A 115,343-nucleotide genomic window follows, 5' to 3' on the forward strand; every position below is an offset into this window, starting at 1 on the left:
ATAGGCTCTTCATTTTCCGACACGGGTATTTTCCATTCCTGAGCAGTCATGCCGCTGACAGCCATGCCGATGCAGATGGCTAATGATAATCTTTTCATTTCCTGATGTTTTTAGTTATGATGTAAAACTGTTGGATTTTATGCTTTTTCCATCTGTGATAGTGCAAACCGGACGTAATGAAGCTTGTTCAGATTGCTCGGATGCCGCCTATCCTTTGCAAAGATAATATAACAATAATAATTCTTTTTATGTTTTTCGCACAATATAACCAAAGCAAGTCTAATATATTGTAACAAATATGAAAATAGCGGAGGGCAGTAGTATTTTATCGCTATATTTGCATTATGACAAATTTATCAACTAATTCATATTTACGATGAGACATAATATATTCACACTTGCGGCAATTACGATATTGCTGGCCTGCACGTCACCGTCGCAGGCATGTACGGGGATAACATTGAAAGCTGCGGACGGCAGCACCGTCGTGGCTCGTACCATAGAATGGAACGCAAGCGACCTTAACAGCATGCTCGTTGTCGTGCCTCGCGGATATACCCAGCGTCTTTTCTCCCCGTCAGGTAAGAAAGACGGTATGGAGCTTACCTCAAAAATGGGATATATAGGATTGGCTACAGAGCTTGAGGAGTTTATTGCGGAAGGTCTTAACGAGGAAGGTCTTTCTGCCGGTCTTTTTTATTTTCCGGCATACGGAGAGTATGAGAAGTACAGGCCGGAGAACAGGAGTACCACTGTCGGAGACCTTCAGCTTGTATCGTGGATATTGGGGAATTTTAAGACGGTGGATGAGGTAGTGGCTGCATTTGGCGGCATCCATGTCGTTACGATAGACTCGAGAGCCTCTACCGCGCACTGGCGTATTGCAGACAAAAGCGGTAGGCAGGTGGTTTTGGAGATAGTCGGAGGCAAACCCGTCTTTCACGAGAACAGTCTTGGTGTACTTACCAATGCTCCGGGATTTGAATGGCATTCCACGAATCTTAATAACTATGTGAACCTGTATAGCGGAACTGCTGTTCCGAAAGACATGGGAGCGGTCCGTTTGCGTTCTTTTGGCAGCGGCAGTGGGATGCTGGGCCTTCCCGGTGACTTTACTCCGCCTTCCCGTTTTATACGTGCCGCGTTCTATCAGTCTACGGCTCCGCGTCTTGCCACGGCAGACAAGACAGTGATGCAGTGTTTCCAGATTCTTAATAATTTTGATATTCCTGTCGGAACAGGAATTAAGGAAGGGGCGGAGATTCCTGATATACCGAGCGCGACACAGTGGACATCGGCCACAGATATCGTGGGACGTAAGATTTACTACCGCACTATGTATAACAGCGACATACGGTGTATAGACCTTGGCACGGTTGATTTTGCAAAAACCAAATATCAGGTAATGCCGCTCGATAAGGTGAAAAAGCAGCATGTGACGGTTTTGAATATAAAGTGATATTATAGTCGGGCGTGCAGTATATACAGCATGCCCGATGTTGTTTTAATATTGTAGGCTATGCTTCTTTTATCCTATGTTTTTGTCAAATTAGAGTTAAATGGGCTTATTGTGAGTGATAAATATTGAAAAAGATGTATTTTTGCAGTTATTTTTATTGTAGTTGACAATTATGAGATATATTAGGCCTGCATATACTTCAAGAATATTGCCTTTGCTGTTTGCCACGTTCTCATGGCTTCATTCTCCGGCTCAGAATGTCGGAGCGGGAAAGGATGGAACCAGGGTTGCGGGTACGGACGATGCCGCGTTTGTTCCAATGGTGAAGGTAGGTAAAGTGCTTGAAGACGGTGACAGCATACAGTATATGGAAATGGGAAACGTGTATGTGTATCCCCAGGTGACATTTAAGAATCCACGTCAGGCCGCAGCTTATATGAGGCTTGTGAAAAATGTGAAGCTTGTTCTTCCCATAGCGAAAGAGGTCAACCATATTATTATAGAGACATACGAGTATCTTGAGACACTTCCTAACAAGAAAGCCAGGGACGAGCACATGAAGAAAGTAGAGAAAAGCATTTATCAGGAATATAAGCCGAGAATGAAAAAGCTGACTTATTCACAAGGTAAATTGCTGATAAAGCTTGTCTATCGTGAGTGTAACTCATCATCGTATGACATGATACAGGCTTTTCTCGGTCCGGTCAGAGCCGGGTTTTATCAGGCTTTTGCGTGGGCTTTCGGCGCTTCGCTTAAGAAGCAATACGAGCCGGAAGGCACCGACCGTCTTACGGAGCGTATTGTGCTTATGGTGGAGGCCGGACAGCTGTGATATGTTCCTTTTCCTGTTATCTTTCGCTGAACAGCACCTGTATGACGGTCTGTCCCACGGCCTTAAGTGAGTTTCTGTCGATATAATCCATGTTGTCGTTCACCGTATGCCATGTAGGTCCGAAACTGCTTTGTACGCAATCGGGATAATATGCTATTATGTCTATTGTCGGGATGCCGGCCACTTCGTTTAACGACACATGATCATCCGTGACCATTCCTCCCGGAGCTTTTGGAAACAGGCTTCCGTATCCGGCAATGTCGGCCGCTGCCCAGACCTTGTCTACAATGTTCCGGGCATATTGTAGTGAAACACCCTCCTGATAGAATTTCGCACCCTGTCCTCCTACCATATCAAGAAGTATGCCGAAAAGCGGCTGATAGTTGTTCTTATGCGGATTTGCAGACCAGTATTGCGATCCCATTGCCCATGAGTTTCCATTGTCGTTCTCTTCATCCCATTGCGGTGCGCCCCGGTCTTCGGCATCAAAGCAAATGAAGTCCACGCCGATTCCCATGCTGTCTGTCGAGTGGAGAAGTCTGGCGACTTCAAGCATGACAGCCACACCGCTTGCACCGTCATTGGCTCCCATCACCGGCTTGCGCCAGTTTGCGCTGTCGGGGTCGTTGTCTGCCCATGGACGGCTGTCCCAGTGGGCGCAGAGCAGTATACGCGTTGAAAGTTCGGGCTTGAAGCTTGCAATGATATTGGTGCTTTTCAGGATTGTTCCGTCGTATCCTTTCAGGTCGGCATTCTGTGTAGTTACATCCATCCCGTAGCTGCGGAATTTTTCCACAATCCATTTTCCGCATTCGTCATGTGCGGCACTGTTCATTATACGTGGCCCGAAACCGCATTGTGCTGCACAGAACGCATACGCGCTGTCTGCGGAGAATTCCGGCCCTGTCGTCTCGTTCTGTGTGCCTGTGTCTGTATCTGTTGTCCGTCTTGAGTTGCTGCATGCCATGAGGATGATGGAAAGCAAGGTATTGACGATTATAAGTTTTTTCATGATATTATGTAGGTGTTATATAATAGAATGATGTTCTCTTTTTTACCCTTCCCTTACGCTCTGTATTGTGGTCATGACTCTCAGGAAGTTTCCTCCCCATATCTTTTGAATGTCTTGTTCGCTATATCTGCGGGATAGCAGCAGGCGTGTGAAATTTATTGCCTCTGACGAACATGAGAATCCCCTTATTCCTCCGTCACCGTCGAAATCGGTTCCTATTCCGACATGGTCTATACCCATTATCTTTATTGCGTGTTCGAGATGTGCTATGGCATCAAGAACGGTAGCCTCGGAATCTGTATTCAGGAATCCGTGGTAGAGTGTGGTCTGCGCCACTCCGCCTTTTGCGGCGAGCGCCCTCATCTGGTCATCGGTGAGATTGCGCGGATGGTTGCACAGGGAATATGAACTGCTGTGGCTGCACACTATTGGCATCCGGCTTATCTCAAGTGCGTCGTAGAAGCTTTTTTCGCTTCCGTGGCTGAGGTCTGCCATTATTCCGAGCCTGTTCATTTCCAGAATCACCTGTTCACCGAAGCGGCTCACACCGTTGTGTGTGTTGCATCCTTTGGCACTGTCGCAGATGTCGTTGTCGCCGTTGTGGCATAAGGTTATGTATACGATGCCGCGCTGTGCGAAATGCTTCAGGTTGGTGAGGCTGCCGTTGATGGCAAGGCCGTTTTCTATTCCGAGCATTATAGACTTTCTTTTGTGCCGCTTGTCTCCATAGAGGTCAGCCGGAGTGCGCGCAATGCTTACATGGTCTTTATTCTCAAGCACCATTTCCTCAATTTTGTCGAATATCAGGTCAGCATATTCTGTAGGGCTGTCCACTTCATACTCAACCTTTGAGGAGAATGTTTCTCCGATTTTTGGCTGTGGCAGGTAGGCCACCATTATCGTTGCGTCCTGTCTGCCTTCATCCATCTTGTGAAGGTCTACGAGCGACTGTGGGTTGCGACAGCTGAGCTTTATGCCTTGTGGAAAGAGCATTGGCGTGTCGCAATGTGTGTCGAGTGTAAGTATGCGTTCGTGTAGTTCATTAGCCTCGTGGAAGTTGGCGGCCTGTTTTACCAGCCATGAGAATAGCGGAGCTCCGTTTTCGAGACATTCCGGATGCCATTGTACGCCGATGATGGATTTAAACTCGCGGCTCTCTATGGCTTCTGTCACACCGTCGGGTGCCGTTGCTGCAATCCGGAATCTGTCACCGGGGTCAGTCACGGCCTGATGATGAAAAGAGTTCACAGCCATACGTTCTTTATTATATAAGGTATGAAGTATGGTGTCTTTTTCTATTCTTATGCTGTGTGTAGGTTCGTTGCGTGAGGCGTCCTGGCTGTGTTTTATCGGTAGTCGTGCTTTCTCCTTGTTACCTTCGTCAGACATCATGTGTTCACTGATGTCTTGGGCGACCTTTCCTCCAAGTGCCATTGCGAGCGTCTGTATTCCCCGGCAGATGCCGAGAATCGGTATTTGCCGGTTGTATGCAAGTCGTGTGACAATCAGTTCTGGAAGGTCACGTTCGCTGTTGATGGAATGAAGATGCGGTGAAGGCTCCTCTCCGCAAAACAGAGGGTTATAGTCTCCGCCTCCGCTTAACACAAGTCCGTCTATATGTTTTAGAGTGCCTGTTATAATGTCTTTGTCCGCCAAAGGAGGTATTACGACCGGAATACCTCCAGCCGTCACGATGGATTTGTAGTATGCGTCGGCTATTTTACATGTGTCTTCTCCGTGATTGGCTGTTATTCCTATGATTGGCTTATACCGTCCTTCCGGAAAGGAAGAGTAGATGTCTGCCAGTTTATGCTGCCAGTCGAACTTGTCCATAATAAAACCTTAATGTTTAATGCCGTCGTCGGGAATGTTTAATCCGGTGTGTCTTTATCAGGCGTTGGTGTCCGTGTCTACGGAAATATCTCTCTTTATGCTTTGTTCAAGCGAGATAAGAGTTTCTGTGGCCACCACTCCCGGAATGTCCTGCAGCTGTCCGTTCAGCAGGTGCATCAGCTGTTCGTTGTCGCGTGCATACAACTTTACGAGCATTGTGTACGGGCCTGTTGTGAAGTGGCATTCGACAATCTCCGGTATATGATACAGCCGTTCCACTACGTCTTTATACATGCTTCCGCGTTCAAGGGTGATTCCCACGTATGTGCAAGTAGTGTATCCGAGACTCTTGGGGTTGACGTCAAATCCGCTTCCCATAATCACATTTCCCTCTATAAGGTGCTGTACACGTTGGTGGATGGCAGCACGGGATACACCGCATTCCATAGCTACATCCTTAAACGGTATGCGGGCGTTCTTTGACAGGATATTCAATATTTTCTTGTCAAGATTATCAATTTTATCCATTTTAATTTTGGTTGTTTCTGTTTCCTTGCTGTTTCTGATTCTTTCAAAGAGTAAGCAAAATTAGGTATTTATATCGACATACGCAATGATTTTAAGGATAAAATAATATTTTTCATACAAAATAATGACTTTTTGTTGCATTTGTGGCTTGTCAGACAGCCATTATCGCAGTCATTATATTTCTTTTTGCCGTATCGGCCATTACGGCTTCTTCTATACTTTGGTCTTCAGGAGTTATACATATAAGGCGTGAGAATCCTGCCTGTGCCAGTTGTTGTCTGTCGTTTATCCTGCCTGCAATAAGCCATACAGGAATGTTCATGTCTTTGCACCGTTTCAATATACGTCCTGGTAGTTTGCCCATGAGTGTCTGTCTGTCCGCACTTCCCTCACCGGTTATTACCACGTCGGCTGTTTCCGCAATGATGTCGAATCCGAGGGTGTCGAGCAATAAGTCTGCACCGGAGTGGATTTGTGCGTTAAGATACTGCATTAATGCATATCCGAGTCCTCCGGCGGCTCCTGCCCCTGGAGTATTACGGCAGTCGTGGCGTAGTATTGCGGATGACTTGTCGGCAAATTCCCTGGCGCGTCTTTCCAGTATATGTATCATTTCCGGTGTCGCTCCTTTTTGTGGGCCGTATACGTATGCGGCCCCGTTAGGACCGAGCAGCGGATTATCCACGTCAGATGCAATAATGAACCGGCATTGTTCCGGTATTCCTCTTTCTTGCATGTTCCGGCCGAAACAGTTCTCCAAGGCTTTCAGCATACCGGTTCCCGTATCGTTTGTTCCGCTTCCGCCAAGTCCGATGATAAACTTGCGGCATCCTTTGCGTATTGCGTATGCGATAAGTTCTCCAACTCCGTATGATGTTGCCTTCAGCGGATTCCGTTCTTTTTCGCTCATTAGTGTTAGCCCGCATGCCCTTGCCGTCTCTATTATCGCAGTTCCGTCACCGGTGATACCGTATTCGGCGGTTATCTTCCGCATGAGCGGATCGTGTACTTCTGCTTTTTCTTTTTTCCCGTTCATTGCAGCAACAAAGGCATCAAGCATTCCGTCACCTCCGTCGGAAACAGGGATCCGTATGATTTCCGCATTTTCCGCTTCTGTGGAGTTAGACTTGATATTCAGGGCTTCAGCCACTGTGTCTTCTGCCTCGGAAGAGGTGAGGCATCCCTTGAATGAGTCTATGGCCAGGATATATTTCATTTTATACCGTTGTTTTTATATGTATGCAAAAGTAAGACATTTCAGCGTATAAATAGGCATGGGGCATCCGTTTTCTTATTTTAAATATGTGTAATGTCATTGGGATTCTTGTGTGACGGAAGAGTGTCATGTCTGTATATGAGCTGTTTTTATGTAATAAAAATTCAAAGTGTTTTCAAGCGGATTTCCGCTTTGACTCTATGGGTCTGTAATTATTTGATATACAGTCTATTACGGGTAACAAAAAGTGTGCCGAAAATGAACATGCCATTCACGGTCGATGAACATGCCATTCATCGACCGTGAATGGCATGTTCATCGAGCATGAATAGCCTATTCATTGAAAGAGAATTTTAGGTATATCTTGTTATGTAAAAGTATTTCAGAAAATGATGTGTGACGGAGAAAATTATGGCTTCCGCAAACATGCAGTTTGCGGAAGCCATAATCAGATATACGAACACCTCCTTAGCTTTTCTTAAACAATGATGCAATAAACAATATCGATATTGCTCCTACTACTGCGGTGACGAGCTGACCGATAGTTCCTCCCCAATTGATTCCCACCGCATTGAATATCCATCCGCCGAAGGCACCTCCGACAATACCGAGAATCAAATTAATCAGGCAGCCGTAACCGCCTCCACGCATAATCTTTCCTGCCAGAAAACCAGCCAGGATACCGATGATAATAGAACCAATTAATCCTGTCATAACTTTCAAATTTTAATGAGTTAAACAATCTTTTTATCCTTTGTGTCCGTTGATAATTCATAAACACACTGCAAAAATAAGTATGATGTCTAACAGTACAAAATATTTATATATAACGATTATCAAAAAAAGTTTATCTTTTCCATTATAAACAATCATTAATACAATGTGGTCTTATTGTGGATGGCGCAACACCGGTGGGTATGCGGTTTTATTTTATTACTGCAACGAATCCGCCTCTCGGCAAACAGTCTGTTTTTATATTTCTGTTTGTTTTCGTTAATGGAATATTTTCCTCTATGTCGAATGACCTGTTGTCTGCTCCGTCTTTTATCACGGTTATGCTTTTTCCTGTCGTATGAAGGGCTTTGGTGTCTATTTGCAGAGTGCGCGGTTTGTCCGTTCCGTTTATTCCTGCTATATACCATATTTTGCCCTTTCGGCGTGCAATCACCGCCTCTACACCCGGATAGCCTCCTAAAAGCCTGGTGTCGTCCCATGCCGTTGGCAGGCTGCCGAGTAGTTTCTTTACCTGTTCCGGCATGTTGTAGTATGTCTCAGGACGGTCCGGCATGTGTTGCAGGGCCGATTCATAGAGGATGGTCAGGGCAAGTTCATGTCCGTGTGACGTGATATGCGGATGCTGTGAGTCGGAGAATGTTCCGGGTGTGTAGTCCATCGGTCCCACCACGTTGCGTGTGAACGGGAGGGTGGCGTTGTGGCATGCGGCACGGTTTGTCATCACAGGCAGATTGTTATACCATTCTGCACCGTAGACTCCTTCCACGGACATCAGGTGCGGATATGTGCGTTGCCATCCGCGTGGTATTGTCGCACCGTGGAAGTTTACCATCAGATTGAAGTCTGCCGCGTCTTCGAGCAAGTCTATGCAATAGCCCATTGTGGAGGCATGGTCACCGGAGAAGAAGTCGATTTTCACTCCCGCCACATTGTTGTCATGCAGCCATTTGTATTCCTTCAGCCTGTCCTCCTTTTTGTTGAGGCGATAGATAGGTCCCGGGGCACCGTTGCCGCACCATGCCGTGCCGGAGTTATACCAAATCATTGATCTCACGTTTTTTGCGGCCGAGTATTTCAGGGCATCGTTAATGTCGCCGCCGTTTTTCATTTCGTCCCATTCGGCGTCAATCAGGTTGTAGGGCCATTTCATGGTCTCGGCGAGGTCTATGTATTCTTTGACGGTTTTGAAATCTCTTGAACCGTGGTTGTGTGCCCAGTATATCCATGCGGCCGTTCCCGGCTTTATCCATCCGGTATCGGTCATTCTTGTCGGGTCGGCCACGTCTGTGACAAGTGTCGACTCAACTATGTCTGACAGTTTGCCTGCGATGATTACCCTCCACGGTGATTCCCATTTTCCGTCGGATATCATGGCTTTATCCGCAAATGTCACACGATAGCAGTTGCGGTTGCCGGCATTGTAAAGCAGGGAACCGCAGTGGCCGCGCCTTATGCCAGATTCTGTGAACAATGTGAAAAGACCGTTTGCAGGCTCGGCAAGTGCCGGATAGCCCCATCTGTCGGTTTTCGGATTGTCGGGATGTACACCTGTAGATGTAAGCGGAAAGAAGTTCTCATAGTTCTCTTCATACTTCTGCATCCATCGCTTCGTGTTCTCGGGAAGGCAGTATGTAGTGTATTCTCCGGTTATCTTCTCGTTGTTCTCTGTATTGAGAATATATTTAAATGCCACTCCGTCGTTGTATACTCTCAGTTTGACGTGCATTATATGTCCTTCGTTGTTTTCGAATGTATATGTCTGTTCGCTGCCTTTGTTGCGGCACCGGCTCCGCTTTCCGGTAAGCATGGTATAGTTTTCGTTTATGGTCTTCTTTCTTTCAGAATGCTTCAGTCTGAGATTTCCGCAGAAACGTTGCCGGTCTGTTTCCATTCCTACTTCAGGCACGTTTACAAGGGTCTGTCCGTTGCACTCTATGTCCATTGATACGTTGCTGTAGCTGTTGTCCGTTGCGTTTACTGTCACTTTCAGTCTGCCGTTTGGCGATACTGTCGTCTGTGCCGCTGCTGTCATTGTGAAAGTTGCAATGAGCAGTGCTGCCGTTGTTGTTCCGATAATATTCATTATACCTTTTATATTTTATTTGTCAATGATATGTTATGCAAAGATAAGACATGGAAGCCATATAACAATGACAGGTATGTCTGTATAAGACAAAAATGAAACAATTTGAAACACCAGGTGTTGAAAAGATTATGCATAGTGGAGCCTGTTTAAAATATAATGTGTAAATTTGTCTGCACTATGGGTAATATACAGAAAATACTGTTTGTCACAGTATTGCCGCTTCTGTACGGAATGTTTCCGGTTGGGGCGATGGCAGTGGAGACTGAGGATACATTCAGGCTCGAGACTGTCTGCGACACTCTCAGCTATCTTTGTATTGGCAGCGACCGGTGGCGGTTGCCGTTTCCTGTGTATCGTTTCGAGACAGCGGATGTGAACGGTGACGGAATCATCGATGCAATAGTGGGTGTGGTCAAGTCCACACGTTATGACCCGGTGCTAAGACGGCGTGTGTTTGTTTTCAAGAACTACCGCGGCCATGTAAGGCCGCTGTGGCTCGGTTCGCGTATGGGGCAACCGATAGCCGACTTCCACTTTCTTGCCGGCAGAAACCTCATTGAAGTGAAGGAGATAGCCGCTGACGGGACATATTTTTATGCCTATTACCGTTGGAGAAGTTTCGGCATGGAATTTGTTGAGCGCAAAGACTGTCACGGATGCGGTGCGGCGGAAAACTGTCCGTTGTGACAAAAGCTTTCGGTAGATGGCGGAAAAGGTAGGATAAGATCCTATGTATATCAAATATAATAAAACCTGTAAATCAAATGAAGAAACGTTTATTTTATCTGTCTGTAATCTTTTTCATGGCAGTGTTGCCGTTGTCGGGGCATAAACAAAAGGTTTTTGTGCCGGTAGGAAGCAAGCTGGATGTGGAAGGTCTCATCAATGGCGCAGACCTTAATATGGATATATCGGAGCTGAGCCTTTCTGACCTCAGGATACTCCGTAATTCGTTTGCCGCACGACAAGGATACCTGTTCATGGATTATACGTTCAGGGCAGTGTTCGGCCATACAACGTGGTATGACAGTCTGATGTTTGAACGTGACGCCACTTCGTATGATCAGCCTCTGAAGTATTCTAAGCAGGAGATTGCGTTCATCAATAAGATAAAGGCACGCGAAGCAGAACTTAAGAGGCGGAATTTCAAGTGCCGGCCCGGAGAGGTGGTAAACACGGACAATATAGTAAATACGTTCCAGTTGGAGGAATATTCTGTCCCGTTGTATGAAAGGCTGGCAAAGGACGGATTCGCCATTGTGCCAAGAAACAACATACAGTTCTTTCACTGCTATGAGAACAATGACTATCATAATTTCCCGAATTTCATAACCACCGACATGCATCTGCAGCTGGTCCATATATATTTCTCGAAACTGCTTCAGGATGTTGAGGAAAACAGGTTGAGGCTGCTTCTGTCGGAGTTTTTTCGCGGGATGCTGCATGAGACGGACAGTATAATGAATTCCACATCCGACAAGCGTCTGAGAAAGACAGCCGCTTTCGGTGTTGCTTTCTTTGCTGTCGGATGCAGTCTTGTAGACGGCGGCGGACGGTATATAGACAAGGCTCTGGCGGCAATACCGGCAGAATACGGCTATAGGCAGATGGCGGAAAATGAGCTTGTGGCCATAGATGCCTGCACGGATGCGCCCTCAGAACTGCTTGGATATATCAATCCGTATTTCATGTACAGTATGTTTCGTCCGCGCGGTAATTACACCTCCAATGAAAACTTGAAACGGTATTTCAGGGCCATGATGTGGTTGCAGCATGCTTCGGGATGTATCAGCGACCGTTCGCAGTTGAACAATTTCATGCTTATGGCCGGTGTGATGAATGCCCGTCCGTATCTCCGGACCCTTATGGAGCGTATTTCTGCACCGATAGACCTGCTTGTGGGTCGTCCGGACGGAGTGTCGGTGATCGACCTTGCCGATATCATGGCAGAGGAGAAGTTGGATATCGACAATTTGTGGAAATCAAAACGCGCTGTGAATAATGTGGCCTCGCGCCTCGATGCCATGAGCCGGAGCCGTGCGCGGATACGTCCGAAGGAGCAGCTGTCATGCAGTGAGAAGATAAGTCTGCTGCCGCAGAGGTATGTCTACGATGCTGAGGTGCTTCAGGAACTTGTAGACGTGAAGACACGTCCGCGGACTTTGCGCGGATGTCCGAAAGGGCTTGACGTGTTTGCCGCGTTGGGTACGGGCGTGGCAACGCGTATCCTTGCAGATGAGCTGGATGAGTTCTCAAAATGGCCCGAATACGGAAAGAGGCTTGAGGGGGTGAAGACGCTGATGCCCCAGATGACAAAAGATTCCACATTATATAATATATGGATGTCGGCGCTCACCGGTATGGTTGAGGCCAGGGACAGCCGCATGCCTTATTTCATGCAGACACCGAAGTGGGAGAAGAAAAACCTCAATGCGGCACTTGCGTCATGGGCAGAACTGAAGCACGACATGGTGCTGTATATGAAGCAGCCGATGGCGGCAGAATGTGGAGGTGCAATACCCGACCCGATAGTGGTGGGATATGTGGAACCCAACGTGGCTTATTGGAAAAAATCACTCGACCTGATAAGATATGCGGCAGACGTGCTCAGCCGCAACGGACTTATGACATCACGCTCATCCGATATAACGAGGCAACTTATGGAGAACACCGAGTTTATGCTGCGTATCTCGGAAAAGGAGCTTGCCGGAAAACGGCTCACGGAAAATGAGTTCTGGAGTATAGAAAAGATGGGAAGCACATACGAGTGGCTTACTCTTGACATAATACGTCGCGGGACGGAGACGGGATTTGTGTGGGAAGACGTGACAGGACCTGACAAGTCTGTGTCGGTTGTATCTGACGTATATACGGCCAATGGAACAAACAATCCAAACAAGGGTGTGCTTCACGAAGGAGTGGGATATGTGGACGACCTTTTCGTCGTTGTGGAGATTAACGGACTGCTGTATCTCACGCGCGGTGCGGTGTTCTCATATCGTGAATTCCTTTCAGCACCCGGTGAAAGGCATACCGATGAGGAGTGGCAGAAGATGCTTGAGAAGAATCCGCGCAAGGGTGTGCCTGCATGGATGGATGAGATAATTATCCGGGATACGGTTCCGGCAGACAACGAGCTAATATTCTACAGTTCCGGATGTTGACGGTGAAGATTCCGAAAGGTATTGTTTTGGGAACGGTCATCTGTGTGATGATGTTTTGCTTCTGTCATGGAAAGGCTTATCCGGAGGATATAGGCAGGGATACTGTTTCCGTGCTGTTCACGGGAGATATTATGCTCGACCGTGGTGTGGGCAGGGTTATCAGGTATAAATCTCCCGACAGTCTGTTTACGCCTTCCGTCGATTCGCTGTTTCGTACGGCCGATGTGGTCGTAGGTAATCTGGAATGTCCGGCGACGGATATTTTCTCTCCGTTGCACAAGCGTTTTGTGTTCCGTGCCTCTCCGTCGTTGCTGCCTGTGCTTAAGCGGCACGGTATCACTCATCTGAATCTTGCCAATAACCACAGTATAGATCACGGGCGTGAAGGGCTGAAGGATACACGGTGCAGGATAGCGGCTGCCGGTATTATGCCGGTAGGGTATGGCGACAATGCCCGCGAGGCGGCTGCGCCGTTGTTTGTAGAGGGCGGTCCGCGTGACATATATATACTGTCCTCATTGCGTGTAATGTCAGAGAACTATGTATATATGCCCGACAGGCCTTGCGTGTGTGAGGCAGGCATACGTGAGTTGTGTGACACGGTGAGGGCTGTAAGGCAACGCTCTCCGGATGCTTGTGTCATTGTCAGTCTTCACTGGGGTATTGAGCATACCTTGAGTCCTATGGTGGAACAGAGGATAGAGGCGCGAAGACTTATCGACAGCGGAGCCGATGCCGTTGTGGGGCATCATTCGCATACGGTTCAGGATGTGGAGGTCTATAGGGGGAAGCCTGTATTCTATAGTCTCGGCAACTTTATCTTTGACCTCGACCGCCCCATAAACCGCCGCGGGCTTGTTGCCAGGCTTATTATAACCCGCACAGGAATAGGCTTTCAGGCAATTCCTGTCACGATAGGCAATTGCAGACCCCACGTCGCAGAGACCGGTGGCGATAGTCCTGCATTGACATATCGCTGAGTCATGGTATGTGATTAGAATCAATTGTCTGGTTGAATATAAATAAAATCTTTTCCTAATGAAAGAATTGTTATTGGTTGTCTTAATGTCCCTCTCAATGGTGTGTCATGCACGATGTGAGATTGAATGCCGTATGGAGACTGTTAGTCGTGACACGGTCGGGGTAGTTGTCTCACATCATGTATCTCCAACGGATATACGCCCGTGGGAAGCACTTATTCATGAACTGGCGGAAAGTGAGGATATGGAAACTGATGCCTGGGAGAATTTTTACGACCGTCTGAGCCAACTTGAAGAGTCTCCGATAAACATAAACAGGGCAGACAGGGAAGAGCTCGGACAGTTGCCCTTCCTCTCGGACAGCCAGATAGAAGATATATGCGAATACATATACAGATATGGCGGAATGAAAACTGTCCAGGAGCTTGTTGCAATAAGTTCCATCGATTATATCCGCCGCGGGCTTATGCGGCATTTTGTGTATGCCGGTGAACCGGAAAAGGAGAAAGTGCGGGATGATGTTGTCCGGCTTTTCAAAAACGGTCATCATGAGCTGACCGGATATGTGAAATTGCCGTTTTACGACCGTAAGGGCGATGTCAACGGCTATCATGGCTATAAATATAAGCACTGGTTCAGGTATGGATATGTGTCAGGCAACAGGCTTAAGTTCGGACTTGTGGCTTCGCAGGATGCCGGTGAGCCGCTGTTCGGAAACAAGAACAGGCTTGGGTATGACTATTATTCTCCATATTTCCTGTTGCGTGGTGCAGGGCGCATGGAAACTCTTGCCATAGGCAGATACAGGCTGTCGTTCGGCATGGGACTTGTGGTAAACTCAGGACTCACCATGGGCAAGGCTTCGATGTTGGCGGGCATGGGACGTTCCTCAAATAATATCACGGCACATTCGTCGCGTATGGAGAGCGGATATTTTCAGGGCGTTGGAGCCACAGTAAGGATAAGCAAAAGTCTAAGGATGAGTGTATTTGTGTCATATCGGAATTTCGATGCCACGCTGAACAAGGATGAGAATCATACCGCAGCCACACTTATTACTTCGGGATATCATCGCACAGACCTTGAACTGCAGAAAAAGAACAATACGCATGCAATGGCAGGCGGAATGAATACGAGATATTACAGAAACGGCTTTTATATTGGTGCGACATCGCTGTATACAAGGCTCAGCCGCGAGCTGCGTCCTGATAAGAGCCAGGCATACAGGCAATATTATGCAAGCGGCAGGGATTTCATTAATACGTCGGTGGATTACGGATATGTGAACGGGATGATTGCCGTCAAAGGCGAGACAGCCGTTAATAAGTCAGGAGCTTTGGCAACAGTAAACACCGTAAGTGCGGATATTTTCGACAACCTCAGTATAATGCTGCTTCAGCGGTATTATTCACGCCGTTATTCATCTCTTTATTCAAGAAGCTTCAGCGAGGGCGGGCATGTTCAGAATGAGAGCGGAGTGTATTTGGGAGCCGGCTATTCCCCATGCCGCAACCTGCGTATCACGGCATATTCGGACTATGCTTATTTTCCTTGGGTGCGTTATCGGGTGAGCCGTTCCTCATGGGCTTCTGACAATATGTTGCAGGGACATTGAGTAATGGCAGGTACGGGTTTACGGCACGTTATAGGATGAGGGTCAGGGCCAGGGATATCAAGAAAGGCGTGAGCATGAGATATTATGAGACGCATTCCATACGTATGGGGGTATCGTATAGCAGTGATGCACTATATCTGCGTACATCGGCTGACTTTGTATCATCCGACTATAAGGGCCGGGATACGGGATGGCTGTTGTCTCAGACGGCATGTTACAGATACAGGCGCATGAGACTTGACATGAGTATGGTCTATTTCGATACAGACAGCTATGAAAGCCGTCTATATGCATACGAGAAAGGCCTGTTGTATGGTTTTTCTTCTTTTATGTGCTATGGTAAAGGTATGCGAGGGACGCTGATATCACGTGTTGACATATCTGATAAGATAATGGTCATGGCGAAGATTGGCTATACCGCATATTTTGACCGGTCGTCAATCGGTTCGGGGCTGCAGATGATAGATGCCTCGTCGATGACGGACACAGAGCTACAGGTGAGGATGAGGTTCTGAATGGGGAACAAACCGGTCGTTGTGTTTGAGTTAATGGAAAACGTGGACAATACCATAAAACAAGTATTGTCCACGTTTTGCTATGTATCCGAAAGACTGCTGTATAAACGCCCGAGGGCAGTCTCAATCTATCTTGAATACTCTTTTACATCGCAAAGCGATGTACATACATTATAAATGGTTCTGCAGAGACGTCCACAAGTAGGGACGTGCCTTTGGCACGTGTCATGCGCATTGTTATAAACGTATGACTGTACACTGTACACATCGCAAAGCGATGTCCCTACATGTGCCAGAGTCCGGCATACACATCTGAGACTTCCACATTCCACCCCATTTCTCCCTTTTGGTGGAGTTGGAGGGGCTTCTTCCTGTCCTTACATCCGGCAGAGTTTGAAATCAGACCTTAAGCCTGTGTGTTATTACACTTCTTATTGTCTGATAACCTGTTCGGGTTTATTTGTTCAGATTCCAGACACATCCGTCCTTGGTGTCTTTCACTTCAAATCCTGCGTCTTTCAGCGCATCTCGTATCTGGTCGCAGGTGACCCAATCCTTGTTGGCACGTGCCTTGGCGCGAAGGTCGAGCACCATGTCTACAACCTTGCCGTATGCTTCCTCGCGTCCGGAACTGTCGCAGCCCTTTTCGTTTTTCAGTCCGAGAAGTTCGAATGCAAACAGATTCATCGTTTCGGTGAGCTCTTTCAGGTCATCTGTACTTACGCTTGACTTGTGGTCTGTAATCAGGTTGATGACATGGCATGCTTCAAACAGATAGCTTATTACCACAGGTGTCTGGAAGTCGTCGTTCATGGCGTCATAGCATCTCTGTCTCAGGCCGTGTATGAATTTTGCCGTTTCCTCATCACTTGCATCAGACGGAGTAATACGGCTGAGGCTGTTCATGCCGTTCAACAGTTTCTCAAGTCCTTTCTCGCTTGCTGTGAGAGCCTCGTTGGAGAAGTCGACAGTGCCGCGATAATGTGCGGACAGAATGAAGAACCTTATTGTCATAGGGCTGTAGGCCTTGCTAAGGCTTTCGTGATTGCCTGTGAAGAACTGTTCAAGGGTGATGAAGTTGCCGAGCGACTTACCCATCTTCTGCCCGTTGATGGTAATCATGTTGTTGTGCATCCAATATCGTACCATTTGGTCGCCCTGGCTTGCCACTGCCTGTGCAATTTCGCATTCATGGTGAGGGAATACAAGATCCATTCCGCCTCCGTGTATGTCGAAGTGGTTGCCGAGATATTTGCGTCCCATGGCTGTACATTCGCAGTGCCATCCGGGAAATCCTTCGCTCCACGGGCTTGGCCATCTCATGATATGCTCAGGCTGTGCTTTCTTCCACAAGGCGAAATCCACCTGATTGCGCTTCTCTCCCACACCGTCAAGCTCGCGGCTGGCATTTATTACATCATCAAGATTACGTCCCGACAGTATTCCGTATTTGTGGTCCTTATTGTATTTCTCGATGTCGAAATATACCGAGCCGTTGCTTTCGTAGGCGTATCCGTTGTCGAGTATTTCCTTGACAAGCTGTTCCTGTTCCATGATATGGCCTGTGGCGTGGGGTTCGATGCTGGGCGGCAATACGTTGAGTGCTTTCATCGCATCGTGGAAGCGGTTGGTGTAGTGTTGCGCTATCTCCATCGGCTCGAGCTGTTCCAGCCGTGCCTTTTTTGCAATCTTGTCGTCACCGTCATCGGCATCATGCTCAAGATGCCCCACATCGGTTATGTTACGGACATAGCGCACCTTGTAGCCAAGGTGTTTCAGATAGCGGAATACTATGTCGAATGTTATTCCCGGGCGGGCGTGTCCCAGATGCGGGTCACCATAGACAGTGGGGCCGCATACATACATGCCGACATTGGGTGAATGAAGCGGTTCAAACTTTTCCTTTCTTCTGCTTAACGTGTTATATATCAGAAGTGTCTGTTTCATATCGTTTTGTATTTTTGTTCTTTATTGCCTGTTTGCAATAACCCTTATGGTCTGTTATGCAGTGCAAATTTAGACAAAAATTCTGAATTACAATTTGTATGATGCGGAAAATAATCGTATATTGTCAGTTTGCGGTCAGAGGCTTCCGGCAGATGATATCCTGAATCTGTGTTGAAAGATGTCTTATTATCGCAAGATCGCTTTTTACTTCGCCTTGCATAAGATATTTGTTTTTCTTTTTCTCGATACTGTTGAGTATTTCAGAGGCCTTGGCCGTATTCTTTTCTTTATATGCGGCTATTGCCCATAAAAGCCTTTGCTTGCTTGACATCACGTTTTTGAATTGGTTTATGTACGTAAGAAGTTTCTTGTCGAGAAGCTTGTCTGCCAAAGGTGTGTCACCTGTTACGAGAGCGCAGAATGCAAGTTCCGCCGATGCTTCAAGTCGCATAAGCCCTACTGTTTCATTATTGTGGTCTGTTATCTCACGAAAACCGTCGAGTGCTCCATGAAAGTCGAGACGGTCGAGTTTCAGGATTACGCATATCAGGTGCATGTTTACGGCAAGGGCGTTGCCGTAGTCTGTTACGGCCTGTTCTTCAAACCATTCCGCCGGCATATCTTTCGGGCGTATGCCGTCCTGTGCCGCGGCATTAATACGCAACATATTCATTACGTATTTTTTTGTTTCCGGCAGTCTGTTGAGCATAAGTGCGTTATATCCGTCGTTTGTTATTCCGCTTATTTTCATTGGAATTCCATTGATAAAGGCTAACAGCAGATTTATGATGACAGCCGTTCCGAACAGGACGTTTGTGAAGACGGTATCGAGTGCGATGAGCGGTATTGATGAAAGGACGGCGAATATTATGTTTACCGCCACTCCTCCGACGTTATACCAGAATACGGGAATGTCATTTATGTTGCGGTCGGGAGGAAGCATGAGGCATTGTCCGCCTGTGCCTGCAATGCCGAACATGCGCCATTGCAGGCGTCCGTCCTTGCGCATCAGCGTAAGGTTGCCTATTCTGAACGACACAAACTTATATCCGGTCAAAAGGCCGGCAAGCAGATGCCCGGCCTCGTGCCCCGCTATTGCCGATAGCAGCACTGCCGTCAATGACAGTATCAGTGCGAGGAAGTATGGTGCGTCGGACCATTGCAGACTGAATCTGTCCAAGAGCTCTGCAAATGGAATGTCCTTAACAAACGATATGCCGAGTATTGACGCAAAGAAGCCAATCGTGGCGGATATGGAGAGGATAAGTATTATTTTTATGAATTTAATCATTTGTATGCTTGTAAATCAGTAAGTCTGAGGTGTATTCATTTTATTGCCTCTACCGTATATCCTGCTTTTTCAAGCAGTTTCAGCACACCGTTGTCGCCCGGCAGGTGTCCGGCTCCTACCACAAACAGGGTCGGATCTGTCGACATTATTGCCGGCATCTTGGTTATCCAGTCAGCGTTGCGGTTGTCCGTCAGTTCGGCTTTCTCCTGTGGTGTGGAGTCGCAGGAGTTGTTCTGTTTCTCGTCCATGACGTCTTTCAGTTTATTTATATCCTTATTGAAATAGGCTTTTGCCATTTCGAGTATCATCATCTTGTTGTATTCCGGGTTATCCACAAGACACATAAGCTGTTCTTTCTGACGTTCCGTGGACATGCTCTTATAAAGCGTCTTTATTTGGAAGTCAACGGATTCGAGGCCCATAACAGGTTTCTTTTCTTCTAAAGCCACTTTTTGAAAGTAGTTGTCTATAAGGTTGGCCGGATCAAATCCTGGCGTGTTCCTCATGTAGGTAAGTAATGTGAACTGGGTGGTAAGTGCCTGTGGCGACATCTTTCCCATCTGCTGTTCCACCATGGGGTTGGTCATGTCAGCTCCCATAAGGCCCTTCATGTATGCGTTCAACTTGTTTTGTTCCTCTGTGGTGAGAATGTCTTTTAGCGACTTGCCGTCTGGCATCATCATCGCAGCTATCATTTTCTGTGCACTCTCCGCGTTCATGGCCAGATTCATGTCGAGCTCTCCGCACACCTGTGCTGTCTGTCTCATCGCATCGCGCAGTCCTGGTATGGAGTCTACAAAGCTTGCCGGGGCGAAATGATATGTTCCTACGATGTATGACGGCTGCTTAAGGTCTTTAGCGGATATTCTGTATAGCAACTGTGCATTGATTCCTGTCATGGCTGTCACCATGAGTATAAGGATGATTATTGTTCTTTTCATTGTCTTTCGTATTTCTGTTAATGCTTATGTGTCCGACTGTTTTTTGAATGACGGTAAGAGGTCATATATTGTCTTTTTCCTCTGTCATTTCATTTATCTGCTTTATTACCTCGTCATTGGTGCGCTGCATTCTCATTATAATCCATATCCCGATGGCCAGGCCTAAGCATCCTCCGATAATACCTCCGACGACATTACCTTGTAAAATATGCCCGTTGGTTGACGACATGTCATAGAAGAACAGCCCGAAGACAATAATCAAGGCCGGTATGGAAACAATCAGCTGTTTTATGCGCATACTTTTCATGTGTGCAAGTTTTTTTGCTGTTTCCACAAGATTGCCGCTGTGCCAGTCTGTGTCTGAGATTTTGTTTATTTTGAAGTCTGCATAGATGTCAAGTCCGGTCAGGCCTATTATCAGTGCGCATATTATCCACGAAAGATTGAATACTATTGCCAGGCAGGAAAAACATATAATGATTATCGGGTAGAATACAGTCAGTTCAATCCATATAAACTTGTTTATCCATGACATCTTTTGCTTCATTGCCTGCCTGATTATCCGGCCGTTTATGATTTTCTGACTGTCGAGTTGTCTCTTCATTGTTTCGAGTTGCGCGCGCATTTCATTGAACTCGTTTGGGTTGATATTGTTGCTTGTTTCCATAATATGTTTATTTAGATTGTTATTAATATGATGATAGAAGTTCGTTTTAAATCTCCTTTTCGAATATGCAGAGGTTTGCGGTTTTATTTGTTGTTTTTCAGTTCGTCTCTTATCCTTGACAGTTTTACCGATACGTTTTTCGCGGATATTCCTACTATGTCTCCGATTTCGTCGTATGGTATATTCTCAAGCCATAGGAGTATTATAGCCCGGTCGAAAGGTTTCAGTCTGTTTATTCTGTCATACAGCATTTTCACCTGGCGTGTGTCGGAATCTGTATCCTCGTAGAGGTTGATGTCCATATCGAGCGGAATGGTTTTCCTGCGTTTGTTTTTCCTTTCTATGGATATGCAGGTGTTGAGTGCTATGCGGTATATCCATGTCCGTATGTCGCTTTTCCCTTCAAACCTGTTAAGTCCGTTCCAGATGTTGATGAGCACCTCCTGGAACAGGTCGTTTATTTCGTCATTGTTTTTTGAAAACATATAGCATACGGTATATATCGTGCCTTTATGTTTTTCCACAAGCACCGTAAATTCATGTTCACCGTATGTGGCAGGTGAATCTTGTTTTCTTGTTTTCATATTGTAGCCATGCTTTTTATTCTTGCTTTTGTCATTTAGACGCAGGACACTGATATTTTACTACAAAAATATGCGATATTTTTCAGAACATGATAATTTTGTATCTTATTTGTTTGAGATATCGGGATTTTTCTGTAATATTATATATTTAATGTGCTTTCAAACCGGTATTTTGCACTTCGATAGTGCAAAATATTGCGAAAAATGCACTATTAGAGTGCATTTTTATTATATTTGCAAGTGGATAATAATAATCAGGCAGTGTTATGGAACAGTTGTATAATGTAATGAGAGTGTTGTTGAATCATATCTCTTCAGACTTCAAGAGATATAGATATGACGACATAAATGCGCGTAACAGGATGTTTGGCATTGTAGGGCCGCGTGGTGTGGGTAAGACAACTATGATATTGCAGCACATCAAAGAGCGTCTGTCTCTTGAAGATACATTATATGTTTCAGCGGATAATATGTATTTTACCAATAATACATTAATAGGATTGGCGGAGGATTTTGTCAAGCGCAATGGTCGCCACCTGTTTATTGATGAAGTGCATAAGTATAAGAATTGGTCTCAAGAGTTGAAACTGATATACGACACCATGCCTGATTTGAATATAGGATTCACCGGCTCTTCCGTATTGGATATATATAAAGGTGTGGCGGATCTTAGCCGTCGGGCGCCCATATATGAGATGCAAGGCTTGTCATTCCGTGAGTATTTGCATTTGTTTCATGGAATAAAGACACCTGTTTTCTCGTTGGAACAGATATTGTGCGGTAAGGCCGTGATTGCGGGAGTAGACCATCCTTTGCCTTTATTTGCTGATTATCTGAAGCGAGGATATTATCCGTTCGGTATGGAGATGTCTTTTGAAATGATATTGCAGCAGGTGATAAATCAGACAATGGAAACGGATATACCTGTTTATGCGGATATGAATGTGTCTACAGGCAGGAAACTAAAGCAGTTGTTGATGGTTGTTGCCGAAAGTGTGCCTTTCAAGCCAAATGCCAGTAAATTGGCAGAGATAATAGGAGTGAGCAGGAATAATCTCACCGATTATCTTTATTATATAGAGAGGGCAGGCATGATAGCGCAGGTTAAGGATAGCACCGGAGGCATAAGGGGGCTTGGAAAGATAGAGAAAGTTTATCTTGACAATACTAACATTGCTTATATTCTTGGCAGCGGCAATACCAATATAGGGAATATCCGTGAGACGTTCTTTTATAACCAGATGCGTGTGAACAACGATGTTATTGTGTCTAAAATATCCGATTTCGAGATAAAAGGCATAACGTTTGAAATTGGAGGCAAGAAAAAAGGACAGAAGCAGATAGCCGGTGTGGAAAATGGCTATGTGGTGAAGGACGACATAGAGTATGCCTATAATCATGTGTTGCCGCTTTGGGCTTTCGGACTGAATTATTGATAATTCCAACCCCTTCATCAGACCGTAATTCTTGAGGTGATAAAAAGGGGAGTATCGGTCAAACTCCAAATACTCCCCATGATATCATATTATTAAAGTATGTTCTTGCGTCATTATCAGCAAGCCTCACTTCCTATTCCTTCACATACTCCCTGTAATCCGTAAGGTGCATGTCGCCCTTGCGTGCGAGCGTGTCATGGAAAGCGAATGCTGCAGGCAGACATTGCTTTGTATGTCCGTTCTTGGATATCTTCAGATAATCCCACAGCAGGTTCTTGTAGTCGGGGTGTGCGCAATTCTCGATGATGCACTGTGCACGCTGTATGGGAGACTTGCCGCGCAGGTCTGCCACACCCTGTTCCGTGACAATCACGTTTACATCGTGTTCTGTGTGGTCGAAATGGCTCACCATAGGAACGATTGAGCTGATGAGTCCGTTCTTTGCTACCGACGGACATGTGAATATGCTTATGTATGCGTTTCGCTCAAAGTCTCCGGAGCCTCCGATACCGTTCATCATCTTCGTTCCGCTGATGTGTGTGGAGTTTGCATTGCCGTAGATGTCGCATTCGAGTGCGGTGTTGATGGCAATCACTCCAAGCCGGCGTATGATCTCAGGTGAGTTTGATATCTCGCTCTGGCGCAGTGTAAGATGTTTCTTGAAGTAATCAATGTTGTCGTATACTTTCTTCAGGCTTTCGTTTGTCACAGTGAGCGAGCATGCCGATGCCAGTTTCACCCTCTCCTCGAGCATCATGTCTACAACCGCATCCTGAAGCACCTCGGTGTAGATGTTGAAATCCGGCACGTTCTTATCTTGGCTCAGTGCGGCAAGTATGGCATTTGCCGTAGAGCCTACACCGCTTTGCAGTGGAAGGAATGTAGGTGGTATTATGCCTCGTTTCATGTCTGCCAGCAGGAATTCCGCAACGTTTGTTCCTATCTGTGTAGTAACGGGGTCGAGGTCTTTGAAGGCGCGTGCCTCATCGGGAATATGGCACTCCACCACACCGACAATCTTTTTTGCATCTATTTCCACGTATGGTGTTCCTATGCGGTCGTCAACCTTTGTCAACGGTATGGCCTGACGGTATGGGGGATCCTGCAGTTCGTATACGTCGTGGAGATATTTGGCGTCGGGGCTGTGGAAAGTGTTGTGCTCCAATATCACATGCTTTGCCAGCCGTGCGGCAGTAGGACTGATGCCACCTGCAGATGTGAGGTAAGCCTTGCATGTCGTTTCCCCCTCTTCTATGTCGCACACTTCGAGTATGGCCCAGTCCACCTCACCGAGGAATCCGTATCTCAGCTCTTGTGCCATCTGGCTCAGGTGTATGTCGTTGTAGGCTATCTCCCCGCAGTTTACGTGTTTGCGGAAGTCAGAGTTGGTGGTATATGGCGCACGGTATTTTATGGCGTGGGCGTTTGCAAGGTCGCCGTCTGTGCTCTGCCCGGTGGATGCTCCTGTGAATATTCCCACTTGGAACTCTTTTCCTGCCTGGTGTTCTGCCTCCGCTATTTTAGCGAGTTCCTTTGTAACGGCCTTTGCGGCCCCGGACGGTGTGAATCCGCTTAGGGCAATGTTCTCACCGTTTTTTATTAATGCTGCGGCCTCTGCAGCACTGAGTCTTTTATAAGCCATATCTTTTTCGGTTAGATTTAGAATGAATCTGTTTTTTTAACGCTTACAAAATTACATAAAAGCCACGTCATGGCAAAATAAAAACATGTTTTTTTGATTCTGCTATGGCATGAGAGGCCGTGGTGTGGCAGTCCGGTTTTTGCAGACTGTAGGGAAAGGTGAATAATTTTGCAGGTATGCCGGAAGCGGTTGTGTTGTTCGTGAAGTGTATTTAGGCTCATACACAGTCATAGCATTCGCGATTAACGAACAGGATATGTTGTTCTTGAAGTGTATTTAGGCTACATACACAGTGTATTCAGCCAATATACACAGTGTATTTAGGCTACATACACTTTTAACATTTGTCGGATGTTTTTGACTTGTAGTATTCTTTCGATACGTCAAATGTCTTTTGGGGTGATTTGTTATGCAAACGGACCGTGTTGTTGCCGTGGCTTGTGTCCGCCTATATGTTGCCCGTCACATCTTTTATCCTCTCAAGACCTTCTGTCATCCTGCTTCTCGGGCATGCTATGTTGATTCTTATGAATCCTTCACCGGCTTTGCCGTACATTGCCCCGCTGTTTGGCATGACGCGTCCTTTTTCTGTCAGCAGTCGGGTGAGGCCGTCGGACGTGAGCCCGCTTTTGGCAAGAATCCTGCGGCAGTCTGCCCATACGAGATAAGTGCCTTCGAGAGGCGTTATTCTTATATCAGGCATTTTTTCGCTGAAGAACTCCAATAAAGCATTGTAGTTTCCATGCAGATATCTTACGAGGCTGTCAAGCCAGTCTTCGCTGTCGTTGTATGCGGCCATGAGCGCTTCCACTCCGAACGGGTTTACGTCGCACACCTCATTATCGTTTATTGCGCGGTCGATTCTGTTTCTTGACTCATTGTTGTTGCAGATAATGTTCGCAATCTGCAGCCCTGCGGTGTTGAATGCCTTTGACGGTGACGTGCATATAATGGAATTGTCGCGGCATTCGTCTGATATGGATGCGAACGGGGTATATTTAAATCCCGGCATCACCAGTTCGCAATGTATTTCATCGGATATGACGGTCACTCCGTGACGCATGCAGATGTCATTGAGCCGTGAGAGCTCGTCTCTCGTCCATACACGTCCGGCCGGATTGTGCGGATTGCATAGAAGCATCAGTTTTGTACGGGGGTCTGAAGCCTTGGATTCAAGATCGTCATAGTCCATTGTATATCTGCCGGATGAATCTATGAGCAGATTGTTTTCCACGATGCCGCACTTGTTGTTTCTTATTGACGAGAAGAAGCAGTTGTAGACAGGGGGCTGCACTATCACGTTGTCACCGGGCACCGTAAGTGCCTTTATTACGGCAGATATTGCCGGCACCACTCCTGAGGTATAGATAATCCATTCACGTGAGATGTGCCAGCCATGCCTGCGGGCAAACCATGAGATGACCGCATCGTAGTATTCCTCGGGCACAAGCGTGTATCCGAAAATGCCGTGTTCAATCCTTTTGTGTAACGCCTCTGTGATGGCCGGTGCGGCTTTGAAGTCCATGTCGGCGACCCACATGGGTATTATGTCTTCCCCTTCCGGCTCGTCCCATTTATAGCAGTGGCTTCCCCGTCGCGTTGTGAGTTCGTCAAAATTCCACATTGTCTTCTCTTGCTTTTATTATACAGTCGGCAGGCCCCTTGATGTTCTCGTCAATTGTGACAGAACCGATTTTATCGGCGGTGATATGGCCGTGAGCAGGATTTTTTATATTTGTTATCGCTCCTCTTATGTCGGCTTCTACGGAGGAGTACTCGAATGCGCGGTCGCAGTCGGCTCCGAACGTGCAGTTTTCCAACACAAGGTCGTGGGCATAGCAGAGAGGTTGCTCGCCGGTGATATGACAGTTTACGAGGCGGAGGTTCCTGGAATGCCATCCGAGAAACTCTCCGTTAAGCTCGGAGTCGTATACGGTCACGTTGCGCACTTCCCAAAAGGCATCCTTGGTGGTGATTCTGGCATTGTGTATCTCCACATTCTCCGCGTACTGGAAAACATATTTGCTGTCGCTCTCGAAGCCGTCTATATATACATTACGGCATAGCATGAAAGGATAGGTGCCGCTGTGCAGCCTCAGGTTTGAGGCTTTGATGTTGTCGCATTTCCAGAAAGTCTCGTCGGCATCGTTTATCTCTACATCCGAGATGCGAATCTGGCTCATCTCGCGAAACATCTTCGGGGCGTCTATTATGGTGTTTGTCATTTCAAGATGGTCGGAATACCATAATGCGGAGCGGGCGGCAACGGCAAAGAAGCAGTTGTCTATGGTGAACCGGTGTACGTGCCAGAAAGGATAGTTGCCCTCGAAGCGGCAGTTACGTGCGGTGATGTCGCTGCATTCCTTTATGGCAGACTCGCCGGCCGTGATTGTTACATTATCGAGAACGGTATTGTGGGTTTCGAATAACGGGCGTTCGCCGCCGAAGGTCATGCCGGTGATTATTTCATGCCGGACCGGTTTTTTGTTTTCTTTCATCGATGACTGGATTTTAATGTTTTTTGTTTGAATAAGGTCTTTTCCGTTCCATACGGTTTCCGGATATTCACAAGCGTTTCCTGCTTGCCTTTCATTTCGGATGCAAATTTAAATGGTTTTATTCAAACCTTATGTAACTTAATTACAGTTTGGACTGTCTTTTAACAGTTGTTTTGTGAATATTTATTTTGAGAACTTGTTATTTTAGACTACCTTTGCATAAATTAAAGATTCACCTCTGCAATTTCAGACAAGCCTGATTGCGTGTGGCTTGTTTTATCTTTTTGTATCTAAATATATATTGACTATAAATGAAGAAACTTTTTATTGAGACGTATGGTTGTCAGATGAATGTGGCGGATTCGGAAGTCGTTGCCGCTGTTATGAAAATGGCCGGGTATGACGTATGTGACGACATCACTGAGGCAGACGCTGTGTTTCTCAACACATGTTCCGTGCGTGACAATGCCGAGCAGAAGATATATAACCGTCTCGAAACCCTGAATGCCGGACGTAAAAAAGGCCGCAGGGTAATACTTGGAGTCCTGGGATGTATGGCCGAACGGGTGAAGGACGACCTCATGACCAATCATCATGCCGACCTTGTTGCCGGTCCCGACGCATATCTTTCTTTGCCTGACCTCATAGCGCAAGCCGAACAAGGCAACAAGGCGATAAACATAGAACTTTCTACAACGGAGACATATCGCGACATTGTGCCACAACGTATCTGTGGAGCGCGTGTGGGAGGCTTTGTAAGTATAATGCGCGGATGCAATAATTTCTGCCATTATTGTATTGTGCCTTATACCCGCGGACGTGAGCGCAGCCGTGATGTGGACAGTATATTGAGAGAGGTGACAGACCTGAGGGACAAGGGATTCAGGGAGGTGACGCTCCTCGGACAGAACGTAAACAGCTATTTGTTTGACAACGACGGTGTCAGGACCGGTTTTCCGGAGCTTTTACGTCTTGTGGCCAGGGCTGTTCCTGAGATGCGTATACGTTTCACCACATCCCATCCTAAGGATATGAGCGACGAGACCTTGCACGTGATAGCAGAGGAACCCAATGTATGCAAACATATCCATCTGCCGGTACAGAGCGGCAGCAACAGGATATTGAAACTGATGAACCGCAAATACACGCGTGAGTGGTATCTGGACCGTGTGGACGCCATAAGAAGGATAATACCCGGATGCGGACTGTCAACGGATGTCTTCGTGGGTTATCACAGCGAGACGGAAGAAGACCATCGGATGTCTCTTGACCTGATGCGTGAGGTTGGCTATGATTCTGCGTTTATGTTTAAATACAGTGAGCGCCCCGGAACGTATGCTTCGAAAAATCTTCCCGATGATGTTCCCAAAGAAATAAAGATACGCCGTCTTAACGAAATGATACAGTTGCAGACCCGTCTTTCCGCCGAGGCAAACAAGCGTGACGAGGGACAGACATTCGAGGTGCTTGTCGAAGGCTACAGCAAACGTTCGCGTGAACAACTGTTCGGAAGAACCGGACAGAACAAGGTTGTGGTATTCGATAAAGGCTGCCATCATATAGGCGACAAAGTGATGCTGAAGATAACGGGAAGCACAAGCGCCACACTTATGGGCAGCGAATAATCATGTTCAATAAATCAGAGATATGAAAGAGTTCATAAAGATAATGCTCCGTTTCGTTCCGCCATACAAGAAAAATCTGGTGTGGTCGATAGTGTTTAACATATTGTCGGCAATGCTTAACATATTCTCGTTTGCGGCTCTTATCCCTATACTTCAGATATTGTTCAAGACGAATGACTCTGTTGCCGCGACGTCATTGATGGAGTGGGGTGGCGGTGACATGAAAGAGGTGTTGTCAAACAACATGAATTACTATGTGAATATGCTTATCGGCGAGATGGGAGAGGCTACCACCCTGCTTGTGATAGGCCTGTTCCTGGTGTTCACGACCTTTATAAAGACAGGCTGCTATTTTCTTTCCTCGGCATCGATAATCCCCATACGTACGGGAATAGTCAGGGATATGCGTAACCAGCTGTACCGGAAAATAACATCGCTGCCACTGGGGTTCTTCTCAGAGGAGCGCAAGGGAGATATCATAGCGCGTATGAGCGGTGATGTCGGGGAAGTGGAGAACTCGATAATGTCGTCGCTTGACATGCTGTTTAAAAACCCGATACTCATAATAGCATACTTCGGCACCATGCTTTTCATCAGCTGGAAACTCACACTGTTCACTCTTGCGATAGTTCCGTTGATGGGATGGCTCATGGGAGGAGTGGGAAGAAAGCTGAAACAGCAGTCTATAAAGGCCCAGACTTTATGGAGCGACACGATGAGCCAGGTGGAGGAAACCCTCGGAGGATTGCGTATCATCAAGGCATTCTGTGCGGAGGACAAGATGAACATGCGCTTTGATAAGGTTAACAGCGAATACCGTGCCAACCTTATGAAGGTGAATACGCGCCAGCAGCTTGCACATCCTATGAGCGAGTTTCTCGGCACGCTCATGATCGTAATCGTATTGTGGTTCGGAGGGTGGCTTGTGCTCAACAACATGACATTGTCGGGACCGACTTTCATATATTACATGGTAATACTCTACAGTATAATAAATCCGCTGAAAGAGTTTTCAAAGGCTGGTTATAATATTCCAAAGGGGCTTGCTTCCATGGAACGCATTGACAAGATTCTGAAAGCAGAGATGACGATAAGGGAGAAGGATGTTCCGGAGCATATAGACGGTTTCAACCATCAGATAGAATTCCGTAATGTGTCATTCAAGTATGACAAGGAATGGGTATTGCGTGATATCAATCTCACTATCCGTAAAGGAAAGACCGTGGCGCTTGTGGGACAAAGCGGAGGCGGAAAGTCCACGCTTGTAGACTTGATACCGCGTTATTATGACGTGCAGGAGGGCGAGGTGCTCATAGACGGCATAAATGTGAAAGACTTGGGTATTCATGACCTGCGTCAGCTCATTGGCAATGTGAATCAGGAGGCAATACTTTTCAACGACACATTCTTCAACAATATATCCTTTGGGGTGGACAACGCCACTCGGAAACAGGTGGAGGATGCCGCACGCATAGCCAATGCCTATGACTTTATCATGGCTACGGAGCATAAGTTCGATACCTTTGTGGGCGATCGTGGCGGACGGTTGTCGGGAGGTCAGCGCCAGCGTGTCAGCATAGCACGTGCAATACTGAAAAACCCTCCGATACTGATACTTGACGAGGCTACATCCGCATTGGATACAGAAAGCGAGCGTCTGGTTCAGGATGCCCTGCAGCATCTGATGAAGACACGAACGACAGTGGCTATCGCCCACAGGCTGTCTACAATAAAGAGTGCGGATGAGATATGTGTCATACATGACGGAAAGATTGTGGAGCGTGGCACTCATGATGAGCTTATAGCCATGGACGGGTATTACAAGAAGCTCAACGACATGCAGAATACGGCTTCAAAGTAGATTCGCATGTCCAATATAAAAGTCTCAATATAATGAAGCAGAGATTATTGTATCTTACAGCGACTTATCTTACAACGGTAGTTATATTTATAATTGCCAAAGGATGTTTTGTCATTTACAATATGAAGTCGGGCGGAGCCGGTCTTTGTGATTTTGCGGATGTGGTGCGTCATGGGCTGAGTCTGGATTTGTCCACGGCAATATATATTCTTATTGTTCCGTTTCTTATATCAGTCATTTCGTTATGGACGGACAGGTGGCGGCTGTTGCGCAAGATTCTTAATGTATATTATGCCGTGGTGGCATCGTTACTGGCAATAGTTTTTGTTAGCGACACATGTCTGTATGAGTTTTGGGGATTCAAACTTAACGGCAGTGTGATACCCTATCTGGAAACACCTGCAGGAATCACTTCAAGTGTTTCATGGTGGTATCTGGCGGCAAGAGTCCTGTTTGTCATTGCTGCGGGATATATAATATATAAGGTGTATTCCGCATGTATTCCACGGAATATATCACGGCTTTCCCTACGGATGAAGATACTGAATACGCTGCTGTTTGTTGTGGCGGTCTTCCCTCTTGTGGTGGGAATAAGGGGAGGCCTGGAGGTGTCGACAACAAATGTCGGGCAGGTGTATTACTCGGATAATCAGTTCCTGAATCATTCCGCAGTGAATCCGCTGTTCAATTTTCTTTCATCCTTCGGACATTCCGCAAAGGATTATGACAGGTATGAGTATTTTGATTATGAGGAATGCGAAAGGATGCTGTCCGGCATGTTCCCGACGGAAAGCATGGATATCGATACTCTTTTAAATACCGCGCGGCCCAATGTGGTAGTGATACTTCTTGAAGGCTGCGGAGGGGAGTTTACTGAGATTGGCGGACGTGATGACGTGATGCCGAATCTTAACAGAATAGCCCGTGAGGGCGTGTATTTCACAAATTGTTACGGAAACTCCTGGCGTACGGACCGTGGCGTCGTGTGTGCACTTAGCGGTTACCCGTCATTCCCGCAGGCATCTGTGATGAAGATGCCGGACAAGAGCGGAACCATGCCTTCCATAGCTTCGAGTCTGAAGAAAAACGGCTACTCAACGAGCTTCCTATATGGAGGAGACATTAATTTTACGAATATGCGCGGTTATCTCATAGGTACGGGATTTGATAATCTCGTGAGTATGGACGACTATTCCGAGGAGCAGCGTGGTTCAGGAAAATGGGGGGTAAGGGATGACATAACGTTTGGAACCCTTTATGACATGATTACAGGTCATGGAGAAGGAAGATTCCTTATAGGTTATCTGACACTGACAAGCCATGAGCCATGGGAGGTCCCCGTGAATAAGTTTGAAGACAAGGTGCTCAATTCTTTTTATTATCTTGATATGTGTATAGGCAGTTTCATGGACAGGTTGCGTAAGACACCGCAATGGGATGAGCTTCTCGTGGTATTATTGCCCGACCATGGAATATACTATGACGGTCTGGATAATTCAAAGCCGCTGAGAAACCATATACCGATGATATGGACGGGTGGGGCGGTGAGGAGGCCGCATGAGGTGACATGTCTTTCGAATCAGACGGATCTGCCGGCCACATTGCTTGGACAGATGAATATCAGTCATGATGAGTTTACGTTCAGCCGCGATGTGGTGAGCGGAAATTACAGATATCCATTTGCCGTCAATACCTTTGACAACGGGATGATGGTGATGGATTCCACCGGGTATGTCGTTTATGACTTTGATATGAATGGTCTCCTTTCCGAGCAGGGTAAGGATTCCCGACGCCTGCTTGATATCGGAAAGGCCATCCTGCAGGTCACGTCGGCAGACTTAAAGAACAGGAAATGATGAAGAAGCTGTTATATCATATTATATATGTGTCGGCAAGATTGTTGTCAATGTTGCCGTTCAGGGTTCTTTATGCCTTGTCTGACTTCATATATATCATAGTGTATTATATAATCGGATACAGGCGTAAGATTGTTTATAAGAATCTTAACGCATCGTTTCCGGAAAAGAATCCGGATGAGATAAAAGGTATAGGGCGGGGGTTCTATCACTTCTTCTGCGATTATATGGTAGAGACTTTAAAGCTTATGACAATAAGTGACAAGAAACTGCTTGACCATATTGAATTCCGGAACTTAGATCAGGTGGAAGAGTATTTCAGACGCGGTCAGAACGGTGCGGGCATACTCGGGCACTATTGTAATTGGGAATGGCTGTCGGCTGCAGGAGTGGCGTTTACGGAAAGTAAGGATGCTGTTGTAGGACTTATTTATCATCCGTTGAGAAATGAGGCTTTCGACAGGCTTATGCGAGATATCCGCCAGAGTAAGGGTGGTGTTTGTGTGCCAAAGAAAGATATTCTGCGTTATCTTCTCAGATATAGGACCGAAGGGAGGAACTCTTTGTTCGGATATATTTCGGATCAGACACCGAAGTATGAGAACATCCACCTGTGGCTGCCTTTTCTGAATCAGGACACGCCGGTGTTTACCGGGGCGGAACGTATAATGAAGAAAATGAATGACGCGGTCTTCTATGTCGATATGCAACGTCCCGAAAGGGGAAAATATATATGTACATTCAAGTTGATAACAGATAAGCCCCAGGACTGCGGAGAATGGGAAATAACCAAAAGATTCTTTGCTATGCTTGAGGATAGCATAAGGCGTCAGCCCGAGTTCTATCTTTGGAGTCATAACAGATGGAAACGGTCTTTTGAGAAATATGAGGAGAAGAGGCATGCCAGATAATGAAGACGGGCTGTTTCAAGGCTTGTTTTGAATAATCGGTGTCGGGTGAGGAATGGAACTGGATTCAGCAATTTAAATAATGATGTCATGGTGAGACTGTGTTATATAACAAGAAACTACAGGGGAGTGTCTTCTGCAGGAAACAAGGCAAAAACAGATAATGAAGATACCCTTGTCGGGATGGGGGCCGTAAATCTTGGATTAAGAAGGACATTTTACCGGAATAAGGTCTTGACCTTTTTCATTGATTTGGCAGGAATAATAAAATTCGTCTTTTCTGTCAGGAATGACGACCTGGTGCTTTTGCAGTATCCGGTAAAGAAATATTTCTCTTTCTTATGTATGGTCGCACGTTTCAGACATGCAAGGACGATGACGGTGATTCATGACCTGGGGTCGTTTCGTCGCAGGAAGCTTACTGTCGGCAAGGAGATTGGTCGTCTTTCCAATGCCGATTATGTTATTGCTTCCAATACGGTGATGCGTAAATGGCTTCAAAGCAACGGTTTGCATAATACGGTGCGGCCATTGGGGCTTTTCGATTATCACAGTCCTTCGCCTGTTCCTGATAACACCGGATGTACGGAGGATGACAACAGGCTTATTTATGCCGGTGCGCTGGGGATGCGCAAGAATGCCTTTCTTCTTGATGCCGATAAAATATCCTTCGGGTGCAAGATACATATTTATGGAAACAGGAAAGGGCTTCCGCAGCTTAATGACAGCGAGAATATAATATTTCATGACTTTTGTCCTGCCGATGACTTTATAAGTAAGGTCAACAACGGTTGGGGGCTTGTATGGGACGGTGACTCCTTGGACTGTTGCACAGGAAATTTCGGAGAGTATCTGCGTTATAATTCCCCTCATAAGGTTTCATTCTATCTTCGTGCCGGTCTGCCTGTGATAATATGGCGTGAGGCGGCTCTTGCGGATATCATAGAGAAGCAGGGGCTCGGTTTCTGTATAGACAGGCTTGATGAGATAGAGAACAGGCTAAGAGACATCACAGCGAAGGAAATGGAGACAATAAAGGCCAATGTCAGGATTGTGAGTGAAAAGCTTAATGAAGGAGGCTTCCTGAAAGACGCCGTTGCTGCGGTGATGAGAGAATTATAGTTAATTATAATAAAAACAGTAATAAGATGTACGGAAATTATAAAGTTGTTTGCAATACCGCTGCCGGGCGCAGAAGGTATATGCAGTATCTGATACCCCAGATAATATCGTCAGACATAGTGGACAGATATGATATATGGGTAAATACGATGAATATCCGTGATATAGAGTTCTTCAGAATGCTGGCAAAAAAGTATGATAAGATAAATCTTGTATGGCAGCCGGACGGAATCATAGACGGCAATAACTCTATAAACGCTTTCTATAAGTTCTGCATGGATGACGATACCGTATATATAAAGCTTGACGATGACATTGTGTGGATAGAGCCGAATTTCTTTGAATCGATAGTAAGGTTCCGTATAGATAATCCTCAATATTTTCTTGTATCCCCTCTTGTGATCAACAACCAGAAGTCCACTTATGTGCTGCAGTGTCTTAATAAGTTAAATACACGGAGATATCAGCGTGCAGATCCGTTCAGTAAGATATTCTGGAAGAGCGATAAGTTCGCTTTGGAGCTTCATGAGTGGTTTATCGGGAATTATCTTAAAACCGGGAAATATGAGGAGTTGCATTGCGGTGTGCGTCCTATGGGTCTTACACGTTTCTCTATAAATTCTATAGTATGGTTTGGAAGTCAGATGAAGCGGTTCGGTGGTGTTGTGAGCGGTGATGACGAGGAATTCCTTTCAAGTATAAAGCCGACGGAACTGGGAATGTCAAATTGCTTGTATTGTGATACAATAGTGGCTCATTTTGCTTTCTTCCCGCAAAGAAAGTTGCTTGACAAGGGAAATATACTTGAGAGATATGGCGAGATTCTTCATGATATATGGAGCACTCGGCCTGAAATGAAGGAAATGGATGACTGTGTGCAGGAGTGCATGTCAAAAGTAGACTCACTTGACGATTCTCAGTGTGAGCTTCTTGAGCGTCCTGAATATTGTAAAAGAAAAAAAGAGAGCAGATTAAAGAGGAGGGTGGCTTTTCTGCTTGGCCGGTACAAGGAAAAGAAAAGCCGTTTTATAACGAATTGATGTCATTGCGTTGGTACTTTAAAACAGTAGCATTATATAGATATAGCAGATGAAAGTGTTTTGCGATAACAAAGTATTTTGGATACTTTTCATTATATGCGTTATTACCCTGTTGCCTATGCTTGGGCTTTCCGAGTTTCATACAAAGGGCGAGCCGCGTGAGGCTGTAGTTTCATATTCCATGATTGCCGGCAATGATTGGGTGTCTCCGAGAAATAATGGCGGAGAGTTGGCGTATAAACCTCCGTTCTTCCATTGGTGTGTTGCCGCAGTGTCTTTAATGAACGGTGCAGTGACCGAGGCTTCGTCAAGAATGCCTTCAGCCTTGGCTCTTATTATAATGACGTTGGCGGGATATTGTTTTTATGCAAGGCGCAAAGGCAGAGAGACGGCATTGATATCGGCATTGGTCGCCTTCACGAGTTTTGAACTGCACAGAGCCGGGGCCAACTGTCGTGTGGATATGGTCCTTACAGCCATGATTGTGCTGTCGTTATACAGATTATATGTCTGGAGTGAGAATAAGATGTCCGGTGTGCCGTGGCTGGCAATATTGTTCATGTCTCTCGGGACATTGACAAAGGGGCCGGTCGGTTCCGTTCTTCCGTGTCTTGTCACCGGTGTATATCTCCTGTTGAGAGGAAATGGCTTTTTCAAGGTATTCTTCCGGCTCTTTGTTTTCGGCCTGTTGTCACTTTGCATGTATGGAATATGGTTTTATGTGGCATGGAAGCGTGGCGGACAGGAGTTTCTTGATTTGATGTACGAGGAGAATATCGGCCGTATGACAGGTACAATGACATACAGTTCGCATGAAGAACCGTGGGTTTATAATATTCTTACAGTCATTGCCGGCTATGTTCCATGGACATTGCTTGCTGTGATAAGTCTGTTCTATGTCCCTTACAGGAAGCTGAAAGACAGAGTTATTGCGTCCTGGAACAATCCTTTTAAGGAAAAAATGGCATATTGTTGGGAAAAGTTAAGGCAAAAGGTATCTGCGGCTGATGATGTGGATTTGTTTTCTTTCCTGAGCTTTGGTGTTATCTTTGTATTCTATTGTATTCCCGAGAGCAAGCGTTCCGTATACCTTATGCCGGTATATCCCTTTATCGGGTATTTTGTGGCGCGGCTTATGCTTTGGCTCACTGCCAATAGGCCTTCGGTCTTGAGGGTGTATGTAGGAATCCTTTCGTCATTGGCAATCCTGTTGTCTTTTGTTTTCATTATAGTGAAGATGCGGGTGATTCCTGAAAGTGTGTTTGGCGGAGGACGTCATTCGGATGTCAATGTTGCCATGCTTCATGCTCTTGAAAATATATCCTCACCCATACGGTTTGTTCTGGTTTCCGTTCCTTTCGTTGCCGGAATGGCATGGTGGTTAATCCGTAAGAGGTTTGCAGATAGTCATAGGCTTATACCTGCGGTATTTGTAATGGTGTTTTCATTGTATCTTGCTCTTGACAGCGTTTATATCCCCACAGTTCTCAACTGCAAGTCGTTGAAGACTGTTTCTGCAGAGCTGGACAGGGACTTTCCGGCTTCAAGGGGAGTGATTTACGAATATATCGACATGGGAGTGAAGGCGAAGGGCAATCCGATGCACTTTTTTGAGATAAACTTTTATCTTCATAACAGGGTTCAGAACTTCTATCTTTGCAAGCCTTCCGCAGGATTCCTGCTTATAAGCAGTGCCGATGCGGAGAAGTGTTTCCCTGATTTTGAAAGGCAGGGATATCGTTTCCGGTTGTGCCGCGATTTACGTATGCGCGGTATTCAATTGTATGAATTTATGAGACAGTAGCCGGCTATGCCGGTTATGCCTTTGCCGTGTCGGAAAGCGGCATATTACCGCTCATGTAATTTAATTGGTGAAATATTTTGCCATGTCGTTAAAGTTTGCGAAATTTGCAATCAAAACTGATCTTAATTTTTAAGTATACATAATACAATTTTGCTATGGCAGAAAAATTGGAAGTAAAGGAGCTGGACCAAGTTGTTGTCCGCTTTTCAGGTGATTCCGGTGATGGTATGCAGTTGGCCGGAAACATTTTCTCTACGGTATCGGCAACTGTTGGTAACGGTATTTCCACATTTCCGGACTATCCTGCAGACATCCGTGCTCCGCAAGGCTCGCTGACAGGCGTATCAGGCTTTCAGGTGCATATCGGTGCTGGCAGGGTTTTTACCCCTGGAGACAAGTGTGATGTGCTTGTGGCAATGAATGCCGCAGCATTGAAGACCCAGTATAGGTATGCGAAGTCTCAGGCAACGATTATTATAGACACCGACAGTTTCGGAGCGAAAGATCTCGAGAAGGCTCAGTTTGCCACGGATGATTATCTTGGTGAGATGGGGATTGATGCCGACCGTGTTGTGGCATGTCCCATAACAAGCATGGTAAAAGACTGTCTTGCCGATAGCGGTATGGATAACAAGAGCGTGCTTAAGTGCCGTAACATGTTTGCCCTTGGTCTTGTATGCTGGCTTTTTAACCGCGACCTTACGCTGGTTGCCAATTTCCTTCATGACAAGTTTGCAAAGAAACCGCAGATTGCCGAGAACAATATAAAGGTTGTTGAGGCAGGATATAACTATGGCCATAATGTTCATGCCAGTGTGCCGGCGACTTATCGTATTGAGTCTAAGCACAAGGAAAAAGGCCGTTATATGGATATTACCGGAAATAAGGCAACGGCATACGGTCTGATAGCGGCGGCGGAGAAGGCCGGTCTTCAACTCTTCCTCGGCTCTTATCCTATCACGCCTGCCACAGATATCCTGCATGAGTTAAGCAAACATAAGTCATGCGGGGTGATAACCGTTCAGTGTGAAGATGAGATTTCCGGTTGTGCCAGTGCCATAGGGGCATCCTTTGCCGGTGCCTTGGCTGCCACATCAACTTCCGGTCCGGGAATATGCCTTAAGTCAGAGGCTATGAATCTTGCCGTTATTGATGAGTTGCCTCTGGTTATAATAGATGTCCAGCGAGGAGGTCCGTCTACAGGTCTGCCTACAAAGAGTGAGCAGACGGATTTGTTGCAGGCTCTTTACGGGCGCAATGGCGAAAGTCCCATGCCGGTCATTGCGGCATTGAGTCCTACCGACTGTTTTGATGCGGCATATAATGCCGCGAAGATGGCTCTTGAACATCTTACTCCGGTTATACTTCTTACCGATGCCTTTATTGCAAATGGCTCCGCTGCATGGAAACTTCCTGTTATGGAAGAACTTGACAGTATAGCTCCTCATTATGTAAGGCCGGAACAGAAAGGAAAATACACACCGTATGAGCGTGATCCGGAGACAATGGCGCGTTATTGGGCAATACCTGGTCAGGAAGGATACACACATATACTTGGAGGTCTTGAGAAAGACAGTAATACCGGGGCAATATCTACCGATCCGGATAATCACAACGTGATGTGCCATCTGCGTGCAGAGAAAGTTGCGAAGATTGCCGTTCCTGATGTTGACGTTGTAGGCGACAGGGATGATGCCGAACTTCTTATTGTCGGTTTCGGAAGCACCTACGGTCATTTGTATTCTGCAATGGAGGAGCTTCGCAGTAAAGGTCATAAGGTAGCCTTGGCTCAGTTTAAATATATCAATCCGCTGCCCAAGAACACTTCCGAAGTGTTGAAGAAGTATGGCAAGGTTGTTGTCGCTGAACAAAATCTTGGTCAGTTCGCCTCCTATCTCCGTGCCAATGTAGATGGTTTTGTGCCCTATCAGTACAATGAAGTCAAAGGGCAGCCGTTTGTGGTATCAGAGCTTGTGGAAGCTTTTGAAGACATGCTTGCCGACATGGCCTGATGATTCAGTTTTTTAATAATAAAGACAATACAACAATGGAATATACAGCACAAGATTATAAGAAGGGACTTCCACGATGGTGTCCCGGTTGCGGTGATCATTTTTTTCTCGCCTCTCTTCATAAGGCAATGGCGGAGTGTGGTGTCGCTCCACATCAGACAGCGGTAATATCCGGTATAGGTTGCTCAAGCCGTCTGCCGTATTATGTCAATACTTACGCCATGCAGACAGTGCATGGTCGTGCTGCGGCAATAGCAACAGGCGTTAAAGTGGCTAATCCCGCACTTGCCGTATGGCAGATTAGCGGTGACGGTGACGGTCTTGCCATAGGCGGTAACCATTTTATCCATGCCATGCGTCGTAATATTGATATAAATATGATACTTCTCAACAACCGTATATACGGACTGACCAAGGGACAGTACTCACCGACAAGCCCGCGTGGCTTTGTCAGCAAGTCGAGTCCATACGGGACCGTAGAGGATCCGTTCCGTCCGGCAGAGCTTTGCTTTGGTGCCAGAGGACGTTTTTTTGCACGCTCGGTAGCTACCGATGCACCGGAGACGGTGGAGATTCTTAAGGCAGCATATAAGCATAAGGGCGCATCTGTGTGTGAGATACTTCAGAATTGTGTCATCTTCAATAACGGCTGTTATGATCCGGTTTATAATAAGGACGGACGACGCAAGAATGCTATTTACGTCCGTCACGGGCAGCCTCTGATATTTGGAGAGAATAATGAATACGGCCTTGTGCAGGAGGGATTCGGACTGAAGGTAGTCAAAATCGGTGAGAACGGTGTCACAGAGAAAGATATTCTCGTACACGATGCTCATTGTGAGGATAATACCCTTCAGCTTAAACTTGCCATGATGGACAATGAACACGGATTTCCTGTGGCTTTAGGAGTGATACGTGATGTTGAGGCTCCTACTTACAATGAGGCTGTTCATAATCAGATAGAAGAGGTAAAGGCCATGAAACCTTACCATAATTTCATGGAGCTTCTCGAAACCAACGATACTTGGGAAGTATGCTGATGCCGGTTTGGAGCAATATTAATAAAACCGGTGATGTGGAGTCCTGATCTATCGGTGTCTCTTAAATGAACAAGTCCGGCAAGCAAAGTATGATTCGCTTGCCGGACTTGTTTTATTTTTTCAATATCTCAGTCAGTTCTTTCATTCCCTCTGACGCGCCTTTCTGTATATAGGTGATTCTGTTTCTTCTTGTTGTCTCTACGGGATTAGGGTCTATAAGGTATACCGGCACTTCCGGTCTGACATATCTTATCAGTCCTGCCGCGGGGTATACATTCAGTGATGTCCCTATTATTATGAAGATGTCCGCTTCCATACATCTTTCCATTGCTGGTTCAATCATCGGTACGCTTTCTCCGAAGAAAACGATGAACGGGCGTAGCAATGAGCCGTCTTCGGCCTTTGTTCCCGGTTCCACTATGCAGTTTTCTGCCGTAAGGGTTCTTTGCATCTTCGGATTGTCGGGGTCGTTGCTTGAGCAGACTTTCATCAGCTCCCCGTGCAGGTGAATCACTTTTGACGATCCGGCCCGTTCATGCAGGTTGTCTACATTTTGCGTGACGACGGTCACGTCATATTCCTTTTCAAGCTCAGCCACAAGTATGTGCCCCTTGTTGGGTTTGACACCGACCAGTTCTTTGCGTCTTATATTGTAAAATTCTGTCACCAGTTTCGGGTTGGCAATCCATCCTTCGTGGCTTGCAACCTGCCGTACGGGATATTTGTCCCATAGTCCCCCGGCGTCCCGGAAAGTGCTGAGCCCGCTTTCAGCGGACATTCCGGCTCCTGTAAGTATCACAATTTTTTTCATATCAAATCATTAACAATGCACAAAAATAGTGATTTTTCACGAAATAAAAAGGTGTAAGTCATATAAAATAAGTAACTTTGCACGTTTTTAATAAGTAACAGACAATTTTATTATATTGAAGAAAATGGATAAACTTAGCTACGCTTTGGGATTAGGCATCGGACGCCAATTGGCACAGATGGGTGCAAGTGACTTGAACATCGATGATTTTGCTGCGGCAATCAAGGACGTCATATCCGGTAATGAACTTAAAGTGTCTAACCGTGACGCGCAGACTATCGTACAGGAATATTTCGCGAAACAGGAAGAGAAGCTGCAGGCTCAGCGTGCAGAACAGGGCAAGACGGCAAAGGAGGCCGGTGAGAAATATCTGAAGGAGAATGCCTCCAAGGATGGTGTCGTGGTGTTGCCGAGTGGCCTTCAGTATGTTGTGTTGAAAGAAGGCGACGGTAAGCAGCCAAAGGCCACAGACAGTGTTAAGTGTCATTATGAGGGCTTCCTTATCGACGGAACAATGTTCGACAGCAGTGTTCAGCGCGGTGAGCCGGCCGTATTCGGTCTTCAGCAGGTCATTGCCGGCTGGACGGAAGGTCTTCAGCTTATGAAAGAGGGTGCGAAGTATCGTTTCTTCATTCCTTATATGCTTGGTTACGGTGAGGCCGGTGCCGGTCAGTCGATACCTCCGTATTCAACATTGTTGTTTGATGTTGAGCTTATCAAGGTGATGTAGGCCGTCATAGAATGAATAGGAAGTAGTAAAAGTATTAAAATAACAATAATATAAAAAAACAAAGATGAAGAAGTTTACAGTAGTAGCCTCAATGGCTATTGTAGCCGCAGGTTTCGTTGCATCATGCGGCAACTCATCTCCTAAGGCATCCCTTAAGAGTGATGTGGATTCAATGAGCTATGCCATCGGTATGGCGCAGACACAGGGTTTGAAAGAATATTTGTCTGAGCGTGTGGGCGTGGACACAGCCTATATGGGTGAGTTCATCAAGGGCCTTAACGAGGGTGTGAATGCCGGTGAAAACAAGAAAAAGGCTGCTTATTATGCAGGTATACAGATTGGCCAGCAGATATCAACCCAGATGATAAAGGGCATCAATCACGAAGTGTTCGGCAACGACTCTACACAAAGCATCTCAATGAAGAACTTCATGGCAGGTTTCATCAGTGGCACGACAGGCAAGAACGGTGCGATGACCGTAAGTCAGGCCAACGAGGTGGCACAGGAGAAGATGCGCCAGATAAAGGCAAGAAGCATGGAGAAGATTTATGGTGCCAACAAGAAGAAGGGTGAGGCTTTCCTTGCGGAAAACGCAAAGAAAGATGGCGTAAAGACACTCCCCGGCGGTGTTCAGTATAAAGTCATAAAGGAAGGTTCCGGTGTAATCCCTGCCGATACCTCTATGGTGAAGGTACATTACGAAGGCCGTACTCTTGAGGGCAAGGTGTTCGACAGTTCTTATACACGTAAGAACCCGGTTAGTTTCCGTGCCAATCAGGTTATCAAGGGTTGGACAGAAGCTTTGGTTCACATGCCTGCAGGTTCAGTATGGGAGGTTTACATTCCTCAGGAACTTGCATACGGTGAGCGTGAGCAGGGTGCCGACATCAAGCCTTTCTCTGTATTGATATTCAAGATAGAGCTTATTTCCGTAGATGATAAATAATTGAAACCGGAGGTATTTCAATACTGAAATGAGAAAGATATTATTTATTGCCGCTGCAGTGTTGGCGAGTATGGCTTTTACAGGAGCCGATGCTGCAGTGAAGAACAGGAAAAAAGCTAAGGCAAATGCCCGGCCGGCAGTTGAAAAGGTTGTTCTTAAGACCTCTTCCGATTCTCTGAGCTATGCCGGTGGAATGGCTTTCACCAACGGTCTTACTCCTTATCTTAAGTCACAGGGTGTGGATTCCACCTGTATGGCAGATTTCCTGCAGGGATTCAGAGAGCAGATAAAGGCAGGAAACGATGCCCGTCTTAATGCAAGATTTGTCGGTATGCAGATTGCCGCCCAGCTTTCAAAGCAGATGCTCACTAATATGAAGAAGGAGTTTACAGACACTCCCGACTCGCTTGTCGACACATTGGTGTTCAGAGGATTCTATGACGCCATTGTGAATGATACGACTCTTTATAAGGTAAGTGAGGCCGAAGCCGACTTTATGTCAAGGCGTACGGCCAACCGTAAGATAAAGGAGGAGAAGCTTTATGGTCCCAACCGTGATGCCGGTGAGAAGTTCCTTGCCGGGAATGCGGCGAAGGACAGTGTGGTTGTGCTTCCGAGCGGCTTGCAGTATAAGGTTCTTGTAAAGGGCGACGGACCGGTTCCGTCAATGACGGATAAGGTGCTTGTCAACTATGAAGGCAAGCTTATCGACGGAACGGTGTTTGATGCTTCATCGAAGCATGGAAGCGATCCTGCGACATTCCGTCCCGATCAGGTTATCAAGGGTTGGACAGAGGCTCTCACGATGATGCCTGTCGGCAGTAAGTGGCAGCTTTTCATACCGTATAACCTTGCTTACGGTGAGCGTCAGGCCGGTCAGTTGATAAAGCCTTACAGTGCCCTTGTGTTCACTGTAGAGCTTGTCGGCATAGACAATCCTGAGGCCAAGGCGTCTGCAGATGATGAGAAGAAGCAGGACAAGCCGGTTAAGGCGAAGAAAATAAAGAAAGCTAAATCAAAGAAATGATTTATTGATATTGTCCCCGATAGAGGGGCAGGAGACATGGGCGCGTCATGACGGGTTATCCGTCATGACGCGCTTTGTTTTTTATCATTATTGTTTTTTGCCATGATTCCGGTTGCGGTTAATTTGAATAAAAGGGGTCCGGTGTAAAAATCGGTGCGTGAGTTTTATATTTGGATATATACCGCATGACACGTGCGGAAGTCATGTCCCTGCATTGTGGATGATGAGGTTTGCTGGCGTTGCTTCCCGTTTCGGACAACTCATGGAAAAAGATAAAGATTCTTGCCGGAACTCCGAAAGTGGATATATTGTTTTTGAAGTGTATGTAGGCTAAATACACAGTGTATCCAGCCTACATACACTCTGTATCTGGGCTACATACACTTTTAACATTTGTGCTCCATTTATTAAATGTCGCGTTTTTTACACACATTACTGGCGGCATTGATATCCGTATTGGAGTTTTTATTTGGCCGGAAGATTACAGGAAAGGATGGTTTAATTTACCGACATTTGGGTATTGTGCGCTGATTTGGATTGTGGTAACTTTGCACTCGAATTTAATGAATGTAATGGATAAATAAAAACAACAAGTATGAAGACAATTAAAGTTATTTTTGCGACAATGTTCGTAGTTGTAAGTGCAGTGGCTTTCGCATCCTGTTCCGGTGATGACGACGATTCCGGTGCCGTAGTCACTCCGGTGGCCGGTGCTGTAGCCGGAGTATACTACGGTAATATGACTTGTTCCGTTATGGGCGGTGAGTCTGTTTTTGAGGGCGTTACTTTCACCGTTGAGGATACCGGTGATGCCACGGTGGATATCAAAGTCTCTTCATTTGGAACACCTCCTATGCAGGTGCCGGGAATAACAATCCCGGGTGTCATGGTGTCCGGTGCCGACGGGACATATATCCTTGCACCCACAGAGTTCAGCGGTACGACAGATACGGGTAAGGCCTATTCGGGTATTGTTCAGGGAAACTATGCGGACAATGTCATTACAGTCAGGTTTAATCTTAATTACGGTACAATGCCCATGCCTATGATATGTACCTTCACAGCTTCCAGACACTGATGATACGTGATGGTAAACGGGTGGCGCTTATGATATTCGGATTGCTCTTTCCTGTCATGATATCTGCAGGTTCATGCTTTGGTAAGGTGCTTGGCGAAGATGGCAATCCGCCGGCTGGATCCGTTGTCAGGATATTGGGAAACGATACTGTTGCCAACACCTTGAATGAGGTTGTGGTAACGGCTACCAGAACACCGAAGGCACTCAAGGATGTGCCTGTGATTACACGTCTTGTCACATCTGATGAAATAAAGAAGTCGGATGCCTCCAACATACAGGAACTCCTTACCGGTGAACTGCCGGGCCTTGAGTTCGGCTATACCATGAGTCAGGAGACATCACTTAGCATGAACGGTTTCGGCGGCAGTGCGGTATTGTTCCTTGTAGATGGTGAGCGTCTTGCCGGAGAGACGATGGATAACGTGGACTATAGTCGTCTTTTTCTTGACGATATGGATCGGGTTGAGATTGTGAAAGGAGCATCTTCCGCACTTTATGGTGCTAATGCCGTCGGAGGTGTGGTTAATCTGATAACAAAGGAAAGCAGGGAGCCTTTGACGGCCAATGTCAATTCCCGTTACCGTCGTGCCGGCAATGAGTGGAGGAGCGGAGGAAATCTGAATGTCAATTCCGGAAGGTGGAATTCAAGCACATCGGTGCAGCATTCTTCAGCGGAAACAATAAGGCTTACGGATGCCTTTGACACAGAATCGAAGATTCATGAGGTTTTCGGTGGCCGGACCCTGAACATTAGGGAAAGGTTGGTGTGTCGTATCAATGACAACCTCCGTTTTATCGTGCGTGGAGGCTACTTCGACAGGATCAGCAACCGTGCCAACTACGATGACCGTTATAAGGATTATAGCGGTGGGATAAAATCCGTATGGAATATTTCCGGTTCCCGGACTCTTGAGTTTTCCTACGGCTATGACCGATACGACAAGTCAAGATATGTGGATAACGTCCGTACAAACGACCATGATTACAGTAACCGGCAACATATCGTTCATGGTCTTTATAATGAATTTTTCGGTGCGAACTGTCTCACCGTCGGAGTTGATTTCATGAATGACTGTCTGGCCACATATCAGTTCAAGGATAATGCCTGCCATATTCAGAACTCCTTCGACATATTCGCACAGTTTGATTACAATCCGCTGTCGTGGCTTAATTTGATAGCCAGCGTCAGGGAGGACTATTTCTCAGCCTCGAAAAACAATTCGGTCACCTGCCGTCTGGCTGCAATGTTTAAATTGAAGGGCATGTCTGTCAGGGCATCATACGCCGGCGGGTTCCGCGCTCCTACTTTGAAAGAGATGTACATGGATTTTGATATGGCTGGTATTCAGATGATATATGGAAACCCCGGTCTCAAGCCGGAGAAAAGTCATAATCTTAATGTTGCATTGGAGCATAACGGACATGTTGGAAACGGCATTATGAACGGCTCATATAATCTGACGGCATCAGGTTACTACAATTACTTGGATAGCCGTATCACCACTACTGATTTTCCCGGTGATGCTGACCGTGAGGAAGGGGCGGTATATTGTAACGAGGACGGTGTGAAAATTATGGGAGTCGATCTGACAGCAAGATATCGTCTGCTAATGGGATTAGGTTTTTCGTTCAGCTATAATTATCTGTATACGGCCGGCAGAACTGTCGATTCTCAGTTTGCCCAACCTCGCCCGCACTCCGCGACATGGAGAATCGGGTATGACAGGCAGATATGCGGTGTATGGCGTCTGTATGCCGGATTATCAGGACGGTATCTTTCCAAACCGGTCAGCAGCCACGAGACAGACAATGCCTATTCTATATGGAGGTTAACGGTTTTGCAAAGAGTATGGAAAGGTATGAATATAAACTTCATCATTGACAATATATTTAATTATAAGCCAAGGGTCTATTACTGGAACTCCGCTCCGACTTCCGGACGGACATATTCAGTCGGACTGTCATTTGACATCAATGATTTTTTTAAGAAAAAATGAACAGAAAGAAAGCAATATTATTCATTTCAGGTTGTGTCCTGTTATTGTGCATAGCCTTTATGTTTTGGAGCAGTTTCGCTTCATCTACCAGGATCGCGTTTGTCAACTATCAGGCAATCCTTCTTGGCCAAATATCCAAAGCCAACGACAACCCATTTATTAAAATCAGCGAACTGCCCGTTGATGCTCTCGACGAAGCCGGGAATTATGACATGGTATTTGTCAACGGCATGGGACTTCGGATAACTGACGAACAGCGTCAGAATCTGATTAAAGTGGCCGAAAACGGTATTCCTGTACTGACAACGGCAGCAACCAATCCGCAGAATTTCATTGTCTCTGTGGATTCCGTGGATTCGGAATTTCTGAGACAATATCTTGCAGGTGGCAGAAACAACTATCGCAATATGCTCCGCTATGTACGTAAGTTCATTGACGGCAAGCTCCTTTTTACCGATGAGCCTGAAGATCCCGAGATTTCCGCCACTTCTCTCTTATATTATCCTTCGGATAAGGAAGACCTTGATTTTGCGTCTGTGGCGGAATATGAAGGATTTTTAAAGACGAGAGGAAAATGGAAGGCTGAAGCCCCGAGGATTATCCTCACGGGACAAATGGGCGTGGCTGACAGTCTTGTGGCGCGTTTGGAACAATCCGGAAGCATGGTTTATCCGGTGAATGAGATACGGCAATTCGTTTCTAAAGGACATGCCGACTCGATACATGCTTCGGCTATGATTAATATGGCTCACGGACGCATGGGCGATATGGTGGTTCGATATCTTGAAAAACAGAATATTCCCCTTTTCTCCCCGCTCAATGTCAACAGGGATTATGAAGAATGGATGGCCGACAAAATGGGTATGAACGGAGGATTCCTCTCTCAAAGTGTTGTCACGCCGGAAATTGACGGGGCGGTACTTCCGTATGCCATTTTTGCTCATTATAAAGGGAAAGACGGTCTGCCGTACGTGGCTGCAATACCCGACAGACTCGGTGAATTTGTGGAAACCGTCAACAATTATATTTCACTGCAAAGGAAAAAGAATCAGGATAAGAAAATAGCCATATTCTATTTCAAAGGCCCCGGACAGCACTCGCTTGTAGCCGAAGGAATGGAGGTGGCCCCTTCGCTTTACAATCTTCTGAGCCGGATGAAATCCGAGGGGTATAATGTGGAATTGCCAGCTTCTCAGGAAGAGTTTGAACGGATGATAAACGAAAACGGCAAGGTGTTTAACCGTTATGCGGTAGGTGCTCAAGAAGATTTTATAAAAAATCATTCCACAAGGATTGTGTCGGTGGAAGATTATGACAGATGGTGCGGAATGGCTTTTTCAAAAAAGATGCGTGAGGATATTGATGCGGTTGACGGTAAGTTTCCGGGGCACGGACTCAATGACGGTGCAGGTAATCTGGCATTGGCCGGAATCTGTCTCGGGAATGTGGTGCTGATACCTCAGACAGCCGCCGGTCATGGTGCTGATGATTTCAAGATTGTACACGGAACGGATGCCGCGCCTCCCCACAATTACGTGGCGGCATATCTGTGGGCACGATTCGGTTTCAAGGCGGATGCCTTGATGCATTTCGGTGCACACGGCTCTTTGGAATTCACTCCGCGCAAACAGGTCGCGTTAGGTAGCGATGACTGGTCTGACAGACTTGTCGGCACTGTGCCGCATTTCTATGTATATTCCACATCCAATGTCGGAGAGGCGATGGTGGCCAAACGTCGCAGCTATGCGTCAATCGTGAATTATCTTACGCCGCCGTTTATGGAAAGCAATGCCAGAGGCATCTATAAAAACTTATCCGATGCCATTGCCGGCTACAACAAGGCGGTGACAAAATCCGACATCATACGCGCGGCACGCTTAGTCAAGAAATATACTGTCGGACTCGGTATCCATCGTGAATTGCGCCTTGACAGTATCATGAGCCGCATTTATTCTGCCGATGATATTCTGCGCATAGAGAATTTCGCTGATGAACTTGCCAATGAGAAGATAACCGGTGCCTTATATGTGATGGGAATGCCATATTCGTCTGCACATATAGTCTCCACGGTAAAGGCCATGACAGTTGACCCTATAGCCTATAGTATGTATAAGCTCAAAGGCGGTACAGGAAAGATAGCCCCCTACAGGGCAAAGGCTGTTTCCGTCGTGACCCGGCTTATGGATGTGGATAAGGTGGATGATGATATGATATGCCGCATTGCCGGAATAACACATGCGGAACTTGACAGTGCCAGAAATATCATACGGCAGACAGAAGGCTCGAAAGATATGTTGTCGCGCATGATGGTCATGGGTTCCATGATGACGCCATCGTCTCAAACCGCTTCTAAGATTTCAGACAGGCCGAAGACATCAGGACGGCATGGAATGATGCCCGGGATGTCGGAAGAGAAAGCACTTGAAGTGGCAAGGATGATGGGAGCCTCCGAGGAAAATATCGAGAGGATGAAGGCTGCGATGAAGAAGAAATGTGTGGTTTCCGGTTCGTCTTCCCGCCCGGTTCACGGTATGGGTCGCGAAGAAATGTCATCGCAAGAAATGGACTTTGCCATTGCCGTAAGTGAAGTGGAGAGAGCCATACGTAATGTATCCGTATATGCCGGGGCTTTGAGAAACAGCCCGGAAATGGAACTGTTGTCAATATTGAACGGACTGAATGGCGGTTATATCTCTCCTGCTTCCGGAGGTGACCCCGTCTTGAATCCCGGAATTCTTCCGACCGGTCGGAATATGTTTGCGGTAAATGCGGAGGAGACCCCGTCGGCAGTCGCATGGGAGAAAGGCAAGTCGCTTGCGGAAAGTACAATAGCGATGTACCGTAAAAACCATGGTGATTCCATACCCCGTAAAGTCAGCTATACGCTGTGGAGCAGCGAATTTATTGAAACCGCAGGTGCTACCATAGCGCAGGTGCTCTATATGCTTGGAGTGGAGCCTGTGCGCGATCCTTTCGGAAGGGTGGCCGATCTTCGTCTGATACCATCCGAAGAACTCGGACGTCCGAGGATAGATGTAGTCGTACAGACTTCCGGACAACTCCGTGATTTGGCGGCATCACGCCTTTTTCTGATAAGCCGTGCCGTGAGGATGGCTGCGGAGGCGGATGATAAGGGCTATCCGAATTATGTGGCGGAAGGTGTGGTAGAGTCTGAACGTCATCTTGTAGAAAAAGGTGTCACACCTAAAGAGGCACGCGAACTTTCCACCGCCCGTGTGTTCGGTGGGGTAAACGGCAACTATGGCAGTGGTATTCAGAATATGGTAGAGGCCGGTGACAGGTGGGAAGACAATAGTGAGATAGCCTCTGTCTATATTAAGAATATGGGGGCTATATATTGCAGTGAGGAAGAATGGGAGAAAATGCGCGACTATGCCTTTGAAGCGGCGTTGACCCGCACTGATGTGGTGGTCCAACCACGTCAAAGCAATACATGGGGAGCACTGAGCCTTGACCATGTGTATGAGTTTATGGGAGGCATGAACCTCGCTGTACGCACTGTGACCGGCCGTGAACCGGAGGCTTATCTGAGTGACTACCGGAACAGAAACAACGTAAAAATGCAGGAGGTAAAGGAAGCTATAGGTATAGAAAGCCGCACGACGATTCTAAATCCTACCTATATAAAGGAGAAGATGAAAGGCGGTGCCGGTGATGCCTCAGGTTTTGCGGAGGTCATAACAAATACTTACGCATGGAATGTGATGAAGCCGGATGTCATTGACAACGAGCTTTGGAATGACATCTACGACACCTATATAGCCGACAGACACAATCTTGGAACGAAAAAATACTTCAAATCGGTCAATCCGGCTGCCGTCCAGGAAATCACCGCCGTTATGCTTGAAACTGTGCGTAAGGGAATGTGGAAGGCGTCCCCCGAACAGATTCAGAATCTTGCCGACCTTCATGCCGAAGTTATTGAAGAATACGGAGCTGCCTGTTCGGGTTTCGTGTGTGATAATGCCAAACTGCGTGATTTCATCTCATCGCATCTTGACAATGATAAGGCCCGGCATTACAACAGCTCTGTCGCCTCGGTGAGAGCTGAAAACATCGTAGGCGACAATGACGCCATGGTAATGGAAAAGGAGACGCTCAATGCCGACAATTCCACTGCCGCAAAGGTCAGCGGAACGGTCATTGTACTTACGACTCTTGTGGTGCTTCTGATAATCTTCATAATAGTGAGCCGACGTAAACGTAATCAAGACCGTGACTGATGGAAGCACTTGTAATGACAATAATGATTATGGTCGGCATGAGTTTAATGCTGAAGCTGACCTTTCACGGATTTTCAGGAATTGCCACCGTTGCGGTGCTGTTGGCTGTATTTATAGTTTTTTCATGGGAATATGCTACTGGTATGTCTAAAACCCGGATTTCCGACTTGCTGCAACAGCCGTCGCTTATGCTCGATATCGCCGTGCTTATAGCTGTAGATGCGTTTTGCATGATTGCCTTTTGTTTCCTGCAGGCACAAGACATACTGTCTCGTTCGCAGACAATCATGCTGACAGTTCTCAAATGGTTTCCCGGCATATTGATATTTCCGATATTGATGTCGCTGCTCACTGCATTGATATTTTCATTATCAGGAGTAGATTTCGCTCTTATCAGCCTGGGGATGGCTGCGGTGCTGCTTATAGCTGTTCCTCTTCTGACTTATGCGTTGAAAAGTATTATTCCGGAATCAGACATCAGGCTTGAACTCACATTTCTCATCAACTTGATGGTTTTGGCTCTCGGGATTGTCGCAACGGTCAATGGCCGGACAGCTGTTACCGGCATTAACGAAGTCAGGCTCGACTCTCTTGCTGCGATTCTCGCACTTATCCTTTCCGGTACCATCGCAGGAATAATCATCAACAATAAACATCTGACAAAACAAATATCAAAACTGAAATGAATCTCATATCTGACATTCTCTACTGGATATCAACCGGTCTTCTCGTACCGGTGATAGTCCTGCTCATCTTCTTTTTTATCCGTGCTCTTATTCTTATAGGAACTTTCTTCGGTCAGTATATGCAAAATAAGAAGAGTTCATCAAGGCTTTATTCCGCCATTGAGAGCAACGCCCCGTCTTCCACGGCAGAATTCGCACAACTGCTGCCTGTGAAACCGGATTCGCTCTTGAGCGCCTATGCACATAAAATGCTTGACAGTCAAAATGACTGTGCAAGAATCGATCTTTTAATTTCCGAATATGAAATAGCCGCAGATAAGAACATCGCCACGTCAAAGGTCCTGACAAAAATGGGTCCTATACTCGGATTGATGGGCACACTTATCCCTATGGGGCCGGCTCTTGTCGGTCTCGCCACCGGTGATATTGCCTCGATGGCTTACAACATGCAGGTGGCATTTGCCACAACTGTTGTAGGATTGGTGGTCAGCGCCATCGGTTTTCTTACCCAGATGGTCAAGGAGCGTTGGGCGGTCAGGGATATAACGATGCTTGAGTTTCTCGCAAACATGATACGGAACAAGGAAGGAGGTAAGCGATGAATAGCCGCTTCCGTCGCCGTTCACTGCTGAACAGTAGCGAAGACAACGACCCGATGAGCGTGGTAAGCAATCTTTTTGATGTGGCGATGGTTTTTGCTGTTGCCCTCATGGTGGCACTTGTCAGTCGCTACAACATGACAGAAATGTTCTCGCAGGAAGATTTCACCATGGTCAAGAACCCTGGAAAGGAAAATATGGAAATAATCACCAAGGAAGGGGAGAAGATAAGCAGATATACACCGTCAGGGAATAAAGACAGTTCGTCCGGTAAAGGAAAGCGTGTGGGGGTTGCCTATGAGCTTGAGAACGGAGACATAATATATGTTCCGGAATGAACGGCACCGGTTATGTTTTATGTATTGACTATGACCGGCAAGTATGAAAAGAGCCATATCAAACCCTGTTTTTTGAGTTATGATATGGCTCTTTTGTCTTTGATGAGCGGTAGCTCCGGAAGTTAAGACTATTCTGTCTCCTGCACTACATTTTTGTCTTTATTGTCAGCATTGCCGGGTCTTGGGAATGCTGTCCCACATGTATGATATACTTTCCGGCCACGGTCCTCATTGTATTTGTGGTCTTGTCCCACCACTCAAAGCTTTCCTTTGGCAGTGATATTTCGATAGTTTGTCTTTCACCTGCTTTCAGCACCGTCTTTTTATATGCCCTGAGGGTCTTTATCGGACCTTCTGTATCATCTGGCTTGCTTATATACACCTGTACTGTGGCGGCACCGTCACGCTTACCTGTGTTTTCGACCGTTGCGGTCAGTTTTCCGTTCTTGGCGTTGTATTTCGCGTTTTTAATGTTGAATGTGGTGTATGACAGGCCGTAGCCGAACGGGAAAAGAGCCTCGCCTTTGAAATAGCGGTAGGTTCGGTTCCTCATCGTGTAGTCGAGGAAGTCGGGCAGGTCGTCTGTGCTTCTGTAGAATGTCATTGGCAGACGTCCCGAAGGATTCACGTCACCGAACAGCACCTCAGCCACAGCTTTTCCTCCCTGTTCACCGGGATACCATGCCTGCATTATGGCCTCGCAGTTCTCTGTTTCCGGTGCGAGGGCAATTGCTCCGCCCGAGCAGTTTACGAATATCACTTTCTTTCCTGCCTTATGCAGCATGGCCATGACCTTTCTCTGTGCCTCAGGCAGTTCGATATCTGTGCGGTCACCGCCTTTAAAGCCGGGTTCGCTGACCTTCATCTCCTCACCTTCGAGCAGCGGTGATATTCCTCCCACGAATATTACTGCGTCTGCATCGGCCACGCTACGCAGTATGGCATCGTCGGTGAGCTGTATACGGCATCCGAGGTCAAACTGCATGGCTGCAAGGTCTGTTGCCTGCACATATTCTATTTTTATACTGTATTCTTTGCCTGCTTCTACTTTGAGATTGGCTTTTCCATAATTTATCTTCGCTCTCGGTTTCCATTGGTTTATCAGGGTATCGCCGTTTACGATCACTCTAAGCTTGTCGTCGCTGCCGCTTGTAAATTCAATAAGTTCGTTTCTTGTGGGGCGGAATATTCCCTCACAGCATGCCGAGAAGTGTTCAAGATTTACACCCGGTGCGAAGACCGTGGCTCCTCCGTTGCTTTTGTTTATAGGCTGTTTCTCTACCTCCATGGCAACAGGTGCGCCTTCCATATCCTCGTTGTTCCAGTAGGTTATGGTCATTCCCTGTTTGCCGTCAGCTGTATATATTTCATTAAACCGGCTGTCGATTACTTCATTTCTTGTGTAGCCGCAACCTTTTATATAGTTTACGCTTGCAGCTTCTGCACAGATGCCCTGCAGTATTGTCGTTGACTGTGTGGGATAGCCGTTATAGTTTCCCCACATCATTATGGAATCAGCGGCATTTGGTCCCATCACGGCTATCTTCGCGTTTTTGCTTAACGGCAGGATGCCGTTCTTGTTTTGCAGCAGCGTCATTGTCTCCCTTGCCATTTTCAGCGCGAGAGCCTTATGCTCTTTTGATGCTATGATGCTTTCCGGCAGTTTTGTCCATTCTACAAGTGAAGGGTCGTCAAAGTCGCCGAGCATGAATCTTGCCTTGAGCAGGCGTTTGACGCTCACGTCTATCTGTGCTTCGGTAATCTCGCCTCTTTCCACGGCCTGGTCGAGCCTGTTGTAGTTTGCACCGCATTCCACGTCGGTTCCTGATAATACGGCCTTTGCCGATGCGGCTGCGGCATCAGGCGAAACCTCATGACGGCCTTTTATCCAAAAGTCACCGATGGCTCCGCAGTCGCTCACAACCATGCCCTTGAAGCCGAGATCACCGCGCAGAATCTGCTGGAGATACCTGTTGCTGCCGCAGCATGGCTGTCCGTCGATACGTTGGTATGCGCACATCACTTCCGCAACGTCGCCTTCCTGCACCAATGCTTTGAATGCCGGTATGTATGTTTCCCACAAGTCGCGTTCGGGCAGATTTTCGATGTTGAACGAATGTCTGTTCCATTCCGGTCCGCTGTGAACAGCAAAATGCTTCGCGCATGCGAGGTTTTTCATGTGCCTGCTGCCTTTAGGGCCTTGCAGGCCTTCTACTACGGCCAGGCCCATACGTGACGTGAGATAAGGGTCCTCACCGTATGTTTCCTGTCCGCGTCCCCATCTGGGGTCACGGAAAATGTTGATGTTCGGTGTCCATATAGATAGTCCCTGATATTTCTTAATGTTTCCTGAGCGTTTGGCCTGTTCGCCTTTCACCCGGCTTTCGTTTCCAATGGCGGTGAAGACATCAAGCAGAAGCTTGTCATTCCATGATGCCGCCATTCCGGTCGTTATAGGGAATACGGTGGCAAATCCGTTGCGGGCCGTGCCGTGAAGAGCCTCGCTCCACCATTCAAACTGAGGTATGCCAAGACGCGGAATGGCAGGTGAGCCGTTGCGCATCAGTTTAATTTTCTCTTTCAGTGTAAGGCGGCCGCACAGGTCCTCCGCGCGCTGGTCGGCGGTGAGGGCGGGGTTTTGATAGGGCAGTTGTTGGGCTGTTGCAGCGGCGCAACATGCGGCCACGGCAATTGTTGCCATTAGTTTTTTCATCATTGTTTATGGTTTTGGTTAAAAAGTTCTATTGCAAATATACAAAATTAAAATAGTATTTTGCAAAATCGGAATATGATGTTTTATCCCTTTTGCCGCTTTTTACCCCCTAAAAAACTAAAAAGTGGTAGCGGGGGACGGGGTGATGGAAGGCAGAACGACTTCGTTCGGTCTTGTCAAAGACTTTGTTATGACGGCATTGTGCTAAAAAATGGTGGTATAAAAATAAAAAATACACCATGGAAGATGTTTTTATTTATAATTTTGCGCACATAAATCGTAAATAATACGTATATTTGCATTGCTTTTACACAGAGAAATGCTTTTTTGCCTATGATTTTTGTTGCGGAAACAATGTCAGGCAGAAAATATATACCTGTAAAATAACTAAAACAAGTTGATTACTATACCAAACGAAACAATAACTAATGAAACATAATATGAAACGAAACAGACATTTGGGTAAGGCAATAGGCTTACTGTTGCTTTCCTCTCTCATGTTGCCGTCGTGTTCCGACCTTGATGAGTATTTTGAGACCCCTGACTGGATCAGCGGTTCGATTTATCAGGAGTTGCGGAATGACGGTAATTATGGTATGTTCCTAAGGGGAGTTGATCTGGCCGGCTATCAGCCGATGGTTAACGGCAAGTCAATCCTTACGGTTATGGCTCCCACAGACAATGCCATGGGGCAGTATATCAGGGAGACATACGGTGTGGAGACAATAGACGAGGTGCCTGCCGATGAGTTGAGGAAACTTATCGGTTTTCACATCCTATATTACTCCTTTGACAAGGATAAGTTCATAAACTTCCGTCCGTTGGAAGGCGATGGGGCTTCAGAGGAAGACAAAAACCGGGGAGCGGGCTTGTATTACAAATTCCGTACGCGCAGTCAGGATCCTCTCAGCTATAAGAATATGCAGACTAAGGATACGGCCATATATCATTTTGAGAGAATGTTGCCGGTATTCTCTTACAGGATGTTTGCCACAAAAGGTATTGATGCTAAAACAAACTACGAGTATTTCTATCCTAATACGGAATGGAAAGATAATAGTGGCTTCAATGTTGCAAATGCCGGAGTGACGGAATATGCCGATATTGCCAACAACGGATATATATATAAGGTGGATAAGGTACTGAAACCTGTTGAGACCATTTATAAGGAACTGAAGAGTGCCGGAAAATATACAAAGTTCATAACCGAGTATGACAAATATGGCACATATACTGCAGATGAGGAATTGACACGTGAATACGGAAACGGCACGACCATATATCAGCGTGATTTCACATCGCTTCCGAACATCGACTGCGAGTGGCCGGTGAAAGACTATCAGAATATGGCCACGCTTTCGCTGGCGGCTTATTCCGTATTTGCACCTACTGACAAGGCTTGGGACGATTTCTTCAACGATTACTGGGGATATGGAGGATATGAGAGTCTGGAAGAAGTCGACTCTGTTGCCATACGCGACATCCTGTTCAACAGTTTCTGCTCCTCATCGATAGTGTTCCCGGATGAAATAAAGAAGGGAACGGTGCTTAACGCGTCGAATGAAGTGGTTTCTTTCGATCCTGCAACGGCAGGAGAGCGTGTGGTGTGTACAAATGGTGTGCTTTACGGGTGTGACGTTCTTACTCCACCGGCCAAGTATATTTCAGTGACAGGCCCCGCCTATCAGTATAAGAAATACGGAAACTTTGCGATAATGGTGAATAATTCTGGCATGGCAAACACTCTGGCCTCTAATGCCGTCAGATATATGATGCTTTATGCCGACAATGACCAGATAGAGCAATACCGCGGCATACGGCGTGAGGGCAACAACCTCATAGATGTGAACACACAGGCCATTGTAGGATCCGGAGTCACCACTCCATACGTTTACGCGCATGTTGCGACTCCCGTTGACGGCAACACAGAGCTTCCGGCAACAGGCACAAAGGTTTATCCCGCACTGTCTCCCGATTTGAAGATATATTGGTTTGTGAAGGACGGAAAGATTACAAACAGCATAAAGCATGCCGAGCGTCTGCGTTTTGCTGCGAATACTACAGAAGAGTCAACTATATGGGCAAATTTTGAGAAGCTTAAATACCGTGGCGATGAAAACGGATGGACAAACGGTAATGCCTATAGCTACGACCGCAACTTCCTTCCGGGAAATTATGACAATGTTGTCGCGCCCAATGACTCACGTTTTGTGCGTCTGATGTGGACACAGCGTCTTGATGCAACAACAGAGTTCTTCGGATTCGTGAATCTGCTGAATAAGGCCGGACTTATCGACACAAGGGCGTACTCTCTTACGTTCACTGTCGACAACTGTCTGATGTTCATACCGGAAACAACTGTTCTTGAGCAAGCAATAAAGGACGGACGCATACCGGGCATAAACGGTGCAGCCGCTACTGTCGGAGCAGAAGATTTCTTTGACAATTGTGAGGTTACAGATGCAGCCGCCCTGCAGTATTATCTGAAACTGTATTTCTGCCCTATCTCTACGGCAGTAGTAACGAACTATCCCTTTATCGGATGGGGAGAAAACACGGAAGAGCTTGGCGGAGTGATAACATGTCAGACAGACGAGATTGACAACAATGGAGTGACAGAACTTGTGGAGACAAAGATAAACATCTATGACGAAGGTACAAAACTGAGCGTTGGTGTCGCTGACAGGCAGACCGGAGCCGTGACCCGTCGTGTGGATGTCACACAGGCATACGATTACTTCCCGATGACGTTTGCCGATGGTTGCGTGCATTTCCTGGCAGACGTATTCTAACAACTAAGAACCAAAAGACATGAAAAATAAATATATATTATTGGTATTATTCGTCATGGTGGTGCAGGCCGCACTGGCACAGAAAACCCTGACCGGTACTGTCACGGAAATGTTCGGCAACAGCAAGGAGCCATGCATCGGTGTTAACGTAACGTTCGTGAACAGCCAGAACCGTATACTTGCCGGTACAGTGACCGACTTCAACGGTAACTATACGTTGAAGGTACCGGCAGAAAAAGGCCAGATTACTCTTAAGTTCTCATATATCGGCATGCAGACACAGAGTTTCAAATACAACGGAGAGACACAGAAGAATGTCACAATGAAAGCCGATTCACACCAGATAAAAGAGGTGGAGGTCAAGGGTTCACGCTCAAGACGCAATGAAATGGGACTCACACAAAAACAGCAGTCTTTCGCAACGCAGAAGATTGATATGAGTGAGATTACTGCCGTACAGCCGGTCACATCAATAGAGGAGGCCCTGCAGGGACAGCTTGGTGGTGTGGATATCATCGCTGCCGGTGACCCGGGTGCAAAGAGCAGTATCCGCATACGCGGTACTGCCACATTGAACAGCAATGCCGATCCGCTTATTGTTGTGAACGGAGTACCTTATTCAACGGATATAGACGACTCGTTTGACTTCAATACAGCCAATCAGGAAGATTTCGCACAGATGCTTTCGCTAAATCCGAATGACATTGAAAGCATTGAGGTTCTGAAAGATGCGGCGTCAACAGCCGTTTACGGTACGGCAGGTGCGAACGGTGTGCTCCTTATCACCACAAAGAAAGGTGCAATGGGTAAGACAAGGTTTACGTTCTCAACCAAAAATTCACTGAAGGTGGAACCGGAGTCTATGCCGATGCTTAACGGTGACCAATACAAGGCATTCATTCAGGATGCTATATGGAATACGGCAAATGCAAGAGGATTGCAGTCGAGTGGCGACCTTCTGGAGTTCTTGTTTGACACTCCGGAAATAAACTACAATGAAAGTTGGAGATATTTTGATGAGTACAACCAGAATGTAGACTGGCTGTCATATCTTACAAAGAACGCATTCACTACAGACAACAGTTTCTCAATGTCGGGCGGTGGTGAGCGTGCAACATACCGTTTCTCGCTGAGCTATCTGTCCGAAGGCGGTACTACGGAAGGTACCGGACTTACGCGTTTCAACACATCTATCGACATCGGCTACCGATTCAGCGACAAACTTATGGTTAATACCGAGTATACATATTCCGATACGGAGAAAAAGTCTCCGTGGACTGAAAAGCTGCGTGCCGAGGCAATAAGGAAGATGCCTAACAAGAGTCCTTATTATATAGATGACGCTACCGGTGCAATGACAGACACCTATTTCACACGCCAGAACAGTGAGGAATTCCAGGGTGCGTTCAGCAGCAACGACAATGGTGGAAACTCAACGAATTTTCATCCGCTGATTATGGCTGACGAGAGTTACCGTAATCTTAATACAAAGGAGCAGAAGATGACCGTGCGTGCAAACTGGTATATCTTGCCGGAACTTACTTTCCGCGGATACGTGTCAATGAAATACAAGACCTCAAAGACCGAGGCATTCCTTCCCCAGGCGGCCACGGGTGTGATGGCTACGAGCACTTTTGCCAACCGCAGCGACGACAATTATTCAAACAACTTCTCATTGCAGTCTGAGGCTAAGTTGACGTATGCAAAGGAGTGGCAGGACAAGAAACATCAGTTTACGGCCACGGGATTGTGGCGTACATCACAGTCTACAAGTTCTACCACTGCATCCGCGCGCTATAATGTCGCTTCCGCAGAGATTGCCGACCCGGGATCAGGCGGCGGTGTGCTGCTGAGCGTCGGTTCAGGAAAGTCGGAAGTGCGTTCGCTGTCTGGTATCGGAAGTGTTGTATATACATTCCTTGACAGATATACCATTAATGGAACTGTAAACTATGAGGGTAAGTCAAGTCTTGGCAAGAACAACCGATGGGGTCTGTTCCCGTCATTGGGCGCATCATGGATTCTGAGCGATGAGCCTTTCATGAAATGGGCATCGTCTGAACTTACACAGGCAAAGATACGTGCAAGTTATGGTATGAGCGGTAATGCTCCTTCAGGAACATCTCCATACGTCGGTACATATACGGCAGTGGGCAACTATATGGATGGAAGCGCAGTGAGCATCAGCACAATGCAGCTAAACAAACTGAAGTGGGAATCGTCAAGGGAAATCGACCTCGGCTTCGATCTTAACTTCTGGGACGGCAAGCTTACTGCAACTTTCGACTGGTATCGCAAGGATACTAAAGACCTGTTGCAGAAGAATGTGACGCTGCCTTCTTCAATCGGATTGCCTACACCGAGAATCGGATGGTATAATTCCGGAAAGATCAGAAACGAGGGATGGGAGTTCCGTATAGACTATGAGGTACTCAAGACCAAAGACTGGCAGTTTAAGGTGAACTATAATGTGAACCGTAATAAGAACACTATAGTCGAGTTGCCGCAGAATATCAACGAGGAACAGTTCTCGCTCAGCAACGGTAAGTATGCCCAGCGTCTTATTTCAGGAACAGCCGTAGGCTCGTTCTTCGGCTTTAAGTATCTCGGTGTTTACCAAAATACTACCGATACATATGCAAAGGATGCCCAAGGCGGTATCATGTATGACATGCAAGGCAAGCCTATCGTCATGAAGAACGGGCAGTACACCTGCTATCCGGGTGATGCAAAATATGCCGACATCAACAACGACGGTAAGATAGACAAGAACGATATCGTATATATAGGCAACAGCAATCCGATACTCAGCGGTGGCGGTGGTTTCAATCTGAAATATAAGAGCTTAAGTCTCACAGTGTTCCTCCACTACCGTTTAGGACAGAAGATCGTAAACTCTGCAAGAATGAATGCCGAGTCTATGTATGGCTCTGACAACCAAAGTACCGCTGTTCTGCGTCGTTGGCGCAATGAAGGCGATCAGACCGAGATTCCGCGTGCGTTGTGGAAGTATGGTCTTAACTATCTCGGCAGCGACCGTTTTGTTGAGGACTGTTCGTTTGTACGTCTGAAGACATTGTCGCTGAGTTATACCTTGCCAAAGAAATTTGTCCAGAACCTCGGCCTGACATCTGCAAATGTATTCCTAACGGGATATGACCTCTTTACCTTTACCGATTATACCGGTCAGGATCCAGAGGTGACGCTGCCGAGCGGAATAACATCGCTGGCAGAGGACAGGTCGCAGACTCCGCGTTCAAAGCGTTTCTCTATGGGTGTTACAATTAACTTCTAAAACATATATATAGGATATGAAGACAATATATAAATATATAATAGGCGTTGCGGCAGTATGCAGTCTGGCATCATGTAATGATTTTTTGGAAATCTATCCGGAGAACTCATTGCCTGCAGATAAGTTCTGGGCAACGAAAGAGGATGTTGAGTCTGAACTGATGAACGGATACTATGTGTTGCGTAATTCGGTTATAGACAATCTCATCCCATGGGGTGAGTTCCGTTCGGGATGTCTCACAAACAGTCCGGGTACAGGAGCGAATGCACTTCAGAAATTTGAGATAAAATCTTCAAACAAGACATATTGCAGTTGGGCAAACATGTATCAGATAGTCAATACGGCCAACCTTGTGCTTGAGAATGCAGGCAAGGCTCAGGCCAATGACGACACCTACCGTCCGGAAGAGATGAATTCGCATTATTGTGAGGCCTACTTCCTGCGTGCGCTGGCATATTTCTATATCGTGCGCAACTGGCGTGAGGCGCCTCTTGCACTTAAGGCATACGATACAGATGAAGTGCCGTACGCTCTGCCTAAGTCTACCGATGAACAGATAATCGCACAGATAAAGAACGACCTCTACGAGGCGATACGTCTGGATGCGGCAAAGGAGGCTTTTGAAACGACATGGGAGACAAAGGGAAGGGCTACAAAGTGGGCCATATACGCCCTTATGGCCGATGTTTGTCTGTGGAACTCTGACTTCGACGAGGCTATTAAATATGCCGACATGATATTGGGGGCAACGTCAAACCGTGCACCGCGTTTCATGACAACGGCTACACATAACAGCTGGTTCTCGATGTTCAATCCCGGAAACAGTAACGAGAGCATCTTCGAGATGCAGTGGAGTCACGAGAGATACAGCGGTGGTGTGGCGCAGACAAACAACCTGCCCAATATTTTCCGCTCTACACAGAACAGCTCGTTCAGCCAGTATAAGATAAGCGATATTCTTAAAGAAGAGTTCGTTGCGGACTACACTGACATCAGCACGCGTTATCTGTTACAGCCGGACATGGCAGTGAGAACCCTTTACGGTTCTTATGTCGGTGATGGTTATCTGTGGAAATACAATGGAGGTACATCGCGTACCGATGAGCGCACCGAGACCTATTACGATCCCAACTTCATTATCTACCGCGTGGCAGACGTGATGCTTATGAAGGCGGAGGCCCTCGTGATGAGAAGTCTCGGAGGAAATGCCGCTGACTACAAGACCGCACTTGAGCTGGTGAACAAGATAAGGCTGCGCACAAACCTTAATCCGGATGAGACCATCACCGAAAACTCTGACGCATCGACAATTCTTCAGTATATCCTGAGCGAGCGTCTGAAAGAATTTGTGGGTGAGGGCAAATCATGGTATGATATGTTGCGTATGGGACATTATGCAAATTCAAACGGTATTGATTTCAAGACCACATTCCTTATCAGCAATGTTGTAAAATACAACAAAGCGTCGATTGAATCATGGTTCCGTTCGGTTCTAAGCAATGAGAACGCATGGTACTTACCGATAACCGACGAAGAGATTAAATACAACCAGAATCTGGTTCAGAATCCTTATTATATCTAAAACAGAACGAAAATGAAGAAGATATTATTTGTTTTCACAATACTGCTCTCGGCAATGGCATCATGCGATGACCCTAATGAAGGGGAGCTTTTCATCACCCCACCCGAGACAGAGGCTGAAATGTCTATCACAGATGTGCTTGAGACACAGCCGCAGACATATTCCATGTGGATTGAGTTCATGAAGTATGCCGACTTCTACAACGCCTTGAAGAATACCGACAGGGCTACTGTATTCTGTCCCGACAACGAGGCTGTGCTGGCTTTTCTTCAGGAAAAGGGAGTGGCTTCTATACAGGAGCTCGACAAGGAATATGCGAGGAATGTTGTGCGTACTCATATTATAAATGGCGAGAACATAAACGATTCCACTCTTAACCAAAAGGCTAAGGATAAGGAGATAATTCCTAACCAGACGCTGTTTAAATCGTATCTCAGCATGAGTTATGGATATCTGGTCACGGATGTTGATGATGCCGACCGTACAGACATCGTTTTCTGTCCGGATTCAATCTTCATCAACAATCAGGCTCGTTTGAAGAAATTCTCGGTTGTATGCAACAACGGTACGTTCTTCACTACCGGTGATGTGATTGTTCCGCTTACGGAGAACGTTGTGGAGAAACTGGAGCAGGATGGAAATTACGACATCTTTGCAGCAGCTATACGTGCAGATCATTATGCCGACTCGGTGGCAACGTTGGTAGCAGACACAACAGTGTCGCAGAACGGAAGCCTCACTATCACACAGCACCGTTTCACATGCTTTGCCGTGCCGGACGAGGTGTTCCGCGCAGCCGGTATCAATGATGTTCCGGGGCTTAAGCAGTGGCTTGTGACCAACGGAGAAGATAAGAATCCAGACAATGCTCTTACCGCATATCTTAAGTATCACTTCCTTAAACGTGAATATACTACAAGTGAGATATACAACTTCACATCTGAGGGTGAGACTCTTATATATGATACACAGCTTGAAGGCCAGGCTATTACAGCCGACATTGACGGCAGCAGAAAGATAGTGAACAAGACGCTTTCAATTCTGCGCAGCGATATCAGGGCGTGCAACGGATATATAAACAAGGTGGACGGAGTGATGCCTGTGTATCATCCGGAGCCTGTAAGGGTGCGTTGGGACTTCCTTAACGCTCCGGACATCATTGCCGCCGTGAATGCATACGGCGCGTCAAAAGGTATGGGTGAGTTGTTCTCTTCCACACGTCTTAGCAGCGGTGAGGTGAAAGTAGACCTCAGTGAGGACTACCGCGACGGTGAGAATGGTACCATAACCTCAATCACATACGAGGCCAACGAAAGCCGTGCCAGCTATGGTAACTACCGTAAGGTGGGATTCTATAAGGAGCAGTGGGAAAACAGCTCCAAGCCGGAGACACCGCGTCATGGTGCATACATGAACAATTATCTTTGTCTAAACCTCGGATATGCAGGATGGGCCCAGATGAACACACCAGTTATCATTGCCGGTAAGTATAAGGTCGTTCTGCATTATATAAAGGATATATCTCTTGTACAGCTTTATACCACAGGTACAATGACACGCTTCGATCTTGATGACAGCAAGTCTATTGTATATCTTTACAAGGGTGTGCCGAGAGCACCTCTCTATGAAACTATAGAGTCGACATTATGGAATCAGATTTCTTTTGAAGGCTCGACAAGCCATACATTCAAGGTGACGATGATGGACATCAATGCAAAAACGGCAAACTACTATCGTCAGATGCTTGATTACATAGAGTTTATACCAGTAGAATAAAAAAGATTTGAAGACATGAAGAAGTTCTTTATCATACCACTGCTTGCCGTATCGGCTCTTTTTGCGGTATCCTGCTCCGAATGGGATGACCACTTTGATGCGACTGGCATAAGCAGCACAGGAAAGGTGAATGTATATAACGGTGACATCATGAGCTACATGAAAGCCGCCTCAGACGTAAGCAAGATGTCTGCCATATATGAGCAGAACGGGATTTACGAAGGAAACAGTTCAGACAAGTCATATACGTTCATTGTGTGTGACGATGCCGATTTCGATGCCTCGGCCATTGACGACGCAGCTGTATTTGCAAAGTATTGTGTGGCGGATATGGAGATTTCACCATCTTTGCTCAAAGACGGTTTCGGCATAATGACACGTTCGGGCAAGAGTATATGGGTGCATGGCTCAGGAAACGATGTCAAGCTTGACAATTATTCGGTGAAGAAGACTGTAAAGACAGATAACGGATATGTATATTATGTTGACGGTATGTTGCCTGTACGTAAGTCCGTATACGAATATCTGATGAGCCTTGACGACCGCAATTACTCGATGTTCAAGAAACTCGTGGCCATGTATGATACTACATGGTTCGACCGTGAGCACAGTACGATTATCGGTGTGGGGCAGGATGGAAGCACCATCTATGACTCTGTGATTGTAGTGCGTAACACTCTTATGGACCGTTATACTTCAGACGGTCAGGAAGTATGGAATATGCGTGATGAGAATTATAACTCTACGATATTCATTCCTACCAATGCACAGATAACAAAGGCTATAAAAGATGCACGCGACAGTATTCCACAATGGCTCAACCGTGAGGCAACGGCGGCAGACTCGGCAAAGTTCAGTGAATGGATTGTCAAGGCCTGCTTCGTAGACCGCAAGCTTGCTCCGGAAGAAGTCGTTTCAAGTGCTTCTGATTTCAATTGTGTCGGAGGATATATGAAGATTATTGATGAGCAGGCAGACCGTATTACATACGAGAGTACCGATGCTGCTTATTGGCGCCCGTCGGTGCAGCATGCAAAAGCATCGGAGATGGTGCAGTTGAGTAACGGAAACGCCTATTTCCTTGATAATTTCAAGATTCCAAATCATGTTGTGATATATCGTGTGAAATCACGTATGTATGAGATATGGAACGCCTTGTCCGATCCGAAGAAGAAGGATTATTTTATATGGGCTAATCTTGTTGACCCGTTGGTGATAAATGACGCACAGGGATCGTTCTTCGGCAATACACAGCCTATGGGTGATTGGCCGGACGTGTTCTATAACATTATTGCTGCAATACCGTCGGAGGAAGCCGTGGAAAATGGACTGCCATGTAGCGTGACATTCACCGGTCTTGCATATAATGAGGATGATGAAACCGTTTATGAATGCAATTTGCCTGCCGGTGAGTATTATCTCCGGATGGGTTTTGTACACAGTCTTACATACGGTTTGAGCATATATTTCAATGATGACGCTGTTGTTACGGACATGCCGATGAAGACTACCGGATCCAATTATCATTTCGACCGTAGCGGTGCGAGTGACGCTCCTGTTTACGGAACAACCTATCAAACCGGTTTTCCCGAGGGATTCAAGCCTTCGGAATGGGTTGAGACAAATGAAAATGCAAACCTGTATGATACAGACGGATGGACTGTCGGTGTGGTAAGACTGAAGAAAAGCGGAACATTCAAGATAAGAGTAAGTTCAAAGGATTTGAGCAGGATATGGGGAGTCTCAGGTAATGTGAATCGCGACAAGAACAATAAGAATCAGTTTATGATGTATCATTGGTGCTTGCGTCCTACTCCTAATAATTATTAAGATTATAGAATATAGAATATATGAAAAAACTTAATATATTTTTCGCAGCATGCTGTGTCGCTGCATCCGTATCGGCACAGGAAGTGACGGTAAAGAGCTGTATCAGGGCTACGGACGGTTCACCTGTCAGTGGAGCCATTGTCACAGTAAAAGGGCAGAAGAACACGGCATTGAGCGACCAGTCCGGATACTTTGAACTGAAATCAGATAATGTTCAAGGAGTTGTGACCATCAAGGCTGACGGGTATTATGAGAAAGTGCTGCCGCTGTCGTATATATATAATAAAGGTGGAAAGCAGTCTTTTGTCATCACCCTCGTTCCGGAAAACGAGTCTCTCTATTCACCGGAGGCTTCAAAGATGGAAAGCAAGGACTTTAGCGAGAAGAACAGTCTTGGAGCTGCCTTGCGTGACGGGATTGCCGGTATGCAGGTTGTTGAAAAGAGCGGTATGCCCGGTGAGGGAACGTATATCAATATCCGCGGTATCCACAGTTTTGTGGCAGAGAATCATCCGCTTGTAGTTATCAACGGCATTCCATATATGGGAAATACCAATGTCAGTGATGTCATCAACGGATATAGCCGTGATTTGCTATTCGGATATGATCCCAAGGACATACGTAGTGTGAAGGTTCTCAAAGGTGCCGAGGCAGCAGAGTGGGGCTCGCTTGGAAGTAATGGTGTAATACTTGTGGAGACACAGCAGGCCACATCAGACAATCTTGATACGAGAATCAGTTTCAGTGGCAACTACGGTCTTAATTTCAAGCGTGGCACGCTTCCCGTGCTTAATTCCACGGACTTCAGACGTTATTTCAACGACTTGGGCATGACCCGTTATTCAACAATCAGCCAGCTCGTCAACGATTATCCGTTCCTTTCAGAGAGCACTACTCCATATTCGTATCTTTTCACGGATAATACCAATTGGATGGATGAGATACAGGGAACGGGATTCACCACAGAGAATCTGTTCCGTGTAGAGGGTGGTGACGAGATAGCCAAATATAATATCTCTTTCGGCTACAACCGAAACGAAGGTACGCTCAAGAATACCAACAGCGACAAATATCATACGCTTATCAGTGCCAATGTGCTTGTAAGCCGTAAGGTTGATATCTTTGCAAATATAGGATTGAGCTATCTTACAGGCAATCTTAACAATGCAGGTATGGTGAACGAAACGAACCCAATGCTTTCCGCATATAGGAACATGCCGCTTTTGAGCGCATACGCGAAACAGGAGGACGGCAGTGTCCTGAGCATTCTGGCTCCCTATAATGCCTGGAATTCATGGAACTCACGTCCGGTATACTCATACGACAATGTTAGTAATCCGGTTGCCTTGGCCAATACTGTAAAGGGCAGCGATAAGATTTACGATGTGAACATGCATGCAGGTCTTAACTATAAGTGGAACGATTATCTGACCCTCACCGGTATGGTGAATCTTTATTATAACTATACGGAGGAGACAATGTTCATTCCGGGCGTGACGGACCGCACAATCGTCCCGCAGGTTTATGGTACAGGTCTGAATAAGGTTGGAAATGGCGTTACACATCAGTGGGTAAACACTTATCAGGTACATGGAAAGTACAGCCGTACATTCAATAATATCGATGAACTTAATGTGATGGCTTTCGGCCGTGTGATCACACGCAGTATGGAGGCTGATATTGCCGAAGGCTATAATACCGCCAACGATTTTTATCAGACATTGAACAACACACAGAATGAAAGAAACAGTTGGGGGCGTAATATAGAATGGAATTACTTGAGCCTCGGACTGAATGTTGATTATACCTATAACAGGCTTTTCAACGCATTTGCGGGTCTTACTGCCGATGGGACAAGCGCATCGGGTGCTGATGCAAGTCGCATAGGATTCTTTCCATTCGGTAAGTTTACTTTCATGGCTGCCAATACAGGCGTGTTGCCTTCATGGATGGATAAGCTTGATGTAAGTCTTGGAGGAAGCCTCTCCGGCAACAGCCGTTTCTCAAGCAATTATGGAAAGAACTACTATGAGAGCAGCAATCTGTTTGACATAGGTTCCATTGTGCGTTCAAATGTTCCTAACACTAAGCTGACATGGGAGAAGAAGGCACAGTTTGACTTAGGCCTCGACTTTGCAATGTTTGGCAACAAGGTTATGTTAGGTGTAGACTTGTTTGCGGCAAAGAGCTACGACCTGCTTCTTAACCGCGACATCTCTGAAGTATACGGTTCAAAACGTTATTATGACAATACGGGAGAGATATCGAGCAAAGGTGTTGAACTCTCTCTCCGTCTGAATCCTGTTCATACAAAAGATTTCGACTTCGTTGTTGCAGCCAATATGGCAACAGTTAAGAATGAAGTCAAAGACCTTGGAGGAGACAGGAGCTTGATAACGACCTATAAGGAGTTTAATGGCGATGATGCCATGACAATAATGTCTGTGGGCAGCAAGCCATACGAGTTCTACGGTTATAAGACAGCCGGTATTTATGCAACGACGGAAGAGGCCGTGAACTCAGGACTTGTAAATGCCGATGGAAAAGCCTATCAGGCCGGTGACGTTAGGTTTCTTGACGTGAGCGGTCCCGACGGAACACCTGACGGTATCATCAACGAGTATGACAGAGTCAGTCTCGGCAGCAGTATGCCTACGGTATTCGGTGGCGTGAATCTTATGTTCCGTTACAAACAGTTTACGCTTGGTGCTGATTTCGGCTATTCTATAGGCAATTATGTTTATAACGCCACACGCCGTCAGCTGGAGTCGATGTCATCGTTTGTAAATCAGTCTACCGCAGTTCTCAACAGATGGCAGGTGGAGGGGCAGAATGCCGAATTGCCGCGTGCCGCGTATGGCGACCCTTCCGGCAACAACAGTTTCTCTGACCGTTGGATAGAGAAGGGTGACTATCTTAAGCTGCGTAGTGTGAAATTGTCGTATGCTTTCAACAATCTCTTCTCTGTGATCCGTTCCGGAGATATCTATATCCAAGCTGACAACCTGTTCCGTCTTACAGACTATCTTGGCAGCGATCCGGAATTTGCTTATTCATACGATGAGAGCCTGCGTGGATTTGACTATGCGAAGCTTGCCATGCCGGTGACGGTTAAAATAGGATTTAACTTAAACTTCTAACACGTATTATGAAAAGACTAAAATTTGCTTGGGCGGCAGTCATTATGGGAGCTATGGCATTCACAACCGTATCATGTGACGACTTCTTTGATACCGACCCGAAAGATATAATAAATGAAGACGACTATATCGAGAAAGACGATGAGATGTATAAAGGTTTCCTCGGAATTGTAAGCCGTATGCAGGAGGCCGGTGATCACAGTATATTCCTGACCGATACACGGTGCAACGTGATTGAGACAACAGAGAATGCTCCGATGGCTCTTCAGAATATATTCAACTTTGAGACAACTGTAGACAACGAGTATGCCGATCCTACATGTTATTATTCCATCGTGGTGGCATGCAACGACTACTTCAACAAGATGACGGAGTATCACCGTAATGTGGGCGGTATGAGTGAGCTTTCCGAGACTAACTTCAGGGCTCTTCTCAGTATGGCCATACGTCTTAAGGTATGGGCTTATCTGAAACTCGGAAGCATCTATGGTCAGGCTTACTGGTTTGACGATCCCCTGACTGAAATGAAAGACCTTGCCGATACTGATGTCTTTACAAAGTGTGATATGGGGCAGTTGGCGACCAAGGCAATAGATCTGCTCAACAACGGTGTCGACATCGACGGTGTTCATATCGACAGTGATGTGAACATGAACTGGGCTATATGGCTTGATGAGGAGATACAAAACGAGAGTGAGTATGCCAAATGGTATTATATGGTTCCTCCGCGTGTGCTTCTCGAGGCCGAGATGCGTTCGTGGCGGGCAAGCTATGTGCCGGAGGAAACCGCACAGGGTGACTGGCTGTGGATCCGTGACAACCTTCTGCGCTACATGCACAATATCCACAAATGTCCGGTGGGATTCTCGCTTACCCCTCTGTTTGACTTTTCTGATCCCAACAACATAGATTGGAAGCGTGCCAATATCATCTATCAGATGAATTCATACCTTGCAAGTGGTGTGCGTGACGAGTATTATCCCTATTTGCTCCTGTTTGCTTCAGAGGAAGTGGGACTGAAAACACAGAATGTGAGCAGTATCATGTATGACTATACAAATCATCAGCGTAACCGTCTTGTACAGTATTTCTGTCCTGAATATCCGTCACCGGACTCATATTATCTGCGTCCGTCGGATTATGGAAAGAGTATCTTCAGTGAGACAGACCTGCGTGGTATGACACAGAAGATTGTAATGAATAACCTTGGCGGCAAAGACTGTATATCCAAGTACTATTATTTATATGAGCGTTCTGCAACGTCTTATAAATATATACGTACCAATATTTTTGAGATAGAGCCGGCCATACCTACATTCCGTGGTCATGACTTCCATTTCCTGCTTGCGGAGGCAGAGAATCATCTTGGCAACTGGGATATAGCAAACGCACTCCTCAACAACGGTCTTATGAGCCTCTTCAACGGACAGGATCTTACCGTACTGCCGGCTCATTGGAGTCAGGACTACGACACTTGGCTCGGGAATACCAAACAGCAGACGGCCACAGACAAAAACGGCAGTGATGTGAATCAGGGATCCGGTTATGGAAACATCGGTATCGTGGGTGCCATGCGCAGCACTGTATATGATCTCCCGACCGTTGACGAGAACGGTGAGATAACCTATCAGGGCAGAGTCATCACAGAGACTGAGCGTCGTGAGATATTTGACTGGGCTTTGGCTGATGAGTACCTTAAGGAGTTTGTTGCCGAGGGCAAGAGCTATAGTTTCCTTTGTAAGATTGGCGAGCGTTACGCCAGTGCCGTACGCGGCAACGATGTTGCGGGTGCGCGTGCCAACTTTGCCGCACGCATTGCCCCGAACCACCGTCGTGCCGGTGGAAAGGTTGCAGGATACAACGATGGCATCAGCGACCTCGGTTACTTTATAAAATGGAATCTGAAAGACTGACCTGACAGAATAAAAAACAGGGCTCGCCCTTTATTGTCAAAGGACGGGCCTTGTAAATCATTAATTTAGAAACATTATTCAATTATTAATTTAAACAGTATCATTTATGAAAAAACTTTCCTTGATTGCTTTGGCCGCAATGACAATGTTGCCAAGCGCAATGAATGCCATTGAGCGCACTGACACGGTGACTTCAAAGAAGGAGTTCACTGAAGCGATTAATGCCGCCAATGCCGCTCAGGCAGGTGATGTGTTCAAGATTGTCTGCAAGTGGGATGCAAGTAATGTCTTGAATATTGGTAACGTTAAGCCGACTATGGCAGCCGGTAAACTTATAATCACTTCTGACCAGACTGAGTATGACAAGATGCCACAGATGCTTATAGGTTTCGACTGGGGCGGTGATTTGAAAGATGACGGGAATTTCGCTCTTATATTCGAGAATGTAGGTTTGCAGTACCGTTCAGGAAAAGAGGCGACGTCAGGACAGATTGTTTACTTCAACAAGAAGCATGCACAGATGGATTCCCTTATTGTGCGCAACTGCGATATCAGCAACTATCCCCGTACATTCTATCGTGCAGTGCCGAAGAGCTCGAATGCTGAAGACATAAAGAGTATCGGTAAGTTGGAAATGAGCAACTGTCGCGTTCATGACTGTAACATAAGCTCAGGCAACAACTGGGCCTGTGTCTATCCCGGACAGGCTGTGAATGAGGTTATTATCAGAGACAATATGTTCTACAATATGCCCTATTGTCAGGCTATATTCCAGATGGGCTATGCTTCTGAGGGTACAGGTACTACACCTACCATGTATTTTGAGAACAATACAGTGCTTCATGGTAAAGCAGCCGGTAACCGTTTCCAGGTTATCAATACAGGAAAGTATTTCGGTATCGCTTCTACATTCAATATCAACAATAATATTTTCCTTGCTCCGCAGGAAGGTGCATACGCTGATATTCTGAAGACAGGTGTTACAAAAGTAGGTGATGAGTCAAAGGGCGAAGAGGTGACAGAAATAGTCGGCTATACAGGTGATGCCAACATCCTTAACGCTTCAGGCGCTCTTGTATATGCCTCAAACAACGTTATCGACCCTGTATCATTCAAGACATTTGAGGCAAGTGCACCGGCTGACGGCAGTGAGGATATGTGGCTTGACACCAAATTTGAGAATGGCTTCACTCCTGAGGATGCCGGTTTCACTTCATGGGAAGAAGGCGTTGTGTTCCAGGATGCTGCAAGTTCTTTCTATTACGTTCGTAAGGACGCCAAATCTTACACTATGGGTATGAACGGAACTTATCTCGGCTCTGCAAATACATACGTTGAGAAATTCCCGACAAAGGCTACCGTGAATATCACAATCAACGGTCCGAAGTATATCACCTATACCGTCACTCCTGAAAAGGCTGTATACTATACAGACGATGAGGTGACAATCACTCTTAAGGACCACAACTCATTCTATCGTACATTCAATACATTCAAGGGATGGAGCGACGGCAGTGATGAGCTTACACGTACAGTGAAGCTTGATGGCGACCTCAACCTTACCGCTACATTCGAGAACGATAACAAGGTGGTTGCAGCGTTTGACTTCAGCAAAGTTACCGGAGGAAACATCGGAAGCTATGATTCTGACATTTATTTTGATATGAACGATACATATAAGGCAGTTATCAAAGCTGTTGTTTGTGACACAGCAACAACAAAGACAGCTCCGTTCCCAATGATTCCTGGAAACTTCCAGGGCCGTGCCGCCAAGTTCGGTGAGGATGCCGTAGCAATGCAGATGCCTATTCTTTCACGCCGTACTTCAAAGTTTGCAAAGAACGACGCACGCGACCATGCCGTTGTTGAGTTCTCTACAAAGAATGTTAAGGCCGTTGAGTTCTCCTGCTTCGTAGGTACGGACAACAATGCTGCCAAGGTACAGGCTCTTGACTATTCTCTCGACGGAGAGAACTGGACACGCATGAGCGAGGTTGAGATAGAGAACGGCAAGTGGTCTGAGCTCAAAGGCCAGCTTCCTGCAGAGCTTGAGAACCAGGAGAAGGTTTATGTACGTATTATAGGCGACCTCAAGAACGGTTATGTTATTTCAATGGATCCTGCAGGCGGTCTTGTTGACGAGAACGGTACTCCTATCGAGGGTGCGTACGAGAATGCCGATGCATTTGAATATATCGGCAACATCCTTATCAGCGGTGACACTTCAAAGATCGAGTCTGGCATAGTTAATGTAAATACCGACAATAAGACTTTTGATGAGAATGCTCCTGTTTACAACATGATGGGTATGAAGGTTGCCAAGGGCACAAAGGGTCTGCTCATCCAGAACGGCAAGAAGATTATCGTTAGATAATCCGGTAATATAATATGTGCATGTCATCCGTTGCATACGGACGGCATACGCAGATATAATGAAAACTCCCCGACAGCATAAAACGTTGTCGGGGAGTTTTTTGTCGTAATTCAACTTAAATAGTTAAATATTCCACCTTTGGTATGAGAATCTTTAGTTATCTTTGCAGAAGATAGGCGGCATCTCAGCAATTTGAAACAAGTTTTCATCGCGTTCGGTTTGCACTGTCTTTGCATTAAATAATGCTGTTCCCATTGATTTCAGGCAAAGCCTTATTACATTAAGTTTAAATAAAAAAACGATAAGATCTACGACAATACGAATTAAAAACCTATAATTGTTTATGAAATTAAAGACAACTCTTGCATTGGGTGCGCTGGCACTCACACTTTCCGGTGTCAGTCTTCCTGTTATGGCAGATGATGCTGTAGAGAAACTTCCGGCCTTTCCCGGAGCGGAGGGCTATGGCCGCTATGTCACAGGCGGCAGAGGCGGTAAGGTATATTGTGTGAAAAACCTTAACGATTCAGGTGACGGTTCGCTGCGTTGGGCGTTGAGCCAAAAGGGACCGAAAATAATTGTGTTTAAGGTTTCCGGAACAATTCATTTGAAATCTGGTCTCGGTATTTCTGCCAATACTACCATTGCCGGTCAAAGCGCTCCCGGTGACGGTATATGTGTGGCCGACTATCCTGTATCTGTTACAGGCAACAATGTCATTGTCCGCTATATGCGTTTTCGTTTGGGTAATAAATACGTTCAGCAGGACGGTGCAGACGGATGGGACGGGCTTAACGGTATGGACCGCGAGGGTATCATGATAGACCACTGTTCCGTCAGTTGGAGCATTGATGAGTGCTGTTCGTTTCTTGGCAACAAGAATACTACCGTGCAATGGTCGATAGTCTCACAGAGCCTTGTAAATTCAGGTCATTCCAAAGGCGCCCACGGCTATGGCGGAAACTGGGGCGGTTCCGGCGCATCTTTCCACCACAACCTGCTGGCGCATCACGGCAGTCGGACTCCGCGTCTTGGCCCGCGTCCAACCACACAGCTTGACGAACGCATGGATATGCGCAACAACGTTATATATAACTTCGGCGGCAACGGATGCTATGGCGGTGAGGGAATGAAGGTGAATATAGTGAACAACTATTATAAGCCGGGTCCGGGTTCACCTACAAACAACCGTGGCATGCGTATTGCCGGTGTGGGCATCCGTACATACAAGTATATACAGGATTTTCCCGCTTATGCTCCAGCCCTTCATCTTTGGGGAAAATTCTATGTTGACGGAAACGTGAACTCGAAATACTCACAGGTGACCGGTGACAACTGGACATACGGGATGTACAATCAGATTGATGCTTCCGGTTGCGACGGCACATACACTTCCGTGACAAAGGATACAATAAAGATTACAGAGCCTATACCTTTTGTTTACACTACCACACATTCTGCGGAGGACGCATACGAGAAAGTGCTTGCATACGCAGGTGCAAGTCTCAGACGCGACTCGCATGATGAGATGATTGTCAACGACACGCGTGACGGCAAGGCGTCCCACACGGGTTCAGGCCTGAGTAAAGGTTTTATAAACTCTCAGGATGACAACCGTCCGGCCGATGCTCCGGCCGACTGGAGTGCCTGGCCTGTGCTTGAGAGCAAGAACGCTCCCACAGATACAGACGGTGACGGTATTCCCGATATATATGAAGAGAATCATGGTCTTAATCCCGATGATCCGTCTGACGCCGCATCCATAGCATCAAACGGATACTCAAACATTGAGAATTATCTCAACGGCCTTGTCGCTACTATCACAAACTCGCAAGAACAGGGCGGAGAGAAACTTGGAGAAATACAGACAGTGGGTAGCGACCCCGTTCCTACCGAATATGAGCTTTCTCCTTTCACATGCTCTGATGACAATTGGGGATTTTCCAACGGTTTCAGCATAACCGTGGGCAACGGATATGCTACCGGCTCGGGCTGCGGAATAACGGGTATAAAATATTCACGTAATTCCACTTTTACTATCAACATCCCCGAAGGTGTGTCGATAACGAAGGCGGAATTTACCGGCTACAGCAATTCAGATACAGGCACGGCCTATCTTGAATTGTTCGGAACAGACACGTTTGCTGCCTCAGATTATGTGTTCCCTTCCAGAAAAGGCAGCAAGACAGCATCCTATACAGTGAATCTTTCCAAACCTGCCACCTCAACGCTTCCCATGCGCTATCGCGACAATCAGGTGGTGATGATAATAAAGTTGTTTACAGGCACGGCTTCCGGTGTGGAGAAAGTGACCACAGTTACAGTAGGAGACAAGCCGACAAGCATCTATACCCTCGACGGACGTCGCGTAAACGGTGATATAGAATTGCTTGGCAAAGGTATATATATTGTCAACGGCAGGAAAATATTTGTGAAGTGATACTCATTGCTATGTCGCAGGCTTTAGCGGCATATAATCTACATAAAAATGCTCCGTCTTATTAATAGATGGGGCATTTTATGTATTGTATCTGATGTAAGTATAGTGTGGTCCGGTGGGAATACGTACGGATCGATATGCAGGATATGTAATATGGCATGGAAATGTCGCGACAGCGGTAAATAAAGGCATGGCTCTGTTTTTTTCTTCTATTGCATGAAAATGCAACCTGTTTGCATTTGATTGATTGTATCTTTGCAGTCAGTAAACAATAAACGGGGAAACACCGATAAAAAAACAAAGAATATGAGCAAGACATTTAAGATTGAAGTAGATTGCGCCAATTGCGCGAATCTTGTGGAAGAAACCGCTAAGAAAGTGGAAGGTGTGAAAGATTTGTCCATCTCCTTTATGACACAGAAGATGAAAGTGACATTTGAAGACGGAACCGATGAAGACGCAGTGATGGCCAAAGTGCTTAAAGCTGCAAAGAAGATTGAGTCTGATTTCGAAATCATTTTATAGAAAGACAAAAATACGTCATGCCGGTTGATAAGAGTAGGATTATTACAGATAAAATATGAATGGAATGAACAAGAAACAACGTAATATGCTCGTGCGGATCATAATCGCATCGGCAATGACTGTCGCATTGCAGTTTATCGGTGTCGGTGGTTGGCTGAGGCTGGCCCTGTATGTTGCCGTATATCTGATAATAGGTTTCGATATCCTGCTGAAAGCCTGTAAAGGCATCATCAACGGGCGCGTGTTCGATGAGAATTTCCTCATGGCTGTCGCTACTGTTGGAGCGTTTGCCTTGGCTGTTTATGAAAGAAGCGGTGAATATATGGAGGCTGTTGCCGTGATGCTGTTTTACCAGGTCGGTGAGTTCTTCCAGAGTTACGCTGTAGGGAAAAGCCGCAGGAGCATAGCCGCGTTGATGGATATCCGCCCTGATTATGCAAACATAGAGAAGGATGGTGATATTGTCAGGGTTAGTCCGGATAAGGTGGAGATAGGACAGATAATAATTGTCCGGCCAGGAGAGAAAGTGCCTGTTGACGGTGTCGTCGTTTCCGGAGAATCTTCGCTTGATACATCCGCTTTGACTGGTGAGTCGTTGCCAAGGGAGGTTCACAGCGGCAATGAGGTGATTAGCGGTTGCATAAACATTTCCGGATTGTTAAAGATACGCACCACAAAAGATTTTGGCGATTCGACAGTCTCCAAGATACTTGAACTTGTAGAAGACTCCGCTTCAAGGAAATCGAAATCAGAGAATTTCATTTCCCGTTTTGCCCGTAGCTATACGCCTGCCGTATGCTATTGCGCTTTGGCACTTGCCCTGTTGCCTCCGGTGTTCCTGCTGTTGTTCAATGGTGCGGCCTTTGAGCTCGCTACTTTTGAGACATGGATTTACCGTGCGTTGGTATTCCTTGTCATAAGCTGTCCTTGTGCTTTGGTTGTCAGCATACCGCTTTCATTTTTTGCAGGAATCGGCGGGGCAAGCCGTGAAGGTGTGCTTGTTAAGGGTTCCAACGTTCTGGAGACACTGTCAAAAGTGAGGACAGTAGTATTTGATAAAACAGGTACTATGACACAAGGTGTGTTTGAGGTAAATGCTTTCCATGATCACAACGACATGGATATTGAATACAGCAAGACCCGGCTACTTGAGTATGCCGCCATTGTAGAGTCGTCATCGTCACATCCGATAGGTAAATCTCTTCTGCGTGCCTACGGTCACAATGTCGACCACAGCCGTATGAGTAATCTGCGTGAGATAGGCGGTTTGGGTGTCACTGCAGTGATTGACGGAAAGACAGTGGCTGCCGGTAATGAGAAACTGATGAAGAGTATCGGAGTCACTCCATGCCACTGCCATACAGCCGGGACTATTGTGCATATTGCCATTGACGGGGAATATTCCGGTCATATTGTTTTAGGCGACGTCGTCAAGCCCACTTCGGCCGAGGCTGTCGCAGACCTCCGTAAGTCAGGAGTGGCACAGACCGTCATGCTGACAGGAGACACCCATGCTGTTGCCGTGCAGACAGCCGAAAAACTTGGTATTGATAAGGTTTACAGTGATTTGCTTCCGGCCGATAAGGTGGCCCGACTTGAAACGATACTGAAAGTGTCTGAAGGAGACGGCAAGGTGGCCTTTGTCGGTGACGGTATAAACGATGCTCCTGTCCTGTCGCGTGCAGACCTCGGCATTGCAATGGGTGCGATGGGGAGCGATGCTGCAATCGAGGCGGCCGATGTTGTGCTTATGGATGATGATCCGATGAAAATAGGCAAGGCGATCCGTATATCCCGAAGATGTCTTCGGATTGTGTGGGAAAACATTATGATGGCATTGGGTGTCAAAGGTGTATGTCTGATACTTGGTGTCTTTGGCATAGTCAGTATGTGGCTTGCCGTTTTCGCTGATGTGGGTGTGATGATTTTGGCCGTGCTCAATGCCATACGTGCCATGTATGTAAGGAAAATATAAAATTCCAATATGCCTGATTTGTTTTCTGTCGACCGGAAAACCGTATTGTGGAATGCGGATGAAAATAAAAAAGTGACGCACCAATGACCGGTGCGTCACTTTTTTATCATTAAGTATTAAGCGTTTTTAGAAGTTGTAGCCAAGGCTGATCATCCAGTTTCTGTTCTTTACAGAAAAGTCGCCTTCGTAGCTTGAAGGAAGATCCTTGATGTTTGTCAGACCGAGTTGATATGCGAAGCCAAGATAATAGTGATTGCTGAACGTCACACCCGCACCGAACTGCAGACCGCAGTCGAAGCGCTTGTATCCTGCGCAGTCTTCGTCATCATAGCTTCCGAAGAAGTCATCTTCGGTGCTTCTACCGTTGTATTCGTATTTCACCTTTCCGCCTATACCGTATGCGAAATACGGACCTGCATTTATTTGAAGCTGGATAGCATCGCTGAAGTTATAGCGGTAAGAGGCAAGAATAGGAATCTCAAGATACATAGGTTTTGCTGTTTCCTTTTCCTCATCATCGAACTTGTAGCCCTTGTTCTGGAAGAACAGACCTGATTGGATGTAGAGGCTCTGCATCAAGGGGATGTCTGCTATTACGCCTACATGGAATGACGTGCGGCTTTCCGGAGATGCTGAAACTCCGTCCTCTGAGGCAGACATGTTCGCCATGTTCAGTCCTGCGCGGATACCGAATGTTATTCCCTGGTCGGCCTTCTCGGTTGAGAAGAATGACGATGATGAACTGCTGGCACGCTGTGCCGATGCAGTAAGTGAGCATACTGCACATACTGCAATCAATAAGATTTTTTTCATTTTTGTTGATTGATTTAATTAATAATTTATAAAAGGATTATAGGTTGAAATCCATTCTCCACACGTTGTATATTCTGTCGGCGGAGCCGCGTTGCGACAGGAAGAAAATGCTTCGTCCGTCAGGCGACCATATAGGCGAAAGGTCGTTTCCCGGGTGATATGTCAGCTGGGTGAGCTGGGTACCGTCGGTGCGTACGGCAAATATGTCAGTATTGTCTAATCCTTCCTTTTCCGATTTGCTGCTGCCTGTTATCAGAAGCCATTTCCCGTCCGGTGACAGTTGTGGGGTGGTGAAGCTTTTTCCTGGTTGTGTGAGTATCACTTCCTCAACGCCTGTTTCAAAGTTTATTCTCCATATCTCACTTTCATTCTTGTCGGTGAACCGTGCGCAGTATATAGTGTTTTTGTTTTCGGGAATAAGGCATGCCGTCATACCGCGTGAGTAGTTGGAGAAAAGATTGGTTTTACGGTCGTAGCTCCACAGACTGTAACTGGAGCGTCCTTCTCCTCGGTGGAAGAATATAGTGTTCCCGTCTTTGCTGATCACTCCACCGTAGTCATTGTCGCTGCCGTTTGAAACCTGTCTTACCACCGTGCCTTGGTTTGCGTCCACGAGATATATGCCCTGATGCCCGCCTCTTATTTCCGTGAAGCAAAGCGTGTTGCCGTCGGGGCTCCATGAGAATCCCTGGACGTTGGTGCGGAATGTGCGCTGGATGCTGGCCCCGCCTTTCGCCGCACTTTTAATCATCACGTTTGTGGTTTTGTTCTTCTCATTTATATAGCCTATCCGTTTGCCGTCGGGCGATATGGCAATCTGTGGTATCACCCACCAGTCAAGCACGCTCGTTTTCTTTGCTCCGAAGATGCTTGATGCCTTTGATACGAGTCCTCCGTTATAATCGGCCACATTGTCGGCGTCTTCGGTTATCTTCTCAAACTTCACACCGCCTTCTTCGGGAACGAAAACCACTGAATAGTCGAATTTGACTTTCTTTGCTCCGGAACCGGATGTCATGACCATGAGCGCCATGGTCGTAAAAAACAATTTTTTCATCATCTTTCCTATTGTTTGTTTATAAATAAAATGCGTATTATCATTGCTTCCGCCGCATGCCAAGGTAGCGCATGCGTAACAATATGACGGGCATCTGACACATTGAAGTGGCAATTGCCGCGTCATACAGGTGTGGGTATACAGTAATGACATGCCAGTGCTATACAGGCGTCATACTTGCATACTCATAGAAAAAACCTTTCATAATTGGCCGTTATTTAGGGGTTCTCTCTTGCAATATAAACACAGTGAGGCAAAAAAGAGGAGCGTATTCTTCCCAATTTCCTTATCGCCCCAAGGGAACGGCCAAGCACCCTGCATAAGATAAAAATAAAAGGAGAATACGCCCGAATATAGGCGCATCTAATCCCTTTATTCTCTTATGCTTCTCAATCATTGGCCGTTTTTGAGACGAGAATCAAGTTCATAAACACGTATTTCACTCAAATGCTCATTATTCATCCCGCAGAATGAACGATGCAAAGATACTCATTTTTTTTTATTAAATTTAAAAAACGGCTATAATTTTGTGTTTGTTCCTCATGTAAAAGTATTTTCAATGAATGAAGATTCGGTTTATTCATCCTGCTGTCGCCGCATATCCGGGCTTTGCGGAAAATCCGTTGTGGCAGTCTGCCGTGTGCCGGGCATGTGCCCGGACATCTGGTGATATGCGACAACAAGCAAAAAAGGGATAAATGTCCGAAATTGGAATTTATCCCTTTTTTGCTTGTTCACTTTTGTGATGCACAGAACGGACCGTTATTTAATATATGCCTTTACAGCCTTGCCGTCCTTGTGTATTACGTATATGCCTGGAGTAATATCTTCCTCAGCTACTCTCACACCCTGGAGATTATAGTATTTGACAGGTGTCTTGATACCGTTGCTTTCGATTTTGTCAACTCCGGATGTATTGACAGGCTCTATCTTTGCGAATATTTTCCAACCGGTTGCCGTCTTGTAGTCTTCAACGGATGTTTCCGGAACATATAGTGTGGCAGTTGCACAGTCTTCAAAAACATCGTCAGACAGACATGTCGGAGGAATGGTATTAAGGGATTTTATCTCTTTGAGACCGGTACAAGCATAGAATCCCATAAGCTCAACAGATTTTATTGTAGAGGGAAGCGTTATTGTTTCAAGGGCCGTACAACCGCTGAATGCCATCATTCCGATTCTCTCGATGCCTTCAGCCAAGTTTACAGACTTAAGGTTCTTGCAACCGTAGAACATGCTTCTTCCAAGTGACTTTATAGATCCGGGGACACTTATTTCTGTCAGATTCTCACATCCCCAGAAAGAAGAGCCTGTGCTTTCCACACCCTCGGGTATTATTACTGTTGTCAGGCTTACACAGTTGGCCATGGCCTGGTCGCCGAGTTCCTTAAGCGTTGAGGGCAGGGTGATGCTTGTCAAGGATTTAAATCCATAGAATGCGCGGCCTATTTTTGTCACGCCCTCCGGAACGACTATTTCTGTCGTTTCTGTTCCGTTGATATATACTTTGCCCCATTTGCTGGTGCTTGTCGGGAACACGTTGTAAAGAGGGTTGGCGTTGCCGTTATAGAACTCTATCGCGCACCATGCCTCAAGGTTCTCGATATAGAGGGATTTCAGATTTGCCAGATTGCGGAACGCGTCATTTCCGACAGTCTTGATTGATGCCGGGATATGTATTTCTGTAATGGCCCTGTTTGCATAGAATGCTCTTTCCATAATAGCCGTCACGGTATATGTGTTGCCGTTTGCTTCGATAGAAGCCGGGATGTCAATCTCCTTCATGTTGCCGAGGCATCCTGTGACGGTGGCCGTCTTTGTGTCATTGTCAAGGTCGTAAGTGATTCCGTTCACTGTCGCTGTTGTAGCATCTGCATACGGATCGTCCGTTGTCGGCTGTGTAAAGATGTTGTAGTCGAGGCTTATTTGGAAGCCGGACATTGTAAATCCTCTGTAAGAGCCGGCTCCGTTGGTGTCATAACCGATGAATACGTCAGTTTGGGCCTTGACGGTGGAAGAGTTGTCTGTGGCCGTGATGGTGAATGCAGGGTTGCGTGTAAGGCCTTCGGCTGTTCTGTTGAACATATAATAAACGTTCTTTATGTTACTTCCGTTTGTCGCCATGTTATGGCCTATAGGCTGCTCTGACTGTATTGTAGCGGTCTTGGATGTTGCGTTGAATGCCATCGGCACATTATAGAAATATCCGGCTGTAAGCGGGGTGTTGATGCCTACGATGCTGATCTTGTCATCTGCCGTTTTTGTGGCCAGCAACGGAAACTGATATGTATTTTCTTCCAGCTGGAATGTCATTTTTGCATTGGCCTCGTTGCCGTCGATATCGAGCATAAGGATAAGGCCGCCCTGCTGTCCCTCATATACCACTGTTCCGTAGACACCGTAGTTGAAAGTGACTTTGTTGCCGTCTACGGTTCCGATGATGGGGTCGTCTGAATAGCCGTCGCTTGCAGCCGCATGTATGGTGATGTCTCCGTAAGTGTTGCTTTTGCCTATGACCACACCGGTAGGTATTGTTATTGTTCCGGTGGAAGCGTCGTATGATGCCTTTACATTATATCCCTCGGCGAATCCCTCGAGTATGATTCCCTCACCGTCTGCAACGACATTGAAAAATCCGTTGAATTTGTCTTCCTGGTCGTTATATACAGTAATGAAACTCTTGCCGGTAATGCTTTCCGGGGCATTTCCGGCAGCTTTGGCGTTTGTTTTGAAGGCAAGTCTCTTCCCTGCCTTTTTCAGGACAGCCGGTTTGAGCTGTTGATGTCTTTCCTGCCTAAGTTGGCTGAAGTTCTTGATGTCTGTTGCTGCAGTGACAGAAAGTGTGAGTACAGCAAGTAGAGCAAGCGTAAAAATCTTTTTCATGCGCTATTTTAAATATGTTAAATTCGCAGCATTATATATTTATTTAAGGCATTGCGGGTGAAAAACAAAGTGTTTCTTAAACCGTTCCGCCATGAACATATATGTATTGTGCTGCGATAAAACAATACAATATGTTACTTTTTCGCTGCAAAAGTACTGTTTTTATTTTATTAACAAGTAATATTAAGTGTTGAAAATACAATTTTGTTGGCTAATTTTAACATTCTCGTCATGCCGTAGGGTTAATCTGCCGTATAATGTATACGGTGGCATATAATAGGTGTTTACATCTGCAAATATGACACAATGAGAAAGCAAATAATACATTAGATTCTCATCCACGAGTATGGACGCGCCAAAGGCGCGTCCATACTCGTGGATGGGCATTCTCGTTTACAGTCAGGTGTTTCTGCCGAATCCTGTCCCAAGTAGGGACATCGCTTTGCGATGTGTACGGTGTGTATAATGAATAAGTGTGGGGCGTTTACCGCCTGACACATGCCATGCCAAAGCGATGTGTACAATGTTTTATCAAACGTTGATGACATTGACATAAAAGTATTATTAAATATATTTGAATATTTCATATCGTGGAAAGGCGGATGAGTCTGAAAGATGAAGTCCCGTAAAGATTTTCCTTTACCATATAACCGTCACTGTGAGTGATTATGATATATGGCAAGGGATGTTGCGGATGCTGATGGTGAACAGCATATTTAAGAAGTGTATTTAGGCTAAATACACAGTGTATGTAGCCTAAATACAGAGTGTATGTAGGCTATATACACTTTTAACATATATTAGTGGCATGTATAAGGTGATGTATTCTCTGTGTGTGTCTTTGGTCTTTATGATAATCCGGGTAATATGGAAACGCACGCGGAATCCCAGAATGGGATTCCGCGTGCGTTTTCGTTATTGTAGCGTTTTTTCTTTTATTTGCTTAGTCTTTCATTTTGAAAGCCAGGGCATACATCCTTATTTGCTTTATCATGGCAAGCAGACCGTTGCTGCGTGTAGGGCTCAGATGCTCTTTCAGGCCTATTCTGTCGATGAAGTATAGGTCGGCATCGAGAATCTCGTCCGGTGTATGACCGCTGATAACCCTTATGAGCAGTGCCACAATACCCTTTACTATGAGAGCGTCGCTCTCGGCAGTGAAATACAGCAGGCCGTCGGTGTAATCGGCCTGAAGCCATACACGGCTCTGGCATCCGTCTATGAGATTGCTTTCCGTCTTATATTTGTCGTCGAGCGGTGCCTGCTCGTTGCCTAAGTCTATAAGCAGCTGATATTTGTCCATCCAGTCGGTGAGGTCGGAAAATTCCTCTATCACCTCGTCTTGTATTTCGTTTATGGTCATCTTTTATGTTGTTTTTTTTTGTTGTTTTCAGAATCGATGCCGGTCTTTACAAGCTTGAACAGCTTGTCGCTCGGCCTCACTTTGCCCGGTACGGGTATCGAGACATGGCTTCCCTGCGGTGCTTTGCATACGGGGTCAAGCTCATAGCGTATCTCTGTGGCGTCGACATACATGACACCTGTTGTGGGGCCGGTTATAAGCAGTTTGTCACCGACCTCAAATTCCGCGGCGTCGACAGTGAACTCGGCCACTCCAAGTTTGCTGAAATACTTCACACCGCGGCCTATATATACCTTTTTCTCCGTGGCGCAGGAACCATAGTGTCTGTTCCACTCTCCTAATGTCTGTCCCTGATAATATCCGTCCCAGAATCCGCGGTTGAAAACCGTTGCCAGTCGTTTGTCCCATGCGTCTTTCACATCTTCGGTGAAAGTTCCGTCCAATACGCTTTGTATTGCCTCCCTGTAGCATTTCACGACAGTGTATACATACTCGGGGCCGCGTGCCCGTCCCTCTATTTTGAACACCCTCACACCGCTTCTCATCATCCTGTCTATGAAACGTATGGTCTTTAGGTCTTTGGGACTCATTATGTATTTGTTGTCTATTTCCAGCTCGTTGCCCGTCTCGCGGTCTGTCACGGTATATGACCGTCTGCATATCTGCACACATTCACCGCGATTGGCCGAGCGGCCGGTGTTTGCCAGGCTGAGATAGCATTTGCCGCTGATGGCCATGCATAATGCTCCATGGCAGAACATCTCTATTCTTATGAGCTTTCCGGAAGGTCCGCATATATTTTCCTCGCATATCTTGCCGTATATTTCCGCAACCTGCTCCATTTTCAGTTCCCGTGCCAACACGACCACGTCTGCAAACCGGGCGTAGAATTTCAATGCCTCGATGTTGCTTATGTTAAGCTGTGTGGACAGGTGTACCTCCAGTCCGATGCTGTTGCAGTATGTCATTACGGCCACGTCGCTTGCTATCACGGCCGAGATGCCGGCGTTTTTGGCTGCGTCGGCGATTTCGCGCATAAGGGCGATATCCTCGTCATAAATTATTGTGTTGACGGTGAGGTATGTCTTTATGCCGTGCCTGTCGCATGTCTCTGCAATCTCGTGTAAATCGTCAACGGTGAATGTGCTTGCCGAGTGTGCGCGCATGTTCAGACGCTCTATGCCGAAATACACGGAGTCTGCTCCTGCCTGAATGGCTGCCTGCAGGCTTTCATGAGAGCCGACCGGAGCCATAATCTCAAAGTCTTTTATTGTATGTTCCATCGTTTTTATCTGTTGATGTGGGGATAATGCGTACGGAATCAGCATGACCGTCATAAATTGCTGAGGCGTAGCTTATCACGGTGCAAAGGTATAATAAATATCCATAATGACCAAATGTTTTTATCTGCGGTTTATTTGTATGGTTTTCTTTTGGCTGTTTGTGGTATTTTAGGTATTTTTGCAAATCGTCAGATGCCGGCTGCAGCCGATATATACGGATACATCTAATCAAAACATAACATTATAATGAAAAGACAGATAACGCTTATTGCCATGATTATTTCTGTTGTCGTGGCTTTTGCACAGGGTGTTTATACAAAACCTTGCACAGACAAGGTGTTGGAAAAAAAAGCGGTGAAGTGGGTAAAGAGCGGAAAATGGCGCAACGGATTTAAGATGGCGGAGCCTCATCAGAGTGTCAATGCCGTGGAGTTTTACACACAGTATAAAAAGAATCCCGCGCAATGGAAGGCTATGTTCAGGTGGCTTGCGTCCCATGACCTTCTTTCAATAGAGAAAGGAAAACATCCTATCGAGGGCACGAATCTTACAGTCAGCGTGGAAGACAGCGAGAACGGTGATTTGTCGAAGCGCAGAAGCGAGAGCCATTATGAACATATAGATTTTCAGTTTGTTGTCAGGGGAACAGAGCGTTTCGGCATAATAGACCATTCTACAAGCAAGCCCAACACCAAATACCGTCCTGACGTGATCCATTATGAATATGATAAGGACAAGGCTCTTTTCTATGACTCCACCCCGGACAGGTTCTTCATCTTCTTCCCCGACGACTGGCACATAGCAAAAGTGAGGACAGACAAGGATGACCAGAAGATAAGGGTTGTTGTGGTGAAGCTGGACTATGTGAAATAAATACCGTATGCAGTTATATATAAACCTCTTATAATCATGAGCATACGCTATACGAGGCGTGAGGAGCGATGGAATGCGTGGTCGCATGCGGCAGGTATATTGCTGGGCATTGTGGCCGGATGTATATTTGTATATATATGTTACGTTGGAGACAATCCTTGGGCAAGAGCCGGTGTGTGGCTTTATCTTTTCGGTATGATATGCTCTTACGTCGCGTCCACCCTGTATCATTCCGCCCGTCGTGGAGGCAGAAGAAAGGAACTGCTCCGGAAATGGGACCATGCCGCCATATACTGGCATATTGCGGGAAGCTATTCACCCCTGACCCTTGTAGCCCTGCGTCAGGAGGGTTGCTGGGGATGGGGGCTGTTTGTGTTTGTATGGCTCTGTGCGGTTGCCGGCACGGTGATGAGTTTCGCCAAGTTGAAAGAACACAGTAATATCGAGACCGTTTGCTTTGTCGGTATGGGGCTTTCTGTGCTTGTGGCATTCAAGCCGCTGATGGATTGTGTGAGCACGGCTGCCGTGGTGTGGATAATAGCCGAGGGAGTGTGCTACATTACGGGAGCATTGTTCTACAGTCTGAACAAAAGACGGTACATGCACTCGGTATTCCATTTCTTTGTGCTTGCCGGAAGCGTGTGCCATATCATTGCCGTATGGGATGTGCTGATGGAGTATGTTTGCTGAGGCGGGGCGTTTATTCAAAACGAAGTTTAAAACAATATAAAATATGAGGGCATTACGCTTTATTTGTATGGCCGGAGCCTTGATTGCTTCGTCGTTTGCATATTGCTTTGCAAACAATAAAATCATAAACCGTCATTCCGACGGTATTACTGTGAAAACATCATCCGGCCTTGTAAGGCTTAAGGTTGTTGACGACAGGATTATCCGCGTCTCGGCGACACAGGAAAAGGATTTTGCCGACAGCAAGAGCCTTATTGTCCTCCCTACGGGGAAAAAAACGGCATTCACAGTGTCAGAGGTAAAGGACAGTGTGTTTGTCGCCACATCTGAACTGAAGGCAGCCGTTGCCGGAAAGTCGGGAGCCGTGACATTCTTCGACAGTCAAGGCAGGAAGATTCTTCAGGAGCGTGACGGAGGCCGCAGGTTTGTGCCGAGGACTGTAGACGGCACGGACGCCTTTTCCGTGACGCAGTCGTTTGTGTCGCTTGACGATGGAGAGGGGATATTCGGACTCGGACAGCATCAGGCGAATGAATGGAATTACAAGGGAAAGAACGAAGAGCTTTTTCAGTATAACACAAAGGTATCTGTGCCTTTTATTGTATCAACAGGCAATTACGGCATTCTTTGGGACAGCTATTCTCTTTGCCGTTGGGGCAATCCGACCGATTACAGCCAGCTTGGCGAGGTTTTCACCCTTTACAATAAGGACGGAAAGAAGGGTACGCTCACCGGAACGTACAGGGCCTCGGACGGTAAGACCATCGTACGCGAAGAGCCGCAGATATATTTCGAGCATCTTATCCGCGGAGATCTGTCGCATGTGGTGAATCTTCCGCATGATTTCAAGTTCTCTGGCTCAAAGGTCGTATACGAAGGCGAGATAGAGCCGAAAGAGACGGGAGTGTTTGATTTCATACACTATTATTCCGGCTATCAGACGGTTTTCATCGACAGCAAAAAGGTTGTGGATACCCGTTGGCGTACGGCATGGAATCCGAACAGCTACAAGTTTTCCGTGAGCCTGGAAAAGAAGAAGCGTGTTCCTGTAAGAATAGAATGGGAACCGAACGGTGGAGTGGCTTATTGCGGACTGAGGGTATACGCTCCGGTAGACGACAGCCGTAAGAAGCAGATGACATGGTGGGGCGAGATGCAGGATATGATAGACTATTACTTTGTTTATGGTGAGAACATGGACGATGTGATAAGCGGCTACCGCACACTGACCGGAAAGGCTCCGATTATGCCTAAATGGGCAATGGGCTATTGGCAGAGCCGTGAGAAATACAATACCCAGAAGGAGGTCCTGTCGACTTTCAATGAGTTCCGCAGACGCCGTATACCAATAGACAATATTGTAATCGACTGGCTTCACTGGAAACAGGATTCATGGGGAAGCCATGAATTTGACCTTAAGCGGTTTCCTGATCCCAAAGGAATGGTTGACTCGGTTCATGCCATGAACGGAAGGGTTATGATATCGGTATGGCCTAAGTTCTATACCACAACAGAGCATTATAAAGAATTCGACCGCAACGGCTGGATGTATAAGGGAGCCGTGCGTGACAGCATACGAGACTGGGTAGGGCCGGGATATCTCGGTTCTTTCTATGACGCATACGCTCCGGAGGCACGGAAATTGTTCTGGAGTCAGATGAACGACCATTACATGCCGCTCGGTATTGATGCCTGGTGGATGGATGCGTCGGAGCCGAACATCCGTGACTGCATAGACATTGAATACCGTAAGGACTTGATGAACCCCACTGCGCTTGGTCCGGCAGACAAGTACTTCAATGCATACGCGCTTATGAATGCCGAGGCCATTTATGACGGACAGCGTGGGGCAGACCCCGACAGGCGTGTGTTTCTGCTTACGCGTTCGGGATTTGCAGGGCTGCAGCGTTATTCCACCGCCACATGGAGCGGTGACATAGCCACGCGTTGGGAGGATATGGAAGCACAGATTTCCGCCGGACTGAATTTCGCTGTCAGCGGCATTCCTTATTGGACTATGGATATAGGCGGATTCTGTGTCGAAGACCGCTATGTGGCGGCACAAAAAGAGTTCAACAAGACAGGCAAGGAGAATGATAATCTTAAAGAATGGCGCGAACTGAACACACGGTGGTATCAGTTCGGGGCGTTTGCTCCCTTGTTCAGGGCACACGGACAGTGGCCGTTCCGCGAAGTGTTCAATATAGCTCCGGAGAATCATCCTGCCTATAAGTCAATCGTAGAGTATACCAGACTACGTTATAATCTCATGCCGTATATATACTCTCTTGCAGGCATGACTCATTTTGACGACTATACCATTATGCGTCCGATGGCGATGGACTTTACTTACGACAGGCTTACATATAATATAAAAGACCAGTATATGTTCGGTCCGGCCCTGCTTGTGGCACCGGTTTATAAATATGGTGCACGTTCGCGTAAGGTTTACTTTCCAGAAAACAGCCGGTGGTATGATTTCTATACAGGAGAAATGACGGAAGGCGGCCGTACTGTGGATGTCGATGCACCATACGGGAGGATACCGCTCTTTGTGCGTGCCGGCTCCATTCTCGTTGCAGGAGGTGACATACAGTCTGCGGCCGAGGATTCTTCTGAGCCTCTGACGGTTGTGGTATATGGAGGAAGAGACGGTGAGTTCACCTTATATGAAGATGAAGGGATCAATTATAATTATGAGAAAGGAAAATACTCGAAAATCCTGATGAAGTATGATGAGGCCACATCGACGCTCACTTTTTCAGGTCGTGAGGGCGAGTATCCCGGTATGAAGACCGTCCGGCAGTTTAATATTGTGAAGGTCGCAGCGTCCGATCCTGTCGGCAATGCCATCAGGGCAAAGGGTAAGATTGTGGGCTATGACGGTTCCGCGACGCAGGTGAGATTATAGTCAGAATGTTTTTAAACACAATTTTCTAATAGCGATTATATGAAAATAAAACCTATCTTAGTTTTTATGGCTGTTGTATCATCATCATTGGCAATAGCCCAACAGCCGATATACCTCGACAGGACGAGGCCGGTAGAGGACCGTGTGGAAGATGCTCTGTCAAGAATGACTCTCGAAGAGAAGGTGAGATTGTGTCATGCACAAGCTAAGTTCTCGAGTGCGGGGGTGCCGAGGCTCGGCATTCCTGAGATATGGATGAGTGACGGGCCTCACGGAGTGCGTGCGGAAATAAACTGGAACGACTGGGGATATTCCAAATGGAAGAATGATTCGATAACAGCCTTTCCAGCTCTTACGGCACTTGCCGCGACATGGAACAGGGATATGTCAGCACTTTATGGGAAAAGTATCGGTGAGGAGGCACGCTACCGTGAGAAGGATGTCCTTCTTGGTCCGGGTGTGAATATCTACCGTACACCGCTCAATGGGCGCAACTTTGAATATATGGGCGAAGACCCGTATCTTGCGGGCGAAATGGCCGTGCCGTATGTTAAGGAGATTCAGAAGAACGGTGTGGCAGCCTGTGTGAAGCATTTTGCGCTCAACAATCAGGAGATATGGCGTGGAAGTGTGGATGTGGTTCTTTCTGACCGTGCCCTTTATGAGATTTATCTTCCTGCATTCAGGAAAACCGTTCAGGAAGGAGGAGCGTGGACTATAATGGGTGCATACAACCGGATATGGAACCAGCATTGCTGTCATAACAACAGGCTCCTTAACAGGATCCTGAGGGATGAATGGGGCTTCGACGGTGTGGTGATAACCGATTGGGGCGGTGCTCATGACACAAAAGAAGCCGCCCTTAACGGGCTTGACATAGAGATGGGCTCGTTTACAAACGGTCTGACGTCCGAGAGTGAGTTCACCTTTGACGACTATTATCTCGGGAAGCCTTATCTTAAGATGATCAGGAATGGTGAAGTGCCGGAGGCTACCGTTGACGCCAAGGCCCGTAATATCCTGCGTCTCATATTCCGTACGGCCATGAATACCGACAAACCGTTTGGCTCGGTGGCATCTCCCGAGCACTATGCTGCGGCAAAGGAAATAGGCGATGAGGCTATTGTATTGCTAAAGAACAATGGAATACTGCCGCTTAATCCCTCGAAATACCGTAAAGTTCTTGTTGTAGGCGAGAATGCGATACGTCTTCTCAATGAGGGTGGAGGCTCATCGGAGCTTAAGGTGAAGGACATGTTTTCTCCGCTTGATGCCATTCGTGCCGTTTATGGCGACGGTGTGAAATATACTGAAGGCTATCGCTCGGGCCGTCCGCGATACGGCAAGGAGGATAAGATTTCCGGCCGCATACTTGATTCTCTCCGCATTCAGGCGGTTGATATGGCAAGGGATGCGGATGTAGTGATATATATCGGAGGGTTGAATAAGAACGCTTTCCAGGATTGCGAGTCTACAGACCGCCGTGAGTATAACCTGCCCTGGGGACAGGACAGGATTATTGAAGAACTCGTGGCCGTGAATCCGAATGTCATTGTTGCCAACATCACAGGCAATGCCTATGCAATGCCTTGGCTCAATAAGGTTCCGGCCGTTATCCAAAGCTGGTATCTTGGCACTATGATTGGCCCGTCGATGGCTGATGTCATTTCCGGTAAGGTGAATCCAAGCGGAAAACTTCCGTTTTCGTTTCCGAAGCGCATAGAGGATAATGGCGCCCATTATTATGGTGAAAGGTCATACCCGGGAATAGAAAATACGGGAGACGGCCCACGGCAGGAGTATCTTGATGACATCTTCGTGGGCTACCGTTGGCATGATACAAAGAAAATACCGGCGATGTTTCCGTTTGGATACGGTTTGAGCTATACCGCATTCAAATATGGCAAACCTTCACTTTCCGCTGATGAGATAGCGGCCGGAGGTTCGCTTACACTAACTGTGCCTGTGACTAACATCGGTTCTGTGGAAGGCAAGGAGGTTGTGCAGCTGTATATTTCCGATGAGAAATCATCGCTTCCACGGCCGCTGAAAGAGTTGAAAGGTTTTAGAAAAGTAAATCTTAAACCCGGACAGACGGAAGAGGTGTCGTTTACCGTCACTGCTGACGACCTTAAGTTTTTTGACGACAAGACTCATGAATGGGTGGCTGAGCCGGGGGCGTTCAAGGCTCTCATAGGTTCTTCAAGCACAGATATAAGAGTTAAGTCGCGGTTTAAATATAGGCAGTAGTTGATGTTTTTTCGTTATCATGACTCTATGTCAACATTCTAAAAGGGAAAAGAGGCCACGGACAGTTACACCGTGGCCTTGATTTTTGCCTGTATGACAGATTTTGTCATTTGAATTCATCTTCCTTTCAGGATTATCGGGGTATTATGGTCACTGAGATAGCGGTAGGGTTTCGGAGTGTATGACCGTGATGTCACTGCCAGCGAATCGCGGCGCAACGGTGACGATATGCCGGATATATGCAGCATGGTATGAAACACCGACGCGCTTGTGGCCACATGTTTGTGGCTGTTGGCCTTGGCGTTTGTGTATACGGAAGGATATGAGTCTATGTATTCTGGAGACATCCATATAATGAACGGAACGGAAAGTTCATACTCCGACGGTGACGGTGAGGCATGCAGGAATAGGTTTCTGGCATCGTCGAAGATATTCTCACCGTGGTCGCTGGCATAGAGCAGGGCCGACAGGGCGCCATGCCGTTCCAGTCTGGTTATTATGAGGTGCAGCAGATAGTCTGTAAACCGTATGGTATTGTCGTAGGCGTTCATCAATGCCTGTTTGTTTTTGGGCTTCGCTTCTGTGGGAGAATCCGGTGTATAATATGCCATGCTGCGCGGATAACGTTCGATGTAGTTGAAGTGTGAGCCGTATGTGTGCAGTATGATTAACTCCTTTTTCCTTTTTCCCTCCAATATATCGTCTATCAGTGGCAGAATGTCTGTATCTGAGATACTGTCGGTATTGCTGCCGGCTTTCTCTTTTATGAATGTATATTCGTGGGCCTCTTTGCCGAAGATGTCGATGAATGAGTGGTTTGGACGCTGGTTTGAAATAAACACCGTGTGGAACCCGGCCTCCTTGAACGCTGTTATTATTCCTTTCTGTGAATATATGTCGTTGTAGTCTTCTGCGCTTACAGCGGAAAGCAGCATCGGCACGCTCTTGTGGGTGGTGTTCGATTGTGTTAGCGCGTTGCTGAATGCCACTGTACCGGAAACTGTTTCCAAATATGGGTTTGTGTCGCGTTTATATCCGTATAGTGAGAAATTATGTGCACGGGCTGTCTCACCGATAACCATTATATACACCTCTGCGGAGTCTGCCGGATGCTCAGATACGGCGTTGAAAGTGAAAGCGGCCGATGTTTTATTGTAATGCTCTGTCTGCCATGTGCGTTCGATGGCGAGCCACAGGTTGTAGAATACGTTTACGGGATATAAATCCGTAAGTACGCTGTATGACGGTACGAACATGTATGACATGCCGGTGAGTATGACACCGGCTGCCGTTAATTCGGCTGCGCGGTGTCTTGTCTTTATTATGAAAGAGCAGTTGTCACGCGGTTTCAAGGTCCAGTTCTTTTTCCATGCGACTCCGCCTGTGATGAGCACGGGAAGATAGAGAATGAACACACCTGCCACGGCAGGTATAAGGTTATCCAACAGCTCAAAAGCCTCACCGGGGTTTGTGGTTACAAGGTTAAGGAACATGTCGACGGCTATGACACCGGAACCGAACAGATAAAGGAGCACTAGTTGGAAGGCTGCAAAGAAAAACAGTATGAACGTCAGCCACACTGTACGCCCGATTTTCTCAGACAAGGAAAAGATAATCATATAGAGTCCTGCCGGAAGCACGATATTGGCCGTTGCAGGCAGGATACCCATCTTCTCTGTGAAGTAAAGTGAGATGTTCGGTATTATAAGTGTGAGAATGCAAATCCCGTATAAGCAGAATATATTTATTTTAAATCTCATGAATTGATATTAAGGTAATATTTTAGAATACGCGCTCTTGTCAGAACGCTTCGTTTATGTTGAAGAGGAATCCCGATTGTCCGTTTTTTCCGAAACCATAGTCAAGACGTACGTTGACATCTTTTTTAAACTCCCAGCGGTAGCCTATTCCATAGTTCGGAAGTATGCGTGACATCTGTATGGAACTGAATTTGTCGAACACCTCGCCCGCACCCAGCCATACCGTTATTCCGTTGCGCTTCCAGATATGCTGTCTCAACTCTATCTGTGTCTCAATCTTGTGTTTGTCGCGGTATCGTCCTTCATAATATCCACGCATTGAGTTAGAACCTCCGAGCAATGCCATCATGCCCCAGTGTGGAGTTCCGAAATTTAATGTTGAGCGTATTTCACCGGCAAGCGTCCCTCCTTTCCATACCGGTCTGTATGCGCTGAACTGGAAGTCGGTGGTTTGAAAAGCATATTCGTTTCCGATGAATCCCGGACGGAATACCTCTGTGAGATTTATGTAGATACCTTTATGCGGGTTTGTAAGCACGTCTCTTGTGTCGTATTGTATCTGTATTCCTCCACCGAGGTTCCATGTATGGCTTCTCATTCCGGCCATTAGTTCGGGGCGTTCGGCCTCCGTACCCCTGACATAGTCGTAGACGAGGGTGGGACCGATGAAGAAATTGTCCGTTACCCTTATGAGGAAACTTGTCTTTACCCGTGCCTGCCATCTTTTCATCTCAGACCTGTTGCTGTTGTCATTTCCCATTTCATATCCTATGCCCCAGAAATCGGAAGGGAAAGAAAAGAAGTATAGTGTGTGTTCAAACCTGTAGCGGTTATATGGGAAGATATGTGTTCCGCGCAATCCGAGCATGTAGAATCCGACTGTCGACACATCGCTGAAGAGGGATATGTTTGAAGGCGGCAGTATTGTGTCGTTTCTGTCTGAACGGTATATTCCGGCAGCCACGAGTCCTATTCCGAGTTTTGTATCCGTGCTGTAGTGTGGTCCTCCGATAATGCTGAAGTCAAGTCTCTTGTGCTGTCTGTTCTTGTTGGCATCGTTGAAGTAATTAAGAAAACGCGTCAATATTCCATGTTTCTGTGTGTTTTTTATTTTGGAAATGTCCGTTGTGTCCGACACGGCAGGTATTGCTGTTGTCGTGTCAGGAATGTTTCCGTATGCACAGGAAATACATAATATGGCTGTCAGGATGACGGTCGCAATCCTTGTTTCTGCGGTTTCTCTCATACTTTGCTGAAACTTTATGCGTTAATATACCAATGCGACGTTGTCTATCCACAGTGTATTCCCAGGTGTTCCTATGTATGCGCCGCCGTGACTTGATGAAAATTGCAGTATGAGATGTGTGGGTCTGGCATCTGCCTTTGCCCATCCCGTTTCTTTTACGGGAACATTGTTACCTCTGCTGTTGCGTGCATAGTCTGCAGAACGCAGTCCCATTGTTGCCGAATCATATCGCGGATGGTTGCGTATGTCACCGTAAAGAATTTCGTATGTGGCTCCGTTTACCCATCCCTGTGTGGATTGTCCGTATTTTACAACCATCGTTCCTACACGTTCTGCCGTAATGTTTCCGTTGGTATCTTCATGCCGTTTTTGCAGAAACAGTACGGTGATGGCGTAGTCCTTTCCCGGCACGGTGCTTCTACCGCTGAATCCTGTCAGTTTTATCCTGTCTTTGTTTCCCGGTATGTGTGTCTTGTAGTCGTATTTTACGGCTTTAGGGCGTTTTGAGAACGGTATTCCGAAGTTAAGGGCCTTTGGTCCGTCTTTTGTGCCGGTGATGGGCTCTTTCATGTCGCCAAGGAAAATGGAACCGGCTGCAAGAACCTTTATATTCATCAATCCCAATACCTTACATGTTTCGATATGTGTTGTCATCTTTGCGCAATATCCTTTGTCGCGTGTATCACGGTAAACGGAGTTGTTTGTCTTTACAACTCCCATGACTTTGGCCATTACGTTTGATGTGCCCCATGGCGAGCCTCCCATGTTTTTGTATGGCTCGTTATTGCTCAGTGTCTTATCGGGACCTATCTCATAAAGTGTCTTGATGTTTCCACCGATTACTCCTGACTCTTTTATATTGCGGATAACCCAATGATTCATATCACCATATTTTATGGTTGCGGTGCTGTCGTTGGCGCGGGTGTGTCCGGAGAAGATGCAGCATCCTGTAAGTATTGAGAAAATAAAGAGATGTCTCATAAATATGGAATAATGTTTAAAGGGTTATTTTATGAGGCAAAATTACTGCTTTTGCATTAAATAGGCAGGTTCCTTTTATCGCTGAAAGTGTTCTTTTACTCTATAAACGACAAATGGGAACCGGCAATATACTCAGTTCCCATTTGTATGAAATCATATACTTGGTTTATCTCAGTGCGAAATATGTTCCGTCGTTTACTGCCATCCTGAGTGAATACATGCCCTCTTCATTGAGTGAGACGTTCATGGAATTCCCGTCCGGAAGGTAGGCCTCTACAGTACCGTCTTCGTTGAACCGGAACAGTTCCTGATGCTTTCCGTTTTCATCCATTGACCATGTATTGCTCTTTTTGTCGTAGACGAACATCACCTTGTCTCCGGTAGGCTTTGTAACCTCATAACCGTCTTTCAAGGTCTTCACTGCGTACATCTTGCCGTCTTTACCCCATACGTTCTCCGTTGTGCCTACTTTGGCTATAGGGTTGGAGCCGCTCCAGAACTCAACGGTGTTGAGAACGAAAAGATCCGCTACTCCGCATACCGCGTATGCCGGTGATATGATTATGAATACAAGTTCATTTACGAACTTATTGCTTATTCCCTTGTTCCAGTCCAGCAGTTTATTGAACAGGCCGAATGAACCGATGCATGAACTCCAAAGCATTGTGCCGGCCAAAAGGCAGACAGCGGTTTTTGTTGTAAATCTTCTCATATTATCTTTCTTTTTAAGTTAATAAATAAATGAATTTGCACCGGCAAATATAAGGTATTAATCTGTAAGTACAAAAAAATAACACGTATTTTGTATAAAAAACACGTGTTATTGTAAATACTAAAGTTTTATATACTTTTATTTAGAATATTCCCACAAGTGAACTTCTGTAGTTTTCAAGGGCGTCTTTCAGTGTTTTGTCCACATTGTAGTCTGTGTCGGCCACATTGTTGTCGAAAGTGTATTTAAAATCTCCTTTATTCAAGCGTCCGGCTCCATAATACCCTGTAACGTATGATGGAATCTCGTCAGCAGGAAGCGGAGAATATTTATACATAAGTGAGGCGTCGATATCAAAGTTATTGTAAGTTGTGCCGCCTGTAAGGGTCCTATATGCGGGCGGTACTTGTTCGTTGCGGTTTCCTGCTTCATAGCAGTCGAAGCTTGTCGCGTCGTCCTTATGTGTTATCGGGGTGTAGTTCGCGCTTTTGCCCTTTTCTGCATATACATTGCCAAAGCTTTTTATCATTCCTCCGTTCTCTCCTGAGAATGTACCGTCGCCTTTGGCGTCGGTGCCTTGCAGAGAGCTTAACATGGGATTCTTTGTGTTTCTAAAGTAGTTGTTTTCCACGAAAAGGCTTGCACCTGTTGTGGCGCCCGCACCGTATTTGGAGCATCCGTCATAATAGTTGTTCCATATATGTACTGTCATTGTGCGTACCCGCGGATGGCGTGAATCGCTGTGGTCGAACCAGTTGTGATGATAGTCGATATAGTTCGGCCCGGTCTCGCTCTTCATACCGCAGAGAGAAGACTTGCCGCAGTCGAACATGTGGTTATATGATATTGTTATATATTGCGAATTGCCTTTCACGTCTATCGTTCCGTCGCCTTTTGCCTGGTCGCTGTCACCTCCCGTCTTTCCGTAGAACAGGTCAAGGTGGTGAATCCAGCAGTGCTTGTTGTCTGTGTCCATTGATACCGCATCATCCATGCACAGCATGATTCCGAAGTTGCGCAGTTCTACGCTTACGGCATTGCGCAACAGGAATCCGAATCCCCATACAGTTGCATCCTCACCGACACCTTCTATTGTGATATTCATGGCTATTGTGTTGTTCCTTCCCTTTATTTGAAGTCCCTCGGCCTTGCTTCCGAACGCATCCATGTCCGTATCTTTTATTTGTCCTATAAGGCGTACGGCGAGCGGACGCGTTTCAAGTCCTTTCTGATATGCGTTGATTATTGCCTGCAGTCCTGTGAATGTCTCGGTCTTGTTGTTGCTGCCTGTAATCACATCCAACTGTACTGTTTTGGCTGTCTGTGCCGTTACGTATATCACGCGCGCTGTTTCCTTCAGTGTTCCGTCGTTGTTATATGCGCCTATACCCTGATAGTTGAGATGGGCAAAGCCGGAACGGTCGTATGCGGTGACAAGAAGTCCAGAGGCTGTGCTTGTATGTAGAATGTCCTCATTTCCGTTTATCACGGGAATCACCTTAAGGACATATTCTCCGGCTTTCAGTCCAGGTACATCTGCACGGGCATAGCTGCCGTAGTTGCGCACGAGCTCGGTATCGATTTTTGTAAAGTCTGTATATTGTCCGCCTTTTACATATACGTTATATGATTGTGCGCCACCGTATATATTCCATTTGGCGTATACGGTCTCGTTCCATCCTTTGGCCTCGGTTATTTCTATTCCGTTGTTGGAAATAATACCGTTTTCGCCTTCGGCTGCTTGTTTCGTGAATTTGATATTGGTTACGGTCTTTGTGAAAATGTCCTTCCATTCGCCTTCTGAAGGAGTTACTGTGACGGTGCCTTCGGTTTTATTGACAGCGGTGTTTTTCAGTTCAGCCGGATTATAGTATTTTATGACGTTGCCGTTTGTAGTAAGCTGTGCCTGGACTGCATGTGTGTTCAGTGTGGCGGAGTGGTCGCCGGAGGGTGTCGGTCCCGGTGTGTCAGACCCGTCGGAAGCCGCGATTCTGAAGATGTATATCCCTCCGCTTGATGTAAGTGTCACTTCTCCGTCTTCTGTCACTGTCCCTATGTTTGTAATTTTGCTTGTTGATGCGGTGAAGCCCTCGCTGACCGTTAGATTTGTCGGTGTCAGCTCTCGTGCGGCTGATGAGCTTGAACTTTGGCTTATGACCGTTAGTTTCGTACCGGCTTTCAGGCCCGGTATTGTGATTACACCGTTTGCTCCGTTGAGTGTAAGGCTCTTTTTCTTCATGTCTATGCGCACTCTGTCCGCAGCACCTACCGTAATGAGCAATCCTCTCGTGAGTTCAAGCTCACGTCCTTCTGCCTTAAGGGGAGCCTTATTGTAGGTGGTTACGTTTTTCCATCTGTTGTTTGACGAATCGTATGTCCAGTTCTCTGTATCGCTGTCAAGTGCGGTCTTGTCTGAGCTGCTTAGTGATGAGAAATCCCATGTCTGTGAATATGCCGGTTGGATTGACAGTGCGGTAAGGCATAACACGATACCATATAATATATATTTATTTATATTTTTCATAATCTGCGGTTGTTTCCTTATTTTAAACTATGCTTTCAGCAAACGCTGTGCATCGGTATAATTGAAGTTGACTTTGCTCGTGCGTCCGTATTGCGTTTTTTATTTCACAAGTATCTTTTTACCGTTTATGATGTACACCCCTTTGGGAAGGTTGTCGATGGCAGAGCCGATATACTGTCCGTTCAGGTTGTATATTCTTACTTGTTCGTCCTTTGTGTTGTCGTAAATGCCGTCCATTCCTGTTCCGTTGTCGTATGTGATATCTATGGATATATCGTCCATACCGCATGTATAGGTGCTTTCGTCATCGAATGTGATGAGAAGATTGTCAGATGTGAAGCTTATCTCTGTCACAAACTTGTCAATCACTGTTCCACCGATTGTCACTGTTTCATGTGTGTCGGCGTGCATCTTGCCGTATAAGGCAGAAGCAAAAGCCAGTAGTAATAGTTTCTTCATAATTTATATTATTTGTATTTTAAACCATGTTTCCGATAAACGTTGCGCCTCAGTATAATTAAAGTGAACTCAGTCTCTGTATTCGGCTTGCCGTTCATTTCATATCGGATAAAAATATGTCTGACTTTACAAATATAAGGATAATGCCCTTGGTTTTTGACATTAAAGCCTGATATTTGCATCGTAAACGATTACGCGTGACGTTTTTGTCAATGTTCGCCGGATGCAATGGTATGTTGCCGTTCTGGACATTATTGTTGATGTGAATGAAGTTGCCGGATGTATTCCTGCAGTTCTTTATAGAAAGGATGTCTTGCCATGGTCTGCCGGTCACCGAGTATAATCAGTTTCATCCTTGCACGCGTTATGGCCACATTCATTCTTCTCAGGTCTCTTAGGAATCCTATTTCTCCTTTTTCATTTGACCTTACCATAGATATGAGTATGACGTCACGTTCCTGTCCCTGGAATCCGTCTACGGTGTTTACAGATATAAGTTTTCTGAACGGTTTGAAGTATTCACGCTTTCTTAACAGTCTGCGCAGGTGTTGTACCTGTGCTCTGTAAGGCGATATCACTCCTACATCTATGCGTTCGTCAAGAACACGTTGTTTGCCGATTCTCGTGAAATATGTTTTGAGAACATCCAGCGTGAGTTCGGCCTCACCTTTGTTTATGCGTCCGAAGCCGTTGCCGGAAAACTGTTCTTTGAAATCGTCGGTGGGAAGGGCGCGGCAGCCGTCTTTCTGTGTGTCTGATGTGTGGTATTCTGGTGAAGACGTGTCAATCCATTCAATCGGGACGTCATAATCGAGAATGCTTCTGAACTTCACTTCCGGTGCAGCTTCCACCTCTCCGTTATAAAACCATTTGCTTGAGAATCTCATTATATCATCATTCATCCGGTATTGTGTTCTCAGAAGAGTTACAGCCTCAGGCTTGTTTTCGACAATTCTTTCCATCAGGGTCTTTCCAAGTCCGGCTTTCATGGCGGCAATGCTTTTGACTGTCGGTGGTAACTGGCAGTGGTCGCCTGCAAGAATCACTCTTGATGCCTTTTGTATAGGAATCCAGCATGCAGCCTCAAGAGCCTGTGCGGCTTCGTCGATAAACACTGTTCCGAACCTTTTACCTTCGAGAATCCTGTTCGCGCTTCCCGTCATTGTGCTTGCAATCACCCTTGCTTCATCGAACAGGCGGTTGTTTATGCGTATTTCAATTTCTGTAGCTCTGTTTCTAAGGCTTTGTATTTTGTCATGAATACTGTCTCCGCGCTTTTTCGATGAGCGTAGTTCACGTATTGCCTTTCTTATGCTCCACAAGTGGGGATAGTCCGGATGTGCCTCGAAGCGCCGTTCATAAGTATGAGACAGTATTTTGTCGTTGACTTTTGAAGGATTGCCTATTCTCAGAACATTTATTCCGCGGTCTGTAAGCTTTTCTGAAATCCAGTCTACGGCCATGTTGCTTTGTGCACATACCAATACCTGACTTTCTCTTCTGAGTGTCTCATGGATGACTTCAACAAGCGTTGTCGTCTTTCCCGTTCCCGGAGGCCCGTGTACAATGGCTACATCTTTTGCGGCCAGAACTTTGTTTACGGCCGTTTCCTGTGTGGAGTTAAGATATGGAAAACGCATGGGTGCAAAACTCAGCTGTGCAGCCTTCTGCCCGGAATAGAACAGGTCGCGGAGGTATGCGAGCCGTCCTTCCGCACTTATCACTTTATCGAGGGCATTGAACATTGTGCGGTAGCTTGTCTCGTCAAAATACAGTTGTATGCCTGTCTGTCCGCAGACGGAAAGTTCTGTGACACTGAAGTCGTCCGGTATTACAACGAGCATCGTGTTACCTTCAACAAAGCTTACGGTACTTGTCAGGCCGAGATATCTGATGTGTGGTTTATTGTCGGTTTTCTCTATTGTGAAGAAACTTACCGGTTTTCCGTATTCAAAGTTGTGCTCAATATCCGTGTCATTGTTTCTTGTAATCTCGATAACCTTTTGGTTAAGGGAATTGTAGTGGCTTTTTCCGACAGTGAGAGGAAACCATGCGTCTCCTCTTCTCACCATACGCATGATTCCCGTTTCTTCCGTCTGTTGCCGGAAACATTCCTTGTCTGTATTATATTCCAATTCCAAGAGCAGCCGTTGCTGTTTCAGGGAAGATATGGCCTTTTCTGTTTGTGCTCCCATGTTATGCTTGACAAATTCCGTATATTATTATGGTCATGCGGATTCCACATGACCATAATTGTGTGCCGGAAGTCTTGTGAAGTGCGTATTACCTCCTGTCCTTCCTTGATTTTTTTGCTTCCTGTTCTTTTTCCTCGGCAATGACAAAGTCGAGCTGTTTCTTTTCAAGGTTGGCGGATGCGACCTGAATGCGTACGGAATCGCCCAGCTGGTATTTGTTGTGATGTCTTCTTCCGACAAGACAATAGTTCTTTTCGTCGAAGTCGTAATAGTCGTCGCCAAGGTCGCGCATGGCCACCAGTCCTTCGCAGTGGTTCTCGTCTATCTCGCAATAAATGCCATAGCTCTGTATTCCGCTGATATGCGCGTCATACACATTCCCTATTTTGTCGGACATGAACTCCACCATCTTATATTTGATCGAGTCGCGTTCCGCACTCTGGGCTATGAGCTCCATGTCGCTGCAGTGCTCGCACAGTTCTTCGTAATACTCTTTGTTTGCAGATGCGGCTCCGTCTTGGTATCTGGTCAGCAGCCTGTGCACCATCGTGTCAGGATAGCGGCGTATTGGTGATGTGAAATGTGTATAATAGTCGAATGCCAGTCCGTAGTGTCCGATGTTGTGTACGCTGTATTTTGCTTTCATCATTGCACGGAGCGCCACTGTCTCTATAAGCTTGTGCTCACGTGTGTTGGATGATTCGTCAATCAGTGTGTTCAGACTTCTTGATATTGCACCTTTCGTGCCTGTGGTCTTTAGCTTGTATCCGAATTTTACGACAAATTCCCTGAGTGTCTCAAGCTTTGTCGGGTCCGGTTGGTCGTGTATGCGATATGGCAGGGTCTTTGCCTTCCGCCCCTTTTTCACGCTTCCTATGCTTTCCGCCACGGTCCTGTTGGCAAGCAGCATGAACTCTTCGATTAGTTTGTTGGCATCTTTGGATTTCTTGAAATAGCATCTTACCGGCTTGCCTTCCCCATCGATGTCGAAGTGCAGTTCCTCGCGGTCGAATTTCACGGCACCGTTGCTGAATCTCTTTTCTCTAAGTTTCTTTGCGAGACTGTCGAGCATGATAAGCTCTGCGGCATTCTCGCCTTTGTATCCCTTTGGTGCGGGCGGTGCGGGCTGTCCTGTTCCGTCTGTCACTCCGTTTTCCTCAAGCAATTGCTGTACTTCCTCGTATGCATACCTGCGGTTGCTCTTTATAACAGTGTGTGCGAGATGCCAGTGCTTGATGTCCGCATTTTCGTCGAGTTCGAATATTACGCTGTAGGCCAGCTTTTCCTCATCCGGACGTAACGAGCAGATGAAGTTGCACAGACGTTCGGGAAGCATTGGTATTGTGCGGTCCACAAGATATATGCTTGTTGCGCGTTTCACGGCTTCCTTGTCTATTACCGAGCCTTCCTTCACATAATGGGACACATCAGCGATGTGCACTCCCACTTCCCAATATCCGTTGTCTGTTCGCCGTATTGACAGGGCATCGTCAAAGTCCTTTGCATCTTTAGGGTCTATAGTGCAGGTGAAGACATCACGGAAGTCTTCCCGTTCCTCAATATCCTTTTCCGTGATGTCGCCGCTGATCTTATTTGCGGCTTCCTCAACTTCTTCCGGGTATTTGTATGGAAGTCCGTATTGTGCGAGGATTGAGCACATTTCAACGTTGTTGTCACCCTGTTTTCCAAGCACGTCGATTACCTCGCCCATAATATTCTTATGGTTGTCGTCAGGCCATTGCGTTATTCTCACCACGGCCTTGTCGTCCGTATCACCGCCTTTGAGCTTGTTCTTTGGAATGATGACGTCGTTGGTGAATAGATTGTCTGGTGTTACAAGAAACGCGAAATCGCTGTTTACGCGGAGCTTTCCGACCACTGTGTCGTGGGCGCGTTTAAGTATGGCGGTGACAACCGCTTCCTTTATATGTTTCTGCCGGCGTGCGAGGAAAGCCACCTGTACTCTGTCACCGTCCATGGCAGACAGGGAGTTGCGTTCGGCGACAAATACCGGCAGACCTCCGTCATCGGGTATGAAACTGTTCTTACCGTTTGCTTTCCTGCGGAATTTGCCTTCCTGTATCTGGGTTTTTGTGCTCAGTCGGTATGAGCTGTCCGTGACACGTGTGAGGAAGTCGTCCCATGCCATTTCCTCCATTATGTCGATGGCCAGCATCTTTTGTGGGTGTGTGACGAGCTTGAGTGAATGGAATATCTGTTTGAAACTGAATACTTCGTTAGGGTTCGACCTGAAGAAGCCTGTCAGTGCGTCTTCAAGTTGTTTTTTGGTCATGCGCTTTCCGCCTTTCTTTTTTCCCATATCTGTTATATTTTGGTTTTTAATGAATGCAGTTTTTATCACAAATGCAATGTTTTTTATAAACTTAACATTGCTTATGCCTATATATTGCAAAGTAACGAAAATAATCCCTAAACTTAGCTGTTTAGAGTAATAATAATTATAAAAATAGTATCTTTGCAGCCAAACTTTAACGAAAAAGAACATGCATAACAGAGAAAAAGCCATTTGTAAAGTAACTTTAGCTGGCAGCTGTGTTAATGTGTTGCTGCTTGTTTTCAAGTTTCTTGCCGGAATAATAGGCGGGTCGGCCGCAATGATTGCAGACGCCGTCCATTCTCTTTCCGACTTTCTTACTGATGTGGTAGTGTTGCTCTTCGTACGTCTGAGCTCAAGACCTAAGGACAGGAAACATGACTACGGCTACGGGAAATATGAGACTTTGGCAACTTCCGCCATAGGCCTGTTTCTGTTGACGGTCGGGATCATGATATGTTTTGGGGGCATAAAGAAAATAATTCTTGTCATAGGAGGAACGGAGATAGAACAGCCCGGTATGATTGCCTTTGTGGCGGCATTGGCCGGCATTGTATTGAAGGAATGGGCTTTCAGGTTTACGGTGAAGGCTGGAAAGAAATACGGCTCTTCCGTGTTGGTGGCCAATGCGTGGCATCACCGCAGCGATGCTCTATCGTCGATAGGTACGGCGGTGGGGATCGGTGGCGCCATTCTTCTCGGACACGACTGGTCGGTCCTTGACCCTATAGCGGCAGTGATAGTCAGCTTTTTTATAATAAGGACCTCGGTTACTCTTGTCCGCCAGGCTTTCGGTGAACTGCTTGAGAGAAGTCTTCCCGACGAGACGGAAGATGAGATAAGGAGGATAGCGGAAGAGGAGCCACAGGTGAGCGGTGTGCATAACATGCGCACAAGAAGAATAGGAAGTGGCATTGCTGTGGAGATGCACCTGCGCATGCCGGGGAACATCACACTTTATGACTCGCATGTGCATGCATCCAATATAGAGAGAAGGCTGAGGGAGAGATTCGGGGAAAATACCCACATAGGGCTGCATGTGGAACCGGCAAAAAAGACCGGAGGAGCTCAGAGCATGATAAGATAGCAATGAGCAACGGTCCTGTCCGGTTATTCGAATGCGGTCATGTACGGTTTGTGAAATCTTTATTTACTGTTCGTTTTTGCCGCCCAACCTGTTGAGTTTTGATTTTTTCACAGGCAGTTACCTTCAGACAATAGATTTGTTGACGGTGAAACTTGATAAAGATAGCCATTCCATATCGAAAACGTTGCCCAAGTTATCCGTAATAAGGAAAAAATCCGTAACTTTGTCCTCGATGAACATGGCGGCTGTTGTCTGCCGATGAATCAAACTCATATATAAACAAAGAGAAAACGGATATGAATATACTTGTCACCGGCGCATCCGGATTTATTGGCAGTTTTATTGTGGAAGAGGCTTTGGACAGAGGGCTTGACGTGTGGGCTGCGGTAAGGAAAAGCAGTAGCAGAGCCTATCTTAAAGACCCGAGAATAAACTTTATAGAGCTTGATCTTGGAGATGAGAATCAGCTGAGGCAGGCAATGGAAAACATTACATTCGATTATGTTGTGCATGCCGCAGGAGTAACAAAATGTATCCATTCCGAAGATTTCTTCCGTATAAACACACAGGGTACGATAAATCTTGTAAATGCCCTCAGGAGCATGAATATGCCGGTCAGGCGGTTTGTGTATATAAGCAGTCTCAGCGTGTTCGGCCCTGTCAGGGAGCGACGACCTTATCAGGAGATATCATCCTCAGACATTCCCTGTCCGAATACAGCATACGGAAGGAGTAAGATTGAGGCGGAGGCCTTTCTTGACTCGTTGGTTCCGGAAGGATTCCCTTTTATTGTGCTGAGGCCGACCGGAGTATACGGACCGCGTGAGCGTGATTATTTCATGATGGTGAAGAGCATAAAGGGACATACGGATTTCTCGGTTGGCTATAAGCCCCAGGATTTGACATTTGTTTATGTTGCCGATGTCGTGCAGGCCGTAATGCTCGCGTTGGAGCACGGAGTGGTAGGACATAAATATTTCCTTAGCGACGGCAATGTGTATTCCTCACGCACTTTCAGCGATCTTATTCACAAGGAACTCGGTTGTCCGTGGCTGATACGCATAAAGGCGCCTGTATGGGTCTTGCGTCTTGTGACGTTGTGCGGTGAGTATGCGGGAAGGATTACAGGCAAGGTGTCGGCTTTGAACAACGACAAGTATCATATAATGAAGCAGCGCAACTGGCGGTGCGATATCAGGCCTGCCATAAGCGAGTTGGGCTACCGTCCGGGCTACATGCTTGAGGAAGGGGTCAGGGCCGCGGTGAAGTGGTATAAGGATAACGGATGGATATAATCGGGAAATGATGAATACGAAGCTTATAAAGGATATTTTCAGGATAGAGAAAAAGCCGCAGAAGGGACTGCTTGCCGTGGAGTGGGTTGTCATGGGATACCTGTTCGTGACACTTCTGCTTCTGCTCTTTACATATACCAAGGCATATAATCCGGAAGAAATGCTTGTCGGACGCCTTCGGGTGGTGGTTATGACATTTGCCTTGTGGATAGTATATCGTATAGTGCCGTGCCGTTTCACTCATTTCTGCCGCATAGCACTACAGATGGCCTTGCTTTCGTGGTGGTATCCCGACACATACGAGTTCAACCGCATGTTCCCCAATCTCGACCATATATTCGCCGGATGGGAACAGTCGCTTTTCGGGTGCCAGCCGTCATTGTTGTTCTGCAAGGCGATGGACAGTGCCGTATTCAGCGAGCTGATGGATTTAGGCTATGCCTCTTATTTTCCTATGATACTTGTGGTCACGCTGTTCTATTTCCTTTTCCGCTATAAAGACTTCAACAGGGCGGCGTTTATCATCCTTGGGGCATTCTTCATCTATTACCTTATATATATAGCTGTGCCGGTGGCCGGTCCGCAGTATTATTATAATGCTGTGGGGATGGATGAGATAGCCCGTGGCGTGTTTCCAGAACTACACGATTATTTTGCCGTCAATCAGGAGGCACTTGAGAGCCCGGGATATAAGGATGGCATATTCTATCAGATGGTGGTGGATGCACATAATGCAGGGGAGCGTCCCACTGCGGCATTTCCGAGCAGTCATGTAGGAATAAGCACCATACTGATGATATTGGCGTTCATGTCGAAAAACAGAAAGCTGTTTCTTGTGCTTGTCCCGTTTTATATTCTTCTTTGCTTTTCCACGGTATACATATATGCCCATTATGCCATTGACGTTATCGGAGGCTGGGTTTCTGCAATCGTATTCTTTGTGGTGCTTGACATTATATGGAGATATAAATTGAGGCATAAGCATGCTTGATAAGCTGTAAATATCACATTCTCTGAGAGTTTCTTGGCGTGTGGGAGACGTGTCTTGAACGTAATAAGGCGTGTCTGTGCATGAGGGGAATGAGAATTGGTATTAATGATTATTTTATCCATATATTATCCCAAACAAGGTATAAATATATTAATTTTGTTGGAGATTTGAAAAACTTTGCTTAGTTTTGCAATATAAAAAACAAATGACAATGGCATTTACAGAACACTGCAATACAATTTTTAATCAGGCTATAAGAGATTATCATCTTACTGATAATGTAAACACACCTATCCACAACCCGTACGACAGGGATTCGATTGATTTCAGTCTCTATATGAAATGTTGGATAGACACTGTACAGTGGCACCTGGAGGATATAATCCGCGACCCGCATATCGACCCTCAGGAGGCGTTGTCGCTGAAACGCCGTATAGACGGGAGCAATCAGGACAGGACAGACCTGGTGGAACAGATTGACAGTTATTTCCGTCAGCAGTACAGCGATGTAAAGCCGCTTGATACGGCACGTCTTAACACCGAAAGTCCGGCATGGGCCATCGACCGTCTTTCCATATTGGCATTGAAGATATATCACATGCAGGAACAGGTAAACCGCACAGACGCCACTTCCGACCATAAAGAGAAGTGTGCTTCGAAGCTTGCGGTGCTGTTGGAACAGCAAAAGGATTTGAGCCTTGCCATCGACCAGTTGCTGGAAGACATACAGGCAGGAGAGAAATACATGAAAGTGTATCGTCAGATGAAGATGTATAATGACCCTTCCACCAATCCGGTTCTGTACGGCAACAAATAAAGACGAAAGGTAAAACGTCTTTCGTCAAGCCGGATGAACAATATAAATTTTCAGCTCATGCTCATGTGGCGACATTGCAGTACTGTGTTCCCCACATGAGCAGAAGTCTCAGAATATGATACACATGGAAAAAGGCAGAGAGAATATTCTTATAATAAGATTTTCGGCTTTGGGAGATGTCGCAATGGCGGTTCCTGTGGTATATTCGCTGGCAATGCAATATCCGGACGTAAGAATCACTGTGCTGAGCCGGGGATTCGCACGGCCCCTGTTTGAAGAGCTTGCTCCGAACGTGAGGTTTATGGAAGCCGACTTAAAAAAGGAATATTGTGGGGTAAGGGGACTGAACTCGTTGTATAGAAGACTTGTAGCCAAGAATTTCACTGCGATAGCCGATTTCCACGATGTTCTGAGATCGGAATATCTTAGACTGAGGTTCAATCTCAGCAGATACAGGGTGGAGCATATTGACAAGCACAGGAATGAAAAGCGCAAGCTTATATCATCGGGAAAGAAAAAACTCTTTCCGTTGCCTACGTCTTTTCAGAATTATGCTGATGTGCTGGCCCGTCTCGGCTATCCGATAAAGCTTTCTTTTAAGTCGATATTTCCGGAAGGTCATGGGAATCTGAGCCTTCTTCCGGCGGAAATCGGACAGAAGGTAGAAAACGAAATATGGATAGGCATTGCACCGTTCGCCGCACACGGCGGAAAGGTCTATCCTCAGGAAATGATGCGTGAGGTTATCGGAATACTGTCGTCGGAGAATCCGCAGCCGAGAATATTCCTTTTCGGACGTGGCAAACAGGAGGAAGAGGCATTCGGACGGTGGTGTGAGGAGTTCGGCAACTGTGTGAATGTTGGCAATTGCCTGAAAGGTATGAGACATGAACTTATACTGATGAGCCATCTTGATGTCATGGTGTCTATGGACAGTGCAAATATGCATCTTGCATCGGTAACGGGAACTCCTGTAATAAGTATATGGGGTGCCACGCATCCGTACGCAGGATTTATGGGATGGAATCAGAGTATGGAAAATGTGATACAGCTTGACATGTCATGTCGCCCATGCAGTATTTATGGTAATAAACCATGTAGGAAAGGTGATTTCGCTTGTATGAGAAACATCAAGCCGGAACAGATAATAAATAAGATAAAGCTTGTGACAAGCAGAAAATAAGAAGATTTGGAACCCGCAGGGTATCTGACATTTTCAGGAAACAAGAAATCTAAATAAAGCATTGACATGCGGATATTATACGTAATATCACTTACATACATATTTGCCTTGGGCTACGGACTTTCTGTTGCGGCTCAAGGCAAATATGTTTTCACTACAGAGGTAAGGCCGTTTGTTACCACCAAATGGGGACAGGATGAGCCTTACAATATGATGTGTCCGAAGGAAAAACGGGATACTGTACTGAAGCATGCTTTGGCCGGTTGCGGACCGATAGTGATGGCACAGGCAATGTGCAAATATGGATATCCTCCGAAGAACCTGAAAACCGGAGTCGAATATAAATGGCAGCTTATGTTTGATATGCCGGATGATTCCACCACAACAGACGAGAAGAAAGCCGTGGCGCGGCTAATAAAGGACTGTGGCACGGCAGCGTCAACGGTTTACGGGAAGAGCGCAAGTGCGACAAAGATAAACAACGTGGTCACTGCTTTAAAAGAATACTTCGGATATTCTCAGTACATGAGCATTGCCGACAGACTCTACTATAAAGGGGATGGAGGAAACAAGGCATGGAAAGATAAGATTCAAGAAGAACTGAAAGGCGGACGCCCAATAATAATACGTGCGGAGCGCAATGCTCATGATGCACATGTGTTCATAATAGACGGCTGCCGCGATTCTGTGGTGCATGTGAACTGGGGGTGGAGTGGAAAACGTGACGGATATTATGATCCGGATTCTCTTGACGGATACATGCACAATCAGCGCATGATAGTCGGCACGGCGCCTTCAGGATACCGTCCGGCTGTAAAACGGATTGTGCTCGACAAGGCCGGAGACCTTGCAAGACATATAACAGACAAAGACTGGCTTTACACACGGCATATCAAGATTGCCGGAACGGTTAACAAGAATGACTTTGAACTGCTCAGGCAGCTGGCCGGAGGCGGACGTGACGGAGAGAGAAAAGGCAACCTATGTACCATCGACCTTAATGAAGCCGTGACACTCGCATTGCCGGATTCGGCATTCTATGGATGTGATAATCTCACGTATGTGTCGTTGCCTATCACCCTGCCGGCAATAAGCAGATATTGTTTCGCAAAGTGCGGGAAACTGAACGGTGTCATGATACATAATATGGTGAACAGTATCGGGCAAAACGCATTTTCAGGATGTTTCGGCCTTATAAAAATAGAACTTCCCAAATCCCTGCGGCATATAGGAGCCAATGCGTTTAACTCGTGTACCACGATAAAGACAATCGTTGTGCCTGCGCATACCAAGACTATCGGTAGCGGAGCATTTGCACATTGTGTGAAACTGAGCAGACTGTATATGCCGAAAGCTCTGAAAAAAACAGACAAGACAATAATTGTCGGTACAAAAGTGAAGAGAATAAACCGTATTTAACATAAAATGAACATAGCATTAGTATTGGGGATTCTTATCCCGTTTCTCGGAACCGTCATAGGTTCTTCGTTTGTATTCCTGATGAAAGACGGAATGAATGCCGCCTTGCAGAAAACGCTTCTCGGATTTGCGTCAGGAGTGATGGTGGCTGCGTCAGTATGGTCGCTGCTTATTCCTTCGATAGAGGTCAGTGGGGCTTCAGGAGGTATTATGAAGGTGATGCCGGCTGCTATTGGGTTTATGGCAGGAATGGCATTCCTGCTATTCATCGACTATGTAACCCCACACCTTCATCTGGGCGACTCAAAACCGGAAGGGCCGCGCTCGCATCTTTCGCGTACGGCAATGCTCGCCATGGCCGTCACTATACATAATCTGCCGGAAGGGATGGCGGTAGGAGCGGTTCTTTCCGGCTCAATGGCTGATACGGGAATAACTGCAGCGGGTGCTGTCGCAATGTCACTTGGCATCGCCATACAGAACATCCCCGAGGGTGCAATAATATCCATGCCGATGAGGACTGCGGGAAACAGCCGCTGGAAATCGTTTATAATAGGAAGCATGAGTGGAGCTGTAGAGCCGGTGGGGGCCTTGGCGGTAATCCTGCTGACAGCATGGCTTGCACCGACGATGCCGTATCTTCTCGCATTTGCCGCAGGGGCGATGCTGTATGTTGTGGTGGAGGAACTTATACCGGAAGCAAGCGAAGGCGAGCATTCTAATATGGGCACGATAGGATTTGCCGTAGGATTTGTGGTGATGATGGTGCTTGACGTTGTTTTGGGCTGATTTTATTTGCAGTATCCTGAAAATTATCTTATCTTTGCATCAGGATAAGCGTGGCCCAGGCAATTTCAGGAGAGATTGATTTTGTCAGGATTCCATTATCCTTGCATGATACAAACTTCACTTTAGTTGTTCAAAGTGTCTGAATAATCAAAACTATCGTATATATGAAAAAACTTCTACTAACAGCTATCACCGCACTGGCAGCACTTGGAGCCGGTGCGCAGGATAATGTGACCATGAGCATGAAGGACCGTACAACAACAATGGACAACGGTCTTGTGAGAATAACCATCGGAAGCAACGGCCGTATCAGTAATATGACAAGAGCCGGTTCTTCTAATAACCTGCTCGGATCAAACGGAATATACTTCGACTATACTGCTGCATCCAATCAGGGACTGAACCCATCGAAGGCTGAAATAATCAAACAGACCGATGATTATGCAGAGGTGCTTTACAGCAACACTTCTGATAACCTGCGTTTCCAACAGGGGTTCATCATGCGTAAGGGTGTGAGCGGTGTATATGTATACGTCATCGCAAACGGAACATCAGGTTCTGAATCTGTAAACCTACGTGAGGCGCGTGTGTGTACACGTCTCAATTCCGGATTCCTAAACGGATATGTGGATGACAGAATGAACGGCAAGATACCGTCAAACAGCCAGATGGCTGTGGCAGAGAGAGAAGAGAACACTATCTCTGACGCCACATACAGGATGGAAGACGGGTCTGTATATACTAAGTATAACTGGGCACAGTATGTGGTCAACGACAGTGTGCACGGACTTATGAACAACAATACAGGTGTGTGGAACATAGCCTGTAGCCATGAGTGGATAAACGGGGGGCCGATGAAGCAGGAGCTTACCGTGCATGCCACAAGTAAGTCGCCTATAAGTATAATGATGATACAAGGTGAGCACATGGGGGCGTCGGCACAGATATACAAGGATGGAGAGAGAAAAATATACGGTCCGTTCTTCATCTATGTCAACAGTGCCACAGAGCCGGGGACTCCCGACAGGAAGGCGGTAATGATTGCCGACGCGAAGGCACAGGCAAGCAAACAAATGGCGGAATGGCCGTTTGAATGGTTTGAGAATGATCTTTATCCTCTTGACCGTGCAACCGTGAGCGGACACCTGAATGTGACGACCGGACAAGGTAATGATGAGATACAGATGGTGCTTGCCGAACCAGGGGTAGATCCGTATCTTCAGGGAAAGAAATATATTTATTGGGCAAAAACGGATGCCGACGGCAATTTCTCAATAAAGAACGTCCGCAAGGGCGAATATACCCTGTATGCATACGCCACCAAAGGTGACATAACCGATGAGTTGCAGAAAAATAATATAATTGTTGATGCAGAGGAGGTGAATCTGGGAAATGTGGATTGGACTCCTGCAATGTATGAGTATAAACTGTGGCAGATTGGTGAGAACAACCGCATGTCCGACGGTTTCCATTTCAGTGACACTCTCCGCAACTATGGCCTGTGGGATTTGCCTCCGGCAAACCTGACTTATACGGTGGGCCAAAGCGTGCCGGAGAAAGACTGGTATTATGCACAGACGCAGAATGGAACGTGGACTGTTAAATTTGACCTCGACCGTACATATACAGGTCTGGCTTATCTTACAATGTCTATTGCAGGAAGTGCAAACAAACCAAAGCTTGCTGTGGCTGTGAACGGAGCTAAACAGAAAGAGTATTCAATGTATAACGATGCGGCCATATACAGAAGTGCCGTTCTTGGTGGACGTCACAGTCTCAACATCCTGAAATTCCCTGCCAGCCTTCTGAAAAAAGGAACAAATACCGTGTCGTTCACGATGTCGGGAATCAAGAACAACGGAGGTGTGATGTACGACTGTATAAAGCTTGAGGCCGGCAATGCCGTGACATCGGGCATAACACAGGTAGAGACCTCCGATAACGTGCCTGTGACTCTGTATACCGTGGGAGGCGTGAAGATCGGCACGTTCAACAGTATGTCCGATGTAAACGTACGCCCTGGAATGTATATATTCCGTCAGGGGAACAAATCAGGAAAAGCAGTGTTTTAAATAAGGAATATAGGAGAAACGGTAATATATTCACCCCCTCATGTAACACGGATTACCAACCGGATTACATGAGGGGGTGAATATATAATTAAGGTTTTCATATATATGTATACGGATATCGTTTTTGTAACATGTCCGACGGATACATCCGCATGCCTGTCTTGCCGGTTTTACTTCCCGTCTTTTGATGTGTGGCGGCATGACAAATGTATTCTCTGTTCGCGGATTATTTCTGTTTGCGGTAGATATATTCCGCTGTCTGTATCATGGAGAACACATAGTTCTTCAATGCGGC

The 115,343-nt window shown here is 46.4% G+C and carries 80 protein-coding genes (2 of these 80 running past the window's edge); 49 read left to right on the forward strand and 31 right to left on the reverse strand.

The genetic code is table 11. The features are described 5' to 3' along the window. Positions 1-98: the 5' end (the start) of an alpha-L-fucosidase gene (locus HPS56_RS00840; RefSeq protein WP_172272415.1), read on the reverse strand. Its footprint begins 1,576 nt before the window's first position; only the first 98 of its 1,674 coding nucleotides appear in the window; the start codon lies at positions 96-98; its stop codon lies off the left edge, out of view. A 278-nt stretch (positions 99-376) separates the two neighbouring features. On the opposite strand from HPS56_RS00840, the gene HPS56_RS00845 reads away from it, so the two are divergent. Both HPS56_RS00845 and HPS56_RS00850 read left to right on the forward strand, forming a co-directional pair. Beyond that, entirely contained in the window at positions 377-1,459 is a 1,083-nt protein-coding gene (locus HPS56_RS00845) for a linear amide C-N hydrolase (RefSeq protein WP_172272418.1), read from the forward strand. Between the two features lie 172 nt (positions 1,460-1,631). Next, complete coding sequence (locus HPS56_RS00850; protein ID WP_172272421.1) at positions 1,632-2,291, forward strand: DUF4294 domain-containing protein; 660 nt, start codon at positions 1,632-1,634, stop codon at positions 2,289-2,291. 16 nt (positions 2,292-2,307) lie between these two features. Here HPS56_RS00850 and HPS56_RS00855 read toward each other — a convergent pair whose 3' ends face one another. From HPS56_RS00855 to HPS56_RS00880, 6 genes are all read right to left on the reverse strand, one after another. Then, positions 2,308-3,303 (reverse strand): M28 family peptidase, encoded by a 996-nt coding sequence (locus HPS56_RS00855; protein ID WP_172272424.1) that lies wholly within the window; start codon positions 3,301-3,303, stop codon positions 2,308-2,310. Positions 3,304-3,345: 42 nt separating this feature from the next. Continuing rightward, a complete protein-coding gene (locus tag HPS56_RS00860) occupies positions 3,346-5,136 on the reverse strand; it encodes a gamma-glutamyl-gamma-aminobutyrate hydrolase family protein (protein WP_172272427.1) in 1,791 nt (596 codons plus the stop codon). A gap of 57 nt (positions 5,137-5,193) precedes the next feature. Then, positions 5,194-5,664 carry an Lrp/AsnC family transcriptional regulator gene (locus HPS56_RS00865; protein WP_172272430.1) on the reverse strand — a complete coding sequence of 157 codons (471 nt, stop codon included), beginning with the start codon at positions 5,662-5,664 and terminating at the stop codon, positions 5,194-5,196. A gap of 151 nt (positions 5,665-5,815) precedes the next feature. Then, positions 5,816-6,880: a glycerate kinase family protein gene (locus tag HPS56_RS00870; RefSeq protein ID WP_172272433.1), complete on the reverse strand. Its 1,065-nt coding sequence runs from the start codon at positions 6,878-6,880 to the stop codon at positions 5,816-5,818. A gap of 468 nt (positions 6,881-7,348) precedes the next feature. Next, positions 7,349-7,594 (reverse strand): GlsB/YeaQ/YmgE family stress response membrane protein, encoded by a 246-nt coding sequence (locus HPS56_RS00875; RefSeq protein ID WP_172272436.1) that lies wholly within the window; start codon positions 7,592-7,594, stop codon positions 7,349-7,351. Between the two features lie 211 nt (positions 7,595-7,805). Next, positions 7,806-9,698, reverse strand: a complete 1,893-nt coding sequence (locus HPS56_RS00880; RefSeq protein ID WP_172272439.1) for a glycoside hydrolase family 97 protein — start codon at positions 9,696-9,698, stop codon at positions 7,806-7,808. Between the two features lie 159 nt (positions 9,699-9,857). Between HPS56_RS00880 and HPS56_RS00885 the strand changes: the two genes are divergently transcribed. The 5 genes from HPS56_RS00885 to HPS56_RS00905 all read left to right on the forward strand — a co-directional run bounded on the left by HPS56_RS00885 (position 9,858) and on the right by HPS56_RS00905 (position 15,975). Further along, complete coding sequence (locus HPS56_RS00885; protein ID WP_253952351.1) at positions 9,858-10,388, forward strand: hypothetical protein; 531 nt, start codon at positions 9,858-9,860, stop codon at positions 10,386-10,388. Positions 10,389-10,465: 77 nt separating this feature from the next. After that, positions 10,466-12,865: a DUF3160 domain-containing protein gene (locus HPS56_RS00890; RefSeq protein ID WP_172272442.1), complete on the forward strand. Its 2,400-nt coding sequence runs from the start codon at positions 10,466-10,468 to the stop codon at positions 12,863-12,865. Continuing rightward, the gene (locus HPS56_RS00895) at positions 12,859-13,845 is read left to right on the forward strand and encodes a CapA family protein (protein ID WP_172272445.1); all 987 of its coding nucleotides are present in this window, start codon (positions 12,859-12,861) and stop codon (positions 13,843-13,845) included. The genes HPS56_RS00890 and HPS56_RS00895 overlap by 7 nt, the downstream gene beginning before the upstream one ends. A gap of 58 nt (positions 13,846-13,903) precedes the next feature. After that, positions 13,904-15,460, forward strand: coding sequence for a ComEA family DNA-binding protein (locus tag HPS56_RS00900; protein WP_172272448.1), 1,557 nt, complete (start codon positions 13,904-13,906; stop codon positions 15,458-15,460). 35 nt (positions 15,461-15,495) lie between these two features. Continuing rightward, positions 15,496-15,975: a hypothetical protein gene (locus HPS56_RS00905; protein ID WP_172272451.1), complete on the forward strand. Its 480-nt coding sequence runs from the start codon at positions 15,496-15,498 to the stop codon at positions 15,973-15,975. A gap of 456 nt (positions 15,976-16,431) precedes the next feature. Here HPS56_RS00905 and cysS read toward each other — a convergent pair whose 3' ends face one another. The 5 genes from cysS to HPS56_RS00930 form a co-directional block, all read right to left on the reverse strand. Next, the gene (gene cysS, locus HPS56_RS00910) at positions 16,432-17,922 is read right to left on the reverse strand and encodes a cysteine--tRNA ligase (RefSeq protein ID WP_172272454.1); all 1,491 of its coding nucleotides are present in this window, start codon (positions 17,920-17,922) and stop codon (positions 16,432-16,434) included. A 124-nt stretch (positions 17,923-18,046) separates the two neighbouring features. Next, positions 18,047-19,213: a zinc metalloprotease gene (locus HPS56_RS00915; protein ID WP_172272456.1), complete on the reverse strand. Its 1,167-nt coding sequence runs from the start codon at positions 19,211-19,213 to the stop codon at positions 18,047-18,049. 35 nt (positions 19,214-19,248) lie between these two features. After that, entirely contained in the window at positions 19,249-20,154 is a 906-nt protein-coding gene (locus HPS56_RS00920; RefSeq protein WP_172272459.1) for a TraB/GumN family protein, read from the reverse strand. A gap of 61 nt (positions 20,155-20,215) precedes the next feature. Continuing rightward, positions 20,216-20,821, reverse strand: a complete 606-nt coding sequence (locus HPS56_RS00925; RefSeq protein WP_172272462.1) for a hypothetical protein — start codon at positions 20,819-20,821, stop codon at positions 20,216-20,218. 83 nt (positions 20,822-20,904) lie between these two features. Continuing rightward, positions 20,905-21,405, reverse strand: coding sequence for an RNA polymerase sigma factor (locus HPS56_RS00930; RefSeq protein ID WP_172272465.1), 501 nt, complete (start codon positions 21,403-21,405; stop codon positions 20,905-20,907). 266 nt (positions 21,406-21,671) lie between these two features. Between HPS56_RS00930 and HPS56_RS00935 the strand changes: the two genes are divergently transcribed. Further along, positions 21,672-22,841, forward strand: coding sequence for an ATP-binding protein (locus HPS56_RS00935; protein ID WP_172272468.1), 1,170 nt, complete (start codon positions 21,672-21,674; stop codon positions 22,839-22,841). Positions 22,842-22,974: 133 nt separating this feature from the next. Here HPS56_RS00935 and HPS56_RS00940 read toward each other — a convergent pair whose 3' ends face one another. From HPS56_RS00940 to HPS56_RS00950, 3 genes are all read right to left on the reverse strand, one after another. Further along, positions 22,975-24,483: a butyryl-CoA:acetate CoA transferase gene (locus tag HPS56_RS00940; protein WP_172272471.1), complete on the reverse strand. Its 1,509-nt coding sequence runs from the start codon at positions 24,481-24,483 to the stop codon at positions 22,975-22,977. A gap of 448 nt (positions 24,484-24,931) precedes the next feature. Continuing rightward, on the reverse strand, positions 24,932-26,107 hold the full coding sequence (locus HPS56_RS00945) for a MalY/PatB family protein (RefSeq protein WP_172272474.1): 1,176 nt from the start codon (positions 26,105-26,107) through the stop codon (positions 24,932-24,934). Next, a complete protein-coding gene (locus tag HPS56_RS00950; RefSeq protein ID WP_172272477.1) occupies positions 26,094-26,981 on the reverse strand; it encodes a DUF3737 family protein in 888 nt (295 codons plus the stop codon). Before HPS56_RS00950 ends, HPS56_RS00945 begins: the two co-directional genes overlap by 14 nt. 311 nt (positions 26,982-27,292) lie before the next feature. On the opposite strand from HPS56_RS00950, the gene miaB reads away from it, so the two are divergent. The 9 genes from miaB to HPS56_RS00995 all read left to right on the forward strand — a co-directional run bounded on the left by miaB (position 27,293) and on the right by HPS56_RS00995 (position 40,249). Further along, entirely contained in the window at positions 27,293-28,606 is a 1,314-nt protein-coding gene (gene miaB, locus HPS56_RS00955; protein WP_172272479.1) for a tRNA (N6-isopentenyl adenosine(37)-C2)-methylthiotransferase MiaB, read from the forward strand. Between the two features lie 22 nt (positions 28,607-28,628). Further along, complete coding sequence (locus tag HPS56_RS00960; RefSeq protein WP_172272481.1) at positions 28,629-30,467, forward strand: ABC transporter ATP-binding protein; 1,839 nt, start codon at positions 28,629-28,631, stop codon at positions 30,465-30,467. Between the two features lie 32 nt (positions 30,468-30,499). Then, entirely contained in the window at positions 30,500-32,323 is a 1,824-nt protein-coding gene (locus HPS56_RS00965) for an LTA synthase family protein (RefSeq protein WP_172272483.1), read from the forward strand. Then, positions 32,320-33,234, forward strand: coding sequence for a lysophospholipid acyltransferase family protein (locus HPS56_RS00970; RefSeq protein WP_349665773.1), 915 nt, complete (start codon positions 32,320-32,322; stop codon positions 33,232-33,234). Before HPS56_RS00965 ends, HPS56_RS00970 begins: the two co-directional genes overlap by 4 nt. 87 nt (positions 33,235-33,321) lie before the next feature. Then, on the forward strand, positions 33,322-34,353 hold the full coding sequence (locus HPS56_RS00975; protein WP_172272485.1) for a glycosyltransferase: 1,032 nt from the start codon (positions 33,322-33,324) through the stop codon (positions 34,351-34,353). 26 nt (positions 34,354-34,379) lie between these two features. Further along, entirely contained in the window at positions 34,380-35,393 is a 1,014-nt protein-coding gene (locus tag HPS56_RS00980; RefSeq protein ID WP_172272487.1) for a hypothetical protein, read from the forward strand. Positions 35,394-35,442: 49 nt separating this feature from the next. After that, positions 35,443-37,197, forward strand: coding sequence for an ArnT family glycosyltransferase (locus tag HPS56_RS00985; protein ID WP_172272489.1), 1,755 nt, complete (start codon positions 35,443-35,445; stop codon positions 37,195-37,197). Positions 37,198-37,352: 155 nt separating this feature from the next. Next, positions 37,353-39,209 carry a 2-oxoacid:acceptor oxidoreductase subunit alpha gene (locus HPS56_RS00990; RefSeq protein ID WP_172272491.1) on the forward strand — a complete coding sequence of 619 codons (1,857 nt, stop codon included), beginning with the start codon at positions 37,353-37,355 and terminating at the stop codon, positions 39,207-39,209. A 35-nt stretch (positions 39,210-39,244) separates the two neighbouring features. After that, positions 39,245-40,249, forward strand: a complete 1,005-nt coding sequence (locus HPS56_RS00995) for a 2-oxoacid:ferredoxin oxidoreductase subunit beta (RefSeq protein ID WP_172272493.1) — start codon at positions 39,245-39,247, stop codon at positions 40,247-40,249. A gap of 112 nt (positions 40,250-40,361) precedes the next feature. On the opposite strand, the gene HPS56_RS01000 is transcribed toward HPS56_RS00995, so the two are convergent. Further along, positions 40,362-41,060 carry an SIR2 family NAD-dependent protein deacylase gene (locus tag HPS56_RS01000; protein ID WP_172272496.1) on the reverse strand — a complete coding sequence of 233 codons (699 nt, stop codon included), beginning with the start codon at positions 41,058-41,060 and terminating at the stop codon, positions 40,362-40,364. A gap of 124 nt (positions 41,061-41,184) precedes the next feature. Here HPS56_RS01000 and bamJ (HPS56_RS01005) point away from each other — a divergent pair, with 124 nt between their 5' ends. The 9 genes from bamJ (HPS56_RS01005) to HPS56_RS01045 all read left to right on the forward strand — a co-directional run bounded on the left by bamJ (HPS56_RS01005) (position 41,185) and on the right by HPS56_RS01045 (position 52,705). Beyond that, a complete protein-coding gene (gene bamJ, locus HPS56_RS01005) occupies positions 41,185-41,790 on the forward strand; it encodes a BamJ family beta-barrel-assembly machinery protein (protein ID WP_172272498.1) in 606 nt (201 codons plus the stop codon). 64 nt (positions 41,791-41,854) lie between these two features. Beyond that, positions 41,855-42,736: a BamJ family beta-barrel-assembly machinery protein gene (bamJ, locus tag HPS56_RS01010; protein WP_172272501.1), complete on the forward strand. Its 882-nt coding sequence runs from the start codon at positions 41,855-41,857 to the stop codon at positions 42,734-42,736. Between the two features lie 28 nt (positions 42,737-42,764). Continuing rightward, the gene (bamJ, locus tag HPS56_RS01015) at positions 42,765-43,763 is read left to right on the forward strand and encodes a BamJ family beta-barrel-assembly machinery protein (RefSeq protein ID WP_172272504.1); all 999 of its coding nucleotides are present in this window, start codon (positions 42,765-42,767) and stop codon (positions 43,761-43,763) included. A gap of 595 nt (positions 43,764-44,358) precedes the next feature. Beyond that, the gene (locus HPS56_RS01020; protein WP_172272507.1) at positions 44,359-44,841 is read left to right on the forward strand and encodes a calycin-like domain-containing protein; all 483 of its coding nucleotides are present in this window, start codon (positions 44,359-44,361) and stop codon (positions 44,839-44,841) included. Beyond that, positions 44,814-46,838, forward strand: a complete 2,025-nt coding sequence (locus HPS56_RS01025) for a TonB-dependent receptor plug domain-containing protein (protein ID WP_172272510.1) — start codon at positions 44,814-44,816, stop codon at positions 46,836-46,838. The genes HPS56_RS01020 and HPS56_RS01025 overlap by 28 nt, the downstream gene beginning before the upstream one ends. Continuing rightward, positions 46,835-51,082, forward strand: coding sequence for a cobaltochelatase subunit CobN (locus tag HPS56_RS01030; RefSeq protein WP_172272513.1), 4,248 nt, complete (start codon positions 46,835-46,837; stop codon positions 51,080-51,082). The genes HPS56_RS01025 and HPS56_RS01030 overlap by 4 nt, the downstream gene beginning before the upstream one ends. Beyond that, positions 51,082-51,768, forward strand: coding sequence for a hypothetical protein (locus HPS56_RS01035; protein WP_172272516.1), 687 nt, complete (start codon positions 51,082-51,084; stop codon positions 51,766-51,768). Before HPS56_RS01030 ends, HPS56_RS01035 begins: the two co-directional genes overlap by 1 nt. Next, the gene (locus tag HPS56_RS01040; RefSeq protein ID WP_172272519.1) at positions 51,765-52,370 is read left to right on the forward strand and encodes a MotA/TolQ/ExbB proton channel family protein; all 606 of its coding nucleotides are present in this window, start codon (positions 51,765-51,767) and stop codon (positions 52,368-52,370) included. The genes HPS56_RS01035 and HPS56_RS01040 overlap by 4 nt, the downstream gene beginning before the upstream one ends. Next, entirely contained in the window at positions 52,367-52,705 is a 339-nt protein-coding gene (locus HPS56_RS01045; RefSeq protein ID WP_172272522.1) for a DUF2149 domain-containing protein, read from the forward strand. The genes HPS56_RS01040 and HPS56_RS01045 overlap by 4 nt, the downstream gene beginning before the upstream one ends. A gap of 145 nt (positions 52,706-52,850) precedes the next feature. On the opposite strand, the gene xyl3A is transcribed toward HPS56_RS01045, so the two are convergent. Further along, positions 52,851-55,418 carry a xylan 1,4-beta-xylosidase gene (gene xyl3A, locus HPS56_RS01050; protein WP_172273095.1) on the reverse strand — a complete coding sequence of 856 codons (2,568 nt, stop codon included), beginning with the start codon at positions 55,416-55,418 and terminating at the stop codon, positions 52,851-52,853. A 440-nt stretch (positions 55,419-55,858) separates the two neighbouring features. Here xyl3A and HPS56_RS01055 point away from each other — a divergent pair, with 440 nt between their 5' ends. From HPS56_RS01055 to HPS56_RS01105, 11 genes are all read left to right on the forward strand, one after another. Further along, entirely contained in the window at positions 55,859-58,210 is a 2,352-nt protein-coding gene (locus HPS56_RS01055; protein ID WP_172272525.1) for a fasciclin domain-containing protein, read from the forward strand. A gap of 19 nt (positions 58,211-58,229) precedes the next feature. Then, positions 58,230-61,505 (forward strand): SusC/RagA family TonB-linked outer membrane protein, encoded by a 3,276-nt coding sequence (locus HPS56_RS01060; RefSeq protein ID WP_172272528.1) that lies wholly within the window; start codon positions 58,230-58,232, stop codon positions 61,503-61,505. Positions 61,506-61,521: 16 nt separating this feature from the next. Then, the gene (locus HPS56_RS01065) at positions 61,522-63,087 is read left to right on the forward strand and encodes a RagB/SusD family nutrient uptake outer membrane protein (protein WP_172272531.1); all 1,566 of its coding nucleotides are present in this window, start codon (positions 61,522-61,524) and stop codon (positions 63,085-63,087) included. A gap of 12 nt (positions 63,088-63,099) precedes the next feature. Beyond that, positions 63,100-64,863, forward strand: coding sequence for a fasciclin domain-containing protein (locus tag HPS56_RS01070; protein WP_172272534.1), 1,764 nt, complete (start codon positions 63,100-63,102; stop codon positions 64,861-64,863). 15 nt (positions 64,864-64,878) lie between these two features. Continuing rightward, complete coding sequence (locus HPS56_RS01075) at positions 64,879-66,693, forward strand: hypothetical protein (RefSeq protein ID WP_172272537.1); 1,815 nt, start codon at positions 64,879-64,881, stop codon at positions 66,691-66,693. 20 nt (positions 66,694-66,713) lie between these two features. Further along, complete coding sequence (locus HPS56_RS01080; protein WP_172272540.1) at positions 66,714-69,833, forward strand: SusC/RagA family TonB-linked outer membrane protein; 3,120 nt, start codon at positions 66,714-66,716, stop codon at positions 69,831-69,833. An 8-nt stretch (positions 69,834-69,841) separates the two neighbouring features. After that, positions 69,842-71,746 (forward strand): hypothetical protein, encoded by a 1,905-nt coding sequence (locus HPS56_RS01085; protein ID WP_172272543.1) that lies wholly within the window; start codon positions 69,842-69,844, stop codon positions 71,744-71,746. Between the two features lie 106 nt (positions 71,747-71,852). Then, positions 71,853-74,120, forward strand: coding sequence for a DUF4957 domain-containing protein (locus HPS56_RS01090; RefSeq protein WP_172272546.1), 2,268 nt, complete (start codon positions 71,853-71,855; stop codon positions 74,118-74,120). A 343-nt stretch (positions 74,121-74,463) separates the two neighbouring features. Further along, the gene (locus tag HPS56_RS01095) at positions 74,464-76,560 is read left to right on the forward strand and encodes a pectate lyase family protein (protein ID WP_216655742.1); all 2,097 of its coding nucleotides are present in this window, start codon (positions 74,464-74,466) and stop codon (positions 76,558-76,560) included. A gap of 306 nt (positions 76,561-76,866) precedes the next feature. Further along, positions 76,867-77,085: a cation transporter gene (locus HPS56_RS01100; RefSeq protein ID WP_172272549.1), complete on the forward strand. Its 219-nt coding sequence runs from the start codon at positions 76,867-76,869 to the stop codon at positions 77,083-77,085. Between the two features lie 64 nt (positions 77,086-77,149). Further along, positions 77,150-79,060, forward strand: coding sequence for a heavy metal translocating P-type ATPase (locus HPS56_RS01105; protein ID WP_172272552.1), 1,911 nt, complete (start codon positions 77,150-77,152; stop codon positions 79,058-79,060). Positions 79,061-79,186: 126 nt separating this feature from the next. Here the strand turns inward: HPS56_RS01105 and HPS56_RS01110 are convergent, their stop codons facing one another. The 5 genes from HPS56_RS01110 to HPS56_RS01130 form a co-directional block, all read right to left on the reverse strand. Further along, positions 79,187-79,873, reverse strand: a complete 687-nt coding sequence (locus tag HPS56_RS01110) for a porin family protein (protein ID WP_172272555.1) — start codon at positions 79,871-79,873, stop codon at positions 79,187-79,189. A 37-nt stretch (positions 79,874-79,910) separates the two neighbouring features. Beyond that, positions 79,911-80,933, reverse strand: a complete 1,023-nt coding sequence (locus tag HPS56_RS01115) for a PD40 domain-containing protein (protein WP_172272558.1) — start codon at positions 80,931-80,933, stop codon at positions 79,911-79,913. A gap of 759 nt (positions 80,934-81,692) precedes the next feature. After that, positions 81,693-83,813, reverse strand: coding sequence for a leucine-rich repeat domain-containing protein (locus HPS56_RS01120; RefSeq protein ID WP_172272561.1), 2,121 nt, complete (start codon positions 83,811-83,813; stop codon positions 81,693-81,695). A gap of 943 nt (positions 83,814-84,756) precedes the next feature. Continuing rightward, complete coding sequence (locus HPS56_RS01125) at positions 84,757-85,176, reverse strand: SufE family protein (protein ID WP_172272564.1); 420 nt, start codon at positions 85,174-85,176, stop codon at positions 84,757-84,759. After that, positions 85,173-86,459 (reverse strand): peptidase U32 family protein, encoded by a 1,287-nt coding sequence (locus tag HPS56_RS01130; RefSeq protein WP_172272567.1) that lies wholly within the window; start codon positions 86,457-86,459, stop codon positions 85,173-85,175. Before HPS56_RS01130 ends, HPS56_RS01125 begins: the two co-directional genes overlap by 4 nt. A 246-nt stretch (positions 86,460-86,705) precedes the next feature. Between HPS56_RS01130 and HPS56_RS01135 the strand changes: the two genes are divergently transcribed. Genes HPS56_RS01135 through HPS56_RS01150 form a run of 4 tightly spaced genes read left to right on the forward strand, consistent with a single transcriptional unit; the run spans position 86,706 to position 93,183 of the window. Continuing rightward, complete coding sequence (locus HPS56_RS01135) at positions 86,706-87,332, forward strand: NanQ anomerase/TabA/YiaL family protein (RefSeq protein ID WP_172272570.1); 627 nt, start codon at positions 86,706-86,708, stop codon at positions 87,330-87,332. Positions 87,333-87,368: 36 nt separating this feature from the next. Next, on the forward strand, positions 87,369-88,022 hold the full coding sequence (gene trhA, locus HPS56_RS01140) for a PAQR family membrane homeostasis protein TrhA (protein WP_172272573.1): 654 nt from the start codon (positions 87,369-87,371) through the stop codon (positions 88,020-88,022). A 43-nt stretch (positions 88,023-88,065) separates the two neighbouring features. Continuing rightward, positions 88,066-90,933: a TIM-barrel domain-containing protein gene (locus tag HPS56_RS01145; protein ID WP_172272576.1), complete on the forward strand. Its 2,868-nt coding sequence runs from the start codon at positions 88,066-88,068 to the stop codon at positions 90,931-90,933. A 39-nt stretch (positions 90,934-90,972) separates the two neighbouring features. Next, positions 90,973-93,183, forward strand: coding sequence for a glycoside hydrolase family 3 C-terminal domain-containing protein (locus HPS56_RS01150; protein WP_172272579.1), 2,211 nt, complete (start codon positions 90,973-90,975; stop codon positions 93,181-93,183). Between the two features lie 116 nt (positions 93,184-93,299). On the opposite strand, the gene HPS56_RS01155 is transcribed toward HPS56_RS01150, so the two are convergent. The 8 genes from HPS56_RS01155 to rnr form a co-directional block, all read right to left on the reverse strand. Beyond that, the gene (locus HPS56_RS01155; RefSeq protein WP_253952352.1) at positions 93,300-94,943 is read right to left on the reverse strand and encodes a phosphoethanolamine transferase family protein; all 1,644 of its coding nucleotides are present in this window, start codon (positions 94,941-94,943) and stop codon (positions 93,300-93,302) included. Between the two features lie 40 nt (positions 94,944-94,983). After that, positions 94,984-96,189, reverse strand: coding sequence for a BamA/TamA family outer membrane protein (locus HPS56_RS01160; RefSeq protein WP_172272582.1), 1,206 nt, complete (start codon positions 96,187-96,189; stop codon positions 94,984-94,986). Between the two features lie 21 nt (positions 96,190-96,210). Then, positions 96,211-97,170, reverse strand: a complete 960-nt coding sequence (locus HPS56_RS01165) for a PCMD domain-containing protein (protein ID WP_172272585.1) — start codon at positions 97,168-97,170, stop codon at positions 96,211-96,213. Between the two features lie 166 nt (positions 97,171-97,336). Beyond that, a complete protein-coding gene (locus HPS56_RS01170; protein ID WP_172272588.1) occupies positions 97,337-97,882 on the reverse strand; it encodes a DUF3332 domain-containing protein in 546 nt (181 codons plus the stop codon). Positions 97,883-98,024: 142 nt separating this feature from the next. Next, complete coding sequence (locus HPS56_RS01175) at positions 98,025-100,406, reverse strand: pectate lyase family protein (RefSeq protein WP_172272591.1); 2,382 nt, start codon at positions 100,404-100,406, stop codon at positions 98,025-98,027. A 99-nt stretch (positions 100,407-100,505) separates the two neighbouring features. Continuing rightward, the gene (locus tag HPS56_RS01180) at positions 100,506-100,865 is read right to left on the reverse strand and encodes a hypothetical protein (protein ID WP_172272593.1); all 360 of its coding nucleotides are present in this window, start codon (positions 100,863-100,865) and stop codon (positions 100,506-100,508) included. Between the two features lie 251 nt (positions 100,866-101,116). Beyond that, positions 101,117-103,060, reverse strand: coding sequence for an AAA domain-containing protein (locus tag HPS56_RS01185; RefSeq protein WP_172272596.1), 1,944 nt, complete (start codon positions 103,058-103,060; stop codon positions 101,117-101,119). 88 nt (positions 103,061-103,148) lie between these two features. Further along, positions 103,149-105,380 carry a ribonuclease R gene (gene rnr / locus HPS56_RS01190; protein ID WP_172272599.1) on the reverse strand — a complete coding sequence of 744 codons (2,232 nt, stop codon included), beginning with the start codon at positions 105,378-105,380 and terminating at the stop codon, positions 103,149-103,151. 184 nt (positions 105,381-105,564) lie between these two features. Between rnr and HPS56_RS01195 the strand changes: the two genes are divergently transcribed. The 8 genes from HPS56_RS01195 (at position 105,565) to HPS56_RS01230 (ending at position 115,048) form a co-directional block, all read left to right on the forward strand. Next, positions 105,565-106,482 carry a cation diffusion facilitator family transporter gene (locus tag HPS56_RS01195; RefSeq protein WP_172272602.1) on the forward strand — a complete coding sequence of 306 codons (918 nt, stop codon included), beginning with the start codon at positions 105,565-105,567 and terminating at the stop codon, positions 106,480-106,482. Between the two features lie 296 nt (positions 106,483-106,778). After that, complete coding sequence (locus tag HPS56_RS01200; protein ID WP_172272605.1) at positions 106,779-107,777, forward strand: NAD-dependent epimerase/dehydratase family protein; 999 nt, start codon at positions 106,779-106,781, stop codon at positions 107,775-107,777. Positions 107,778-107,787: 10 nt separating this feature from the next. After that, positions 107,788-108,768 (forward strand): phosphatase PAP2 family protein, encoded by a 981-nt coding sequence (locus HPS56_RS01205; RefSeq protein WP_369800258.1) that lies wholly within the window; start codon positions 107,788-107,790, stop codon positions 108,766-108,768. Between the two features lie 211 nt (positions 108,769-108,979). Beyond that, on the forward strand, positions 108,980-109,585 hold the full coding sequence (locus HPS56_RS01210; RefSeq protein WP_172272611.1) for a DUF4254 domain-containing protein: 606 nt from the start codon (positions 108,980-108,982) through the stop codon (positions 109,583-109,585). Positions 109,586-109,709: 124 nt separating this feature from the next. Beyond that, entirely contained in the window at positions 109,710-110,768 is a 1,059-nt protein-coding gene (locus HPS56_RS01215; protein ID WP_172272614.1) for a glycosyltransferase family 9 protein, read from the forward strand. A gap of 66 nt (positions 110,769-110,834) precedes the next feature. Then, the gene (locus HPS56_RS01220; RefSeq protein ID WP_172272617.1) at positions 110,835-112,187 is read left to right on the forward strand and encodes a C10 family peptidase; all 1,353 of its coding nucleotides are present in this window, start codon (positions 110,835-110,837) and stop codon (positions 112,185-112,187) included. 6 nt (positions 112,188-112,193) lie between these two features. Beyond that, positions 112,194-112,976 carry a ZIP family metal transporter gene (locus tag HPS56_RS01225; RefSeq protein ID WP_172272620.1) on the forward strand — a complete coding sequence of 261 codons (783 nt, stop codon included), beginning with the start codon at positions 112,194-112,196 and terminating at the stop codon, positions 112,974-112,976. Positions 112,977-113,140: 164 nt separating this feature from the next. Then, a complete protein-coding gene (locus HPS56_RS01230; protein ID WP_172272623.1) occupies positions 113,141-115,048 on the forward strand; it encodes a polysaccharide lyase family protein in 1,908 nt (635 codons plus the stop codon). Positions 115,049-115,274: 226 nt separating this feature from the next. Here HPS56_RS01230 and HPS56_RS01235 read toward each other — a convergent pair whose 3' ends face one another. Next, a protein-coding gene (locus HPS56_RS01235) for an LTA synthase family protein (protein WP_253952353.1) crosses the window boundary here: on the reverse strand, positions 115,275-115,343 show its end. 1,890 nt of this gene lie beyond the right edge of the window; only the last 69 of its 1,959 coding nucleotides appear in the window; the start codon falls outside the window, past its right edge; it ends in the stop codon at positions 115,275-115,277.

It is taken from the genome of Xylanibacter muris (genome assembly GCF_013166605.1).
Classification (GTDB): Bacteria; Bacteroidota; Bacteroidia; order Bacteroidales; family Bacteroidaceae; genus Prevotella; species Prevotella muris.

Coding starts and splice junctions, on each gene's coding strand:
- HPS56_RS01105 (WP_172272552.1), top strand. CDS start 77,150: ATGAACAAGAAACAACGTAATATGCTCGTGCGGATCATAATCGCATCG.
- HPS56_RS00930 (WP_172272465.1), bottom strand. CDS start 21,405: ATGAAAACAAGAAAACAAGATTCACCTGCCACATACGGTGAACATGAA.
- HPS56_RS01165 (WP_172272585.1), bottom strand. CDS start 97,170: ATGAGACATCTCTTTATTTTCTCAATACTTACAGGATGCTGCATCTTC.
- HPS56_RS00880 (WP_172272439.1), bottom strand. CDS start 9,698: ATGAATATTATCGGAACAACAACGGCAGCACTGCTCATTGCAACTTTC.
- HPS56_RS00990 (WP_172272491.1), top strand. CDS start 37,353: ATGGCAGAAAAATTGGAAGTAAAGGAGCTGGACCAAGTTGTTGTCCGC.
- HPS56_RS00935 (WP_172272468.1), top strand. CDS start 21,672: ATGGAACAGTTGTATAATGTAATGAGAGTGTTGTTGAATCATATCTCT.
- rnr (WP_172272599.1), bottom strand. CDS start 105,380: ATGGGAAAAAAGAAAGGCGGAAAGCGCATGACCAAAAAACAACTTGAA.
- HPS56_RS01150 (WP_172272579.1), top strand. CDS start 90,973: ATGAAAATAAAACCTATCTTAGTTTTTATGGCTGTTGTATCATCATCA.
- HPS56_RS00885 (WP_253952351.1), top strand. CDS start 9,858: ATGTGTAAATTTGTCTGCACTATGGGTAATATACAGAAAATACTGTTT.
- HPS56_RS01200 (WP_172272605.1), top strand. CDS start 106,779: ATGAATATACTTGTCACCGGCGCATCCGGATTTATTGGCAGTTTTATT.
- miaB (WP_172272479.1), top strand. CDS start 27,293: ATGAAGAAACTTTTTATTGAGACGTATGGTTGTCAGATGAATGTGGCG.
- bamJ (WP_172272504.1), top strand. CDS start 42,765: ATGAGAAAGATATTATTTATTGCCGCTGCAGTGTTGGCGAGTATGGCT.
- HPS56_RS01065 (WP_172272531.1), top strand. CDS start 61,522: ATGAAGACAATATATAAATATATAATAGGCGTTGCGGCAGTATGCAGT.
- xyl3A (WP_172273095.1), bottom strand. CDS start 55,418: ATGAAAAAACTAATGGCAACAATTGCCGTGGCCGCATGTTGCGCCGCT.
- HPS56_RS00965 (WP_172272483.1), top strand. CDS start 30,500: ATGAAGCAGAGATTATTGTATCTTACAGCGACTTATCTTACAACGGTA.
- bamJ (WP_172272498.1), top strand. CDS start 41,185: ATGGATAAACTTAGCTACGCTTTGGGATTAGGCATCGGACGCCAATTG.
- HPS56_RS00860 (WP_172272427.1), bottom strand. CDS start 5,136: ATGGACAAGTTCGACTGGCAGCATAAACTGGCAGACATCTACTCTTCC.
- HPS56_RS00975 (WP_172272485.1), top strand. CDS start 33,322: ATGGTGAGACTGTGTTATATAACAAGAAACTACAGGGGAGTGTCTTCT.
- HPS56_RS00855 (WP_172272424.1), bottom strand. CDS start 3,303: ATGAAAAAACTTATAATCGTCAATACCTTGCTTTCCATCATCCTCATG.
- HPS56_RS01210 (WP_172272611.1), top strand. CDS start 108,980: ATGGCATTTACAGAACACTGCAATACAATTTTTAATCAGGCTATAAGA.
- HPS56_RS01030 (WP_172272513.1), top strand. CDS start 46,835: ATGAACAGAAAGAAAGCAATATTATTCATTTCAGGTTGTGTCCTGTTA.
- HPS56_RS01110 (WP_172272555.1), bottom strand. CDS start 79,873: ATGAAAAAAATCTTATTGATTGCAGTATGTGCAGTATGCTCACTTACT.
- HPS56_RS01145 (WP_172272576.1), top strand. CDS start 88,066: ATGAGGGCATTACGCTTTATTTGTATGGCCGGAGCCTTGATTGCTTCG.
- HPS56_RS01075 (WP_172272537.1), top strand. CDS start 64,879: ATGAAGAAGTTCTTTATCATACCACTGCTTGCCGTATCGGCTCTTTTT.
- HPS56_RS00900 (WP_172272448.1), top strand. CDS start 13,904: ATGAAAGAATTGTTATTGGTTGTCTTAATGTCCCTCTCAATGGTGTGT.
- HPS56_RS01090 (WP_172272546.1), top strand. CDS start 71,853: ATGAAAAAACTTTCCTTGATTGCTTTGGCCGCAATGACAATGTTGCCA.
- HPS56_RS01125 (WP_172272564.1), bottom strand. CDS start 85,176: ATGACCATAAACGAAATACAAGACGAGGTGATAGAGGAATTTTCCGAC.
- HPS56_RS01215 (WP_172272614.1), top strand. CDS start 109,710: ATGGAAAAAGGCAGAGAGAATATTCTTATAATAAGATTTTCGGCTTTG.
- HPS56_RS01080 (WP_172272540.1), top strand. CDS start 66,714: ATGAAAAAACTTAATATATTTTTCGCAGCATGCTGTGTCGCTGCATCC.
- HPS56_RS00985 (WP_172272489.1), top strand. CDS start 35,443: ATGAAAGTGTTTTGCGATAACAAAGTATTTTGGATACTTTTCATTATA.
- HPS56_RS01195 (WP_172272602.1), top strand. CDS start 105,565: ATGCATAACAGAGAAAAAGCCATTTGTAAAGTAACTTTAGCTGGCAGC.
- HPS56_RS00875 (WP_172272436.1), bottom strand. CDS start 7,594: ATGACAGGATTAATTGGTTCTATTATCATCGGTATCCTGGCTGGTTTT.
- HPS56_RS01095 (WP_216655742.1), top strand. CDS start 74,464: ATGAAATTAAAGACAACTCTTGCATTGGGTGCGCTGGCACTCACACTT.
- HPS56_RS01230 (WP_172272623.1), top strand. CDS start 113,141: ATGAAAAAACTTCTACTAACAGCTATCACCGCACTGGCAGCACTTGGA.
- HPS56_RS00905 (WP_172272451.1), top strand. CDS start 15,496: ATGAGGGTCAGGGCCAGGGATATCAAGAAAGGCGTGAGCATGAGATAT.
- HPS56_RS00945 (WP_172272474.1), bottom strand. CDS start 26,107: ATGTGGAATTTTGACGAACTCACAACGCGACGGGGAAGCCACTGCTAT.
- HPS56_RS01185 (WP_172272596.1), bottom strand. CDS start 103,060: ATGGGAGCACAAACAGAAAAGGCCATATCTTCCCTGAAACAGCAACGG.
- HPS56_RS00940 (WP_172272471.1), bottom strand. CDS start 24,483: ATGGCTTATAAAAGACTCAGTGCTGCAGAGGCCGCAGCATTAATAAAA.
- HPS56_RS01170 (WP_172272588.1), bottom strand. CDS start 97,882: ATGAGAAGATTTACAACAAAAACCGCTGTCTGCCTTTTGGCCGGCACA.
- HPS56_RS00870 (WP_172272433.1), bottom strand. CDS start 6,880: ATGAAATATATCCTGGCCATAGACTCATTCAAGGGATGCCTCACCTCT.
- HPS56_RS01175 (WP_172272591.1), bottom strand. CDS start 100,406: ATGAAAAATATAAATAAATATATATTATATGGTATCGTGTTATGCCTT.
- HPS56_RS01045 (WP_172272522.1), top strand. CDS start 52,367: ATGAATAGCCGCTTCCGTCGCCGTTCACTGCTGAACAGTAGCGAAGAC.
- HPS56_RS01060 (WP_172272528.1), top strand. CDS start 58,230: ATGAAAAATAAATATATATTATTGGTATTATTCGTCATGGTGGTGCAG.
- HPS56_RS00890 (WP_172272442.1), top strand. CDS start 10,466: ATGAAGAAACGTTTATTTTATCTGTCTGTAATCTTTTTCATGGCAGTG.
- HPS56_RS01000 (WP_172272496.1), bottom strand. CDS start 41,060: ATGAAAAAAATTGTGATACTTACAGGAGCCGGAATGTCCGCTGAAAGC.
- HPS56_RS01130 (WP_172272567.1), bottom strand. CDS start 86,459: ATGGAACATACAATAAAAGACTTTGAGATTATGGCTCCGGTCGGCTCT.
- HPS56_RS00980 (WP_172272487.1), top strand. CDS start 34,380: ATGTACGGAAATTATAAAGTTGTTTGCAATACCGCTGCCGGGCGCAGA.
- HPS56_RS00960 (WP_172272481.1), top strand. CDS start 28,629: ATGAAAGAGTTCATAAAGATAATGCTCCGTTTCGTTCCGCCATACAAG.
- HPS56_RS00850 (WP_172272421.1), top strand. CDS start 1,632: ATGAGATATATTAGGCCTGCATATACTTCAAGAATATTGCCTTTGCTG.
- HPS56_RS00995 (WP_172272493.1), top strand. CDS start 39,245: ATGGAATATACAGCACAAGATTATAAGAAGGGACTTCCACGATGGTGT.
- HPS56_RS00895 (WP_172272445.1), top strand. CDS start 12,859: ATGTTGACGGTGAAGATTCCGAAAGGTATTGTTTTGGGAACGGTCATC.
- HPS56_RS01220 (WP_172272617.1), top strand. CDS start 110,835: ATGCGGATATTATACGTAATATCACTTACATACATATTTGCCTTGGGC.
- HPS56_RS01100 (WP_172272549.1), top strand. CDS start 76,867: ATGAGCAAGACATTTAAGATTGAAGTAGATTGCGCCAATTGCGCGAAT.
- HPS56_RS01225 (WP_172272620.1), top strand. CDS start 112,194: ATGAACATAGCATTAGTATTGGGGATTCTTATCCCGTTTCTCGGAACC.
- HPS56_RS01205 (WP_369800258.1), top strand. CDS start 107,788: ATGAATACGAAGCTTATAAAGGATATTTTCAGGATAGAGAAAAAGCCG.
- HPS56_RS01085 (WP_172272543.1), top strand. CDS start 69,842: ATGAAAAGACTAAAATTTGCTTGGGCGGCAGTCATTATGGGAGCTATG.
- HPS56_RS01055 (WP_172272525.1), top strand. CDS start 55,859: ATGAAACGAAACAGACATTTGGGTAAGGCAATAGGCTTACTGTTGCTT.
- HPS56_RS00970 (WP_349665773.1), top strand. CDS start 32,320: ATGATGAAGAAGCTGTTATATCATATTATATATGTGTCGGCAAGATTG.
- HPS56_RS01135 (WP_172272570.1), top strand. CDS start 86,706: ATGAAAAGACAGATAACGCTTATTGCCATGATTATTTCTGTTGTCGTG.
- HPS56_RS01035 (WP_172272516.1), top strand. CDS start 51,082: ATGGAAGCACTTGTAATGACAATAATGATTATGGTCGGCATGAGTTTA.
- HPS56_RS01120 (WP_172272561.1), bottom strand. CDS start 83,813: ATGAAAAAGATTTTTACGCTTGCTCTACTTGCTGTACTCACACTTTCT.
- HPS56_RS01115 (WP_172272558.1), bottom strand. CDS start 80,933: ATGATGAAAAAATTGTTTTTTACGACCATGGCGCTCATGGTCATGACA.
- HPS56_RS00925 (WP_172272462.1), bottom strand. CDS start 20,821: ATGGAAACAAGCAACAATATCAACCCAAACGAGTTCAATGAAATGCGC.
- HPS56_RS00920 (WP_172272459.1), bottom strand. CDS start 20,154: ATGAAAAGAACAATAATCATCCTTATACTCATGGTGACAGCCATGACA.
- HPS56_RS01180 (WP_172272593.1), bottom strand. CDS start 100,865: ATGAAGAAACTATTACTACTGGCTTTTGCTTCTGCCTTATACGGCAAG.
- HPS56_RS00865 (WP_172272430.1), bottom strand. CDS start 5,664: ATGGATAAAATTGATAATCTTGACAAGAAAATATTGAATATCCTGTCA.
- HPS56_RS00915 (WP_172272456.1), bottom strand. CDS start 19,213: ATGATTAAATTCATAAAAATAATACTTATCCTCTCCATATCCGCCACG.
- bamJ (WP_172272501.1), top strand. CDS start 41,855: ATGAAGAAGTTTACAGTAGTAGCCTCAATGGCTATTGTAGCCGCAGGT.
- HPS56_RS01070 (WP_172272534.1), top strand. CDS start 63,100: ATGAAGAAGATATTATTTGTTTTCACAATACTGCTCTCGGCAATGGCA.
- cysS (WP_172272454.1), bottom strand. CDS start 17,922: ATGAAACAGACACTTCTGATATATAACACGTTAAGCAGAAGAAAGGAA.
- HPS56_RS01160 (WP_172272582.1), bottom strand. CDS start 96,189: ATGAGAGAAACCGCAGAAACAAGGATTGCGACCGTCATCCTGACAGCC.
- HPS56_RS01025 (WP_172272510.1), top strand. CDS start 44,814: ATGTACCTTCACAGCTTCCAGACACTGATGATACGTGATGGTAAACGG.
- HPS56_RS00845 (WP_172272418.1), top strand. CDS start 377: ATGAGACATAATATATTCACACTTGCGGCAATTACGATATTGCTGGCC.
- HPS56_RS01040 (WP_172272519.1), top strand. CDS start 51,765: ATGAATCTCATATCTGACATTCTCTACTGGATATCAACCGGTCTTCTC.
- HPS56_RS01155 (WP_253952352.1), bottom strand. CDS start 94,943: ATGAGATTTAAAATAAATATATTCTGCTTATACGGGATTTGCATTCTC.
- trhA (WP_172272573.1), top strand. CDS start 87,369: ATGAGCATACGCTATACGAGGCGTGAGGAGCGATGGAATGCGTGGTCG.
- HPS56_RS00950 (WP_172272477.1), bottom strand. CDS start 26,981: ATGAAAGAAAACAAAAAACCGGTCCGGCATGAAATAATCACCGGCATG.
- HPS56_RS01020 (WP_172272507.1), top strand. CDS start 44,359: ATGAAGACAATTAAAGTTATTTTTGCGACAATGTTCGTAGTTGTAAGT.